Origin of the sequence: Nonlabens tegetincola (genome assembly GCF_002954355.1) — a bacterium.
GTDB classification, from domain to species: Bacteria; Bacteroidota; Bacteroidia; order Flavobacteriales; family Flavobacteriaceae; genus Nonlabens; species Nonlabens tegetincola.
Genome location: NZ_MQVV01000012.1, coordinates 403,700 through 519,042, shown reverse-complemented (window position 1 = coordinate 519,042; position 115,343 = coordinate 403,700). Strand labels below are relative to the sequence as shown.

The following is a 115,343-nucleotide window of genomic DNA, read 5'->3' as shown; positions in this document are numbered from 1 at the left end:
AGAAATCTGATCCAATCAGGAATTACAGAAAAAGAACTTAATACTAAAATTTATGATCTAGCCGAAGAAGTATTTAATATTAAAAAATACTGGCACAAAAGAATCGTAAGAGTTGGGGAAAACACCTTACATCCATACGATGAAAATCCACCTAACATTGATGTGCAAAAAGACGATATATTATTTTTAGATTTTGGACCTATCATTGAGGATTATGAAGCTGATTATGGGCGTACGTATGTACTAGGAAATGATCCCATTAAAAAGCAACTTGCTCAGGATACAGAGAAGTTGTGGCATATTGCCAATAATTTCTATAAATCAAATCTTGATATAACCGGTTCACAGTTGTACAAATACTGTGTTGACCTTGCAGAAGATTTTGGATGGCAATACGGTGGACCCATTGCCGGTCACCTTATAGGACATTTTCCTCATGAGCAATTAGACAAAGAGGACAAAACGAACTACATACATCCAGAAAATCATACACCCATGTCATCTCTTGACCGTGCTGGAAGAAAAAGGGAATGGATTATAGAAATACACTTAATAGATAAGTCAAAAAAGATCGGTGGATTCTTTGAACAACTAGCCGGATAGTAATCATAAAAAAGTCTGCCTAGTGGCAGACTTAATTATTTTATTCATTAATATGAATAAAAGGGGAAAGCAAATTCTTAGACAATCTCTGCGGTTAAGCCAGCTTCCAGCAAGGCTGAACAGCGAGGTTTTAAATCATCGTATTCTCCTGTTTTTACTGAACACTTTCCTTTATAGTGAACGATAATGGAACATTGTTCTGCTTGCACAGGAGTGTGATCACATGTTGCTACTAACATATCAATCACGTGATCAAAAGTATTGACATCGTCGTTGTAAAGTACGATTTTCTTTTCTTCCTTTTCTAGAACATCAACCTTTTGTTTAGGTTGAATTAATTCTTTAACATCCATTTTCATAACCTCTCAAATATACCTTTTTTTCTTGCGCTATTTTAATGAGTATGCAAATTTAATTATTTATTAGCTTTTAAACCTACCCAATTATCTTTCTCTATATGAGTCTCATAAGTGAGTCCAACCTTACTACAAGCCTCATTGATTAAGGGTAAGTCCTGTGTATAGAAACCACTGAAAATAATGCTTCCACCGTTTTTTAAACATTCTGCATATTTGGGGATGTCTTGCAATAGTATGTTTCTATTAATATTTGCTATTATAAAATCATATTGCTTACCTGCAAGCTGCTCTGCACCACCCAATATGACATTAACTTTATCGGCATTATTACGTTCAGTATTTTCTTGGGCATTTTCAAAACACCAGGTATCAATATCAATGGCATCTACAAGTGTTGCTCCTCTCATTTGGGCCAGTATGGCAAGAACTCCTGTCCCACTTCCCATATCTAGTACTTTTTTACCAGCTAGTTCCTCTTTTAGTAAAAATTGTATCATCATGTAAGTGGTTTGATGATGTCCTGTCCCAAAACTCATTTTAGGTTCCATTACAATTTCATACTTGACCTCTTTACTTTCGTGAAATGGCGCTCTTATTAAGCATTGGTCGTTCACGAGAATCGGCGTGAAGTTTTTTTCCCATTCGGCATTCCAATTAGTAGGTGGAATATCTGCTTTCGCGAAAGCGATATCACAATAGTCACTGTTTATAAGATCTACTGTACTCAACACATTATCACTATCTAGATCTTTAAGAATGTAAGCTTTTACTCCAGATTGAGTATCAATAAAACTTTCAAAACCTGCGTCGCCTAATTGGGCACACAAAATATCGCTCCAAGGTTCGCGAGGCGTGACTGTGAAATCGTATTCTACGTAAATTTGATTTGTAATATTATTTGCCATATTTATAATGCCCTGTTATTGTAAATTTGAATAAACAATCTTCCAAGACCTGACCTGCTCCTATGTTATGAACGACAAGTGGATTACCAGTCTTAGAATCTTTTTTTGTGGATATTATTCCAATGTGAGTCATGTTATTTGTGAGTACCCATGTTACTACATCTCCAGGCAGGTAGTTTGATTTATCTTTTGAAATGGGAAAATAGTCCCGTTTCTTTCAAAAAATTTACCCAGATTAGGCACTCTGCGATGATCAATATTGGTATCTGGTTTTTTTAATCCCCATAATTGCGGATATTCTTTGAAGTTTTCCTTCATATCTTCATGGACTAGCTGTTGTAAATCTATACCTACCTTACGATAGGCTCGTATTACTACATCGGTACAAACTCCATATTGTGCAGGGATATCTCCATTAGGATATGGGATTGAAAAATAGCTTCCATTATAAGTCACCTCATCTTTTGTAAGCTGCTCTGCTGCTACGGCCAAATCAAATGAAAAATCTAGTTGTAAGTGGCAAACAGGTAAGGCTGATAGAAAAAATAAAATAAGTTTTAATTTAAATAGCATTTGCGATGTTTAGAAAGCTTTCTGCATTTAAGGAAGCTCCACCTACAAGTCCACCATCAACATCTGGTTTAGCAAATAATTCTGCTGCGTTATTCGGTTTTACGCTACCACCGTATAAAATACTTGTATTTTGCGCAATTGAATCGTTGAATAAAGTAGACAATTCATTTCTCAAATGTGCGTGCATTTCTTGTGCTTGTTCTGGGGTTGCTGTTTCACCCGTTCCTATAGCCCAAACTGGTTCATATGCAATTACTATTTGTGACATTTGCTCTTCAGTTAAATCTTGTAGAGCTATTTTAACCTGGTTACCCACAAGGTCATAATGTTTATCTTCCTTACGTATCCCTAAATGTTCACCGCAACAAAATATCACTCTCATACCTTTATTAACACTGGCTTTAACTTTTTGAGCGATAAGCTCATTAGTTTCACCATATATATCGCGACGTTCAGAATGACCAATTATTACGGTTTTAATACCTATGCTTTGAAGCATATCTACAGAAGTTTCACCTGTAAATGCCCCTTTATCCTGCTCACTTACATTTTGAGCAATCACTTCAATATCTGAATCTAGTGTACTATTAAAAGCATTATATAAAAATGGTGTTGAAGGTGCAATCATAAGCTCACAATTGAACTCTTTTACTAGACCTGTTTTAAGATCGGTTATTAATTTTTGTGTATCTGGAAGATCACAATTCATTTTCCAGTTGCCGGCTACAATTTGCTTTCTCATAGTTAAGTTTTTATGTCAGTTGTTATTATGTGTCTAGTTTTACTCTAGGATCCAGTTTTATATAAATCACATCTACTGCAATATTAATCAATATAAACAGGCTAGCAATGACTAGAACTGCTCCTGTGATTACGGGCAGGTCTTTTGTGTTTAATGCATCTACAATTTCCTTACCTAAACCGTTCCATCCAAAAATGTATTCGACAAAAACAGCTCCTGCTAGTAAACTCGCAAACCAGCCACTTACTGCTGTAACTACTGGATTGAGCGCATTTTTGAAAGCATGACGCTTTATTACCTGAAGTGTTGTCAATCCTTTTGCATAGGCTGTTGTTATGTATTCTTGAGACAGAACTTCTAGTAAACTATTACGCATTAATTGAGTGATTACCGCAAGCGGACGTATTCCTAATACCAAAGCTGGTAGCACAAGATTGCGTATTTGTAGATGAATTCCTTCTCCATAATCATCCATCTCGTACAAACTACCACTCATAGGAAGTCCTGTATATTCATGCCACAAATACCCGAACAGGTAAGCTGCGATTATCGCACTAAAGAAACTAGGAATGCTCATACCCATGGTACTTATTACTTGAATAACCTTATCAATCCAAGAATCTCTATATAATGCAGATATTACTCCAAGGGCAAGACCCATGAATAAAGCGATTAAGATGGAAGCAATCGCAAGCACAACAGTATTAGGTAAAGTGTCACCTATCACCTCACTGACCTGTTTGCCTGTTTTTTGAAAAGATTCTCGCAAATAAGGTGTTTTTATAACTAGATGATATCCTCCTAATTTTACAATAGAAGATCCGCTGTTTCTATTGTTCCAATGAGTAAAATCATCAGCATTGTCACTATGAAAACTTACTGGGCTCAAGTCGTTTATAAAATACAAGTATTGTTTTCCTAGAGTTTGATCCAGTCCGTACTTTTTCTGTACCGCAGCTACCTGCTCCATAGTTTGATTTTCACCTAACATCATTTGCGCAGGATCACCTGGCATCAAATAAAAAAGAAAAAAAACTAGTGTCACAACTCCCCAAAGCGTAAAGAGTGCATATCCTAGTTTTTTTAAAAGGTAACTTATCATAATTCTAATGACTCTAGATCATTCCAGTGAGATTTTGCAGTTATAATACCTCTATCTACAAGAATAACACCAGGTACTGATCGTACAATGGTTTTTAAAGCAGTTTCATCGGCAGTATAAAAAGTAGTTGAAAATTCATGTTTATTCATCACAGTTTTTACATCATCCATACTAGATGCCGTAAGACCTACAACCTCATAACCAGCAGTCTCTGCCCTATCTATAAATTTATTCAATTTATTTAATCCTTCAACCTCTGCTTTGTTTAGGTTATAAGTGATGATCATAGCAACTTTAGGTTTGGTTAAAAAGTCACTAGTAAAATCTTCACCATTTTCATCCTCAATTTTAAAATCGTGAATTGGTGGTTCGTAACCTTTTTCAACCAGTTCCGTTTCATATCTAACTAATTCTCCATAGCCGCTAGGATAATCACCATTAGTAGTCACGACTTTCTCTGCACCATCGACATTAAAATACCATTTATATTCATAAACATCAGGTCTTGTAGGATCTTCCTTCATGGCTTCAACTATATTGGTACCTACTTTATAAGCTCTAAAATCTAGAACCGGCAAGTGCATTAAAACATAGTAAGCCAGGGCAAAACAACCAATAGTAGCGAGTAAAGTGATTATGCTTGATTTCGCTTTCGCGAAAGCGCTATACCAATAATCCTGTTTCATAAACAACACTATTATCATAATGAGTAAGATAACGTCCTTTGTAAATGATTCCCATGGTGTTAACGGAATAGCATCACCAAAACAACCACAATCTGTCACTTTATTGAAGTAAGCACTATAAAACGTGAGAAACGTAAAAAACACAATCATTAAAAGTAAAGACCATGCTGTAAACTTTTTTTGAAAACCTAAAAGAAGCATTACCCCAAGAACTACTTCAAAAATCACCACAAATATGGCTATAGGAAGTGCAAGTGGCTGCAAGAATTCAAGACCTAGAACCGCCGCACTGAAATATTCATCTAATTTATAACTGAACCCTAACGGATCGTTCAATTTTACAAGACCACTAAAGATGAATAATATTCCTACAAAAATTTGAAATATTCTAGCTATTATTTTCATGAAACAATGTTTGTTTCAAATATAACTAGCCTAGTTGTGGTAAAAAATATCTTGTTTAATTTTAGTATAAAATTATTGCAACTTGTGAATCTTTTTTGTCCCACGGTACATTTCATATTTAACTAATCTGGCATCTAGTTTACCATTATACAATTTGATTTTACGTGAAGGACGCAACCCAACATGTTTAATCGCCTCTAGATTTCCTGTGATGATCCAGGCTGTACTACCTTGGTAACGTTGTTTGAGCGTGTCACCTATTTGTTTATAAAACGTATCAATCTCAATACCTATACGTTCATCATAGGGTGGATTAAAAAGTAAGAAAGCTTTGGCTGTTTGATTATCTCTAAAAAAGTCTCCTTTTTCCAGTGATATGAAATCTTCAAGATTGGCGTTTTTTACATTGTCCTTAGCTTTTTGAAGGGTATAGCCATCGGCATCACGAGCTATAATTCTACCATCAAATTCACGCATTTTTTTAAGGCAGCTATCTTGGATTTTTTCAAAAAGGGCATTGTCATAATCCTTCCATTTTTCAAAACCGAATTCCATTCGATTAAGATTAGGAGCAATATTTGCAGCTATCATTGCCGCTTCTATAGCAATGGTACCACTACCACACATAGGATCAATAAAAGTGGATCGTTGATCCCAATCACTTAATAAAATAATTCCTGCTGCAAGAGCTTCATTAATAGGTGCAATATTTGTTTTATCTCGATAGCCACGTTTGTACAAGGGCTCACCACTGGAGTCAATAGAAACATCTACCCGTTGATCGTTAATGTGCACGGATACTCTTAAATCTGGATGTTTGGTATCCACGTTTGGCCTAGTACCAGTTTTCCTACGAAATTGATCAACGATTGCATCTTTTGTTTTTAAAGCTACATACTGGCTATGATTAAAATATCTGGAGGCTATTGTGCCGTGAACAGAAATACTATCATCTTCATGAATATATTGAGACCAATCATGTTGATAGATACCGTCATACAAATCAACCTCATTACGAGCTTTGAAACTGTATACAGGTTTAAGAATACGAATAGCAGTACGCAACATCATGTTTGCCTTGTACATAAACCCTAAATCACCAGAGAATTGAACCATGCGCACACCTCGTTTAATATCCATTGCACCCAGCTGGCGTAATTCTTTCTCTAGAACTTCTTCCAGTCCAAAGAGTGTTTTGGCAATCATCTTAAAATTTTGGGACATCCTTAGGTATTTTAGCCTGCAAAATTACGCTATTTTTGCCGCCTATGAGAGCACAGAAACAAGAGTGGTACGCAAGCTGGTTTAACACGCCCTATTATCACATACTTTATGGTGATCGAGATTATGAAGAAGCAGGTGCTTTTATGAATAACCTAACCACTGCTCTTTCATTACAAGCAGATAGTCACATTATGGATCTTGCCTGTGGTCGTGGTCGTCACAGTTTGTTCCTTAACAAATTAGGATTCAAAGTTACTGGAGTTGATTTAAGTGAAAACAGTATTGACTTTGCTCGCAAACAATTAGAGCAAGATGCATCAGTAGATAGTAGTCGTATAACGTTTGACGTTCACAATATGACCTTGCCCTATCATGATAAATTTGATGCGGTATTTAATTTATTTACCAGTTTTGGGTATTTTGATGAAGAACAAGATAACTTAAACACCATTAAATCCATAAAGAAAAATTTGAAAGATGGTGCCTATGCAGTCATTGACTTTATGAATGTACCTCATGTACTCAGGCATTTAATTATTTCAAATTCCAAAACCATTCAAGGTATCACCTTTAATATGAACCGACGTTTTGAAAACGGGTTTATCTATAAAGATATTGAGTTTACAGATGGTGGTAATAAGTACCATTTTACAGAAAGAGTGAGCGCTTTGATGCTATCAGATTTTCAAAAATATTTTGATCAAGCTGGTCTTGAACTAATAGACATTTATGGTGATTATCAACTCAATGAATATGATAAGTTCAACAGTTCTAGACTTATCATGATTTTGAGAAAACAATAGCTCCTATTTTCTAAACATTCTTGCTCTTTAACATCTTTACTAGAGAGAATTCCCCTTGTGTAACATAACTTTAGCAACATGAAAGTGTTACTTACAGGCGCAAACGGTTATATAGGAGTGCGTTTACTCTATGAACTTCTTAAACAGGATCACGATGTGGTTTGTGCTGTGCGTAGCGCAAATAGACTTTCAGTACCTGAAGAAATCAAGGAGCAAATACGTATTATCGAAGTAGATTTTCTCAAACCTGAGAAAAGTGATGCAATCCCAAAAGATATAGATGCAGCTTACTATCTAATTCATTCTATGACATCAAACACAGAAAATTTTGATGACCTAGAAGCTAGTAGTGCTCAAAATTTTCTCGAGGCTATTCACCCAACAAACTGTCAACAGATTATCTATTTATCAGGTATTGTTAATGAAGATAAACTGAGTAAACATCTGCTTTCGCGAAAGCGTGTAGAAGACATTCTTTACACCAGCAACATACCCGTCACTGTTTTAAGAGCTGGAATCATTGTAGGTAGTGGTAGTTCTTCTTTTGAAATCATAAGAGATCTATGTGAAAAATTACCTGTAATGATTACACCAAAATGGGTAAATACAAAAACACATCCTATTGCTATAAGAAATGTAATGAGTTATTTGACCTGTGTTTTGGGATGTGTAGAATGTTATAACAATAGTTACGATATAGGAGGAAAAGATATTCTTACCTATAAGGAAATGATGTTACAATATGCACAAAAACGCAAATTGAAAATATTCATTTTTACAGTGCCTGTGATGACACCAACTTTAAGCAGTTATTGGCTTTATTTTGTAACGAGTACCTCTTATAAACTTGCTCAAAATTTAGTCAAGAGTATGACAATTGAAGTAGTTGCAAGACCAAACAATCTAGCAGAAAAATTCAACATTCAACCATTTACTTATAAAGAAGCTCTTGACATGGCATTTGCTAAAATTGAACAAAGTCAGGTAGTTAGTAGCTGGAAAGACAGCATGGTAAGTGGAAGATTCAAAAAGAATTTAAATAAATACAAGCAAGTTCCTAAATACGGTTGTTTGAAGGATGAACAAACTCACAAAACCGATGACGCTACTAAAGCTCTTGAACGTATTTGGAGTATAGGTGGAAAAAACGGTTATTACTACGCTACTTTCTTGTGGAAAATTAGAGGACTTGTAGACAAACTTTTTGGTGGTGTAGGGTTACGTAGAGGACGTACTAATCCAGATAAGATTTATCCTGGAGATTCCTTAGACTTTTGGAGAGTTCTTGTCGCAGACAAGGATGAAAAACGTCTCCTATTATTTGCTGAAATGAAAGTTCCTGGTGAAGCCTGGTTGGAATTTGAAATTGATGAAAATAACATAGTGCATCAAACAGCTACCTTTAGACCAAAAGGTATTTGGGGTAGACTTTACTGGTACAGTATGCTACCTTTTCATTATTTCATATTTGCAGGAATGATCAAGCATATAGCGACTGGCAAATAATCACTTCAAACTAGCGAGTACTCAACAGGTAGAAAATTCCTGACTTAAAGTAATAACCAGTTTAGAATTTTTGCTAGGTGGTTATAAATATTAGACTTACAACCACCTGGAAAAATTTAATTTATTTAGGTAAGAAAACTTCGGCCATCATACAACGTACTGATCCACCACCTAAGGTTTCTATAGTTTCAATAGAAGGATGTAAAATCTCATTATACGATTGCAGTTTTGTAATTTGAGATTCAGTAAGTGATGAATAAGCTTGATCACTCATAACAAGAAACCTATCACCACTCGCATTATGAACTTGCATCATATTACCAGCAAAAGATTCTACTTGCTGCTCTGAAATGGTAATAACCTCTTTCCCATCTTCTTTGAGATGTTTAAGAACATTCTTACGTTCCTTTTTATCATCGATACAATCCAAACATATCACACAGTAATTCTCTCCTAATGCCATCATTACATTGGTATGATAAATAGGCAATCGTTTACCGTCTACACTTTGATAGGCAGTAAAAATGACAGGTGTGTATTCAAAATCCTCGCAGAATTCAATAAGCAAATTCTCATCTGCTCTAGGTGAAATACTACAGTAAGCCTTACGATTTACACGATCTAACAACAAACTACCTGTACCTTCCAAAAACAGATCTTCCTCTTCGGCAGCAGTGTAGTCAACAACGTTTTCTATTGTAAAGCCACTTTCTTCTAAACGATTAAGAACTTCTGGTCGTCGTTCTAATCGTCGATTTTCTGCAAACATAGGATACAGTGCAATATCACCATTTTCATGTGTTGATATCCAGTTATTTGGAAAAATAGAATCTGGAGTATCGTGTTTAGGATCATCACTTATTTCAATTACTGTAATACCTTTGGATCTTAACAATGCTACAAAGCCGTCAAATTCATTTTGTGCTTTCTCATTTTGGTTCTCTACTTGGACCTCATCATCTTGATAATAATTATTAACAGCGGTTTGTTCATTTAGTCTAAATTGAACAGGTCGTATCATGAAAACTGTGTCGGTAATTTGTTTCATTCTATTATTTATTGTCTCAAACTGCTGGTGTAGCAGTTTTCGCGAAAGCGAACTAATTAAAATTAATCTCTAATTAAAGGAAGTGTTGAACACCTTAACAATCCTTCTTGTTTTGCTATTTCGGCATAGGGAACCTCTTCTACAATTATACCGTGACTGCGCAACCAAGCGTTTAGTCTCGTGAAATTTCGTTCAGAAATGACTACATCAGGTGCTATTGAAAAAATATTAGAATTCATATTGTACATTTCCTCCTTGTCAATCTCAAAACAATTCTTTTTCCCAAATAAATCTATTAGGAATTGATATTCTGATTCTTCTAGAAACCCATTACGGTGAATGATGCATTTATCATCACCGACTGGCTGAAAACAACAATCTAAGTGCAATGCGTTTTCCTTAGGATCTGTATTATGTTTTCTAAGATTAAAACTCACTACTTTTTTATTAGGAAATTGCTCTTTCAACCAATTAACAGCAGCGGTATTTGTACGAGCAGTTATGTAGCTTGAATAGTCAGCTCCTCTATAAGTTCCTACGAATATATAGTCGTTATGAACCATAACATCACCACCTTCAATATGACATTCTTCTGGCGGCGTAAGTATATTTTCAGGATTGATTTTGTCTAACACATATTTAATAGCGTTGAGTTCTTGATCGCGATCAGGTAGAATGTTTGCTTTAATAAATACGTTATCAATAACAAAACCTATATCTCTAGTAAAAATCTGATTGTAATCTTCAATTACATGAGGCCTATAAACCTCAACATCATATTTATCAAAGACTTGTGCAACAGCTTCCATCTCTTTTTCCATATCCTCATTCTTTGGATATGTACCGGCGATTAGGTGCTCTCTAGACTTTGGGTCATAAGCTTCTTCTATCGTAGGAGCAGGACCGTTACTAGATGCAGATCCTAAAACTACAGCCCTTAATCTTGATGTCTCGTTTGGTATGTACAGGTTCAATTTATCCATGTGGCAAAAATAATGGTTTAAACTAGGAAATAGAGAACTAAAACTATTGAGAATTTAGATCCTTAACATCCTTTTTTACCAACTTATATGAGTGATATTTATAAACTACCTAGCTTTATACAGACATGAGTGAGTAAAAAGAAAAAACCCAGCTTAGTAAGCTGGGTTCTTTTACTTGTTATAAGATTTTTTAGCGATTAGAAATATCGACAAAATCTCTTTTTGTTTCACCTATGTAAACCTGACGTGGTCTACCGATTGGTTCTTTACGAGCTCTCATTTCTTTCCATTGTGCGATCCATCCAGGTAATCTACCTAAGGCAAACATCACTGTAAACATTTCTACAGGTATACCCATAGCACGATAAATTATTCCTGAATAAAAATCTACATTTGGATATAATTTTCTATCTACGAAATAAGGATCTTCTAGAGCCTCTTTTTCAAGACCTTTAGCTATTTCCAAAATAGGATCTTCTACTCCTAAATCACTCAACACCTCATCGGCTGCTTTTTTGATGATACGTGCACGAGGATCAAAGTTTTTATAAACTCTATGTCCGAATCCCATTAAACGGAATGGATCTTCTTTATCCTTAGCTTTGGCCATGTACTTTTTAGTATCTCCACCATCTTCTTTGATAGCTTCTAGCATTTCAAGCACTGCTTGATTTGCACCACCGTGAAGTGGTCCCCAAAGAGCACTAATACCTGCTGAGATACTTGCAAATAGACCAGCATGAGATGAACCTACAATACGAACTGTACTTGTAGAACAGTTTTGCTCATGATCTGCATGTAGGATTAATAATTTATCAAGTGCATTTACAACTGTAGGATTAAGCTCATAATCTGAACTAGCTTTTTTGAACATCATTTTAAGGATGTTTTCCACATACCCTAGGTTATCATCACCGTAATCTAATGGCTGTCCATTTTTCTTACGTAGAGCCCAAGCTACCAGTACAGGAAACTTACCTAATAACTTCACAATAGCTTTATACATATCTTCATCGCTATCTACATTTACTGAAGAAGGATTAAATGCTATTAATGCACTTGTTAATGAAGATAATACACCCATAGGATGAGCAGACTTTGGAAAACCGTCAAGGATTTTCTTTACGTCTTCATCTACATGAGACTCTGCTTTAATATCAGCATAAAACCTATCTAACTGTTCTTTAGTTGGTAACTCACCAAAAATAAGTAGATATGCAACTTCTAGGAAATCGGCCTTTTCAGCAAGATCTTCAATTGAATAACCTCTGTATCTAAGTATACCTTCTTCACCATTTAAGAAAGTAATTGCACTTTCACAGCTTCCAGTATTCTTGTAACCAGGATCGATAGTGGTAACTCCACCAGTAGCTCCTCTTAGGGCTTTAATATCAATTGCTCTCTCGTTTTCTGTACCAGTGATGATAGGAAACTCATACTTCTCACCATCAATTTCTAATATTGCTTTATCTGACATTGTTTTATTGTGATTTTATGCCTACGAAAATACGGCAGGAAACTCATATTTAATACTCAATTTTAAAGAGATTGATAGAGTTTATAAAAAATTTAAGTAAAAACATAAACGTTCTTGAAAACGATGTAGTAAAAATGAACATAAATTAAAAGAGCGGTTAATAACCGCTCTTTAATACTGTAATTTGTTAACTACTTATTCCTTCACCAACTTAGTGGCATAGGAGCCTAGTTGGGAATCGATTGTCAGGATATAGGTACCAGAAGCTAATGAGCCTAAGTTGATACTTGAAATATCCCTGCCTAAACCAGCTTTAGATAAAACAGCTTGCCCTAGCATATTAGTCACGTTTATTGATAAACTTTCTTGTTTCAGTATACTAGTTAATTCGATATTTAAAATGTCTTTAACTGGATTTGGATATAGGGATATCATTCCATCCAACGAAACATCTCCATTGCTTAAAGTTACAGTTTCAAATTCAATATTGAACCTATTAGGGTTTTGAGATTGAACATTGCTATCTATATTAACGTTAACATTATTAATTCCAGATTGCAGTGGAGTTCTTGACATTAAATAATTATCTACTAATACTGGTTGAACCTGATCTAATTGCTGAATTTCAATTGAGAAAGTATAATCAGTTCCTCTTTGATTAAGGAAAGACAATGGATATACATTTCCAATTTGGGCACTGTTGTTTTTAGCAATGGCCAATGATTGACCAGCAACTATAATTCCTAAGGTTTCATCTTGATTAGTAAACTTGATTGCATCTTCGGCTGTTACGTTGTCATCAAAACTTGAATCAAACAGCATTATAGACTCATCAAGTAATTGCTGTGTATTAGAGTTAAGTAACTCTATTCTTACAAACGAACTAGTTGAAGAAGACCTAAAAACGTTAGAAAGACCTTCATTGACTGCTTTATGAGATTCTTTAAATGCTATATTACTTGGACCAGTAGCTAGCATAAAAATAGATTGACCTGGTCTTATTTTACTAGATGCATTACTTGATGGGATCACAAAATCTGAAGGACCAGAAACATCTACAGTCGAGTATCCACCACGGGCATTTAGGTTAGTATCCCAAACATAAACGAAATTAGGATTAATACCTGTTGTTCCTGTTTCAGCTATAAGATCTCTAACATCCACGATAGCTTGATATGGATTTGCAATCATAAGAAACTCTCCATTTGAAGTAGGGAAAGCTTGATTAAAATCTCCTATTTGTAGTTGACCTTCACTTACCAAAGTCGTTATCGTTGCTGGTGATGTGTTTGAAGACAAATCTACAGAACGATCACCGCGTACTAATAAACGGAATGCCTTACCTATTTCTAACTGGTTGCTCAAGGTGTTATCTTCTGCTACCCAAGCTTGATTCGTATTATCAAAATAGAACATATTACTATTACCGGTAGATGTTGCATCCAATCCATTGGCTCCACTTGTATTACCTGTAATATGCGTACCGATATTACTTTCAGACACTCCACCATTCTGGTAATTATTGTAAATTCCATTAGAAGTATTTACAGAACTAGCCATAAACCTATATGCTCTTCTTGCAGGAAAATAATTTTCCACGGTAACATTACCTGTAAAAGTAGCTTGATTTGCATTATCCAACTGTCCTACCCTAGTCGCATCATTCTTGAAAGTAAGGTTACCATTCGTCGTAATTGAGGAATTATTCGGATTCAAAACGTTATAAATATTCACGTTTGAATTCAAAAGAACTCCTGTAGTGTTTTGTACGGTCATATCATATAAATTAACATCACCTGAGCCACTTATAGTTTGTAAATTGGAAGAAGACATTTCGAGATTTCCGTTTGTTAAACCGGTTAAATTACCGTCAATTAACACATCTCCAGAAACTAATAGGTTATCAGCTAATTCTAGAGTTCCTCCTGATTGTACTGTTAAGTCTTTAATTTGTCCTGCTGCGCTCAAAGTTGCACTTCCATCAATAACAACGGCATTTAAAGACAAGGTTTCTAAATTAGGTTGAAAAGGACTCCAAGCTCCACCAGAGTATATTAAAGTAGGTTCACTGATTTCAATATTAAATACTTTCCCTTCAAGTACGGCTTGATCTGGAGTACGAGCTATGAAACCAAAACTATCATTATAAACAAGTTCCGTTGAAGTGTGCTCATAACTTATACGATCCTGATTGATATCTGACTGGGTAAACGTATCTCCTAAATTTAAAGCAGATCCTAATCGCAATATTCTTCCATGTTCTGGAATCGAAGTTATTACATAAGTCATATTAGCATTAGTAGTACCTGATTTTTGAGTACGCAATAACGTGTTTGAAATAATCGAAGTAGCGTTATAACCTAAAGTAAGTAAGTTATTTCGATTATTATCAATATCATTTACGTACTGCAATCTTCCACAAACAGTAACAGAGAATTCATTAAAGGTACCTCCTTGACTATCTGCTTCTCGGTCTGTAGCTAGTAAAACCCATTCACCTTGAGCACTACTACCGTTAAATCTTGAAAATGCTTGACCAGGAGTACGTACTCCTGTAATAGCACCTGTATATCCTGGATTACAACCAAAAGCTTCAGTACCCGAGTCGCTTACTGTGAGGTCAAAATTTCTTCCGGCTGCACATTCTCTATTGTAAACTTCAGAGAATCTTCCTGTAGGACTACTTAACTGCATTTTTAAATCTCCCGTATCACTATGAGTAGCATTCATATAAAAAGAAACCTGAGTTATCTCAATATCATCAGTCACTTGAACTCGCGCACTCACAGCATTATTACTATTTGTATTCCAAATGTTGTCATTATTTTCATAATACTCACTACCTATTCCTCCTGTTCCTCCATAAGTATTACAAACATCTTGAGCTGTTTGAAATGCAGAAATAGAATTTGCTGTACCTGTTGTACAATCATTAGATGGTGTTATCCTCCAAAAGTAAATTTTACTACTGTCTAATAAAGTCGGTTGGTATTGAGTAACATTAAATACTGCTGCCGATTCTACCACCGTAGAAAAATCAGATTGTTCAGAAATTTCAACTAAATAACCCGATGCACTTTCTAAATCGTCCCACATCAATAAAGGATTAGCAACTTGATTACCAGCACCATTTATTGGAGAAGTTAAATTTACCTGTCCAACATTTCCATCAAAAATCTTAAGAACCATCGGTTGAACTATTGTAGCAGAAGTCGTAGTAGTAATTAGATCAAATTCATACCTTCCTGCATCTACACCAGCGGTATTAGATATTGTAGCTTGAATAGTTCCAGTTGCACTAGTTGATGCTGGAGTGAAGTTAACATTAAGATTTGCCGGCAAATTATTGGTAGAAAAAGTTGCAGTTTCACTAAATCCTGGCGCTGGAACGTAATCAAATGAAAAAACTGCATCACTTGGAGAACATGAGGAAACTGTATCATTTGCCAAGTTCAATTCAAAAGTACCTTCTTTAATTTCAAAATTCTGATTAGATATGTCAAAGAAATAATTATCAACAGCTTCTATCATGATTCGTGCCTGAGTGGTTTTAACACCAGTCGGAATGTTCACGATTTGGGAACCGTCATTATTAACATTAGAAGCTAATGTTATAGGATAGGTATAACCACCATCAGTTGATAAGAGAATATTTACTTGAGTAGCATAAGTTGTATTATTTGTACCTGCTTCATTCCATGTAATATTGACATTTTCACCTTCATACCACAATTCTGATCCCGTGTTTGGTGAAGAAACACTAAACGCTGCAGAGGCTCCAACTGTAATGGTAACACCTGCAAAATTTGATTGACCTCCATTAATGTTATTATCCCTAATCGTACAAAAGAATCTCATTTCTCGTTGTACATTTGGCAGTGTTTCCCAAGTAGGATCAATATTATTTACTAAGTCATTTAGGTTAGGAAAATATCTAGTTGGGCTTGTAGTTGGAAATAATGTTCTAAACACAGGTCCCCTATTGTTAGACGAAAGTGGTGGTTGTGTAGCTCCCGTATAACCACCTGCATTATATCCGTTATCAAGTTGTTCCCAGTTATAAGTATAAGTTTCTCCAGGATCTGGAGCTTGTGTAGAAATCCCGGTTAATTTGAAAGGAGTGTTTCTAGGTATTGTTTTGTTAGCTAAAGAAACTGAATTAGGTGCGCTAGCGTTTAATCCATTTAAATCTTGTTCCAATTCACATGTATCAGAGCCTAATTCATTATGCATTTGAAATAAACTAATCAAATGAAAATATGCATCTGAATTATCTTGTACATTAGGCGCACAAATCCCAGCATAACCCATAATAGTGGAAGCACTTCCCGTTTCAACCGGTGCAGAAGATGGACTACCACCGAAACACCCGTTATAAAATGTGTGAGAAGCACCAAATTGGTGTCCAATCTCATGGCTCACATAATCAATATCAAACGGGTCAAATTCTGGAGTAACGATACCCGTTACACCTTGGGCTTTACTTCCACTACATCTTACAGCACTTGCTATTCCACCACCACCAGTTGAAAATACATGGCCTATATCATAAGCTCCACTTCCGATTCTTGAATTAATCGCATTAGTATTTGCCCCAATCATTTGACCACCACTATAATTATCATATGGGTCAGTACCAGCATTTGTAAAAACAATTGCAGAATTATTAGCTACTAATGTAAATCTGATAGACATTTCTTGTTCAAAAACGGAGTTCACCCTTGTCAAGGTCACCGCGATACCAGCAAGAGCATCAGCAACTGCATCACCGTTCCCAGCATTACCATCATCATGGTATGCAGTATATTCACCTGTTGCAGCAATCGCAATTCTATAAGTTCTAAAAACTCTATCTCTAAAAGCTTTTGAAATGGTAGAGGATTCAAAAGCATCAATAGTTTCCTTGCTTAATGTATCTTCTACATGACAATCGAAAACTTCCTGATCAGATCTAGTTAGATTGTTACGATCGTAAATCATAACAATATTTGGAGTCGATTTAGAGTAAGGATCAATATAAGTGATTTTTTCCCCTCTTATAACACCATGAAAACCTTTAGAGGTTATAGTAAAGTATATTACATTTTTAGGGTTATCAATGCCTTTTCCAATAAATGATTGAATATTTGGATACTGGTTGGAAAATCCTTTAGATAAAGAACCTGAATTAAAAACTTCGAAACTTTCAAATTTACCTTCTGACACTGGTAAATCGACAATTATTCCATTTCTGCCATCAAATCTATCTGGAGCACCAGTTAAATATTGAGAAAGAATGGAAGCATCTACTTGAATTAAGTCAAACTTTAACGGCTTTATAGGCCTGTCTTGTTCACTTATTACGGGCAATTCACTAGTGTCAATTGATTGCCACATGGAGCTTTGAGCACTTAATGTAAATGAAATAAGTAAACATAATAGGGATAATAGTCTTTTCATTTTGATAATTTAGAATGCCGCAATAAACAATAGAAAACGTTAAAAACACGTTTTTAATCGTAAAAAATGACTTTTTGAAGTCTAAACATGTATTTCATCGATAGTGTTAAACAAAAAAACCATCCCGTGTGGGATGGTTATGATTATCTCGCTTTCGCGAAAGCGTACTAACTCAAATTAAATTTGAAAAGCTTTCTTTCCTGGGTAATAAGCATTTTCAGCTAACTCCTCTTCAATTCTTAATAACTGATTGTATTTTGCCATACGATCAGATCTCGAAGCAGAACCTGTCTTAATTTGACCAGTTGTTAAAGCAACTGCAAGATCAGCAATAGTGTTATCCTCAGTTTCTCCCGACCTGTGAGACATAACAGAAGTATAACCAGCTTTGTGAGCCATATTCACCGCAGCAATTGTCTCTGTAAGAGTACCTATTTGATTTACTTTGATTAAAATAGAATTTGCGATGTGATTCTCAATACCTCTAGAGAGTCTTTCAACGTTTGTTACAAATAAATCATCACCTACTAATTGAACTTTATCACCTGCTTTCTCGGTCAGTGATTTCCAACCATCCCAATCATTTTCATCCATACCATCTTCTATCGAGATTATAGGATACTTATTGGCAAGATCTGCGAGGTAAGAAGCCTGTTCTTCACTTGAACGTTTAACACCTTTATCACCTTCGAATTTAGTATAATCATACATTCCATCTACATAAAACTCTGCCGCTGCACAATCCAAAGCTATCATTATTTGTTCTCCAGGAGTGTAACCCGCATTTTTGATTGCAAGTAGTATAGTCTCTAGAGCATCTTCAGTACCTTCAAGAGCAGGAGCAAAACCACCTTCATCACCTACGGCTGTACTCAAATTTCTATCATGTAACACTTTTTTAAGGTGATGAAAAATCTCAGTGCCCATTTGTAGTGCGTGTGAAAAACTTTCTGCGACCACAGGCATGATCATAAATTCCTGAAAAGCAATAGGAGCATCACTATGAGAACCTCCATTTATTATATTCATCATAGGAACAGGAAGAGTTGAAGCACTCATTCCTCCAATGTACTTATATAGAGGCTGATTAAGTTCTGCTGCTGCAGCCTTGGCGCATGCTAATGAAACACCAAGAATTGCATTTGCACCTAACTTTGCTTTATTAGGAGTTCCGTCAAGATCTATCATAGCTTGATCAATAGAAGCCTGATCAAAAACAGAAGCTCCAAGCAGCTCTTCTGATATAACGGTGTTTACGTTATTAACTGCTTTTCCTACACCTTTACCCATATAAGAAGATCCTCCATCTCTAAGCTCAACAGCCTCGTGTTCACCAGTTGAAGCACCAGATGGAACTGCAGCTCTTCCTATTACTCCATTTGAAGTAATAACATCTACTTCAACTGTAGGATTACCTCTAGAATCAAAAATTTGTCTTGCGTGTATATTAATTATTGTACTCATGCTACTCTTTCTTTATTGGTTTTTATAAGGTGGATAAATTCATCAAACAAATAGGTTGCATCGTTAGGTCCTGGTCCTGCTTCTGGATGATATTGTACACTAAAGCAAGGTTTTGATTTTATTCTCATACCTGCAACTGTATCATCATTAAGATGTACGTGGGTAATTTCTATATCATCATGACGCTCTGCTTGTTCTTTATTGATTGCAAATCCGTGATTCTGAGAAGTTATTTCGCCTTTTCCAGTTAAGAGGTTCTTAATCGGATGATTTATTCCTCTATGACCATTATGCATTTTATAAGTCTCTATGTTATGCGCCAAGGCGATTATTTGATGACCTAAGCAAATACCAAATAATGGCATACTTGAGTTCAATATTTCCCTAGCTGTTGCAATTACGGTTTCAAGTGGTTCTGGGTCACCAGGTCCATTTGAAATAAAATATCCATCAGGATTAAATGCCTTTAATTCTGCAAATGGTGTATTAAATGGAAAAACTTTAATGTAAACGTCACGACTGGCAAGATTTTTAAGAATGTTAGTTTTAACTCCTAAATCTAATGCCGCTACCTTGTATTGTGCATCAGGATTGCCGTAGTAATAAGCTTCAGTTGTAGAAACTTTACTAGCAAGCTCAAGCCCTTTCATGCTTGGAACTTTGGAAAGTTGTTCCTTTAAGGCTTCTATATCATCAACAGCGGTTGAAATAATGGCATTTTGAGCACCATTATCTCTTATATGGGATACTAGTGCTCGAGTATCCACATCACACAAAATAACAAGATTTTGTTCTTGTAAATGTTTAAGTAAATCTGAAGTTGCAGCAGGACGACTGTGAATCGCAGAAAAATTTTTACAAACTAAGCCCGAAATTTTTATACTGTTTGATTCAGAATCATCATTCACAACACCATAGTTACCGATATGAGCATTAGTTGTAACCATTATCTGTCCAAAGTAGGAAGGATCTGTAAAAATCTCTTGATAACCTGTTGTACCTGTATTGAAGCAAATCTCACCAGTGGCAGTACCACCGTCACCTATTGCTTTGCCATAAAAGACAGTCCCATCTGATAGAACCACAACTGCGTCCTTTTTCTCTAAGTAAGCCATTAATTAAAAGTTTGGTAAAATTAATTATAAAAAAAGGACTGATGAAACATTCATCAGTCCTTTATTGTTATTTACATAAAAAAGAATTTATTCTTCTTCATTAGTAGTTGTTGTATCAACAGCTGCTTTACTTGAGCGACTTCTTCTACTACGTCTGGTTGTTTTCTTAGAAGCACCTGTTTGATAAACCTCGTTGAAATCAACTAACTCGATCATTGCCATATCAGCATTATCACCTAAACGATTACCAAGTTTGATAATTCTAGTGTAACCACCTGGACGATCACCCACTTTGACAGCAACTTCTCTGAAAAGTTGAGTAACTGCTTCCTTACTACGTAATTTAGAAAATGTAAGACGTCTATTATGCGTAGTGTCTTCTTTACTCTTAGTTATTATAGGCTCAACAAATTGTTTTAAAGCCTTTGCCTTAGCAAGTGTTGTATTAATACGTTTATGTTCGATCAATGAACAAGCCATATTTGAAAGCATAGCTTTTCTGTGAGCTGTCTTTCTGCTAAGATTGTTTATTTTGTTTCCGTGTCTCATTTTATTGTAATTCTATAACCAGTTACTACTAGTCACGGTCTAATTTATATTTACTTAAATCCATACCAAAGTTCAAACCTTTAGTATTAACTAACTCTTCTAATTCAGTTAAAGACTTTTTACCAAAGTTTCTAAACTTCATTAAATCGTTTTTGTTATATGAAACTAAATCACCTAAAGTTTCTACTTCTGCAGCTTTAAGACAATTTAATGCACGTACAGATAACTCCATATCAACTAGTTTAGTTTTAAGAAGTTGTCTCATGTGAAGACTTTCTTCATCATAAGTTTCTGTTTGCGCTATTTCATCTGCTTCTAGTGTAATTCTTTCATCGCTGAATAACATGAAGTGATGGATTAAAGTCTTAGCGGCCTCAGTAAGGGCTAATTTAGGATGAATACTACCATCTGTTTGAATTTCAAAAACTAATTTTTCATAATCCGTTTTTTGTTCAACACGGTAATTTTCAATACTATACTTAACGTTCTTGATAGGAGTAAATATAGAATCAATTGCGATTGTACCTATAGGTGCAGAAGGATTTTTATTCTCCTCAGCCGGAACATAACCTCTACCTTTTTCAATAGTGATTTCTAGATTTAAATTCACTGAAGGGTCTGTGTTACAAATAACCAATTCAGGATTTAAAACTTGAAAACCAGAGATGTACTTTTGCATATCACCAGCAGTAAATTGCTCCTTACCACCAAATGAAATATTTACTACCTCACTATCTACTTCGTCGATTTGTCTTCTAAAACGGGCTTGTTTGAAATTAAGCACCATTTCGGTAACATCCTCAACTACACCTTCTATAGTAGAAAATTCATGATCTACACCTTCTATGCGTATAGAAGTAATTGCGAAACCTTCTAAAGAAGACAACAAAACTCTACGCAAGGCATTACCAACAGTCAATCCATAACCTGGCTCCAACGGTCTGAACTCGAATTTACCCTCGAAATCAGTAGAGTCGATCATGATTACTTTATCAGGCTTCTGAAAATTTAAAATTGCCATAGTCGTTAGGAATTGTTGGTTATTATTTAGAGTAAAGCTCTACGATTAATTGTTCTTTTATGTTTTCCGGAATCTGGATACGCTCAGGAACCGAAACAAAAGAACCAGACATAGTTGCTTTATTGAATGTAACGAAATCATATACATGCTCATTAGAAGAAAGAGCATCATCAATAGATTGTAATGATTTAGACTTTTCACGAACAGCAACTTCGTCACCAGCTTTTAACTGATAAGATGGTATATTAACTAACTTACCGTTAACTGTAATGTGTCTATGCGAAACTAACTGACGAGCTCCTCGTCTAGATCTTGCAAGACCCATACGATAAACCACGTTATCTAAACGAGATTCACAAAGTTGAAGTAAAACTTCACCTGTAATACCAGTACTTCTTACAGCCTTTTCAAACATTAAACGGAACTGCTTTTCAAGTACCCCATAGGTGTATTTAGCTTTTTGCTTTTCCTTTAATTGAACTGCATACTCTGATTCTTTTCCACGGCGTCTATTATTACCGTGCATTCCTGGAGGATAATTTTTCTTTTCCAGGGCTTTACTAGGGCCAAAAATTGGTTCTCTAAATCTTCTAGCAATTTTTGCCTTAGGACCTCTATATCTTGCCATTTAATATAAATTTAATGTGGGATGCTATGAATTCAGGTCAATATCCTTCGATAGCGTTAATAATTCCCTTGTTATACTCTTCTACGTTTTGGTGGACGACAACCATTGTGTGGTAATGGAGTAACATCAATAATTTCAGTTACTTCAATACCGGCATTATGGATACTACGAATTGCACTTTCTCTCCCATTTCCAGGACCTTTAACATAAGCTTTTACCTTACGTAAACCAGCTTCGTGAGCAACTTTAGACGCATCCTCAGCGGCTAACTGCGCTGCATATGGAGTGTTTTTCTTTGATCCACGGAAACCCATTTTTCCAGCAGATGACCAAGAAATAACTTCACCCTTTTTATTTGTTAAAGAGATAAGAATATTATTGAAAGATGAAGAAATGTGAGCTTCTCCGTGACTATCAACAATTACCTTACGTTTCTTTGTTACAGTTTTAGACTTTGCCATTTGACTTAATTATTATTTAGTTGCTTTCTTTTTATTTGCAACGGTCTTACGCTTACCTTTACGAGTTCTCGAGTTATTCTTAGTTCTCTGACCTCTTAGTGGTAAACCACTACGATGACGAATACCGCGATAACACCCAATATCCATTAGACGCTTAATGTTAAGCTGAGTTTCGGAACGAAGTTCACCTTCTATAGTGAATTCTCCAACAGCGGCACGAATTTTACTGATTTCATCATCATTCCAATCGTTAACTTTCTTATCTAAACCAACACCTGTTGAGATAAGAATTTCTTTAGCACGACTTCTACCTACACCATATATGTAAGTTAATGCTACTTCACCACGTTTATTTTTAGGTATATCTACCCCTGCAATTCTAGCCATAGCTTAACCTTGTCTTTGTTTAAATTTTGGATTTTTTTTGTTGATGACATACAAACGACCTTTACGACGTACAATTTTGCAGTCAGCACTTCTTTTCTTAAGTGACGCTCTTACTTTCATAATTAGTATCTATAAGTGATCCTTGCTTTCGTTAAATCGTAAGGACTCATTTCAAGTTTTACTTTATCTCCAGGTAATAATTTAATATAGTGCATGCGCATTTTACCTGAAATATGCGCTGTAACAACATGACCATTTTCTAGCTCAACACGAAACATTGCATTCGATAAAGCTTCAATAATAGTACCATCTTGTTCAATTGCTGCTTGTTTAGCCATTATGCTACTGCTTTTCTATTTTTACCAGTTTTAATTAAACTATCATAATGTTTATTCAACAAATAAGCATTAATCTGCTGCATTGTATCTATAGCTACACCGACCATAATCAATAATGACGTTCCACCATAAAACAGTGCCCATGCCTGAGTAACACCAAAAAGTGAAACGATGGCAGGGAATATTGCAACAGCCGCCAAAAATACGGAACCTGGAAGAGTTATCAAAGACATTATTTCATCTAAATAATCAGCTGTTTCTGTACCAGGACGAATTCCAGGAATAAAACCATTACTTCTTTTCAAATTATCCGCCATCTCATTGGTTTTAACCGTAATTGCTGTATAGAAATAAGTGAAAATAATGATTAACAATGCAAAGACCAAATTATACCAGAAACCAAATATATCGCCAAAAGCATTACCTACTTCCTTTGCCCAACCAGCTTCAAGATTACCGATAGCTGCAGGAACAAACATAATAGCTTGAGCAAAAATAATAGGCATAACACCTGAAGCATTAAGCTTAAGCGGAATGTATTCCCTTGCACCACCAACTACCTTTTCATAACTACCAGTTGCGGATCTTCTTGCATATTGCACCGGTATTTTTCTTACTGCCATCACTAACATAATACATGCTAGAATTACCAACAACCAAATCACCACTTCAATAATAATAACAAACAATCCACCAGTACCATTATATCTTGAGGTAATTTCCTGGATAAATGCCTGTGGTAATGTAGCAATAATTCCAACCATTATAAGTAACGATATACCGTTACCTATACCTTTATCAGTTATTTTCTCACCTAACCACATAGCAAAAATACATCCAGTAACTAGGATAATTGTACTAATGGTAATGAAACCAGCACCTCTACCATCTATAAATGCATCTTGAGGAACACCCAAAGTTTCTAAGGTCAACAAGTATGTAGGAGCTTGAATTACGCAAATACCTATGGTTAACCATCGTGTTATCTGATTAATTTTTCTACGCCCAGACTCACCTTCCTTCTGTAATTTTTGAAGATACGGAATAGCTAATCCCATAAGCTGAACGACAATGCTAGCTGAGATGTACGGCATAATCCCCAAGGCAAAAACTGAGGCATTAGCAAATGCTCCTCCTGTGAAGGCATTTAAAATACCACCTATTCCAGTATCAAAATTATCAGCAAAACCACCAAGTTTCGTAGAATCAATACCTGGAAGCACTACTTGAGCTCCAAAACGATAAACAAGAAGAAGGCTTAAAGTCATAAGAATACGATCTTTAAGCTCTTCTATTTTCCAAATATTTTTAAGAGTATCTATAAACTTCATGTGGATAGATTAAATTGTTACTGCTTCACCACCAGCTTTAGTAATAGCTTCTTGAGCCGACGCAGTGAACTTATGAGCGGTAACTTTAACTTTAGCAGAAAGCTCTCCTCTACCCAATACCTTAATTAAGTCATTCTTTCCTGCTAGACCTTGGCTTACGAAATCCTCTAAAGAAATATCCGAACCAAAACGATTAGCATCAATATAATTTTGGATGGTATCAAGATTAATTCCAACATATTCCTTACGATTTATGTTAGTAAAACCAAATTTAGGAACACGGCGTTGTAAAGGCATTTGTCCTCCTTCAAAACCAATTTTCTTAGAATAACCTGAACGTGATTTAGCTCCTTTATGACCTCTAGTAGAAGTACCACCTTTACCAGTACCCTGACCACGACCTATAATTTTACCAGCCTTTTTAGCTGCACCTTCAGCAGGTTTGATATTATGTAATTTCATCCTAATTTTTTTAAATGTTCTCGACTGTAATCAAATGAGAAACAGTTCTTATCATTCCTTGGATAACCGAATTATCATCGTGTTCAACAACCTGATTCATCTTTCTTAAACCAAGTGCTTCTAAAGTCTTTTTCTGGTTCGCTGTACGATTAATCGCACTTTTTACCTTTTTAATTCTCAACTTTGCCATCACTAAATCTATTATCCGTTAAACACTTTATCTAAAGAAACTCCTCTTTGCTTAGCAATTGTTGCAGCACTTCTCAATTGAAGTAAAGCGTCAAAAGTTGCCTTTACCACATTATGTGGATTAGAAGATCCCTGATTCTTACTTAAAACATCGTGAACTCCAACTGACTCAAGGACTGCACGAATAGCTCCACCAGCAATCACCCCAGTACCAGTAGATGCAGGCATAAGTAAAACTCTCGCTCCACCAAATTTACCCTTTTGCTCATGTGGAATAGTACCATTTTGCAGAGGAATTCTTACCAAATTCTTTTTAGCATCCTCAACAGCTTTGGATATCGCTTCAGAAACCTCTTTAGACTTACCTAACCCATGACCGACTACACCATTTTCATCACCTACCACAACGATAGCAGAAAATCCAAATGCACGACCACCTTTAGTCACTTTAGTTACACGTTGAACACCTACCAAACGATCCTTTAATTCAAGTCCACCTGGTTTCACAGTTTCTACGTTTTTATATTTTTGATACATAATTTAATGTAATATGTGATTAAAATTGTAGTCCTCCTTCTCTAGCTCCTTCTGCTAATGAAAGTACTCTACCATGATATAAATAACCTCCACGATCAAAAGAAACCTTACTTACACCAGCAGCTTTTGCTTTCTCAGCAAGCTTAACACCAACTTGTTTCGCTAGGTCCATTTTTGGAGCTTTTGCATCAAGTTCTCTAGATGAAGCGGAAGCTATAGTTATACCATCTACATCATTAATAACTTGAGCATAAATTTCTTTATTACTTCTATAAACAGATAATCTAGGTCTTTCGGCAGTACCAGAAACTGTTCTTCTTATTCTCTTACGTATTTTTAATCTACGTTGTTCTTTTGAAAATGCCATTATATCTGTTTATTATGCTGATTTACCAGCTTTTCTTCTTAAAATCTCACCAACAAACTTAACACCCTTACCTTTATACGGTTCAGGCTTTCTAAATGATCGGATTTTAGCTGCTACCTGACCAACTAATTGCTTATCGTGCGAAGTAAGTTTAACTATTGGGTTTTTACCCTTTTCAGAAATTGTTTCCACTTTCACTTCCGGAGCAATGTCCAATACAATATTATGAGAAAAACCTAAAGCTAAATCTAGCTTTTGTCCCTGATTACTCGCTCTATAACCAACACCTACTAGTTCTAGCTGTTTAGTCCAACCCTCATTAACTCCTTGAACCATGTTTTGAACCAAAGCACGATATAAACCATGCTTAGCTCTGTGATCCTTTGAATCAGAAGGACGAGAAATCAAAACTTGATTTTCTTCAATTTTAACTTCAACATCTGAAAATTTTTGAGATAAAGATCCCAATTTACCTTCCACATGAATGAAGTCGTCCTCAACCCTTACGGTAACACCTGCAGGAATCGCTACAGGACTTTTTCCTATTCTTGACATATTAATATATTAATAAACGTAACAAAGCACTTCCCCACCGACATTCTCTGAACGAGCCTGCTTATCAGTCATCACACCTTTAGATGTTGAAACGATAGCCACGCCTAAACCGTTCAAAATTCTTGGCAACTCTTTTGCACCAGCATACTTACGAAGACCTGGCTTACTAAGTCTTTGTAAATCCTTTATAACTGGTTCATTAGTTGACTTGTCATATTTCAAAGCTATCTTGATCACATCCTGGGCAGGAGCCTCAATTATTTTATAACTTAAAATATAACCTTGATCGAAAAGAATTTTAGTAATTTCTTTTTTAACATTAGAAGCTGGTATTTCAACAACTCTATGGTTAGCTCTTACCGCGTTTCTAATACGTGTAAGATAATCTGCTATTGGATCTGTATTCATAACTACAAAAAATCTTTATTTTACCAACTTGCTTTTTTGACACCAGGAATCAAACCTTTGTTTGCCATTTCTCTAAAAAGGACTCTTGAAATACCAAACTGACGCATATAACCTTTTGGCCTTCCGGTTAACTTACATCTATTGTGTAACCTAACAGGTGATGCATTCTTAGGTAATTTTTGAAGAGCTTCATAATCACCAGCTTCCTTCAAAGCCTGACGCTTTTCAGCATACTTATCTACTAGAGCTTGACGCTTGCGCTCACGCGCTTTCATTGATTCTTTTGCCATCTTAATTCTTTTTGAAAGGTAAACCTAGTTCTCCTAAAAGAGACTTAGCCTCCTTATCAGTATTTGCACTGGTAACGAATGTAATATCCATACCAGAAATTTTGTTTACTTTATCGATATTTATCTCTGGGAAAATGATCTGCTCAGTGATACCCAAGTTATAATTTCCTCTACCATCAAAACCATTTGCTTTAATTCCTTGAAAATCTCTAACTCTAGGCAACGCTACAGTAATTAAACGATCAAGAAATTCATACATTCTCTCACCTCTAAGCGTAACTTTGGCACCAATAGGCATTCCTTTTCTTAACTTAAAGGAAGCAACATCCTTTTTAGATAAAGTAGCAACAGCTTTTTGACCAGTAATAGTAGTTAACTCCTCCACAGCATAATCAATAAGCTTCTTATCTGCTACCGCAGCACCTACTCCTCTACTTAAAACTATCTTTTGTAATTTAGGAATTTCCATTACATTTTTGTAACCGAATTCTTCCTGAAGAGATTTAGACACCCTTTCGTTGTATTCTTCTTTAAGTCTTGGTACGTATGACATGACTATATAGCTTGATTATTAGTTTTAGCGAAGCGAACCTTTTTACCATCTTCAGACTTGTAACCAACCTTAGTTGCTTTACCATCTGAGTCGATTAAAGACACATTAGAGATGTGAAGAGGAGCTTCCAATTCCTTTATACCACCTTGAGGATTTGTAGCGCTTGGTTTTTCATGCTTTGAAACCATGTTAACACCTTCCACAATTACGCGGTTTTTATCTTTAAGTATTTTAGTTACAACACCTTCAGAACCTTTGTGTTCACCTGTGGTAACCCTAACCTTATCTCCAGTTTTAATTTTTACCTTACTCATAATTCCTTATTATAACACCTCAGGTGCTAATGAAACAATTTTCATAAACTGCTTGTCCCTAAGCTCACGAGCAACCGGCCCAAAAACACGAGTTCCTCGCATTTCCGAATTAGGATTAAGAAGAACACAAGCGTTATCATCAAAACGAATATACGATCCGTCTGGTCTTCTAACCTCTTTCTTTGTTCTCACAACTACTGCAGTTGAAACAGCACCTTTTTTAATATTACCATTAGGTGTAGATTCTTTAACAGAAACAACAATTTTATCACCAACAGAAGCATATCTCCTTTTAGTCCCACCTAATACACGAATACAAAGAACTTCTTTAGCTCCAGTATTGTCTGCTACTTTTAATCTTGATTCTTGTTGTACCATTATTTAGCTCTTTCAATTATTTCAACTAATCTCCAGTTTTTAGATTTACTAAGAGGTCTAGTTTCCATTATACGAACTGTATCACCTTCGTTACAGTCATTCGTTTCATCGTGAGCAACATACTTTTTAGTCTTAAGTACGAACTTTCCATACATTGGATGCTTCTGACGTTTCACCTCTGAAACAACGATGCTTTTGTCCATCTTATTCGATGTAACTACACCGATACGTTCTTTTCTTAAATTTCTTGTTTCCATGTGAACTATTTGCTATTTAAAGCTGTTTTTAATCTAGCAATCGTTTTCCTAGCTTTAGTAATCTCTGAAGGATTATCTAAAGGAGACATACTATGCATTCTTCTCAACTCTGAGTAAGAAGAATTAAACTCAGCAAGTTTTGCTTGTAATTCTGTTTCTGACAGTTTTGCTATATCTGCGTTTTTCATAATATTCTATTCTTGGTAGTCTCTTGCTACGATGAATTTAGTTTTAACTGGCAATTTTTGAGCAGCTAACCTTAAAGCCTCCTGAGCAATAGCTTGAGGAACTCCTGCAACCTCAAAAAGCACACGACCTGGTTTCACAACAGCAGCCCAATATTCAACATTACCCTTTCCTTTACCCATACGAACCTCTAGAGGCTTTTTAGTGATGGGTTTATCCGGAAATATTTTAATCCAAAGAGAACCTTCTCTCTTCATATATCTAGTGGCAGCAATACGAGCCGCTTCAATCTGTCTTGAATTAATAAAATTAGAATCAAGAGATTTAATACCAAATGTACCGTAGGCTAGCTGGTTTCCTCGACCAGAGTTACCCTTCATACGGCCCTTCTGTTGCTTTCTAAATTTTGTCTTTCTAGGTTGTAACATCTCTATCTACTTTTATTTTCTACGACGACGATTTCCTCTGTTTCCAGATCCACCACCTTTACCACTCTTCTTAGATAAGCCTACCAATGGAGACAACTCACGTTTACCATAAACCTCTCCTTTCATAATCCATACCTTAATACCTAATCTTCCGTAGGTAGTATGAGCTTCAACTAATGCATAGTCGATATCTGCTCTAAAAGTGGACAAAGGAATACGCCCATCCTTGTAAGATTCTGATCGAGCCATTTCCGCTCCATTAAGTCGACCTGAAATTTGAATTTTAATTCCTTCAGCATTCATCCTCATGGCAGCAGCAATAGCCATCTTTATTGCACGTCTATACGAAATACGATTCTCAATCTGACGAGCAATACTAGCTCCAACTAAATGAGCATCTAATTCTGGTCTTTTTATTTCATGAATGTTAATTTGAACATCCTTACCAGTAATCTTCTTCAACTCTTCTTTAAGCCTATCCACCTCTTGACCACCTTTACCAATAATAATTCCAGGTCTAGCAGTAGTGATAGTTATAGTTACTAACTTAAGAGTACGTTCAATAATAACTCTAGATACACTAGCCTTTGAAAGACGAGCATGAATATACTTACGTATTTTATCATCCTCAGCTAGTTTATCACCATAATCGTTTCCACCATACCAGTTAGATTCCCAACCTCTGATGATACCTAAACGATTTCCTATTGGATTAGTTTTTTGTCCCATATCCTAAATTAGTTAACCTCTTCATTATTTTTTTGACCTAACACAACAGTTACGTGGTTCGATCTCTTTCTTATTCTATGCGCTCTACCTTGAGGTGCTGGCCTTAGTCTTTTTAACATTGTACCACCATCTACACGAATCTCCTTAATAAACAAACCTGCATCAGCAACATCAGAATCCTCATTCTTAGACTGCCAATTTGCGATAGCAGACAAGACCAACTTATCCAAACGTCGTGCAGCCTCCTTAGATGAAAACTTAAGTATATTTAACGCATCCTCCACCTTTTTACCTCTAATGATATCAGCAACTAATCTCATTTTACGAGGAGATGTAGGACAATTATTTAATTTTGCTATAGCAATCTGGCTTTTTTGCTCCTTGAGCTTAGCAGCCATTTCTCTTTTACGACTTCCCATGACCTAGATTACTTTTTTCCTTTATTTTTAGCACCAGCATGTCCACGGAATGAACGAGTTGGTGAAAATTCACCTAACTTATGCCCTACCATATTCTCTGTTACGTAAACAGGAACAAACTGACGACCATTATGAACTGCAATTGTTTGACCTACAAAGTCTGGCGTAATCATAGATGAACGCGACCAAGTCTTTACTACAGCTTTCTTACCTGACTCAATATTTTGAGCAACCTTCTTTTCTAATTTATGAAAAACGTAAGGTCCTTTTTTTAATGAACGTGCCATAACTTATTTCTTTCTGCGTTCTATTATAAATTGACTACTAGCTTTATTCTTGTCGCGAGTACGATAACCTTTTGCAGGTATACCGTTACGAGATCTAGGATGACCTCCTGAAGCACGACCTTCACCACCACCCATTGGGTGATCAACTGGATTCATGGCAACAGGACGAGTTCTTGGCCTTCTTCCTAACCAACGACTACGACCGGCCTTACCACCGACGATTAACTGATGATCACTGTTTGATACAGCACCAACAGTCGCCATACATTGCTGTAAAATCATTCTAGTCTCACCAGAAGGTAACTTCACAGTAGCATACTTACCGTCTCTCGCCATTAATTGCGCAAACGCACCTGCACTACGAGCCAAAACAGCTCCCTGACCAGGATGCAACTCAATACAACTAATAACAGTACCCAGAGGAATATTAGCTAATTTCATAGCATTACCAACCTCAGGAGCAACAGACTCACCGCTAACGATGTTTTGTCCTACCTTAAGACCATTTTGAGCAATAACATATCTTTTTTCACCATCTTGATAGCTAACAAGAGCGATAAAAGCTGATCTATTTGGATCATACTCAATAGTTGATACCGTTGCAGGTATTCCATGACGATCTCTTTTGAAATCGATTATACGGTAGCGCTTCTTATGACCGCCACCTTTATAACGCATAGTCATACGACCACTAGCGTTACGACCACCTGAACGTTTTTTCGGAGCAAGTAAACTCTTCTCCGGCTTATCAGTTGTAATAGCGTCGTAGCCATTAACAACTCTAAATCGCTGTCCAGGAGTTACAGGTTTTAATTTTCTTACTGACATCTCAGTTAATTATTATAAATTACTATAAAGGTCGATGGTATCACCATCTTTAAGTTGTACAAATGCTTTTTTAATAGCACCAGTTTTACCAACTTGAATACCTGACTTTGTATATTTCACGTTTCGCTCAATTCTAGTATTCATAGTTCTTACCTTAAGAACTGTAACACCATATTCAGCTTCCACAGCTTTTTTTATCTCAACTTTGTTTGCACTAGGAGACACTACAAAACCATAGCGATTTAACAACTCACTATCGTTAGTTGCCTTCTCTGTTATGATCGGTTTTAATAAAATACTCATAGTTACTTAGTTAAAAATTCTTCGATTTTCTCTAAAGAGCTCTCTAAAATCACTACACTATCAGCATTCATTACACTGTAAGTGTTTAATCCTGAGGTAGTTACAACGTTAGCTGCTTTCAAATTTCGCGATGACAAATATACATTATTATTTGATTCACCCAATACAAATAGAGATTTTTTATCAGAGAGACCTAAACCTTCTAAAACTTCTAAAAAATTCTTTGTTTTAGGAGCATCAAAATTGAAATCTTGAACTACATGTAAAGTACCTTCAGAAGCTTTCAAACTTAATGCACTTTTACGAGCTAATCTTTTTTGATTCTTATTCAGTTTAAAAGAATAGTCACGTGGTACAGGACCAAAAATTCTACCACCACCTCTAAAAACTGGTGACTTAATAGAACCTGCACGAGCAGTTCCTGTTCCTTTTTGCTTCTTAATCTTTCTTGTACTTCCAGCAATTTCTGCTCGTTGCTTAGCTTTATGAGTACCTTGACGTTGTGCAGCTAAATACTGCTTAACATCTAAGTATATAGCATGCTCACTAGGCTCTATTCCAAAGACATTATCAGCCAACTCAACTTGACGACCTGTGTCTTTACCCTTAATGTCTATAACTGCTACTTTCATTACTTCTCAACTATTACATAAGAGTTTTTGTGACCAGGAACACAACCTTTAACTACTAAAAGATTTTTATCTGCTACCACTTTAAGCACTCTTAAATTTTGAACTTTTACTTTTTCATTCCCCATTTGACCAGCCATACGCATACCTTTAAATACACGAGCAGGATAAGATGCTGCACCGATAGAACCAGGAGCTCTTAATCTGTTATGCTGTCCATGAGTTTGTTGTCCAACACCGCCGAAACCATGACGTTTTACAACACCTTGGAATCCTTTTCCTTTACTAGTTCCAGAAACATCAATAAAGTCACCTTCATTAAACATTTCAACAGTGATTGAATCACCTAATTTGTACTCCGCATCAAAACCTTGGAATTCAACTACTTTTCTTTTGACACCAGTACCTGCTTTTTTAAAGTGCCCGATAGCAGCTTTAGAAGCATTCTTGTCTGATTTGTCATCGAAACCTAATTGAAGGGCCTCATACCCATCTGTTTCTTCGGTTCTGACTTGGGTAACAACACAAGGACCGGCTTGTATGATCGTACAAGGGATATTTTTCCCGTTCTCATCATAAATGCTGGTCATTCCGATTTTTTTTCCTATTAACCCAGACATATTTATTTATTATAAAATGATTTTACTTATTTAAAAAAGAGTTACGCTTTCGCGAAAGCGTAACTCAAATATTTGATTATTAAATCTAATTAGACCTTAATCTCTACTTCAACACCACTAGGAAGCTCTAATTTCATTAGGGCATCAATAGTTTTAGAAGAAGAACTATAAATATCTAACAGACGCTTATAAGAGCTTAATTGAAATTGCTCACGAGACTTTTTATTAACGTGAGGAGATCTCAACACTGTGAAAATCTTCTTGTGTGTAGGAAGTGGGATTGGACCCGTTACTACAGCACCAGTACTCTTTACTGTCTTTACAATTTTTTCAGCAGATTTATCTACCAAATTGTAATCGTAAGATTTAAGCTTGATTCTGATTTTTTGACTCATCTTTTGAAAAAATTAATTATTTGAACCATTTGCTGCAGCAATCACTTCTTCACTTATATTAGAAGGAGTTTCTGCATAGTGTGAAAATTCCATTGTTGACGTAGCACGACCTGAAGACAATGTTCTCAATGAGGTAACATAACCAAACATCTCTGATAATGGAACATTAGCCTTTACCACTTTAGAACCTGAACGGTCACCCATATCATTCACCTGACCTCTACGACGGTTCAAGTCACCAACGATATCACCCATGTTTTCTTCTGGAGTAAGTACCTCTAACTTCATGATAGGCTCCATAATAACCGCCTTTGCAGCCTTGGCAGCATTTTTAAAACCAAGTTTTGCAGCAAGCTCGAATGATAACTGATCCGAGTCAACATCGTGATAAGAACCATCAGTTAAAGTAACTTTAAGACTATCAACTTCGTAACCTGCAAGAGGTCCGTTTTTCATAGCTTCTTTAAATCCTTTTTCAACAGAAGGAATAAATTCCTTTGGTACGTTACCACCCTTAATTTCAGATACAAATGTTAAACCATCTTTACCTTCTTCCGCAGGCTCCATTACAAATACGATATCAGCAAATTTACCACGACCACCAGATTGTTTCTTGTAAACTTCTCTGTGTTCAGCACGTGCTGTAACAGCTTCTTTGTACTCAACCTGTGGCTGTCCCTGATTTACTTCTACTTTAAACTCACGCTTAAGACGGTCTACAATAATATCTAAGTGAAGCTCACCCATTCCAGATATAATAGTTTGTCCTGAAGCTTCATCAGTACGAGCTGTAAAAGTTGGATCTTCTTCTGCTAATTTAGCAAGAGCCATACCTAACTTATCTACATCAGCCTTTGTTTTAGGCTCTACAGCAATACCAATTACTGGATCAGGGAATTCCATTGATTCAAGAACAATTGGGTTCTTTTCATCAGACATGGTATCACCTGTTTTAATATCTTTAAAACCAACTGCAGCTCCAATATCACCAGCCTCGATGAATTCAATAGCATTTTGTTTATTAGAATGCATTTGGTAAATACGTGAAATACGCTCTTTTTTACCAGATCTATTGTTTAAGATATACGAACCTGCATCTAAACGTCCTGAATAAGCTCTAAAGAACGCTAGACGACCTACGAAAGGATCTGTAGCAATCTTAAATGCTAATGCCGCGAAAGGCTCATCTACAGAAGGCTTACGTGTAATTTCTTCTCCTGTATCTGGATTTGTTCCTACAATCGCATCCTTATCTACCGGAGAAGGTAAATAACGACAAACAGCATCAAGTAGGAATTGAACTCCTTTATTCTTAAATGCACTACCACAAACCATTGGAATGATAGACATATCCATTACAGCTGCACGTAATGCCGCGTGAATTTCATCCTCAGTAATAGAATCCTCATCTTCCATGAATTTTTCAAGCAAGCTTTCATCATAAGCAGCAACTTCTTCTATTAAAAGTGCTCTGTATTCTCTAGCTTCTGCTTTTAATTCTTCTGGAATATCAATTACGTCAAATGTAGCTCCTTGTGTATTATCGTGCCATACAATAGCTCGGTTCTTAACAAGATCAACTATTCCTTTAAAGTCAGCTTCATCACCGATAGGTAAAACGATAGGCACCGCATTAGAACCTAACATTTCCTTAACCTGATTACAAACCGCAAGGAAATTAGAACCTTGACGGTCCATTTTATTAACAAATCCCATACGTGGGACTTTATAATTATCTGCTAATCTCCAGTTAGTTTCTGACTGAGGCTCAACACCATCAACTGCACTAAATAAGAATACCAATCCATCAAGTACACGTAAAGATCTATTTACTTCAACAGTAAAATCTACGTGACCAGGAGTATCGATAATATTAAAGTGATAATCCTTAGTTTCAGGTAATCTTTGAGCATTTTCCATAGGAAACTGCCATGTACAAGTTGTTGCAGCAGAAGTAATTGTAATACCACGCTCCTGCTCCTGCTCCATCCAGTCCATTGTTGCAGCACCATCATGCACCTCACCAATTTTATGTGAAACTCCTGTATAATAAAGTATACGCTCAGTAGTTGTTGTTTTACCAGCATCAATGTGAGCGGCAATACCAATATTTCTTGTGTATTTTAAATCTCTAGCCATGTCTTAGAATCTAAAGTGTGAGAATGCTTTATTAGCCTCTGCCATTTTGTGCGTATCCACACGTTTTTTAACAGCAGCACCTTCTTCTTTTGCAGCAGCAAGTATTTCAGCAGCTAATTTTTGAGAAAATGATTTTTCGTTACGCTTACGAGCATATCCAATTAACCATTTCATTGCTGTAGAAATTTTGCGATCTGGTCTAATCTGCATTGGGATTTGAAAAGTAGCACCACCTACACGTCTACTGCGCACCTCTACGTGAGGCATTACATTAGATAAGGCATCTTTCCAAAGCTCCAAAGCCGTTTTTTCTTCATCTTGATTTTTCTCTTCTACGATATCCATTGCATCGTAAAAAAGTTTAAATGCTATCGACTTCTTTCCATGCAACATCATCATGTTTACAAAGCGAGTCACTAGCTGGTCGTTAAAACGTGGATCCGGAAGGATAGGACGTTTTTTTGCCTGTCTTTTTCTCATTTCTGTTGTTTCAGATTGTTAATTGAATTACTTCTTAGGGCGTTTTGCACCATACTTAGATCTACGTTGCGTGCGGTCTGCAACACCTGCTGTGTCCAAAGCACCACGTACAATGTGATATCTAACTCCTGGTAAATCTTTTACCCTTCCACCTCTAACTAATACTATCGAGTGCTCTTGTAGATTGTGTCCTTCTCCTGGAATGTATGCGTTTACCTCCTTACCGTTTGTAAGTCTTACACGAGCAACTTTTCTCATTGCCGAGTTAGGCTTTTTAGGCGTAGTAGTGTAAACACGCGTACATACTCCACGACGTTGCGGACAAGAATCTAAGGCAGCCGATTTACTCTTCTTAGTTATTTTGGCTCTTCCTTTTCGTACTAATTGTGAAATTGTTGGCATATTATTTTACGCTAAATATGTTAAATCCCTATTTTTAGGGTCGGCAAAGGTATAAATATTATTTTGTTATTCAAACCTCACTTTCAAATATTTACAATAAAGTTTATTTAAAAACGTTTTTACCCTATCAAAAAAGTTAAGCACACATACAAAAACTATGTTTTATTTAATGAGAAAAATTACATACTAGGAGTACTTTTTACCCTTTTTACTTTGTCCTTATTATATAGCCAACAATTTGATATATTTAATTACATCTATTCAAATAGTCAAAAAATCACAGATACTATAGCTGTATCTAGTAGCTCATTCGAAGAGTCAAAAAGAAAATCAGACAGTATCATTAAACACTATCAAAATATTGGTTACATACGCTTACAGCACACCACAATCAACCAAAATAAAACCTATCACTATAGCCGGTCGATATTCTTGAATCAACCTATAAAGGGAATAAACGTTGGTATACCAAAAGATTATTATTCAAATTATGAGTTTTTAAAAAGTACGCTTTCGCGAAAGCGAGATATAAAAATACCTTTTAAACATAAAGACAGTTTACTAAAGCTGATCACCAACTCTTTTTCCGAACAAGGGTTCGTATTTACTGAAACCAAATTGCTCTTTTTAAAAGAAACACAGGACACACTTTTCTCCCGTCTTACATCATCTACTTCAAAAAAAAGGCGGATAGACAACATAGAAGTTAAAGGTTATAAAAAATTTCCAAAGAAAATCATCAAGTCACAAATTATTGACAAGAGCTTTACCCCTAAATTATCGACGGCAATTAGTAAAAAAATAAATAGTATCCCATTCATCGAGTCCACAAGAAATTCGGAATTGTTGTTTCAAGAAAACTCCACTACTCTCTATCTATATCTAAAAAAGAAAAACATAAACACCGCTGAAGGTTTGTTAGGTTTTAATAATAACAATGGCAAACTAGAATTAAATGGTTATCTAGATCTGTATTTAGAAAACAACTTTGACGCTGCTGAAAGATTTCAACTTACTTATCGGAATGATCAAGATGATCAAACTAGGGTACACTCAGCATTTACAATTCCATACGTAGCACAATCTAATTTTGGTTTGGGCGCATCTTTGGAGATTGTACGAAGAGATAGCACATACCAAAGAAACAACTTTGAAATAGGAACGTCTTATAAAATAGATTGGAATAATACTATCACATTAAATTACGAAAGTCAAAATACCACGGACAGCGGGATGATACTCTCCTTAAATAATCTTGAAACCGATCGTTCTGGATTGAACATTGGTTATAGATTAGAAAAATGGTCAACAGATTTATTGCACCGTCAAAATCTAATCTTCCAACTTAAGATAGGCACAGGAACAAGAGAATTACCAGAGGAAAAAGAAAATTATTTGAATATTGACGCAACCATTACAAAACTTTGGCATCTATCAAATAGAAGTAAGATTCTAAGTTCTTTGAAAAGCCAAATTTTAAAAACAGATAAAATTCAATTTAATGAGTTGTATCAATTAGGTGGGAACAACAGCATAAGAGGTTTTAATCAAAATAGCATTGATAGCTCGCAATATGCAACCCTACTTTTAGAATATAGATACAATTTATCTCCAACTTTATACATAAACAGTATTACAGATGCTGGTATTTTCCGAAGCTTTATTGACGATAAAGCAGAATATTTAACAGGATTTGGAGTAGGTGTAGGAATTTTAACAAATTCAGGAATACTAAGTTTAAATATCGCATCAGGAAATTTTGGAGACGCTAACTTTAATCTAACCAACCTTATAGGCCATATAGAGTATAAGGTTTTGTTCTAAAAAGGTTATACAAATGTTAAGCCAATATTAAATTTCCTAATAAAATAAATAGTTAAAAGTTGTTTTATTAAGTCTTTTTTTTGATTTTTACAGCTGGCTAATTCAAATAAATCTAAACATGAAAACAAAATTTAAAGGAATTTTGACGCTATTACTAGCGTTAGTTGCGCAAGTAGCTTTTGCGCAGCAGACTGTTACCGGTACGGTATCAGATGCAGATGGACCTGTTGGAGGTGCAACAGTGTCTATTAAAGGTTCGAATACCTTCGCATCAACTAATTTTGATGGTGAATATAGTATTCAAGCTAACCCTGAAGACGTGCTTGTCTTTAGTTATGTAGGATATGATGCTAAAGAAGAGACCGTTGGTAATAGAACAGTTATCGATGTAACACTTAGTTCTGCTCTTGAAGAGGTAGTAGTTCAGGCATATCGTACTTCATCTACCAAAAGGAGTAACATTGCTGCAAATGTTATTACCGCTAAACAAATCCAAGACAGACCTAACGCAAGTGCTATTCAAAGGTTACAAGGTCAGGTACCTGGACTTATTATTCAAACGGCTTCTGGTCAACCAGGCGCAAACTCTACAATTCAATTAAGAGGTGTGAGTTCTATTAATGGTAACACAGAGCCACTTATCATTATAGATGGTATTCCTGTTGATGAAGATGCCTTCAGAACAATAAATCCATTGGATATTGAAAGTCAGACTGTACTTAAAGATGCGGCAGCAACTGCAATCTATGGTAATAGAGGTGCAAATGGTGTGATTATCATCAAAACTAAAGGTGGTGCTTATAATCAAGAGCTTCAAGTTAGTTATACGGGACAGACTAGAATTACGGAATTAATAGACACAGAGTATGACCTGTTCAACTCACGTGACTACTTAAGGCTAGAAAACGAACGAGGAATCGGTCTAGGTGCAACTTTAACAGACGCTGAAATAAATGCATATGCGGTTAACACCGACTGGAGTGATACTTTCTATAGAACTGGGTTTAGTCAATTACACAATTTATCTCTAAGATCTGGTGGTAAAAACTTGAACCAATTCACATCTGTTAACTACACATACGAAGAAGGTTCTTTACAAGCATCAGACTTACAGAGATTTACGGTTAGAAACAATTTAAATGTAAAGTCAGATAATGATCGCTTTAATTTGGCAACCTCTCTTCAAGTAGGATATTCTAAAAACAATTCTCAGTCAGAGCCTGAGACAAGAAATAATGCTATTTACTTTAATTCTATCTATAATTCTAATTTTGGTTTACCTTATTTTGATCCAAACAATTATGATACAAGAATAGAGGAATGGGTTGGTAGTTTACAGGCACGTTTGTCTCCATATGTTACCTTAGACAACATTTTATTCAATGGTAATAGAGAAGATGAAATGAAAATCATTGCTGGTGCAAATTCATCTTATAAAATTAGTGATAATTGGACAGCGAGATACAACATTGGTGTGGATTATCGTCAACAAACATTTTTAAGATACGCCGATCCTAATTCTGCTCTAGCAAGAGTAAGAGCAAGTTTCATTGGACCTGGAGAAGTAGAAGGATTTCAAACTGAATCATTTTTCAATGACTTTAGATTTAATTCGACTGCAAGCATAGGTTATAAGAAAACTTTTGGTGCGAATGAAGACGGAAGTAATGGTCACACAATATTAGCAAACGGATATGTAGAATATGTAAAGGCTCACTTTAAAAGTTTCGGCTTTTCTCAGACAGGTTTAGACCCAAGAACATTTAGTCCTGGAAATGACGGTGGGGCATTCATTGGTGACAATGAAGATAATGACGAATTTGTTCCAACGGTTAACTCTGGAAAAGGTAGTACTGGTCTATTCTCATATTTTGCAGAATTTGATTATGATTATGCTGACAAATATGGTTTTGGTGCAACAATTCGTAGAGATGCTTCATCAAGATTTAGCGGAGACAACAAATGGGGTACTTTTTGGTCTGTTGCAGGTAGATGGAATATTTCGGAAGAAGCATTTATGAAAGATGTAAACTGGGTTAATTCATTAAAACTAAGAGCATCATATGGTAGCGTAGGTAATGACCGAATTGCTTCAACTTATTACGGAGCTCTTAACAATACAAGAACTTTATTTACTACAGGATTATCATATGCTGATAATCAAACCTTCGTAAGATCTCAATTAGGAAATGCAGACTTGAGATGGGAGTCGGTAAACACGGCAAACCTTGGTATTGATTATGAATTATTTAACCGAAGATTAAGAGGTACATTAGATATCTATAACAGAAAAACTACTGATTTATTTTCTCCGAGATCTGTTTCTACTTTAGTAATTGCTAGTGGTACACAGCAAGCTAACATTGGAGACTTGGTGAATCGTGGTATTGAATTAGGAGCTAGATTTGATTTAATCATTCCAAAATCAAATAAAGGATTTGATTTAGACATATTTGCTAACGTAAGTTACAATGAAAATGAGGTAACTTCAATTGATGCTCCAGATGGAATCATCGATAATGGTTCATCAGTAATCCAAGAAGGAGCTCAATTAAATGAATACTTTGTAGTGCCTTATCTAGGAGTAAATCCAGCAAACGGTAACTTGTTATTCTTAGATGCTAATGGAAATCCAACGGAAGCTCCAACACTAGATGATAGAAGATTAACTGGAACTGATACTGTGCCAGATTTCCAAGGTGGATTTGGTTTTGAAATGAACTACAACAACTTCTTTTTTGAAACTCAATTTAGTTTCATGACTGGATTACAAAGATTTGACTTTAATCAACGTGACTATTATGACATCAATAATTTAGGTCAAACTCAATTATCTAGCGACCTTACAAGATCGTGGACGCCAACAAATAGAGTTACAGATATGCCATCTTTAGCAGCTACTAATATAGCTACTGGACCATTATCAGATAGATTCTTAATAGACTCAGACTTTTTAAGAGTTCGTTTCATGCAATTGGGTTACAACTTTGATGAGACAGCATTAGATAAAATTTTCCTTGACAGTGCTAGAATATATGTAAATGCTGAAAACTTAGTTACTTGGACTAAGTGGTTAGGATCTGATCCAGAAAGTACACGTTTATCAGAATACAACAGATACCCAACACCACGTATTTTTAGTGTAGGTATTGATTTACAATTTTAATTTTAAAAGCAATGAGAAAAATATTTTTAACTTTAGGACTCGCAGCTGCCTTGTTTAGCTGTGAAGACGCAACTGAAATAATTCAGCCGAGTGAATTCGGATTTGATACTGCGTTCCAAAATGCGGACGATGTAAAAACAGCTGTTTTTGGAATCTACGGAAATGCAAATAGAACTACGGGTATCGCATTTACATCATATTTCACTGATGAATGTGGATTAGGTGAAGCTGGAAACAACGGTAACGAATCACACAGACTTCAGCTTAATGTAAACAATGCGCAAGCATCAGGTATATGGACTGGCTACAATAGTGCCATAAGAAATGCAAATATTTTCTTTGAAGGAGCAGCTCTAGTTACTCCAGCTGATGCTGCAGAACAAGCTACATATGATGAAGCTTTGGGTGAAGCACATGCTTTAAGAGCATATGCCTACTCTCAATTGCTTGCTTACTTTGCTCAAGATTTATCTGATCCTTCTAGTTTGGCTGTACCAGTATATGATTTTGTACCTGGTGTAGAAGACAGATTACCACGTAATACGGTGGCAGAAGTTGTTCAATTTATTAATGATGACTTAGATGCAGCTGATAATTTATTAACACAAGCTGGAACTGCATACACCGTAGACTTTATTTCACTTGATTTTGTAAATGCATTGAGAGCTCGTGTTGCTGCATATGTTGGTGACTACCCAAGAGCATCCAATTTTGCACAAGCAGTGTTAGGTAATTTTACTTTACCTACTACCGCTAACGCTGCTCAATTTACAGAGGTTTGGCAAGACATAAATGGTACCGCTACTTCACAAGAGGTTATTTTTAAATTTAATAATACTCTTGCTGTTGGGAGCAGTATGGGACAAATATGGAATACTAATTCAAGTGACGTAACAGGTTCACCATTATATGAGGTTGGAAGAAGACTTTTTAATGAATTAGAAAGTAATAGTTCAAATTTCGGTGATATCAGAAGACAAGTATGGGTTGATCCATCTTCATTAATTTCTCCTGATTACCCTAATGCAACAAACCCTCGAGAAGACGACATTCTGGTTGTGGATAAATATCCAGGAGACCCTTCTTTACCAGGTCTGGTTGGTGGATATACTAATGATCAGAAAGTGTTTAGAACAGCTGAAATGCATTTTATTCTTGCTGAAGCAGCTGTTGAAAATGGAGATTTACCTGGTGCTGCAGCACAATTGAAAATTGTACGTGATGCTAGATACACTAGCCCACAGGCCGCACCGACTTATTCTAGCGCTACTGAAGCATGGGCAGATATCATGGCGGAACGCTATATTGAGTTAGCTTTTGAAGGGCACCGTTACATTGATGTTAAAAGATTAGGAGCACTTGCAAACCAAGGTTATGATAGAAATGACACGGACTGTTCACTTTACCCTGCACCTGAATGTGACATAAGCTTCAATGACTTTAGAGCCAGAGCATTACCGGTTCCTGCTGTAGAAGTAAGAGGTAATCCTACAATTACTCAAAACGACGGTTATTAATAAAATAAATTTAGTAAGATGAAAAACTTAAAATATAGCTTTATAGCAATCGCGACGCTTTTTTTAATAATTGGTTGTGAATATGAGCCTAAAATATTTGATGGTAATGGAGACTTAACCTTAGTTCAGTTTTCAAGATCCACTTATAACTTAGAAATTGAAATTGATGCGACAGGAGAATTAAATATTCCTGTACAATCATCAACGTTAGCTTCAACTGATAGAACTTTTAATGTAAGTGTTGTAAATGATGGAACAACTGCAATCACTGGTAGTTATTCAGTTCCGACTTCTGTAACTATTCCTGCAAATGAATACGAGGGTATTTTAACTATTTCAGGAACTGATGTTATGGGTGTTGACACAAATGCTGAAACATTAATCATTCAATTAGAAGAAGGCGCTGATTTTGCATCCGGAGGAGATGCTATTATAAGTGTTTATCAAGTTTGTCCAATACCTTCTACCTATATGGTTGGATCGTACGAAATATCGGATTTACAACCAGTATTCAGTGGATCGAATTTTGACACAGCAGATGTTAACATTACGGTAGGATCAAGTGCAACACAACGTACTTTTAATACAACATGGTCAGGTAATAATATATCTGTAGTTCTAAACTTAGTTTGTAATGAATTAATATATGCGAGTACTAATGACACTGGATTTGTAGCTGGTACACCACAAGGTCCAATTATCATTACAACTTCAACAAGCGGAAATACATCATACGATGTAAATGATGATAGCTTATTTGTAGTTCAATACGATAATCAAGCTGGTGGATTCGGAACTTTCGGTGGATCATTTATATTGGTTAAAAACCCATAAGGATATATAACTAAACCTATAAAAATCCCGTCCTTAAGGACGGGATTTTTTTATTAGTCAAATCTTAATATTAAAACTATTTTTGCAGCATGAGTAAGACATCTTTTATATATGGTATTCGAGCTATCATTGAAGCCATTGAATCAGGAAAAGAAATTGATAAAATATACCTTTTAAAAGGTGGTGATGGCGTTCTAGCTCAACAGCTCAAAAAGGTTGCTGGGACTAAAAATATTTCAACTAGCTATGTGCCCATTGAGAAATTGGACCACCTTGCAAAAGGAAATCATCAGGGAGCAGTTGCCAGAATAGCAGCTATCTCCTATTCCAACTTAGAAGAAATATTAGAAAAAATTGACTTAGATACAAATCCAACTTTCTTGGTTTTAGATGGGATTACAGATGTACGTAACTTCGGCGCTATTGCTCGTACTGCAGAATGTACAGGGATTGCGGCTATAATTATACCTACAAAAGGTAGTGCGAGTATTAATGCCGACGCAATTAAGACAAGCGCAGGTGCCTTATTTAATATTCCTATCTGTAAAGTAAATCACGTGAAAGATGCGTTGTTTATGTTCCAATCCTACGGTATTCAACTGGCAGGAGCTACAGAAAAAGTTGATCAAGTACTCTACAATGAAAATCTCAATCTACCAATTGCGGTAGTTATGGGAAGTGAAGAGCGAGGCATACAACCATCGGTCATAAAAATGCTAGACTACAAATTAAAATTACCGATGTTAGGAGATATCGCATCCCTTAATGTATCAGTAGCTTGTGGTGCTATACTTTATGAAATAACTAGGCAAAAAATGTCGTAGTCGTCACTCCTCTTCCTCAGAAGGAATTTCAAAAAAATTACCTTCATCATCAAACTGCTGCATAAAAGGATCCTTTGAACTATCATAATTTCTAAGTTCCCATTGGAACTTTCTTTTTTCCGGCATCTTGTTTTTTGTAAACAAAGCAATGACTAGTCCGGTTATGAAACCACTAAGATGTCCTTCCCATGACATTCCTTCCTTAATAGGTAGCATATACCATATTAAACTCCCATAAAAAAAGGCAATTAAAAAACTTAAGGAAACCAATCGATAGTGTTTAACTAATAGCCCTTTAAAAAACAGAAAACTTACTAGCAGATAAATAATACCACTTGCACCAATATGATAACCATTGCTTGCAATTAACCAGGTTAATATTCCTGTACTTAACAAGCCTATAATAAAAACAAACCAAAACTGTTTCCTATAGAAATAATTGAGTAAAACAAGAAGTATGAAGGAAGGCACTGTATTACTCCACAAATGTTGTAAACTACCGTGAATGAAAGGACTTGTAAAGATCCCCTTTAAACCAGCTATACTTTTGGGATATATACCCATTTTGTTAAATCGGATATGAAAAGTTACTTCTACATAATAAACTAACCATATCAATAGAACAAAAAGTACGGCAGGAAGGAAGGTGATACCATCAAACTTAAAATACTCCTTATCTTGCATACTTACAAAATATCAATGTTTAAGCCACAAAGGGCTGTCATGTCAATATAACTTATGTCAATAAATACGCCACTAGCTGAACGCCTAAGACCGCAAAATCTGGATGATTACATAAGTCAAAATCATCTTGTAGGCGAGCATGGAAGTCTTACCCGTCATATTAAAAACGGAACAGTACCATCGTTGATTTTTTGGGGTCCACCTGGAACAGGTAAAACCACACTTGCTCAAATTATTGCTCAAGAAAGCAAGCGACCTTTTTTCACTTTAAGTGCGATAAATAGTGGTGTAAAAGATATAAGAGAAGTAATTAATAAAGCGAAAACATCAGGAGGACTGTTTACACAAAAGAATCCAATTTTGTTCATTGATGAAATTCATCGCTTCAGTAAATCACAACAAGATTCACTTCTCGGTGCAGTGGAAAAGGGATGGGTAACCCTTATAGGTGCGACGACCGAAAATCCAAGCTTTGAGGTTATACCTGCCTTGTTATCTAGATGTCAGGTTTACGTTTTGAACGCTTTCGCGAAAGCGGAATTACACCAACTACTCCATCACGCTATACAAAAAGATGATATTTTAAAAAACTTATCCATTGAATTGATAGAAAGTGACGCACTGTTGAGGATAAGCGGTGGTGATGCAAGAAAATTATTAAACACATTTGAATTAGTTGTCTTATCCCAACCCGAAGGTGTAATTAGGGTTACCAATGAAATGGTTCTTGAGCAGGTTAAGTCAAATCCGGCACGTTACGATAAAACAGGTGAGCAACATTATGATATTATAAGTGCGTTTATAAAATCGATAAGAGGATCAGATCCTAATGCAGCAGTCTACTGGCTAGCCAGAATGATAGAAGGCGGAGAAGACGTTAAGTTTATTGCTAGACGACTTATCATACTTGCTAGTGAAGATATAGGAAATGCAAATCCTACTGCCTTAATCATGGCTAATAATACTTTTCAAGCGGTAAGTACTGTAGGAATGCCAGAGTCCAGAATTATACTAAGTCAATGTGCGATCTATCTCGCCACCTCGTTAAAAAGTAATGCTAGTTACCTGGCAATAGGTAATGCACAAAAATTGGTACGAGAGACTGGTGATTTACCTGTACCCTTAGGATTACGTAACGCTCCAACAACTTTAATGAAAGATTTAGGGTATGGAGACGATTATAAGTATGCCCATGATTATCCTGGTAATTTTGCATTTTACGATTTTTTACCTAAAGAAATAAGCGCTACCAAACTTTATGAACCCGGTAACAATTCAAGAGAGCAAGCTCAGAGAGACTTTTTAAAAAGAAGATGGAAGGATCACTATCCTTATTCCGATAAATAAGTGAATATATCTAATAAACTCTCTACATAAGGTTGATCGTGCGCAGTTTGCTCATTTGTAGTTTTAAACCAAATACTATCCATCCCTATATTTTGAGCTCCTTCTATATCGGCAAGTAAGCTGTCCCCTATCATTACACTTTCTTCAACGCGAGCACCTGATTTTTGAAGAGCTATTTCAAATATTTTGGGATCAGGTTTTTTAACGCCTGCTTCATCGGCTGTTAAGATTACATCAAAGTATTTAGACAAACCTGATTTATTGATCTTATTATGCTGTACGTCAAAAAATCCATTAGTAATTAAATGTAATTTAAACTTTGGTTTCAACTGATCTAATAACTGAATACATCCAGGAAACAAATGATTGTTATTAGGTAAATAAGCGATGTACATATCAGCAAATTTGTTGATTTGTTCTGTAGTCGTCGGGTAATTACAAGCATCAAAAGCGGTTTTAAGACGTTGAAATCTGAGTTCTTCCTTAGTAATTAGGTTTTCTCTGAATTTTCGCCAAAACTCAAGATTCAACGGTTCATAAACCTTTATGAATACATCAAGATCTAATGAAATTTTCTCTTCTTGAAATATTTGTTGATAGGCTAGTTTGCTATTCAAATCAAAATCCCATAAGGTGTGATCTAAATCAAAGAAAATGTGCTTTTTACCTTTAAATACCATTGATATCTTTTAAAAATGTATAACTGTGATTGCCTAATTCTCTGTCGAAATGATCATAATTCATAACAACATTTAAGTGACCATTTACAGCTTTAATTTGATGAACTATTTGTTTGAGCGCTATTCGTTGACTAGCTAGCATTTTATCTACCAATGACGAATAATGAATAGCAACTGGATGTACAAGGACTGGTGTTTGAATTTCATAATCCAGATCATAAAAATAAAAGGGTAATGATGTACCTGCTCTAAAACCTACAACGTTTTCAAAGCACATACTATAATCATTTACCTTACCTAAGCCCGAAATATTTCTATAAAAATGAGGCACTTCCAATTTACTCTTGTTTACTCTTACGAATTTTAAGATACGATGGGTGTTTTTTTCAAACCTCGTAGCTTGTAAAATTGCCTGTTCTTCGCTTGAATTAATTCTCCCGAGAACACCTATATCAGAATAATCTGCAGCATGTTTTATCGCTATTTTATAAGTATGGTTTCTATAAGATACTCCAGGATTATCACGAGTAATATTACCTAGGTTGAATAAAAACAACGATTTACTTTCAGTTTGATTAGTCGATGTAAAAATTTTTAATAAATCATCTAGATTATCAAAGGGATCCTTTTTAAATCTAAGTAGCACTGAAAAGAACCATATGAGCTTGTAGATACTGAACTTTTTAACATATGAAATAAACATCTCCCATTTTGTAATCCAACTACGACTGCGGTATTTAAAATAAATAGGAGTATCAATTACTGTTACTTGCTTATATTCATTAGCCAAATCAATAGTAAAATCAAATTTTTCTTCGAGAACAGTTTTAAATTTAAATACCCATAATTCAATTATAGGTAGTTTTAAAAAATCGTTTTGATAAGCAACAGAGTCTTGTGCTTTAAATCTACCCAACTCATCCTTCATCTGTGGTAGATATTCTTCATAACGAGAAAGTAAATAGAATACTGCACTAAATAAATCAAAGGGTACTATCGACTCATAATCTAGCGATTGAAAAAAACTGGTAACTCATCCCAATAACTTATTTCAACCTCATGCAGATCAATACCTACTTCATCTAACAAGCCTTCGGCATAGATACTCATTTCCTGACCTATGGTCTTTTGAGTGTAGCTAAATTTAGGTCCAGAATACCCTACAAATTCATTAAGTTCTGTGGTGAATTTATATTCTACCTCTAGAATTCTTTTAAACACGTGGCGAAAAACGTATTCTTTCCTACTTGTAATATTTGAACAATAAATCAAGATCATAGAATCCCTTCATCTGCAAAGCTATAATAAGCGCTTTGAGTAATAATTAAATGATCAAAAACCTTAATATCTAAAACTTTACCAGCTTCAATAAGTTTGGTCGTTATGTTTTTGTCCTGGTGGCTAGGCTGTAGTTTACCGCTAGGGTGATTGTGCGCCAAAATCATAGCCACACAACCACTTTCTATAGCTTTTTTATAAACAATCCTAGTATCAACCATCGTCCCAGTTATACCACCTACACTTATTTGAGAAGATTCAATCACTTGATTACTATTATTAAGATACAATACCCAAAATTCTTCATGAGGCAACTCACCCAATCTAGGTTGTAAAATTTTAAAAGCATCTAGACTAGAGGTTATTTTTGGTTTAGTAACTGGCATTTCCATGGCACGACGTCTTCCTAATTCCATTGCCGCAGCAATGGTTATCGCTTTGGCTTCTCCTATACCCTTATACTTAATTAATTCTTTGATTGATTTCTTTCCTAAGGTATCTAGCGAATTACCCGAATCATTCACCATGATACGGCTTAATTCCACAGCGCTCATTTTACGAGTACCACTACCTATCAAAATGGCAATTAATTCTGCTATTGAAAGTGATGAACTGCCGCTTTTAAGAAGTTTCTCACGAGGACGATCGTCTAGTGACCAATCCTTAATTGAAAAATGCTCTTTTTCATCTTGCATGCAGCAATATAAAAATTACCTTACAAATACAGGTTCATTTTCTTTTTTTGTTTCTTCTGCCGAAAATGAATAACCATCTGTGGCAAAGGAAAGAATAGCCTCTTTGCCCCTATTTTCAGTAGTAATTAAATGTCTAGCCATAGCACCTCGAGCTTTTTTTGCAAAAAAGGAGATTACTTTAAGCTTACCATTTTTATAATCCTTGAATACAGGTGAGATCAATTTACCAGTAAGGGCTTTTTTATTAATAACCTTGAAATACTCATTACTTGCGAGGTTTACTACTAATTCATCCTCGGTCATTTCCTCATTAAGCGCTGGGGTTACAACATCTTTCCAATATTGATAAAGATTGTCGTTACCACCTATTGACCATTTGGTGCCCATTTCTAATCGATAAGGCTGCATAAGATCTAGAGGTCTTAGGTAACCATACAGTCCAGATAAAATTCTAATCGATTTTTGGGCTTTTTTTATTTGACTTTCTGATAGCGTGTAGGCATCTAGGCCGGTATAAACATCTCCATCAAAAGCATATATAGCCTGCTTTGAGTTTTCTTGATTAAAATCTATTGTAAACTCTTGATTGCGATCGTAGTTCAAATCGGCAAGTTTATCAGAAATACTCATCAACTCACTCAGCTTTTTCCTTGATAGTTTTTTTAAACCTTTATTCAATTGTACAGCCTGATCTTTAAACAAGGGTGTAGTAAACTCAGTTACAACTGGTTTTGTTTCATAATTTAGAGACTTTGCAGGAGACAATAGAATTTTCATATCAATATTTTAATGATTCAAAAATAAATATCCTTCTTCTCAATTATAGGATACCGATGCCTAAATCTATCGATGATTTAATAAGAAATTTTGATACTGAATAACCAGATAGTATTTTGTAACTACGCTTTCGCGAAAGCGAAACTTAAACCTACTAATCAATCATTACTAGCATGTGTAGCATATACTCGCCATTTTTCAATACAAGCTTGCATATCGTCTGGTACCGGACATGAAAAACTAAGCCACTGACCAGTTGTTGGGTGCTCAAATCCTAAAGTGCGCGCATGTAAGGCCTGTCTAGGCAGGACCTTAAAGCAATTATCTACAAACTGTTTGTATTTTGTAAAACTTGTACCCTTGAGTATTTTATCACCACCGTAGCGTTCATCATTGAATAAGGTGTGCCCTATATGTTTCATGTGCACGCGAATTTGATGGGTACGTCCCGTTTCTAACCGGCAACTTATAACGCTTACATATCCTAAATCCTCAATCACTTTATAATGGGTAACGGCAGGTTTACCTTTATAGGATTCTTCTCCAGACCAAACTGTATTCTGCAATCTATTCTTGGGATGTCTACCTATATTACCTTCAACTGTTCCACTTGTTTCTTCAAAACTGCCCCATGTAATTGCAATGTATTCTCGTTCACTCGTTTTATTTGCAAATTGAGCAGATAGATGTGCCATGGCATGTTCCGTTTTGGCAATTACTAGCAATCCGCTAGTATCCTTATCTATTCTATGAACCAGGCCAGGACGATCACTAGAATTGTTAGGTAAGTTTTCAAAATGATAAATCAAAGCATTTATCAAGGTACCAGAGTAATTACCATGTCCTGGATGTACAACCATTCCTGCTGGTTTATTCACCACTACGACATCATCGTCTTCATGAATTATATCGAGATCGATATCTTCAGCAACCAGTAATTGTTCATAGGTAGGATGCTGCATTAACACACGTACAGTATCACCTGATTTTACCTTATAGTTAGCTTTTACTACTTGATCATTTACAAATACGCCACCTTCTTTAATGTATTGTTGAATTTTACTACGAGTAGCGTTTTCAATACGATTAATTAAGAATTTATCTACTCGCAAGGGTTCTTGCCCTGGGCTTGCGGTAAATGAATGATGTTCATGTAGATTTTGGGAAGATTCCTGTGTCATAGTACTTATTTAGAATCTTCAGGTGTGGTGACTGGTCGTTTTCCATCAGCCAGCACTAGATCAATAACACTTGTTTTACGTAATTGTGTTCCAGATTCTAGGACCTCACCTTTATACCTCATTTCAAGCACAGTGTCCTCTGCATAGTTAGGTTTATAAGTAATTTCACCAATTTCAAATCCTAAACTTTGTAAGGTAGGTATAGCTTGTCTTTTAGTCTTGTAAATTACATTAGGAACGGTAACCATACCGTATCCACTAGGATTCACTTTGAGATAAATCTGTCTATTTTCCTTAACAAATTTTCCTGCTTTAGGATTTTGCTCAATGATTGTTCTAGGAGGAAACTCTGGATTGAAACCAGAGCTATCTATAACCTTACTTCTTAAATCCAATTCTTCTAACTCTGTATTTGCCTGACTCAAGGTTAGTTTTTCAAGGCTAGGCACCTCAATACGTTGATCATGATTTGTATACCAATCTAGCCAATATAAATATCCTAGACATAAAACAAAAACAAGAACAACTGCCAGAACAACTTGTATCCAGAAGGTTTTAGTAAACATAAACCTGAAAAAATTCATACTTGAAAAATTAAGTAGTATTATGCACCAAAGATACATAATCGATTCCCTTATTTAAACGACATCTTTTTTAACTTTGTTGTTTACGCTCAGGGCGAAAACAGAACTATGAAAAACATTGCCGTACTCATGGGTGGCTATTCCAGTGAGAAAGACATCTCGATGAAGAGTGGAAAGGTAATTTCCAAATATTTAAACAAAGATCTTTACCAGGTCTATGAAATTGTAATATCAGAACAGTCATGGAGCTACACCAGTGCAGATGGTGAGGTCCATGAGATTGATAAAAATGATTTTTCAATTACCATTAATGACAATAAAGTAATATTTGATTGTTGCTACAATACCATTCACGGTACTCCTGGTGAGAATGGACTGTTACAAGCCTACTTAGAATTAATAGGCTTGCCGCAAACCTCTTGTGACAGTTACCAAAGTGCAATTACCTTTAATAAAAGGGACTGCATTGCAGTGTTGAAACCATGGGGAATAACTACTGCACAAAGTGTTTATTTAAATCAGTCTCAAGAGGTCGATGTAAATCTAATAGTTGATCGAGTGGGATTGCCTTGTTTTGTTAAAGCAAATCGCAGTGGTAGTAGTTATGGTGTTTCAAAAGTTTATCAAATCGAACAGTTACCAGCTGCACTTGATGTAGCATTTGCGGTAGATAACGAGATTATTATTGAGTCCTTTCTAGATGGCATTGAAGTTTCTGTAGGTGTTTATAAAAAAGATGGTACTATCATCGCTTTACCACCTACTGAAATTGTAAGTGAAAATGATTTTTTTGATTATGAAGCCAAATATCAAGGAAAATCCCAAGAAATTACGCCTGCAAGAATTAGTGAACGTATGACAGTTGCTGTTCAAGAATTAAGTAAAAGAATCTATGAATTACTTAATTGTAAAGGTATAGCACGTGCCGACTTTATATTTCATCAAGGAACACCTCATTTCATTGAAATAAATACCAATCCCGGTATGAGTGAGGAAAGTATAGTTCCTAAACAAGTAGAAGCTTCTAATCAATCCTTAACTGATTTTTTAACCGATATCATTGAGGAAACCTTAAATTAGCCCTATGAGAAGAGCCGTTTTTCCGGGTAGTTTTGACCCAATAACCCTAGGACACTATGATATAATTGAAAGAGGTTTAGGCCTTTTTGATGAAATCATAATCGCAATTGGTGTTAATGCAGATAAAAAGTACATGTTCAGTTTAGAAGAACGTAAAAGGTTTATAGAGGAAGCCTTTAAGGATCAACCACAAATAAAGGTAATGACGTATTCTGGACTAACCATTGAATTTTGTAAACAACAACAAGCTCAATTCATTCTTAGAGGATTACGTAACCCAGCCGACTTTGAATTTGAAAAAGCAATTGCCCATACAAATCGCAAGCTTTCCGAAATAGAAACCGTATTCCTACTTACCTCTTCTGGTAAAAGTTATATTTCATCATCAATAGTACGCGACGTAATTCGTAATAATGGAGACTACACAGGACTAGTCCCTACAACTGTAAGAATATGAGAAACCTGTTAATCTATTTTGCTTTCATCTTTGTTGTTACATCATGTGATAATAAAAAAACCACTAACAACAATCCAATAGATTGGGAAACTCCATTTGAAAAAGGTAATGGGAATCAAACTGCTACCTATCATGAAGTTATTTCATATTACGAAAAATTAGCAAACCACTACTCCTCTATTTCTATAAAGGAATATGGTAAAACAGATAGTGGTTTACCCTTACACCTTATCTCGTTCAAGTCGAACACTCAATCCAATGAGGAACCAGTAAAAATACTAGTAAATAATGGTATTCATCCAGGTGAAAGTGATGGAATTGACGCCAGTATGATGCTATTAAGAGATCTAGCTAACGAAAAATTGTCCATTGAATACCCAATTGAACTGCATGTAATAGCAGTTTATAATGTAGGTGGTTCTTTAAATAGAAATACGAGTTCAAGAACCAATCAAAATGGGCCAGAAAGTTATGGATTTAGAGGTAATGCTCGTAATTATGATTTAAACAGAGATTTTATTAAAACCGATACAAGAAATGCAGTCACATTTCAAGAAATCTATCATACTGTAAATCCTGATTTCTTCATTGATAATCATGTGAGTAATGGTGCAGACTATCAATACGTTCTTACTCATTTGATCACACAACACAACAGATCAACCTCAAACCTTGCTAACTATATTGAAAACTCGTTTAGGCCAGAGCTTGAGCAAAAATTAAATGAAGAAAACTGGCCCATTACACCCTACGTGAGCGTTTGGGGCACTACCCCTGATAAGGGTTTTTCTCAATTCCTTGATGAACCTAGATATTCTACCGGATACACTTCATTATGGAACACGGTAGGACTTATGGTAGAAACTCACATGCTCAAACCTTATAAGGACCGAGTTGAAGGAACCAAAATACTAATGGAAAAAGTGCTAGAAATAGCACAATCAAGAGCTACTGAGGTAAAAGAATTGAGAAAAGATGCTTTTGCTACTTTAAAAACAGGAGATTCATACGCACTCACCTACAAACTAGATAGAACTAAAAATGATAGTATAGAGTTTTTAGGCTATGAAGGTGAATACATAACTAGTAAAGTCACTGGACTGGAACAACTCACCTATAACCGAAACAAACCTTTTAAAAAAATGGTTCCTTATTACAATACTTATAAAGGAACCGACAGTATCATAATCCCGTCATATTATGTAATCCCTTCGGGCTATTGGAATATCATAGAAAAATTAGATCACAACCAAATAGATTACTTTACTTTAAAAAAGGATTCAACAATTCTTGCTCAAGAATATCGAATTGAAAACTACAATACCGCGCGCAATGCCTATGAAGGACATTATCCTCATAGCAATGTATCTGTTAGTAGTAAAGAATATGAAGTACGCTTTCGCGAAAGCGATATCATCATACCTACTAATCAACCAGGAATTAAATATCTTGTTGAAACTCTAGAACCACAAGCAAGTGATAGCTTTTTTAAGTGGAATTACTTTGACACTATACTCCAACAAAAGGAAGGTTTTTCTAGCTATGTTTTTGACGCCAGCGCAGAAAAACTATTAGAACAAAATCCATATATTAGGATTGAATTTGATAGTTTAAAACAAGCCAATCCGAATTTTAAAAATAATGCAGCTGCACAACTGTCTTGGTTACATAAACGCAGTCCTAATTACGAAAAAGCTCATTTAACCTATCCAATTTACAGAATTCTATGAAAAAAATTATAGCACTAGCAACCATCAGTTTGATTGTCTTAAGTTGTAACTCCGACAAGAAAAACAATTCAGAAAATCTAGACCCAATACCTAGTGATTTTGAACGAGGTCAAGTAATTGAAAACAACACAGATGGCGTATGGAGTAATCAAGTAGATTGTGATGGAGCTGTTTATAAATTTGAAATTCCAAAATTTTCAGGAACTCAAACTAAATCATTATATCAACCTATCTCCAATTTAATTGGCAAGGATTTGAGTGCTACTACCTATCCAAAAGATGCCACAATGGAAGAGGTTTTTGACATTTTTGCCAATGAACGCAGCATGAATCTTTGTCTCAATAAAGATCGCGGTACAAGTATGATAAAGATTGATCATGTATCTGAAAATACAGATTTTATTTCTTACAGCATTGTTTATAAGAGAGAAGGAGAATTTGGAAGAATACTGCGCACTTTTTCAAAACCTAATTATAAAGAAATCAAACTAAATGATATGGTAAGCACTAAAAAGTTCCCTGATGTGCGCACTATTCTACAAGTTAATTTACAACAAGAAACAGCAAATCTCATTTTAGGATTACCAAAGGACATGCAGGCGACCTATGGAGATTATGCTAGAAATACGGCCTTTACTTTTACCGATGAAGAACTTAAAAATGCACCTGTTGCATTCAAAGTTGATCAAGATAAAAATGTTTTCTTACAAACTACTTTTAAAGTGGACTTACCAGATACTTTTAAAGAACTTAATAATCAGGTATTAATTACAATACCTGTTGATCAACTAAGCTATTACATGGATTTTGAGAAGGTAATAAAAGGTTAGTGACGCTTCGTCACTAACATGTTATCAGGAAAAAGCTCTCTTATATTAGCATAGGAATTCATAAGAGCTACTTGCGCCATTTCTTTGTCTAACCATACCGCTTTTTCTATTCCTTCCTTTTTTTGAGGCTTAAGCTTCTTGTCTGAGTCTGTTTGCATAAGGTACCAGTGAGTAAGCTTAAGCTTTATTTTTGATTTCCAAGAATAAATGTGATAAGTACGACCTAGATAATCATTGAGTTTCAAATTTTTCACTTTAGTTTCTTCTTGAACCTCTCGAATAGCACAATCTTCAATGGTTTCTCCTTTATCAATTTTACCTTTAGGAAGATCCCATTTGTCATTACGATAAATAAATAAATATTGATTAAGCGAATTGAGAACAAGTCCACCACCGGCAACTACCACAGGAAGTTTTTTATGCAGCCTTTTGAGAATTTTGTTGGGATTCTTGCTATACAACAACACTTTAGTAAGCTCACCAGCTTCAATACGCTTGATGATTTTTTTAAGATTTACAGTTCTTAATTTAAAGACTGTGTAATCTGGAAAATTGTCTTTGTTTGAAGTGACTAAAATAGGCACTTCTTTGACAAAAACTTTATACATTTGCTCCATGGTCAGAGATAAAAATGTTGCTGCAAAAACAGCAGAATTATTATTGCAAATTAAAGCAATAAAATTGCAACCACAAGAACCTTTTACATGGGCCAGTGGATGGAAATCACCTATTTATTGCGACAACCGCATAACTCTTTCATATCCAGAGGTTAGAAACTATTTAAAAGATCAATTATCAGATCTTGTTAAGAAAATGTATGGTACACCAGACGTTATCGCCGGAGTTGCTACAGGTGCCATAGGTATCGGTATGTTAGTGGCACACGCGCTAGACGTTCCTTTTATCTACGTACGACCAGAGCCTAAAAAACATGGTAGAAAAAACCAAATTGAAGGACATTTAAAGGCTGGTCAAAATGTGGTTGTAATTGAAGACCTTATAAGTACTGGTAAAAGCAGTTTAAATGCTGTAAAAGCTTTAAAAGAATCTGGGGCAAATGTCAAAGGAATGCTTGCACTTTTTTCATATGGCTTTACTTTTGCTGTAGAAAATTTCAAAGAACAGGATCTAGAACTTACCACCTTAAGTGATTATAATCATTTAATTGAAAAGGCAGTAAGTGCTGGATTGTTTAATGATGAAGAAAAAGAATTACTAAAAAGCTGGAGAGAGAACCCTAGCCAGTGGAATAATTAAGCTATGAATTTAGAAAGCCGTAAAGTAACAACTCAAAAGAATCCAGAAGAATTGTACACGTTTTTAACAAACGTTGCTAATTTCAAGGAGCTCATGCCCGATGATACAAAGTTTGAATTAAGAGGTGATGATAGTTTTCTCTTTGGACTTAAAGGAATGCCAGAAATAAAGCTTCAACTTAAAGAGCAAACCCCTTATTCTAAAGTTGTTTTAGGCTCAGCAAGTGATAAGTTTGATTTTAGTCTAATCTGTGATATTGAAGATAAAGAAGCTGGTAGTGAGGCTCAATTATTTTTTACAGGAGATTTTAATCCTATGATGGCTATGATGATTAAAGGCCCTATCAAGAAATTTTTGGAGCAACTAGCCAAAGGACTAGAACAATTCTAGCAAAACCATTTAAGTTCTTTTAAGTCTGCTGTGAGGTATTGACTATCAGTAGTCATTAACTCCAACAAACCGTTCTCAGTTACACCGATAATGGTTGCTGTAATAGGCCTATCAAGGTATTCAAAATTGAGAGTCCTACCCAGTTTATATAAGTGACTGTTGTAGTCATTTATAAACTCCTTAATTTCATAATTTGAAACATTCAAATATTGAACAAAGCTAAATAGTAACTCATCTAGGTTGAACTGTTTACCCGTTATTAATTTAAGTGAGATCGCTTTCAGGGAATCGGGAAACTCCTCCTGGTTAACATTAAGACCTATACCAACGATTGCATGGCTAAGTGAACTACCAGAATAGACGGTTTCAATGAGAATTCCTGCTAGTTTATGATTTACTGCCAGAATGTCGTTCGGCCATTTAATATCTGCCTTTATGCCAAGATGGTTTTTAAGCCACGATACTAAACTTACGGTTATCCATTTATTAATTTGAAATGGTGTAAGACGCACCTTTGAATTATCAAGTAAAAAACTGAAAGTTAGGTTTTTACCAGGCTCAGAGTGCCATTTTGCTCCATGCTGCCCTTTGCCTGCCGACTGTTTGTAAGCAACAACAGTAGTAAGGTGAGTGAGTTCGCTTTCGCGAAAGCGAGACCTCAATTCATCATTTGTAGAGGTAGTGGCATATAATTTGACAATGTTCAAATCTAGAATTTAATTGTAGTTTAATGAATAAAGTGCAATTCTAGAACAAAAAAGAAATAAATTTGTACTTAACAAAAAGTTTTTAATGACTAAAACAGCAGTACCTACAGATACATTAATAAGCCAAATAATTGCCGGAATAGAAGATGTCAAAGGAAATGACATTACTATAATGGACCTAAGGGATTTAGAAAATACCGTAACTAGTTACTTCATTATTTGCAACGGTAACTCCAATACTCAAGTTAACGCTATCGTTAACTCTATTCAGAAGAAAGTAAGTAAAGAATTGCAAGAAAAAGCCTGGCATGTAGAAGGTACAGATCAAGGTGAATGGGTACTTATTGACTATGTTGATGTAGTTGTTCACGTTTTTCAGAAACCTATTAGAGAATATTACGACCTAGAAGGATTATGGGGTGATGCAAAAATCACAGTTATTGAAAGTACTTACTAAAATTGAAGAAGAAAAACATGTCTGATAAAAAAGCACCTAATAAAGATCCACGTAAACCTTTAATGAATTCAGGTAAACCAAAATTCAGCATTTGGTGGATTATTATTCCTTTGGGATTATTATTTTTTGGATACAGTCTATTTACTGACCAATTATACTCACCAAAAGAAATATCTATACAAGACTTCTATACTTACCTAAAAGACGGTGATGTAAAAAAGGTTGTTATTGTAGGTAACAGAAGAAAAGCTAACATTTTTCTTACTGATGAAGCAAAAAAAGAAGACCAGCATAAAGATGCTAAACGAGGTAGTGAGGTAGGATCAAATATTCCTATACCACAATATGTTGCAAATTATGGTTCACAAGAAAAGTTTGAAGAAAAGTTTTCTGAGATAAAGGAACAGAATAATCTGGATACTGAATATACTTTTGATCCAGAAGAGGAAGGGTTTTTAAGTTACGTAGGCACTTTCCTACCCTTTATTATAATTCTTGCGATTTGGATTTTTATCATGCGTAGGATGAGTGCTGGAGCTGGTGGTGGCGCTGGTGGCCAAATTTTTAATATTGGTAAATCAAAAGCAAAGCTTTTTGACCAAAAAACTGATATTAAAACAACTTTTAAAGATGTTGCAGGATTAGAAGGTGCTAAAGAAGAAGTTCAAGAAATCGTAGATTTTCTTAAAAATCCAGAAAAATATACTTCCCTAGGTGGTAAAATTCCTAAAGGAGCCCTTTTGATAGGATCGCCTGGTACAGGTAAAACATTACTTGCTAAAGCGGTAGCTGGTGAAGCAAAAGTTCCTTTCTTCTCATTAAGTGGATCAGACTTTGTAGAAATGTTTGTAGGTGTAGGTGCAAGTAGAGTACGTGATCTCTTTAAACAAGCTAAAGAAAAATCACCATCTATTATTTTTATTGATGAGATTGATGCTATCGGTCGTGCAAGAGGTAAATCTAATTTTTCTGGATCAAACGACGAGCGTGAAAATACACTTAATCAATTATTGACAGAAATGGATGGTTTTGGCACCAATACAAATGTAATTGTGCTTGCTGCAACCAACCGTGGTGACATACTTGATAAAGCATTGATGAGAGCAGGTAGATTTGATCGTCAAATTTATGTAGACCTACCAGATGTAAGAGAACGTGAACAAATTTTTGAAGTTCACTTAAGACCGCTTAAGAAAGTAGATGAAGAACTAGACACTTCATTTCTTGCAAAACAAACACCTGGATTCTCTGGAGCCGATATTGCCAATGTTTGTAACGAGGCAGCACTTATCGCTGCGAGAAAAGGTAAAAAGGCAGTAACTAGACAAGACTTTTTAGATGCGGTAGACCGTATTGTAGGTGGACTTGAAAAGAAGAATAAGTTAATCACACCTAGTGAGAAAAAGACAATTGCTTATCATGAAGCTGGTCACGCAACTGTAAGCTGGATGACTGAGCATGCAGCGCCATTAGTTAAGGTTACCATTGTTCCTCGTGGACAATCTCTAGGAGCAGCATGGTATTTACCTGAAGAAAGACAAATTGTAAGACCAGAACAGATGCTTGACGAGATGTGTGCAACTATGGGTGGTCGTGCAGCAGAAAAAGTGATTTTCAATAAAATCTCAACGGGAGCTTTAAGTGATTTAGAAAAAGTCACTAAACAAGCTAAGGCTATGGTGACTATTTACGGTCTTAATGATAAAATAGGTAATATCACCTATTATGACAGCAGTGGCCAACAAGAATATTCTATGACCAAACCTTATAGTGAGGAAACAGCTGTAATTATTGATAAAGAAATATCAAAAATTATTGAGGAGCAGTATCAACGTGCTATTCAAATCTTGACAGACAATCAAGATAAATTAACTGAACTGGCAGAATTACTTTTAGAAAAAGAAGTGATTTTCAAGGATGACTTGGAACGCATATTTGGTAAAAGACCTTTTATTAAGGAAAAACCGATTGCATTAAAGTCAGCTATAAGCGGTGCTCAAACTGATGCTGCTACAAGCAAGGATGAAGAAGAATAGTTTGTATGCTTTTAGTTAAAAAAGTATATTTACATCAACCCTAAATCCTTTTGCTTATAGAATGGGCATATTCGGCAAGTTTTTTAAAAAATCAACAGAAAGCGATGAATCAAAGAGCACTGATAATGAGCGCTCTAAATACATGCCTGAAAAAAAACTGCCTTTAGACGAACAATTTTTTCATCATTTTATCCAACAAGGAGGAAGATTGCTCTACTCGGTAAGTGAAGAAGAAATTCAAGCAAACTTTGAAGATATTTTAGTTGAACATGATTTTTTTGAAAAGGATGTTTTTTGTCACGATAAGCAATTACAACAAAGATTTCCTAATTTCAACTTGAATTTTGAGGGTAGTAATCGCTCCAGTAGTTTCTTTTTGACCACTTGTGAATATCTAATAAGTGACAAAGGAGCTTTATTATTTTCTTCAAATCAAATTAAGGAATGTAAATTACCTGAATTACCTAACACCTTTGTTGTCCTAGCAAGCACAAGTCAGATCGTAGAAAATATAGGTGAAGGTTTGAGAGGCATTAAACACCGTAGTAAAACATACATCCCTACTAACATTACTACTCTTAAAAACTTTAAAGATGGCGATGGCAAAGAGAGTAAGGATATTGAAACTTATGGAGCACCTAATAAAAGACTCTATCTTTTATTATTAGAAGATTTATAATGAGAGAATTATTAGTTCGTTCTATTTCGGGAATTGTATACGTTTCCCTAGTGGTATTAAGCGCCCTATATTCACGAGATGTGTTTATAGGTTTATTTTGTTTGTTTGCCTTTTTTTGCTTGATAGAGCTTATGCCAATGATAAGGCTAAAGCAATGGTTAATATATCCCGTACTACCTGCCGCTTACCTTTTACTGGTAAGGTATAATGTGTGGCCCGATCCTTTGGACGATTATTATCTTTATGTGATATATGCATTATTAGCTGGAACACTAGCAGTAAATCTATACCTTATTAGAGACTTAATACTTACAGATCGTATTCCCCTTTTCAATTCAAAAAAACACTTTATTGCGTTATTATATTTGATTGGATCAAGTTTATTCTTAGCATTAATACCAGATGTTTTAGAAAGCTACAAACCAGAATTAATAATTGGTCTATTTACAATCATATGGTCCAATGACAGCTTTGCCTATTTATTTGGTAAAAACTTTGGTAAGCATAAATTAATGCAACGCATCTCACCTAAAAAAACCGTGGAAGGATTTGTAGGTGGGTTGGTTATGGCAATGCTTACAGGTGTTGGTCTATTCTTTTATTTACAAAATATAGGAATAACAGATTACACCATATACCATTGGATAATTATAGCTTTTGTAGTTGCGTTTTTTGGAACACTGGGTGATTTAATTCAATCTAAATTTAAAAGACAGGCACAAATAAAAGACAGTGGTAGTATCATGCCAGGTCATGGTGGTATCTTTGACCGCATGGATAGTATTATCTTTGCAGCACCATTTGCTTATCTTACATTCTTAATTATTAATTATGTTTCATAAAGAGGGATCAAAAATTATTCTGATATCTGTTTTAATAACAGGAGCCTTAAATTTAGGTGTTTCCTATTTCAATCCTCCACATTGGATTACAGTAGCTGTAGGGATATTATCGATTGTTTTTTTAATTCTAATTCTGCAATTTTTTAGAAACCCAAAGAGATCTACACCAATAAGCGAAACCAATATAATATCACCTGTTGATGGTAAAGTAGTTGTAATCGAGAAAGTACAGGAGAATGAATATTTTAAGGAAGAACGTTTAATGATAAGCGTTTTTATGTCTCCTATCAATGTTCATGTAACTCGGTATCCAATTGGAGGCTCCATTGCTTATAGCAAATACCATCCAGGAAAATACTTGGTGGCATGGCACCCAAAAGCTAGTGAGGAAAATGAACGCACAACTGTTGTTATCAATCATAAAAATAAATTGCAAGTAATGTATAGACAAATAGCAGGTGCACTTGCAAAACGCATTGTTAATTACGCCAAAGAAGGTGAACAAGCTATTCAAGGTGATGATAGCGGTTTTATTAAATTTGGCTCTAGAGTAGACGTATATCTACCCATAGACACAGAAGTTAAAGTATCACTTAATCAAAAAGTAAAAGGTGGAATTACCACATTGGCTAAATTCTCTTAAAGGTAAGGAATTGGATAAGTACTTTGAATCAGCTTTTCACAAAGCGAGTTCTGAGGAACAGTCCGAAGTTCCTCTTGCTACTCAATTACATCTTTATGCATACTACAAAAGAGCTATAGATGAGCCTTATGTAAGTAATCGATCCTTTGAATTAAATGATTTGCGACAAGGCTTCAAAATGAATGCTTTAATTCAAGTTCAAAATATATCTAAAAGCGAGGCTAAAAGAAGGTATATAAAAATCGTTGAAGATCTATACCCTAAACCTTGGTAAACACAAGTGATTCAACACCAAAGAATCACTATATAACTACTATTTTTTCTTTAGAATATATATTGCCAGCGCAGCTACACAAACTACAATGGCGATAAAAATTATAGCAATGGTAGAGATTACATTCATCGTTTCAATAATTTTTTAAGCAACCAGATAGTTAGCAGCACACATAAAGCTACCACTATCAGGCTGCCTAGTAATATTAAAAATATATTACCCGTACTCATTATTTTAGAGCTACAATACTAGCATTAATAGTATCAATTTTTGCAAGAGCATCTGCTTCTTTTTTACGTTCAAGCTCGACTACTTTTTCAGGAGCTCCGGCAATGAATCGTTCATTAGACAATTTCTTTTGAACACCTAATAAGAATCCCTGCGCACGCTTTAATTCAGCCTCTAATTTCTCTAACTCTGCAGCGGTATCAATGTTCCCTGATAAAGGTATGAAGTATTCATTTGATTTAACCCTATAACTAGCTGCTCCAGATAATTGATCAGTTACCTGCATAATTGAATCAACATTACCCATTTTCATGATGAGATCATTATAATCTGCAGATAAACCTTCATTATTTATAACACTTAAAGAGATTTCATTTTTAAATGAAATTTGCTTTTCCTTACGCACCGTTCTTATACCAGATATGATGTCTTTAACCATCTCAAAATCCACAAGTAATTTATCATCTGGTTTTACAGTGGTAGGCCATGTGTTAATACATAATGCATCTTCAACTTTGCGCTCAGTAATACTTTGCCAGATCTCCTCACTTATAAAAGGAGTAAATGGATGAATTAATCGCAAATTATTTTCAAACAACTCTATAACCTGCTTATAGGTTAAAGCGTCAATAGGTTGACCGTATTCTGGTTTAATAATTTCCAACAGCCATCCACAAAAATCATCCCAAATTAATTTGTAGGAGCTCATTAAAACATCACTAATTCTATATTTTGAATAGTGATCCTCAACCTCATCTAATACTTGCGCAAACCTAGATTGGAACCACTGGATTCCTTGTTTAGCATAAGAAGGTTGTTCTATTTTTGTATCAATTTCCCAACCTTTTATTAGTCTAAATGCATTCCACATTTTATTTACGAAACCTTTTCCTTGCTGGCATAAGCTTTCATCAAACATAAGGTCATTACCTGCAGCACTGCTTAATAAAAGTCCTACTCTTACACCATCAGCACCAAACTCTTCAATTAATTTAAGCGCATCAGGTGAATTCCCTAATGACTTAGACATTTTACGTCGTTGCTTATCCCTTACAAGTCCAGTTAAATAAACCTTATCAAACGGTTTCTCATCCTTATACTCATATCCAGCTACAATCATACGTGCCACCCAAAAGAAAAGAATATCTGGACCTGTCACAAGATCTCGCGTAGGATAATAATAGTTGATCTCTTTATTTTCAGGTTCTAGAATCCCGTTAAAAACGGATATAGGCCACAGCCAACTGGAAAACCAAGTATCAAGAACATCATTATCCTGTCTTAAATCCTGTTCTTGTAGATTGTTATTATTAGTTCGCTTTCGCGAAAGCGTAAGAGCATCCTCTATACTCTCAGCTACTACAAAATCCTCTTTTCCATCTCCATAGTAATAAGCAGGAATACGTTGTCCCCACATCAACTGACGAGATATATTCCAATCTCTAACGTTCTCCATCCAGTGGAAATACGTAGCCTTAAACTTAGCTGGTAACAATTCTACAATATCTTCTCTTACAGCCTTAATTGCAGGTTGAGCTAGTTCTTCCATTTTTAAGAACCATTGATCAGACAATCTAGGTTCTATAACTGCTTTGGTTCGTTCACTAGTACCTACCTTATGAATATGGTTTTCCTTTTTGACAAGGTAATTTTTCTCTTCTAATTCTTTTGCAATCAACTTGCGCACTTCAAATCTATCCTTACCTTGATAGTGCAAACCATAACTATTAAGGCTACCATCTTCATTGAAAATATCAATGATTTCTAGATCGTGTTTTTCCCCTAACTTATAGTCATTTTCATCGTGTGCAGGAGTTATTTTTAAACATCCTGTACCAAACTCCATATCTACATACTCATCAGCAATAATTGGTATTTCTCGATTAACAATAGGAACTATAACTGTTTTACCTATCAAATTTTGATACCTTTCATCTTCAGGATGAACACATATTGCCGTATCACCCAGGATTGTTTCGGGTCTGGTTGTTGCGATGATCACCTTATCATCACTATCCTTTAGGTTATAAGCTAGATGATAGAGATGTCCATTTCTTTCTTCATAAATAACTTCTTCATCGCTTAAGGTAGTTTTAGCTTGCGGATCCCAATTTACCATACGATATCCACGATAAATTTTACCTTTATTAAAAAGGTCCACAAATACTTTTATCACACTAGCTGACATGTCGTCATCCATGGTAAATTTTGTGCGAGACCAATCGCAACTAGCTCCTAATTTTTTAAGCTGTTCAAGGATTATCCCACCATATTCATGAGTCCAATCCCAAGCATGTTCAAGGAATTCCTCTCGTGTAAGGTCATTTTTATCAATACCTTGCTCTTTAAGCTTCTTCACCACCTTGGCCTCGGTTGCAATACTAGCATGATCAGTTCCTGGAACCCAGCAGGCATTATATCCTTTTAACCTAGCTCTTCTAATAAGAACATCCTGAATCGTATTATTAAGCATGTGCCCCATATGTAGAACTCCAGTAACATTAGGCGGCGGAATTACTATGGTATAACTTTCTCTATCATCTGGAACAGATTTGAAGAAGTCGTTTTCCATCCAGTAGTCGTACCACTTTTGCTCTGCTTTTTGAGAATCATATTTTGTTGCAAGGGACATGTTTGGCTTGATTTTTGAAATTTCTTCGACAAAAGTACTATTAACTTAAATTATATCTGGCATTAACTGCTATTTTAAATGAGTTAGTTTACCTTTAAAATCTAAAAAAGTAAATGATGAAAAATCTTATACTACTGGTAGCATTTTTAAGCTTTACCCAAATGGGTGTTGCTCAAAAACCTTCTACCCTAGACCCTATGACAACTGTGGAGTTTGAAACTACTACAATTGACTATGGTGAGATTAAAAAAGATAGTGATGGTGTGAGAACTTTTAAGTTTAAAAACACAGGCGAACATCCTCTAAAAATTTATCAAATCTATTCCTCATGTAGGTGCGATATTTTGGAACAGCCCGAAAAGCCAATTGCACCTGGAGAAACTGGTGTAATTAAAGTCAAGTATGATACCAAAAAAATTGGGCCTATCGTAAAAACGCTAACCGTAATTACTAATATAAAAGAAAAACAAGTTGCTTTGCGACTGAAGGGACGCGTGATTGAATAATTAGCTTATCAACTAATCTATTAAAGGTATAAGTTTAAACTTATACCTTTTTTGTTTGCCATTTCTTTTTATTGTAATCCTAATAGTTGAATGTGGATTAGTGTAAAAAAAGTCATTTACCTCATTCAAAGTTAAATAGGGGAAAGATCTTCCATTTATTTTGACAATTTGATCTCCTACTTGCAAGCCTGCCTTTTCTGCTTCGCTATTTACTCTGATTTGATCAATGTAAATACCTGGTATTTGAACAATGTCATATTCGGGTTTATCTAGTTGAATTAACTGCGCATCCACCTCATTACCATAACCATTTTCCGCCTTGCTTTCATAACTATAGAAAATCTCACGTTTTCCTAATTTTGCTGTAATACCTGACATATTGTAATAGAATCCGTCACGATATTTCCTAGTGTTCTGTAGGTAAATTGTATTGTTTCTGTAATCTAAAATTAAGAAAAACCTCTTAAGCACCTCTGCGCCAATACTAGACAGCAAGTTTTTAGAATTCAATAATTTTGACTCTTTAATATCTGGAAATGATGAAGTAATTCTTTGCAAATTGAAGCTCCCGAAATTTAGTTGATCTAACTTAGTCCTGTAACCACTTATTTCCCCATTAAGACCAAAACCTAAAAAGTCGTAAAAATTCTTTTCTGGAATTTTAAATTGCTGTGGTCGTTTATTAATCCATAAAGCGTCGTTACTTCCGGTATCTATTAAAACATCGGCATTATAGGAATTATCAGCTTCAACTATTTCACTCTTTATATAAGGTTTACCACTTGAGAGTTGTATGGGAATAGAATCATAACGCCTTAAACCTCTTAAATACTTTATGTCCTGAGTTAATGTTATATAGTTTTTTTCGTAATCTATTTTAACTACCGCATTTTTAAAAAAACTAGCACCTATTACCCCATTAATTTCCACTCCTATAAAATTGAAAAGGGATAATTGCTCTTCTGCTAGTATAAAAATTCTTGCTTGCTCGTTAACATAATCTCCTAATTTTAAAACATTATTATCACTTACATACGCATTCACTCCATTCCTATTTCCATAACCCTTAAGTTTAAATTGTTTTCCTTTCTTTATTTCAAGGGAATCAATACCATTAAGATTATAAATAATATTTTTGGAGGCTCCAGTATCTAACATAAAGTTGAGCTTGGTGCCATTTAATTCTATGGGAACTATGATTAATCCACCAGAATTATCAAATTCAACAAAAATTTTCTTTTGGTTGTTTTTAAAAGTAAAATAATCTTGTTGAGCAATCATCAACAAGGGTTGGATGAAAACTATAAAAAACAAAATTTTCTTAACCATATATTATAAAGATAAGCAATCGAATTGTTTTAGTACATAACAGCCGTAAACCTTACTTTTGTATCTCAAAAAAGAAAAAGATGCCACAGATTTCCCAAAAAGGTACAGCAATGCCTTCATCACCAGTGAGAAAACTGGTACCATTTGCAGAACAAGCAAAGAAAGAAGGAAAGCATATCTACCAACTTAATATAGGTCAACCAGACATTAAAACACCAGAACAAGCTATTGATGCTGTTCAAAGCGCTAATATTGAAGTACTATCTTACAGCCACAGTGCAGGTAATCAATCCTATAGAGATAAATTGATCGCCCATTATAACAAACTTGGATTTGGATTGGAAGACGATAATATTATTGTTTCTACTGGAGGAAGCGAGGCGCTATTATTCACTATGGGAAGTATTTGTGACTATGGTGACGAGGTCATTATTCCAGAACCATTTTATGCAAACTATAATGGATTTGCAACTGCTAGTGGTGTAACTGTAAAGCCTATTGAAACTAGCATAGAGAACAATTTTGCATTACCAGCCATCAGTGAATTTGAAAAGTTAATTACTGATAAAACTAAAGCTATCCTTATTTGTAATCCAGGAAACCCAACTGGTTACTTGTATACTAAAGAGGAAATGCAACAACTAGCTGATCTTGTTATAAAACACGATTTATTTCTAGTTGCCGATGAGGTGTATAGAGAATTTGCTTATGACGGTCGCGAGCATTTCTCAGTATTAAGCATGAAAGAATTAGACAATCACGCTATAATGATTGATTCCGTTTCAAAACGTTACAGTATGTGCGGTGCTCGTATAGGTTGCATGGTTTCTAAAAATAAAGAGGTAATGGCAACTGCCATGAAATTTGCACAAGCCAGATTGAGCCCACCTACATTTGCTCAAATAGCTGCCGAAGCTGCATTAGACACACCACAAACCTATTTTGATCAAGTAATAAATGAATATATAGAGCGTAGAGATATTCTAATCGCCGGACTCAAAGAAATCCCAGGAGTGACCGTAGCAAACCCTGGCGGAGCTTTCTATTGTGTAGCTCAATTACCTGTAGAAGATACCGATGTTTTTGCACAATGGATCCTAGAAAACTTTGACGTTGATGGTGAAACAATTATGGTTGCACCGGCGGCAGGCTTTTACTCAACACCAGGAATGGGTAAAAATCAAATACGAATTGCCTATGTCCTTGAAAAAGAATCGTTGAAAAAAGCAGTTAATATATTAGACCAAGCTCTTAAAGCCTACAATTCTTGATTCAAGTAAATCACAATTTTTCTCTCAAGGAGTTTAATACTTTTGGTATTTCCGCTTTCGCGAAAGCGTACTCACCTACAAACTCTATTGAACAACTTAAGGAAACTTTATCTTACTACCGTCGTGAAACTATTTTTTTACTTGGCGGCGGTAGTAATATGTTGATTACCCAGGATATTGAAACCCCTGTAATTCATGTTTTAATAAAAGGAATTAAGGAAGTCTATAGAGAAAACACTACCGTTAGACTACAAGCAATGGCTGGTGAAAACTGGCACGAGTTTGTTATGTATTGCATTTCAAAACGATATGCTGGTGTTGAAAACCTAGCTCTTATCCCAGGTAATATAGGGACCTCTCCTATTCAAAACATAGGTGCTTATGGAGTTGAATTAAAGGATGTTTTCTATTCATGTACGGTTCTGGATTTAAAGACCCAAGAGGAGAAAACATTATTCCTTGACGATTGTAAATTTGGGTACAGAGATTCCATATTTAAAAATGAAGCTAAAGGTAAGTACGTAATTACCTCTGTTACGCTAGAGCTTTCTGACTTAAACCTTACTGACAAGTATCAAGTAAAAACAAGCTATGGAGCTATCCAAGAAGAGCTTAATAAACTAAATAAGGGAGAAAGTATTGATCAAATAGCTCAGGCTGTAATCAATATTAGAAGCAGTAAATTACCCGATCCTAAACTATTAGGGAACAGTGGTAGCTTCTTTAAAAATCCAATTATTAATAAGGCTGCTTACCATAAACTACTAGAATCGAATGATGACATCCCATCATATCCAGTGAACGATGATCAGGTTAAAGTACCTGCAGGATGGCTCATTGATAAATGTGGACTTAAAGGATACAGGGATGGCGATGCGGCTGTTCATGATAAACAAGCACTAGTACTGGTTAATCATGGAAATGCTACTGGATCTGACATTATAAATTTAGCTCAATTTATACAAAACCAGGTTTATTCAAAATTTGGAATAAAAATTCATCCTGAAGTAAACTTAATTAAGCAGTAATACCATTGAAACTGTTTATCTTATCATTAAGATAAAATTAGTGCAATGTTCAATCTAAGTAGATTGTAAATTGTATTTTTGCATTATGAAATTATTTCTCATATCATTTGGTCTATTAGCTCTTGCAGTTGCTGGTATCGCAATTAAAATTTGGGGTAAAAAAGATGGTAAATTTGCAGGAACATGTGCAAGTCAAAACCCTTATCTAAACAAGGATGGAGAAGCTTGTTCACTATGTGGTAAATTACCAGAAGAGCAGGATTGTAAAAACGACACAGCACAAGCTTAAATTTTTCATTAATGAGCATTGCTGACTGGCCTTTATTTCTATTCGGCATTATTGCCTTGATAAATATCATTTACTATGTATTCTTTAGTAAATTTATTTTTCAAAAAAATAGTACACAAGCACAATCCAGCGATGATCCTGTATCCGTTATTGTATGTGCAAAAAACGCAGCACAACATCTAAAGAAGAATATTCCCTTTTTGCTAGATCAAATTCACCCGAATTACGAGATCATTATTGTAAACGATGCTTCCATAGATGACTCTCTTGATGTCATAGAGCAATTTATGGAGCAAGACGAAAAAGTTCACCTAGTTAATGTGGTCAACAATGAAAGCTTTTGGGGCAACAAGAAGTACGCGCTTACTTTGGGAATAAAAAAAGCACGACACGACAAATTATTATTTATTGATGCTGATTGTAAACCAGCGACAGAATATTGGATTACTGAAATGAGTGCTCACTACGGCATGGATAAGCAACTTGCTTTGGGTTACGGTGGTTATAGTAAGATAAAAGGTAATTTGCTCAATGCATTAGTTCGCTTTGAGACAGCTATAACCGCAATGCAGTACTTTAGTTATGCCTTATGGGGTAATCCGTATATGGGAGTAGGACGTAATTTAGGTTACACAAGTAAGCTTTTCTACGACACTAGCGGCTTTATGTCTCACATGAAGATTATGGGTGGTGATGATGACCTTTTTGTGAACGAGGCAGCAACCAAAAAAAACACCAGTGTAGTCACATCACCTAAATCATTTACAACAAGCGATTCAAAAAACAACTGGGCAGCCTGGTGGCGTCAAAAAAGAAGACATATAAACACAGCTAAATATTATAAATCAAGCCATAAGTTCTTATTAGGGCTTTTTTATCTTTCGCAGTTTGGATTCTTCATCACTATGGCATTAGCATTTTCCTTTTCGCCCTGGGAATTTGTTACCGCAATTGTTATTACTAGATACATCACCTCTTGGATAGTTGTTGGGTCTAGTTTATCTCGCTTTCGCGAAAGCGATATCATCATTATCTATCCGATTTTAGAACTACTACTTATATTTTCACAACTAGGATTATGGATGCATAACACTATCCAGAAACCGACACAGTGGAACTAAGACAGTTTTAAGGTTTATTACCGACTCATTCACTAAATTTGTAGTATGAATACAGTACAAGAATCAGTAGCACCACCAACTAAAGGTAAACCAAAATGGTTAAGGGTAAAATTACCTGTAGGTCAAAAGTATAAAGAACTGCGTGGCACTGTAGATAAGTATAAACTACATACTATTTGTACAAGTGGTAGTTGTCCAAACATGGGAGAATGCTGGACAGAAGGAACTGCTACATTCATGATTCTAGGTAATACGTGTACAAGATCTTGTGGATTTTGTGGAGTAAAAACGGGTAGACCAGATGATGTCGATTGGGCAGAACCTGAGAAAGTAGCACGTTCCATCAAGCTCATGGGAATTAAACATGCTGTAATCACGAGTGTAGACCGTGACGACCTTAAAGATATGGGATCTATCATTTGGCAAGAAACTGTAGCAGCCATTAGAAGAATGAACCCAGAAACAACTCTAGAAACTCTTATACCAGATTTTCAAGGAAATAGAAGAAACCTAGACCGTATCGTCGAGGCTAATCCCGAGGTTGTTTCACATAATATGGAAACCGTACGTCGCCTTACTCGTGAGGTAAGAATTCAAGCAAAATATGACCAAAGTTTGGGTGTTCTTAAATACTTAAAAGAGCAAGGAATTAATCGAACTAAATCTGGTATCATGCTAGGTCTAGGAGAGCAAGAAGATGAGGTAATTCAAACCATGCGTGATTTAAGAGATCACAATGTTGACGTTGTGACTATAGGTCAGTATTTACAACCTAGTAAAAAACACTTACCGGTTAAAGAATTTATAAAGCCAGAGCAATTTAAAAAATATGAGACCATTGGTCTAGAAATGGGTTTCCGTCATGTAGAAAGTGGCGCACTAGTGCGTAGCTCCTACAAGGCTCATAAACACATTTTATAATTACTATTTATGGTTAGAGTTGCTATAAACGGCTTTGGACGTATAGGTCGTACTTTTCTAAGAACCACATTGTCTCGTAACGATCTTGAAGTTGTTGCCATAAATGACATTGCCCCTATTGAGGTGATGGCTCATTTGTTTAAGTATGATAGTATTCATGGTAGAACTGATGCTGAGGTTTCTTTTGAAAATCAAGATTTAATTATTAACGGGTCAAGAATAGCTTATAGCACTCAATACAGTCTTGACGATCTCAATTGGAGAAATGTTGATATTGTAATTGAAGCAACTGGTAAATTCAAAGATAAATCTCAACTTTCTAAACATTTAGATGCAGGTGCCAGTAAAGTTATTTTAAGCGCACCGCCTATTGACGATGATATTAAGACAATTGTGCTAGGTGTTAATGAAGAAATTCTAGATACTTCGGATTTGATTGTATCCAATGCTAGTTGTACAACAAACAATGCTGCTCCCTTAATTAAAGTAGTAAAGGACTTGTGCGGGATTGAAAATGCTTACATTTCTACAGTTCACAGCTATACTAGTGACCAAAGTTTGCATGATCAACCTCACCGAGATTTACGAAGGGCAAGAGCAGCAGCGCAATCTATTATACCTACCACCACAGGTGCTGCTAAAGCATTAACCAAGGTATTTCCAGACTTGAGTAATGTTATAGGCGGTTGTGGCATAAGAGTTCCAGTTCCCAACGGCAGTTTAACAGATATGACAATTAATGTTGAAGAAGTTGTAAGTATAGAACAAGTGAATAAAGCCTTCTATGAATATGCTGCTAAAAACAATACTATCATGGAGTACACAGATCTGCCCTACGTTTCAAAGGACATCGCCGGATCTCCTTATTCGTGCGTGTTTGATTCCAGTATGACATCAGTAATAGGAAAGATGGTCAAACTAATTGGGTGGTACGATAATGAGACAGGATATTCCAATCGCCTTGCAGATTTGTCAGCAAAAATCAGTACCCTTTAAAGGGTATTTTATCGACGAACTGCATTATAAAGAGGTAATTCGTATATTATTTAATATACTCAGAAATTAGAATGATATATTTGTTAGGCTAAAAAATACAGTATTAATCTTTTACGAAACATAGCGCTACTATTCGCACAATTATGTTGCGTGTTTGCTTTTGGACAAGTTTCCAATAGTGAAACAAATCAAGGGTTGAATACTGCATCTCGAGTTCTACTAGAACGAGTAGAAGGACTTATTGACTCACGAGATTTTGATGAAGCTAAATCATTGATCATTGATTCTAGAACATTAATCAATGATGACTATGGTGATCGTTTACTCGATCTTTATTTCATAGAACTAGAGTTAGAATCCTCTTCAGGTGAAAATCCTACATCACCTTTTGTGCAATTTAAAGACGAGGAATTATCGCAAGATGCTTTCATTTATTTGGAGTATTTAAAAGGTAGAAGAGCATTCTTGAAAAAAGAATTCTCTAAAGCTGACTCCGTATTTACATCTACCTTTTCGATTACCAAAAAATTAGGTGACACTCATAGATTATTTTTGAAATCGGAATTATATACTGCTCAACTTAACTTTTTTGAAAAAAATTATACGGTTACTACTGCGGTACTTAACGATCTTATCCCTAGACTTGAAGAAAAAGGTCTGGAATATGAACAAACTCAAGCTTACCTTACTTTAGGAGAAATTGCACATTCTAAAAATAATTATGAAGAAGCGAATATTTATTATAGCCTAGCTCAAATACTTATTAAAGAAAATCAATTTCCTCTTCTCGAAATTAAGCTTTATAAGTTGTTTGCGCAGCATTACAGAGATCTACAAGATTATCAAAATAGCTTAGTATATCTAGAAAAGCATGTTCAAACTATTGAAGACAATGGATTTATTGGCGGTGAAAATGCTAAACAACTTTCTAGTTTAAATGGTGAAATTGAGTCTCTAAAAGGAATAATTGCCCAAAAGGACAAGGAATTAGAAAACAAGGAGAACTATTACATCATACTTTGTATGTTTATTACTCTTTTAACAATCACTTCATTAGCATTGTTTAGACGTAATATTCTCAAAGCAAAACGTAACAGCCGACTTGCTCATGAAAAATCGGCACTTATAAATGAGCGTAATAAAGCTCAAGATGCTGCACAAATCAAAGCAGATTTTTTATCTACCATTACGCACGAATTACGAACTCCTATGTATGCCGTTACGGGTCTTACACACCTACTTTTAAGTTCATCTCCTAGAGATGATCAACAAGAACATTTAGAAACATTAAAGTCCTCAGGTGAATATCTTTTATCTCTTATAGACAACATTCTTGACTTTAATAAATTAGAAGCCAACAAAGTAGAGTTAGAAGAAATAAAATTTGATTTAAGAAAACGAATTGCCGATATAGTTAAAACTCTAGACAAACAGGTCAAGGATAAAAACAATAAAATTGTGATTATTCATGATGAAGCTATTGCTAGTTCTTTAGTTGGAGATCCAGTAAAGATTTCTCAAATTTTAATTAATCTCTTAGGAAATAGTATCAAGTTTACAAGTAATGGTACTATAACTATAAAAACTAAACTGATTAAAAAATCTAAAGAAAAGAGTAAGATTTTATTTGAGGTTCAGGATACTGGAAAAGGGATATCCAAGGATAGACAAGAACAAATTTTCGAAAATTTCACCCAAGAAAATATAGAAACTGCACGTGAACACGGTGGTACAGGCTTAGGGCTTGCTATTGTTAAGAAGTTAGTTACACTTATGGGTAGTGAAATAAAGCTTGAAAGCGAAGTTGGTAAAGGAAGTGTTTTTTCTTTTGCAATAGATTTTAATAATCCAGATAGTAATTCTTTTGTTGATCAAATAGATAGTAATAATACTAAGGCACCAACACCTACTCCAATCGCAGTTTACGGATCTCATGATGAAGTTCCTACACCTGCCAAAACAGCTCCTATTTTAAAAACTGAAACTCCAGAATTTGAAATATTAAAAGGGAAAAAAGTTCTCATAGTTGAGGACAACAAAATCAATCAAATGATTACTAAGAAAATTCTTGAACAAAAAGAATTTATATGTGATGTAGCAAATAATGGTGAAGAAGCTGTTGCTATGGCTAGAGCAAACGAGTATGACCTTATCCTTATGGACATTCATATGCCAGTCATGGATGGAAAAAGAGCGACTGTCGAAATACGCAAATTCAACTCTAAAACTCCACTACTGGCACTTACCGCTGTAACACTAGAAAATGCTCAAGATGAATTGATAGAAATAGGTTTTGATGATATTATACCAAAACCTTTTAAAATGGATGAATTCTTTGGAAAGATTCAAAGAGCTTTCTCAAATATTCAAATCATTTAATTCAAGTTTGTTCTCTAAGAACTTATTTTTTATTGGTAAATAAAAAAGATTGAGCTGCTTAAACTTTTTAAGCTTAACATAATCCTTTTCTGTAGTGATAATAACATCTTCGCACCAATTTTGAACCGTTGAATGATTATAATCGAAATGGTCTTGATAAGTATAAGTTACTACACTATTTAGATTTTCCTCTAAATGTTTAAAAAAAAAGGCAGGTTTTGCTATTCCAGCTACTGCAGCGATCGTCTGATTGTCTAGTGATTTAAGTGGAAATAATTCTCCTTCACTAATTACATTTTGTTCATAATCAATATAGCTGAAAAATAACTTTTGCTCAGGCAGTACTCGTAGTTTCTTTTTAATTTCCAGTCTATTTTGATCGGTTAGATTAACTGGGCATTTTGTAACAACGATACAAGTAGCCCTACTAGCACCTTTGCGTGATTCTCTCAAATTACCAGCAGGTAATACAAAATCATCGCTATAAAGCTTATCATAACTAGTAAGTAAAATATAGTCACTTGCCTTTACATATCTATGTTGATAAGCGTCGTCTAGGATAATTACATCTACAGTATTTTCGGAAATTATTCTATCAATACCTTCAACTCTACTTTCACATACAGCACTTATAATAAAATTACCAAATTTCTGTTTGATTTGAGCAGGTTCATCTCCAACTTCCTTTGGAAGTGAATCGGTACCGACATATTTAAAACCTCTTGTTTTACGTCCATAACCTCTGCTCAATACTGCAACACGTTTATTCGCAAGTAAATCAATCAGATATTCCACCATGGGTGTTTTTCCCGTTCCTCCAGTACTTAAATTACCTACAGCAATAACTGGAATATCGTACGATTTGGAAACGAGTAAACCTTTATCAAATGCCCAATTACGGACTCTTGTAATACCATCGTACAAGACAGAAAATGGATATAAAATAAGCCGCCATTTTATCATAACCCAAAAGTAGACTAATTTTACATTAGATTAAATCTGGTTTATGACAGTTATTAAAGACATCACCAATTACGTAGAAAAATTAGCACCGTTACGTTATGCCGAGGACTTTGACAACGTAGGTCTTTTAGTGGGATCTTACGAAACACCAATCACTGGCGTTTTAGTAACCTTAGACTGCTTAGAGAATGTGGTAGATGAAGCAATTGACAAATCCTGTAATTTAATTGTAGCATTTCACCCTATAATCTTTAAAGGAATTAAAAATTTAAGACCAGATGATTATGTGAAACGAGTTATAATTAAAGCTATCAAAAATGACATTGCGATCTATGCGACGCACACAGCACTAGACGTTGCTCACGGTGGTGTAAGCTATAGAATGGCACAAGAACTAGGTTTACAAAATTTAAAAACCCTTGCACCTAAAAATAATCTCATTAAAAAACTTACCACCTACATACCTATTGAGCATTTCGATCAAGTACAAAATACTTTATTCCAATCCGGCGCTGGACACATAGGTAATTACAAGGAATGCGGTTTCAGTGTTGATGGTGACGGCACGTTTAAGGGTAATGAATTAAGCAATCCACAATATGGAGTGTCAGGAATTCGATCTACAGAAAAAGAAAAACAATTACATATAACCTATTTACCACATCTCGAATCAAAAATTCTCAAAACACTCAAAGAATCACATCCCTATGAGGAAGTTGCGTATGAAATAGTAACATTGGAAAATTCATACCAAAAAATTGGAATGGGTTGTGTAGGAGAATTTCCTGAAGAGTTAGAAATAGAAGATTTTATTTCAACACTTAAGTCCACTTTTAACCGTAATGCGATAAGAACTTCGCTTTCGCGAAAGCGTACTATCAAAAAAGTTGCAGTGCTAGGAGGATCTGGGGCTTTTGCTATTCAAAATGCAAAAAGCTATGGTGCAGATGCTTACGTAACGGCAGATTTAAAATACCACGATTTTTTTCAAGGTCAAGATATTCTATTGTGCGATATTGGACATTATGAGAGTGAGCAGTTTACAAAAAATCTTTTAACTGAATATCTTACTGAAAAATTTACTAATTTTGCAATTCTTTGTGCACAAGCGCAAACAAACCCAGTAAACTATTATTAGACGATGGCAAAAAAGAACGAAGCTACTGTAGAACAGAAGTTAAGAGAACTTTACAACCTACAATTAATTGATTCTAGAATAGATGAGATACGTAACGTACGAGGAGAACTACCTCTAGAGGTTCAAGATCTAGAAGATGAAGTAGCAGGTTTAAATGCACGTATAGGGAAACTAAATGTACATTTAGAAGAATTGCAAGGTAACATCAGTGATAGAAAAAACTTGATTGAAGAGGCTAAAGCCTTGATCTCGAAATACACTGAACAACAAAAAAATGTTAGAAACAATCGTGAGTTTAACTCGCTTTCTAAAGAAATAGAATTTCAAGAGCTAGAAATACAACTAGCTGAGAAGCACATTAAGGAATTTAAAGCTCAAATCGAGCAGCAAAAACAAGTGATCGACCAAAGTAAACAAAAACTATCTGATCGTGAAGAGCACTTAAAGCATAAAAAATCTGAGCTTGAAGAGATCCTTAAGGAAACTGAAAAGGAAGAAAATGCGTTGCTTAAATTATCGAACGACTACTCAACTAAAATTGAAGACCGTTTAATTAAAGCATACAAGCGTATTAGAGAAAGTGTACGTAATGGTCTAGCTGTGGTTCCTATAGAGCGTGGCGCTTCAAAAGGTTCCTTTTTTACTATTCCACCGCAAGTACAGGTGGAAATTGCTAGTCGTAAAAAAATAATTACTGACGAGCACTCTGGACGTATATTGGTAGATGCAGCCCTTGCAGAAGAACAAGCTGAAGAAATGCAAAAAACTTTTTCTAAGGTCAAATAATTATCCTTAAAAAAACTTACTTGAAAAACCTCAACTATACGTTGAGGTTTTTTTTTATTATATCCTTTTGTGATAGTTCTGTTACAGCTTTTAACGGCTCTTTAATATGGCTGGATTAACCTAATATCTAGTTTTGAAAAAAATATAATATGAAACTTTTAATGTATACACTTTTGGTTTTAATAAACACAGCATGTGGAAATGAAACCAAAGAAATCACACAGCAAGAAATCACCTATGCAACTCCAGTTGAAGTCCCAGCACAAGATGGGATGGAAAGAGCTTATTTTGCTAGTGGATGTTTTTGGTGTGTAGAAGAAATCTACGAAAACGTACAAGGTGTTAGTGAATCCATTTCTGGTTATTCTGGCGGTACCATGCAGAATCCAACCTATCGTAATCATGGCAACCATGCAGAGGCAAATGAAATCATCTATGACCCAAATAAAGTTAGTTTTAAAACGCTAGTTGACGTTTATTTTGCTTCCCAGAATATTGAGCAAGTTAACGGTCAAGGACCTGATATTGGAAAAGCATATCGTAGCATTATCTTTTATCAGAATGACGAGCAAAAACAGATTATTCAAAATAAAATTGAAGCTTTAACAAAAGAAGGTTACAAAGTTGCAGCAGAAGTAAAAGCTTTTCAAAAATTTTGGGTAGCCGAAGATTATCATCAAGATTACGCACGATTACATCCTAACAATAGTTACATACAAAACATCTCTATTCCTAGATTCAATCGTTTTGCTGCTAAGATGCCTGAGGTAATTAAAAAAAGTGGCTCACATTAATTGATTTTTAAACTCAGTTTTGATTTTAAAAATTTTATTCTATCTTTGACACATGTTAAAAAACAATAATAATATCAATTCTAATAATAATTTATTGCGAAAGCGATGAAGTAGACTTGATATTTATACATATTACAAAAGGCCTGCTTCATAGTAGGCCTTTTTTTATTGAATAAATTTAAACCAAAAAAACCAACAATTATGTGCGGAATAGTAGGAGTCTTTGAACTTAAAAAAGACAGCAAAGAACAACGTCAATCAGTATTAGAACTATCAAAAAATTAAGACATCGTGGTCCAGATTGGTCTGGAATATATTGTGGTGAAAAAGCTATACTTGCTCACGAAAGACTAACTATTGTTGATCCACAATCGGGAGGACAACCCTTGTATAGTCCAGATGGAAAAGTTGTACTTGCAGTTAACGGTGAAATATACAACCACCAAGAAATCAGAAAGCAATACCATGACTATGAGTTTCAAACAAAATCAGACTGTGAAGTTATACTAGCCTTATACCAAGAAAAAGGTGTAGACTTTTTAGATGATTTAACAGGCATGTATGGATTTGCACTATATGACAGTGAAAAAGATGTTTTTCTTTGTGCAAGAGATCATCAGGGAATAATACCCTTATATTATGGAACTGACGAACTAGGTCAATTCTATGTTGCTAGTGAATTAAAAGCCTTGGAAGGAACATGCAACGAAATTTCACCTTTCCCACCAGGACATTACTATTACAGTGAAGATAAAGATTTCACAAAATGGTATGATAGAGATTGGAAAGAATATGATGCAGTTAAATCAAATGTAAGCTCAGTTGCAGACTTACGTAAGGCCATGGAAGAATCAGTAAAACGTCATCTTATGAGTGATGTACCTTATGGTGTTTTATTATCAGGTGGTTTAGATAGCTCTCTAGTAAGTGCAGTCGCAAAGAAATTTGCATCTAGAAGAGTAGAGACGGGAGATCATGCCGATGCGTGGTGGCCTCAACTACACAGTTTTGCAATAGGACTTAAAGGTAGCCCAGATCTAGCAGCCGCACAGGTAGTAGCAGACCATATAGGAACCGTGCACCACGAGGTAAACTTCACTATTCAAGAAGGGTTAGATGCGATTAAAGACGTCATTTATTATTTAGAAACATATGATGTTACAACTGTAAGAGCATCAACACCAATGTATTTATTAGCTAGAGTGATTAAGTCTATGGGTATAAAAATGGTTTTATCAGGTGAAGGAAGTGACGAGATTTTCGGTGGTTATCTTTACTTTCATAAGGCACCAAATGCGGAAGAATTTCATAAAGAAACAGTTCGCAAACTAGACACCTTACACCTTTATGATAACTTAAGAGCAAATAAATCACTTGCAGCTTGGGGAATCGAAGGAAGAGTTCCTTTTCTAGATAAAGAATTTATGGATGTTGCAATGAGACTAAATCCAGAAGATAAGATGTGCAGTAATGGAAAAATGGAGAAGCATATTTTAAGAGAAGCCTTTGAAGACTATCTTCCTAAAAGTGTAGCATGGCGACAAAAAGAGCAATTTAGTGATGGTGTAGGCTATAGCTGGATAGATACTCTTAAAGAAATGGTTGAAAAGGAAGTTACTGATGAAATGATGGAAGCAGCTCCTTATAAATTTAAAATTAATCCACCACAAAACAAAGAAGAATACTACTACCGTAATATTTTCAGCACACATTTTCCTAGTGACGCTGCTGCCAGTTGTGTACCTAGTTTAAAGTCTGTTGCATGTTCCACACCTGTAGCTCTTGAATGGGATGAAGCATTTAAAAATATGAATGACCCTTCTGGAAGAGCAGTTAGCGGAATTCATGATGATGGATATTAAAATTTTGCTAACTCTTGTTTGTTTCAAAATGCAGTAGTAACTTTGACCACATGTTTACAAGAACTCTTCATACTTGGTGGTGGAATAATACAGCTCAATAGCCGTAAAGTCACCTGTATGTTTAAATAATTTAAATGGTCTACTTTACGGTAGACCATTTTTTTTTGATATGAAATGAATAAAATATTTAAAGCAAAAACAACACACCGGGAAATCCTAGCAGATACGCTTACACCTGTAAGTATTTATCTAAGATTAAGGGACAAGTATCCTAATAGCATCTTACTGGAGAGTAATGAATACGGACAGCGCAATAATAGCTACTCTTTCATTTGCTGCAACCCTATAGCATCATTTGAATTGACAAATGAAGAAGAAATTTCGGTTTTTCCTGATGGCAAAAAATCTGTCGTAGATCTAAAAAAGGAGTATCGCCTAACCTCTGGTCTTGAGAATTTCAAAAATCATTTTGAGCAGCAAGATCACGAATTCGCATTTCCCATTGAAGGTCTATATGGTTATTTAAGTTATGACGCCGTTCAACATTTTGAAAATATTGAATTCCGCTTTCGCGAAAGCGAAAACATACCACTCGCCTACTATCAAGTTTTTCAAAATGTAATTGTGTTTGATCATTTTCATAATCAATTATATGTATTTGATCACGTCTACGAAAATTATATAAGTAGATTAGAAGAGGTGTGTTCTATCATCTCCCATCGTGATATTGCCACTTACAATTATTATAACATAGGAGAAGAAAGCTCTGAGATGAGTGATCAATCCTTTAAAGAATTAGTAAAACAAGGAAAAGCCCATTGTAAACGTGGTGATGTTTTTCAGATCGTACTTTCTAGAAAATTCAAGCAATCCTTTAAAGGAGACGACTTTCAAGTATACCGTCAATTACGAGCTATAAATCCCAGTCCTTATTTATTTTATTTTGACTACGGTAATTTCAGAATATTTGGCTCGTCACCAGAGGCTCAATTAATCGTAAAAAACGATTATGCCAGTATTCAACCTATTGCAGGTACTTACAAAAGAACAGGCAATGACACAGCTGACTATGAAGCTGCTCAAAAGCTTAAAAACGATCCTAAGGAAACTGCGGAACATGTTATGTTAGTGGACCTAGCTCGTAATGATTTAAGCAGACATGCAAGAAATGTTCAAGTACAGGACTATCAAAGTATTCACTTTTACTCGCACGTAATTCACATGGTAAGTAAGGTAACAGGAAAAATTCTCGATGAAAAAGATCGATTAGAACTTGTGGGAGATACCTTTCCAGCTGGAACATTAAGCGGCGCTCCCAAACACAATGCCATGCAATTAATTGATAAATACGAAATAAGTAATCGTGAATTTTATGGTGGTGCGATAGGCTATTTAGGTTTTGATGGAAATTTTAATCACGCCATTATAATCCGTAGTATTTTATCAAGAAATAATCAATTGGAATTTAGAGCTGGTGCAGGCGTTGTAATTGAAAGCAACATCGAAGATGAGACACAAGAGGTTTATAACAAAACAAACGCATTAAGAAAAGCAATAAAATTAGCAAATCATGAAAAATAAGTTTTTGACATTTTTAGCATTTATAGCAATAGTGAGTTGTACGAATGGGAACAAGAAAATTTTTTATGTGGATTATTCAAAAGATCAAAATGGTCTAGCGTTACCTAATGCCGATAAATTCTATACTCCAGAAGGTGAAGAATTACGATTGCTAACGGAGGATGAAATCGCTCTAGCTTATGCTATGGATACGAAATTCAATAATATCATTTATCCTAATGAAAATTTTGATGTTTTAATCCTTAAAAAAGAATATCGAAAGGATAAAAACAATATTGTGGAAATCCATATGCGTACATTTAATGATGAAGGCTTCGTGTTAGACTCTTTTAAACTTGCTGAGTCTGGAGGAACAGAATATTGTGATGGCTTTTTGACAGAAAGTTTATCCATTGAAAGAGAATGTAATGGTTTTGTTGACAAATACTATATAGACAAGGAGTCCGGTAAATTCATCCAACAGTAACATGAAGAAAATAATTTTAATAGACAACTACGACAGCTTCACTTACAATCTAGTGCATTATCTAGAAGATCTGAATGCAGACGTAACGGTTGTGCGCAACGATGAAATTTCACCAGAGGATTGTGAAAAGTATGATGCTGTTGTACTATCACCAGGACCAGGAATTCCTAGCGAGGCTGGAAATTTATTACCAATCATTCAATATTTGAAAGACAAAAAGCCACTTTTAGGAATTTGTCTAGGACACCAAGCTATTACAGAAGTTTTTGGTGGTGAAATCATCAATCTAGAAAAGGTTTATCATGGTTTATCCACAAAAATGACTCATAAGAACGATGAATTATTTAAGGACATCCCATCTCAATTTGATGCAGGTAGGTATCACAGCTGGGTAGCAAAAAAAGAGGCTTTTCCAGATGAATTACAAATAACAGCTACAGATGAAAACGATCAAATAATGGCTCTCAGACATTCAACCTTACCAATTTATGGAGTTCAGTTTCATCCAGAAAGTATCATGACTCCACATGGAAAAAAAATGCTAGCTAACTTCCTAAATATCATTTAAATGAAAGAAGTTTTAACAGCCTTGTTTGAACATAGAACGCTTTCGCGAAAGCGAGCTCACGAAATACTTACTGCCATAACAAGTGGTGAGGTAAACGCTAGTCAAATTGCAGCCTTCCTAACGGTATATGGAATGCGCAGTATCACTGTCGAGGAACTTGCAGGATTTAGAGATGCAATGCTAGAACAGGCACTTTTAGTAGACTTACAAAAATATAACCCCATCGATCTTTGTGGTACTGGTGGTGATGGCAAGGACACTTTTAATATAAGCACTCTGGCCAGTTTTGTAACCGCAGGTGCTGGGATTCCTGTTGCAAAACATGGCAACTATGGTGTAAGTTCTGTGAGTGGATCTAGTAATGTCATGGAATATCTAGGATTTAAATTTACTAACGACCTAGATTTAATAACCAAGCAAATTGAAAAGACTAACATCACTTTTCTTCATGCGCCCTTATTTCATCCGGCTATGAAAGCAGTTGCTCCTATAAGAAAAGAGTTAGGAGTAAAAACATTCTTCAATATGCTAGGACCGTTAGTTAATCCTGCTAGACCCAGATTACAAAGCGTAGGAGTTTTTAATTTACAACTAGCTCGTAATTATGAGTACTTATTTCAAACAGAATCTGATAAGAAATATGCCATTTTACATGCGCACGATGGATACGATGAAGTAAGTCTAACTAGTAATACAAGGGTTGCAACGCATGATGGAGTTAAGGACCTATCTCCACAAGATTTTAATCTAAATCAATTAAAAGCTGATCAAATTTACGGCGGTAACACGGTAAAAGAGGCTGCAAAAATTTTTACCGATGTACTTGAAAACAAAGCAACTCCCGAACAGCAAAACGTGGTAATTGCAAATGCTGCCACAGCCATATCAATAGCAAAAAACATCTCGTTAAAACAAGCGGTAATTGTTGCTAAAGATTCATTAGAGAGTGGTAAAGCATTAAGTAGCTTCAAAAGCTTATTAAATATTCATCACGCATAAACGAATTATAATGTCGGATATTTTAGAAAAAATCACCATACAAACCACTAAGGACGTTGTTCAACGACGATCCTTGAAAAGCATACAAGATTTAAGAGAAATGCCTCTTTATTCTCGTACAACCTTGTCACTTCATGAATCCATTAAAAAAGGTAGCGGCATTATTGCAGAGCATAAACGTCAAAGCCCTAGTAAGGGCAGCTTCAATTGTCCTGCATCTCTTGAAGAGGTTGTGTTGGGTTATGAAAAGGCAGGTGCAAGCGCAATAAGCTGTTTAACTGACACTCCATTCTTTGGCGGAAGTTTACAAGATCTTGAACAAGCCAGAAAACTGATAAACATCCCTATACTAAGAAAGGATTTTATCGTGGACATGTATCAAATTCATGAAGCAAAAGCCTATGGCGCAGATGCTATCTTATTGATAGCAGCCTGTCTATCTAATGAACAACTTACTACTTTGGCTAATGAAGCACTCAATCTAGAATTAGAAATTCTATTTGAAGTTCACAACTTAACTGAGTTAGAAAATATTAAGAAAGTTACTGAAAACTTAGATCCTGAAAAATTTATAATAGGAGTTAATAACAGAGATCTTAAAAGGTTCAAAACAGACATTCAAAACAGTATTGATTTACTGCCTCATTTTCCTGAGAACGTAATTGCAATAAGTGAGAGTGGCATCTCAAATCCAGCAACTGTAAAAAAACTTCAATCTATAGGTTTTAAAGGCTTTTTAATCGGTGAAAATTTTATGAAAACCGATCAACCTGGTATAAGCTGTTCTACTTTTATTAAAGAAATCACAGTATGATTATAAAGGTTTGTGGCATGCGTGAGCCCAAAAATATAGAAGCACTCCAACAGCTTGATATCGACTTTATGGGTATAATCAAATACCCGAAAAGCAAAAGGTTTGTCGATCAAGATCAATCCCTAGCCATAGAGCAACTGACAATGAATAAAGGCACTGTTGGCGTTTATGTAAACGCCAGTATGCAAGAGATTCTTAATGACATTATTCCTTTGCAGTTAGACGTTGTTCAATTACATGGTGATGAGGATCCCGCTTTCGCGAAAGCATTGCTAGAATTAGATCTCAAAATTTTTAAAGCTTTCCAAATAAGTACCGACTATGATTTTGATAATTTACGCAATTGGGAATCCCTAGCGACAGAGTATCCGGGTAAGTTTTTTTTCCTTTTTGATACAGCAACCAAACATTATGGAGGATCCGGGAAAAAATTCAACTGGTCAATACTTGAAAACTATACAGGAAATGTGCCCTTTATACTAAGTGGTGGGATAGGTCCTAAGGATGCAACAAACCTTAAAAACCTAAACCATGAAATGTTATTAGGAGTTGATTTGAACTCTCAGTTTGAAATTAGTCCTGGTAAAAAAAATATAAAAACGATTAAGCAATTTATAAAAGAACTACGCAATGAGTAAGTACCAAGTGAATGAACAAGGCTTTTATGGAGAATTCGGTGGTGCCTTTATACCAGAGTTATTGTACCCTAATATTGAAGAATTAAAGGAAAATTATCTCGCTATTGAAAAAAGTGAAAGTTTTCAAAACGAATTCCAACAATTACTTAAGGACTACGTTGGTAGACCTACTCCTTTATTTCTAGCCCAAAGATTATCTGAGAAATATGGTGCAGAAATTTGGCTAAAACGTGAAGATTTATGTCACACTGGCGCTCACAAAGTTAATAATACGATTGGTCAGATCTTACTTGCTCAACGATTAGGTAAAAAAAGAATCATTGCAGAAACTGGTGCTGGTCAACATGGTGTAGCAACTGCTACGGTTTGCGCTCTTAAGGGTCTTGATTGTATCGTGTATATGGGCGAAAAAGACATTGAACGCCAAGCACCAAATGTAGCGCGCATGAAAATGCTAGGTGCTACTGTAAAACCTGCTACTAGCGGATCCAAAACATTAAAGGATGCTACTAATGAGGCTATGAGAGACTGGATCAATAATCCTGAAGACACTCATTATATTATAGGTTCTGTTGTAGGACCTCATCCTTATCCAGATATGGTAGCTAGGTATCAATCTGTTATTTCACAAGAAATTAAAAATCAAATGGATGGTTTGCCTGATTATGTAATTGCATGTGTAGGTGGTGGATCAAATGCTATGGGTGCATTTTACCATTTTCTTGATGATCCATCGGTAAAATTAGTTGGTGTTGAAGCCGCTGGGTTAGGAATACATACCGACAAAACAGCCGCTACATTAAACCTAGGAACTCCAGGAGTGCTCCACGCAAGTCGTAGTATAATGATGCAAGACAAGGACGGACAAGTTATAGAACCGCATAGCATAAGTGCTGGTTTAGATTATCCAGGAATTGGTCCAGCCCACGCATGGTTAAAAGTAAGTGAACGAGCACAATATATGGCTGTCACAGATGAAGATGCACTCAAGGCTGCTGTTGAATGTAGTCGATTAGAAGGTATTATTCCTGCATTGGAAACTGCTCATGCTTTTTCAGTCCTTAAAGACTTAGACCTAAAATCAACTGATAGGGTAGTCATTAATCTTTCTGGTCGTGGTGATAAAGACATGAACACTTATATGAATGAATTGAATCTCAAATAATATGATCTCAAATAAACTCACACACTTGTTCAACCGTAAGTCGACCGATTTACTCAATATATTTTTCACCGCAGGTTATCCTAAATTAGAGGATACAACGATTATCCTTAATGAATTAGAGAAATCTGGCGTAGATCTTATTGAAATTGGAATTCCATTCAGCGATCCACTAGCAGATGGCCCTACTATTCAAGAAAGTTCTAAAATAGCATTAGAAAATGGTATGAGTATCGAGGTACTGTTTAATCAATTGGAAACCTCAAAACATGATGTTCCAGTACTGCTTATGGGCTATTTTAATCCAGTAATGCAATATGGTATAGAACATTTTTGTAAAAGATGTAAGGAAGTCGGTGTGGATGGATTGATAATTCCTGATTTACCATTAGAAGTTTATGCTTCACAATACAAGCATTTGTTTGAGAAATATGATTTATGCAATGTATTTTTAGTAACGCCTCAAACCTCAACAAACCGCATAAAACAAATAGATGAATTTTCTAATGGTTTCATTTACGCAGTAAGTAGTGCTAGCACTACAGGTACCAAATCCAATTTTGATGATGCTAGTGAGTATTTGAATAAATTAAAATCACTTAATCTTAAATCACCGATTTTAACTGGATTTAATATAAAAACTAGAGAAAACTACCTAGCAGCATGCAAGCACGTGAATGGAGCAATCATAGGTAGTGAATTCATCCGTCAGATTTCAAATCCGAAATCATCTTTACAAGATACCGTTAAAGACTTTGTTTCAAGTATCAAGAATGACTAATTATTGAAGATCATAACAAATAATAAGGCCACACAATTGTGTGGCCTTATTATTTATTAAAATTCATCAATATGGATTTAAGCAACCACTAACTTGATAATAAAATAACTTAAAAATCATATTATTGCTAATTTACTATATTTATGCAAAATTAATATAGTTGTGAAAATTTGCCCTAACTGTTCCTCTCAAAACCAGATAAAAAGCGGTGTTATTAAAGGTAGACAACGTTACAAATGTAAAGATTGTAACTATAATTTTACCGTTGAAAAAATGGGTAAGAAGATTGATGATTACTACGTTAACAAAGCACTTCAATTATATCTTGAAGGACTCACATACAGAGAAATAGAGCGTATTTTAGGTATATCACATGTAAGCGTGATGAATTGGGTGAAAAAATATAAAATCAAAAGACCTTACAATAATAAATACCATCCAACTTATAAAATATTAAATCACACAGAACTAGCCAACTACTTCTCAAATATCAATGAATTAAAGGGCGCTGGTGTAGTAGTAACAGAACTTGGCGATAAATTCATGCTTATTAAATGGGAACGATTTAGAGATTAAAACCTATACTCTTACCAATTAACTATATTAAATTTTCCTTAACATAAGTTTTTATAGAGGTTAGTAGTGCGATTAATTTGATGATCGCAAAAACCAAACTCTTAATTATAAACTTATGAAAAACAAGTACATCCCTTTACTTCTATTTCTATTTACAGCTTCCTTTCTGGGCTTTAGTCAAGGCGCTACAGAATATACCGGAGGAATGAAAGTGAAATTAAATGAAGATGGTTCCAAGTATTTCAGAATTATCTCATGGGCTCAATTTTGGGCACAACACACTGATAATACAACGCTCAATTCCACAGGTAATGAAGAAGCCGATCTCAATTTTTCTATTAGACGTGCCCGCATTCTTATGTATGCACAACTAACTAAAAAATTCCTGATCCTTACTCATTTTGGTCTTAACAGTCAAAACGCCAACAACATGGGACCTGTTGGTAAAAGTGATAGCTCTCAACTTTTCTTTCATGACGTATGGGGTGAATGGCAGTTAACTACAGATCACTCAATAGGTGGTGGATTGCATTATTGGAACGGAATATCAAGAGCCAATAATCAAAGTACCTTAAACATGCTCACGTTAGACAACAATCGTCAAAGTTGGTCTACGATAGGGTTGAGTGATCAATTTGCCAGACACATGGGCGTTTACTTAAAAGGTAAATTTGGTAATTTACAATACCGAGTTTCAGTAAATGAAGCTATCACAAACAGTCTAGACATCAATGGCACGCCTACCATAAACACAGCAACGTACAATGGTCGTGCTATTTTAGGTGGTGCAGAGGCTAGTAAGAACTATGCTGGTTATTTTGATTATAACTTCCTTGATCAAGAAAGTAATTTTTTACCTTATAAAGTAGGTTCCTATTTGGGTAGCAAACGAGTATTCAATATAGGAGCTGGTTTCTTTTATCATCCTAATGGATCTACAATTCTTGATGCTCAAACTAATGATTTTATAGGTGAAGATGTTTCTATTTTCTCATTAGATGCTTTTTATGATGCACCATTAGGTGACAATGGATCTTCAATTACTGCCTATTTACAATATCAAAACAGCAACTATGGTGAAAATTTCACGTTAGGTCAAACCTATGAGACCGGTAGTATGCTTTATACGCATGTAGGGTATCTATTACCTGGAGAGACAGATCGTAAAGTAAAAATACAGCCGTATACTTCCTTTAACTACCGCAGGATAGATGCTATAAATGACAACGCCACTAGATTTGGGATCGGTGGCAATCTATATTTCACAGGCCATCATTCAAAGTTGTCCGTTGAATATTCAAATCAAAAATATGGTAATCTAGATGCAGTAGGCACTTTTACTGTTCAAGGAATGATATATCTGTAACCTAAAATCAATTAATTATGTCTGATAAAAAATCAAATGCAACAGCATATTGGAAAGAGAATATCAAATATCTTGTAGGACTCTTACTCATATGGTTTCTAGTTTCATACGGCGCCGGAATTCTTTTTAAAGATGCTCTTAATCAATTCAGGTTAGGTGGATTTAAACTTGGATTTTGGTTTGCCCAACAAGGTTCTATTTATGTTTTCGTCATACTCATTTTTGTTTATGTACGAATTATGAATAAGCTAGACAAAAAATACGGTTTTGACGAAGACTAGTATTTAAAATCATTATACAAATGGTAGTGTTTAAGTACGCTTTCGCGAAAGCGAGATTATCAAAAACCATATACACTACAATATCAAATAACGCTTAAAAAACTTTTCAATTATGGATGTTCAAATTTGGACTTATATTCTAGTAGGAGTCACCTTTGCCTTATACATAGGTATCGCTATCTGGTCACGAGCAGGTTCTACTAAAGAATTTTATGTAGCCGGTGGTGGCGTATCACCACTTGCTAATGGTATGGCTACCGCTGCAGACTGGATGAGCGCCGCGTCATTTATCTCTATGGCAGGAATTATTGCCTTTGCTGGTTATGACGGCTCGGTTTACCTCATGGGCTGGACTGGTGGATATGTACTACTAGCCTTATTACTAGCTCCTTACCTGAGAAAGTTTGGGAAATTTACAGTACCAGACTTCATAGGAGATCGTTATTATTCTAAAACCGCTCGACTGGTAGCAGTTTTTTGTGCTTTACTAGTTTCCTTTACTTATGTAGCTGGACAAATGCGAGGCGTAGGACTAGTGTTTTCACGTTTCCTAGAAGTTGAGATCAACACAGGTGTGATCATAGGTATGATAATCGTATTATTTTATGCGGTTTTAGGTGGTATGAAAGGAATAACCTATACTCAGGTAGCACAATATTGTGTTTTAATATTTGCCTTTACCGTTCCTGCAATTTTTATCTCTATCCAAATGACAGGAAACCCTGTTCCACAATTAGGAATGGGTAGTGAAATGGTAGATGGATCTGGATATTTACTGGATAAACTAGATGGATTAAGTACAGAACTAGGTTTCAATGCCTATACAGATGGTTCAAAATCTATGATTGATGTATTTGCAATTACTCTTGCTTTAATGGTAGGTACCGCAGGATTACCTCACGTGATTGTCCGTTTTTTCACGGTGAAACGTGTGAAAGATGCTCGTAAAAGTGCAGGATGGGCCTTGTTACTTATTGCAATTCTTTATACCATGGCACCTGCAGTAGCAGTATTTGCAAAAACTAATATGATTGACAGTGTAGTTGGCAAATCCTATGCCGATCAACCAGAATGGTTAAAGAACTATGAAGAAATTGGATTGATTGCATGGGCAGATAAAAATGGAGATGGGAAAATTCAATACGGGCCTGGAAATGCATTTGCAGGTAATAAAAACAAACCCATGTATGATGAAAAAAATAGAACTGCAATCGGTAATAGAATTACCACAAATGCAGATACTGCTGTAGCCAACGAACTTTATGTAGATAGGGATATTATGGTTCTTGCAAATCCTGAAATTGCAAATTTACCTGATTGGGTAATCGCTCTGGTTGCTGCCGGTGGCCTTGCTGCAGCTTTATCTACAGCAGCAGGATTATTGTTAGTTATTTCTTCATCTGTATCTCATGATTTAATCAAAAAGGTAGTAAATCCTAATATCTCAGAAAAAGGTGAGTTAATCGCTGCACGTTTAAGTGCTGTAGGTGCTGTGTGTGTAGCTGGTTATTTTGGTATCAATCCGCCAGGATTTGTGGCTGCTGTTGTAGCATTAGCCTTTGGACTAGCTGCTGCATCATTTTTCCCTGCAATAATACTGGGAATTTTCTACAAGCGTATGAATAAAGAAGGTGCTATTGCTGGTATGGTAGTAGGTATCGTTTGTATGCTACTTTACATGATAAAATATAAATTAGGATGGTTTGATGCCACCTTACCTAGTAAAGAAGAATGGTGGTTTGGTATCTCTCCAGAAGGGTTTGGTAGCATCGCTATGCTCGTAAACTTTGTGGTAAGTCTTGTGGTATGTCACCTGACTAGCGCTCCTCCAAAAGACGTTCAGGAAATTGTGGAGAACATTCGTATTCCTAGTGGTGCTGGTGAGGCTACTGGACATTAATAATTACAAACCTGGTAACATGCAAGGTTTCCCTAAACTTTGTATGTTATCTGGTTTTACTGTGTATTATCACCAATTTTTTCTGAACATAGCAAAGCTTATAATAATTTAAAAAACCGATATTTAAGGAATCAAAGATTATTTAAACTAGTATTTCAGTACTAAGCATGAAAAAAAGACACCAACAAAAATTAGTCATACTTTCAATAGCTCTAGTCATATTTTTGAACGTCCCAATCCTATGGATATTCAATTATAGTGATTCCATCCTTGGAGTGCCTATTTTATATGCCTACATATTCTTTGTGTGGTTGGTAAGTATTTTCATTACTTATTTAATTGTAAAACGCTATGCCTAATTATGCTCTTATAATAGTAATAGTGTGCTACCTGCTTCTCCTATTTGGAATGGGGATTTGGGCCGATCGTAGATCTAATTCAAAATGGGTTCACAATCCTTGGGTGTACTCACTTTCACTTGCTGTTTATTGTAGTGCTTGGACTTACTATGGTAGTGTAGGAATTGCCGCTACTGATGGTATAGGCTTTTTAACCACTTACCTAGGTCCGGTTATCGCGCTACCCTTATGGATTTTAGTAATGAAACGCATTGTTTTAGTATCAAAGCAACATCAAGTATCAAGCATCGCAGACTTTATATCGCTACGATATGGTAATAATCGATCCATTGGAGCTATAGTAACCGTTATTTGTGTTATCGCTGTTGTTCCCTATATAGCATTGCAATTAAAAGCTGTATCAGAAACATTTGATATTTTGACTACAGGTGATAAAAGCAATTCATTACTTACAGATAGTACTTTCTACATAGCGATTTTACTCGCCGTGTTTGCTGCACTTTTTGGCACACAAACTACTGATGCTTCACAACAACGCAGTGGGCTCATGTTCTCTGTTGCTATTGAAAGTGTTTTAAAACTCATTTTCTTTTTAATTATAGGGATATATGCGACGTTCTATCTATTTGATGGAACTATTGATATCTATAATCAAATAAGCGCACTGGAAGAATTTGACAAACTGGCCACCTTTGAAAATATGGAATCGAGTATCAATTGGTATTTTATGATCGCCCTTTCCTTTTTTGCCATATTTCTACTTCCTAGACAATTCCAAGCGAGCGTTGTGGAAAACACGTCTACCAACCATTTAAAAAAAGCCAGTTGGGTTTTCCCATTGTATTTATTGTTATTCAACGTATTTGTAATTTTTATTGCATGGGCAGGAAAATTAGTATTAGGCAATCAGGTTAATCCAGATTATTACACCTTGTTTTTACCCTTGCATCATGGTCACAAATTAATCGGATTAATGGTTTTTCTAGGTGGGCTTTCTTCCGTAATCTCTATGGTAGTAGTAAGCGCACTGGCATTGAGCACTATGGTAAGTAACAATTTAATTATACCCTACGGTTTTCTTAAGGTACTTAATAAAAACAATTCTGAAAGTAATTTTCAAACCATTAAAAACATTAGACGAGTTGCAATCTTCAGTTTAATAATTGGTGCTTATATTTTCTATGTCAACTTCAATATTGAGTTATCACTTTTTAGTATTGGGTTAATCGCATTTGTCATAATCGCACAACTGGCCCCAGCATTTTTCATAGGTTTATTTTGGAATAGAGGTAGTGCAACAGCTGCAAAAATGGGCATACTAGCAGGTTCAACTGTTACCTTTTATACGCTCGCACTACCTTTTATTACAGATGTTTTTGTTTCCAATAGTAAATTTACAAGTGATGGACCTTTTGGTTGGGAACTTTTAAAACCTTATGCCCTATTCGGGTTAGATTTTATGCCACCTGTACCACACGCTTTCTTTTGGTCAATGGTGATCAACCTTATGTTCTATCTCGTTTTTTCAGTTATTCGTAAAGGAAATTATCGAGAACGTAATTACGCTGAAATGGTGGTTAATGCAAGCAGTCTTAAAATGGGTGAAAATGCCTATGTATGGAAAGGCGAGGCAAATAAAACCGATATAGAGCAGGTCCTCATAAGATTTTTAGGAGCCAAAAAAACCCATCGAGCTCTTACCTTATTTTACCGTAAATACAACATAAACCCCAATGAAGAAAAGGCCGACGCAAGACTAGTCAATTTTTCTGAAAAAATACTAACGGGCTCCATAGGTGCTGCTAGTGCAAAGCTCATGATTGGTAGCGTTGTAAAAGAACAACCTGTCACTCTACCAGAAGTTCTCAAAATACTTGAAGAAAATAAAGAAACTATAAGCGCAAACAAGCAACTACAGCAACAATCTTATGACCTTCAAAGGTTAACCGACAGTTTGCAGCAGGCAAACGAAGCTTTGATTGAGAAAGACAAACAAAAAGATGAATTTCTTGACACAGTTGCTCATGAACTCAAAACACCTACAGCCTCAATAAGAGCAGCAAGTGAAATTCTGGCAGATGATGATGACATGCCAGAAGAACTCAGGCAAAAATTCCTAAATAACATCGTTGCCGATGCTGACCGTTTGAGTGTTTTAATTACCAACATTCTAGATCTAGAGAAATTATCTAGTGGTAGAGAAATCATGCATAAAAGAACCAATAACCTACAATCAACAGTTAAAAAGGCTGTCGACGGCATCTATCAATTGGCTAGTAGAAAAGGCGTTAAAATTGATGCATCGCAAGTTGAAGACGTTACGCTGGTTTACGATGAGGACCGCATCCTTCAGGTTTTTACTAATTTATTGAGTAACAGTATCAAATTTGTTCCTGAACATAACGGCCACATCAATATCAATGGTAAAGATCTAGGAAATCGCGTAAAGCTCACCTTTGAGGATAACGGTAAGGGAATTCCTCAAGAAGACATGAAATACATATTTGAAAAATTCTATCAATCAAATAATCAAAATATTAAAAAACCTTTAGGTAGTGGTATGGGATTAGCCATCAGTCGTCAAATCATTGAAAGCCATAACGGCGTTATTGAAATAGATAAAAACTATCAAAAAGGAGCTAGATTCATTATTGAATTACAAAAAGAAAATGCATGAAAAAATTACTAATAGTAGACGATGAACCTAATATAGTTATGTCTTTGGAATACGCATTTCAAAAACAAAACTACAATGTTTTTATCGCTAGGGATGGAAGCGAGGCCCTTAAAATAATGGAGCAAGAGATTCCTGATCTGGTTATCCTAGACATTATGATGCCACAAGTAGATGGGTATGAAACTATCGCTAGAATTAAAGATAATCCCGCTTTCGCGAAAGCGAAAATCATATTTCTATCTGCAAAAAATAAAGCCGCCGACATTGAAAAAGGTCTTTCCTTAGGCGCCGACCTCTACTTCACAAAACCCTTTTCAGTCAAAAAACTTATAACAGCAGTAAATGACCTCATACGCATATAATTAACCTCAAAAAAACAACTTAACATGAGTAATTACCACATAAAACACCTTGAAGAATACTGGCAAGTATACCGCAAATCAGTACGAAATCCTGAAAATTTTTGGGAAGAAATAGCAGAGGAACATTTCCTCTGGCGCAAAAAATGGGACAACGTTCTCTCTTGGGATTTTACCAAACCAGAGATAAAATGGTTTGAAGGAGCTCAACTTAATATCACAGAAAATTGTTTAGACAGACACCTGGCAACAAGGGCCGATAAAACTGCCATTTTATTTGAACCTAATGACCCTAGTGAAGAAACCCAGCACATAACCTATAAGGAATTACACAAGCGTGTTTCTACCATGGCAAATGTTCTCAAATCTCAAGGAGTAGAAAAAGGAGATCGAGTATGTATTTATCTTCCTATGATTCCGGAACTTGCCATTGCTGTGCTTGCTTGTGCTAGGATAGGAGCCATTCACTCAGTAGTTTTTGCAGGTTTCAGCGCCACGGCACTTGCAACAAGAATTAACGATTGTGACTGTAAATTAATAATATGCAGTGATGGAAGTTATAGAGGTAATAAGACCATTGATTTAAAGAAAATTGTTGACGAGGCATTAGAGGACTGTCCTGGTTTAACAACCAGCTTAGTAATAAAAAGAACAGGTGGTGAAGTTATCATGAAAGATGGTCGCGATAAATGGCTAGCACCTTTATTAGATACAGCCGATTCAGTTTGTAAAGCTACTGTAATGGATGCCGAAGATCCCTTGTTTATTCTGTATACCTCGGGTTCTACCGGGAAACCTAAAGGTATGGTACATACCACTGCTGGATACATGGTATATGCGGCCTATAGTTTTAAGAACGTATTCCAGTATAGAGAAAATGATATTTATTGGTGTACTGCAGATATAGGATGGATTACAGGGCACAGTTATATTGTATACGGGCCGTTATGCAACGGTGCTACCACGGTCATGTTTGAAGGTGTGCCTAGTTATCCAGACTTTAGTAGGTTTTGGCAGATTGTTGAAAAGCATAAAGTAACTCAATTTTATACTGCTCCTACTGCGATTCGAGCTTTGGCAAAACAGCATATCGATTTTGTAAACAAACACGATTTGAGCTCACTTAAAGTTCTAGGTACTGTAGGAGAGCCTATTAATGAAGAAGCATGGCACTGGTACAACGATAATGTAGGAAAACAAAACAGTCCGATAGTAGATACGTGGTGGCAAACAGAAACCGGTGGTATTATGATAAGCCCTATTCCCTACTCTACTCCTACAATCCCAACCTTTGCCACATTGCCGCTACCAGGAATTCAACCAGCCCTAATGGATGAAAACGCGCAGGAAATTAAAGGGAATCAAGTTGAAGGTAGATTATGTATCAAATTTCCATGGCCATCCATCGCACGTACTATATACGGTAACCACGACCGCTATCGTGATACCTATTTTAGCGCTTACAAAAACATGTATTTCACAGGCGATGGCGCACGACGAGATGCTGTAGGTTATTATCGTATTACAGGTCGTGTAGACGATGTAATAATTGTGAGCGGACATAATTTAGGTACAGCGCCAATTGAAGATGCAATAAATGAACATCCTGCAGTCGCAGAAAGTGCAATAGTAGGATTCCCTCATGATGTTAAAGGAAATGCACTTTACGGTTACATCACATTAAAGGAAACAGGTGAAGATCGCAATCAAGATAACCTGTGCAAGGAAATCAATCAGCTTATTACAGACCGTATAGGACCTATCGCAAAATTGGATAAAATTCAATTTACCAACGGTTTACCAAAAACCCGTAGTGGTAAAATCATGCGTAGAATTTTACGTAAAATAGCAAGTAACGATACGGCCAATTTAGGTGATACCAGTACACTTTTAAACCCAGAAACTGTTCAAGAAATTATGGACAATAAACTGGTATAAGTTAAAATAATCTAATTTTTTAGAATTTCGCTTTCGCGAAAGCGAATCCTATACTATGTTTGCACCGTAATGAAAAAACAAAACCTACATCATCATCATTTTATTTACTCGCAACAGGCGTGCAAATGATGTATTGATGTAAGTCAACTATAATTATTAACCCGTCTGTTTTGCAGACGGGTTTTTTGTTTTTTACAATCATAAACTCTATGCAAATCAAATAACAGATAACACAGAGTTTAAAAGAAAAATGAATACAACAGAAAACAAAACAAACGATAAAGTCTCTAATATTAGCATGAAAATAGCAGTTCAAAAATCCGGAAGATTAAGCGATAAGAGCTTACAATTATTAAAAGACTGTGGGATCAAGTTTGACAATAGCTCTCGTAAATTATCTACTAAAGCTAAGAATTTTCCACTAGAAATTTTATTTCTTAGAGATGATGATATTCCACAATATGTGGCAAATGGAGTAGCAGATTTAGGGATTCTAGGACTTAATGAAGTAGAAGAAAAAGATCAAGCGGTAGATGTAATAAAACAACTAGGATTTGCAGGATGCCGTTTAAGTCTAGCCGTTCAAAAAGATGTGGATTACACAGGACTAGACTGGTTTGAAGGTAAAAAAATAGCTAGTAGTTATACCACCATTGTCAAAAAATTCTTTGCTAGTAAAGGGATAAACGCCACAACCGAAGAAATAGGTGGTAGTGTAGAGATCGCTCCAGGTATAGGACTTGCAGATGGTATTTGCGATATAGTCTCTACAGGATCAACACTGATCATGAATGGTCTTAAAGAAGTTGAAACTATCATGTATAGTGAGGCCGTGATGATTGCAAACAAACAACTGGACGGTGAAAAGGCAGCTCTTTTAAATAAACTACTCTTTAGACTTGAAGCAGTACAAAATGCTAAAAAGAATAAATACATTCTGCTTAATGCTCCCAATGAAAAGATTGATGAAATTACACGACTTCTTCCTGGTATGAAAAGCCCTACGGTGTTACCACTTGCAGAAGAAGGATGGTCTAGTTTACACAGCGTTATCGAAGAAGAAGATTTTTGGAATGTAATAGATCAACTTAAAGAAGCTGGTGCCGAAGGAATATTGGTGAGCGATATTCAAAAACTTATTGCATAATGTTACAAATTATTCAAAGCCCTACTCGGGAACAACAAGCAGATCTTTTACAAAGACCTCAACAGCAAAAAGCAAACATAGATACTGCGGTAAAAGAAATTTTAAATCAAGTTAAACAACAAGGTGATAGTGCCTTAATAGAGTTTGCTCAACGATTTGACAATGCTAGTTTAAGCAGTTTAAAGGTAAGTAATCAAGAAGTTACTGCAGCCATAGATAAAGTAAGTAACCAATTAAAAGAGGCGATAAAAACAGCTTACCAAAATATTTATAAGTTTCACAAGGCTTGTTATACCCAGGAATATCCAGTTGTTGAAACCATGCTAGGAATCACTTGCTGGCGTAAATCACTTCCTATTGAAAAAGTAGGCTTGTACATTCCTGGTGGTAGTGCTCCTTTATTTTCTACTGTACTTATGCTAGGTGTTCCTGCTCAAATTGCAGGTAACAAACAAGTGATTCTTTGCAGCCCAACAGATAGTGATGGTGCAATAAATCCAGTAGTTTTATACACTGCACAATTATGTGGCATTACCGAAATATATAAGGCTGGCGGCGCAGGAGCAATAGCAGCTATGACTTATGGCACAACCACCATTCCTGCAGTTGATAAAATATTTGGACCTGGTAATTCATTTGTTACTAGAGCCAAAGAACTCGCTCAACAGCAAGGTGTCGCGATTGACATGCCTGCTGGACCTAGTGAAGTTCTTGTAATCGCTGACAAAACAGCTAATCCAGATTTTATTGCAGCCGATTTGCTAGCGCAAGCAGAACACGGACCTGACAGCCAAGTAATTTTACTTACTGAATCTAGTGAGCTTGCAAACCGAGTTACAGATTCAGTTCAAGAACAACTGGTAGAATTAGAAAGGAAAGACATAGCTCGCGCAGCACTTCAAAATAGTAAAATCATCGTTTTAGAATCGATTCAAGAATGTGTGAACTGGTCCGATTTCTATGCTCCAGAACACCTTATCATAAACACTGAGAACTCAGAGAATGTGTCTTCACAAATAAATATTGCCGGTTCCATTTTTATAGGTGCTTACACTTGTGAAAGTTTAGGAGATTACGCTAGTGGTACAAACCACACATTACCTACTTATGGATATGCACGTAATTATAGTGGTGTGAGTGTAGATAGCTTTGTCAATAAGGTAACATATCAAAAAGCTACCTCACAAGGAATTAAAAATTTAGGTCCAGCTGTGGAACTAATGGCGGCGGCAGAAGGATTAGGCGCTCACAAAAATGCGGTGAGCGTTAGATTGAAAAGTATAAAATCACAAGGTATCTAGTTTCATTCAACTGTAAAATAACATGACATTTAACTTAAAAGATATTGTACGTAAGAATATTTGGGACCTGAAACCTTATTCTAGTGCACGCAGTGAATTTGACCTGTACAATAGCGGTAAAAACAAATTGACCTTATTAGATGCAAATGAAAATCCGCAAGGGCAATTAAATCGTTATCCGGATCCTTTACAACTGGAATTAAAGAAAGAACTAGCTTATCAAAAGAAATTATCCATAGATCAAATATTTGTAGGAAATGGAAGTGATGAGGCTATTGACCTACTTTACCGAATATTCTGTAATCCAGGTAAGGACAAAACCTTAATCCTTCCTCCTACTTATGGTATGTATGAGGTAAGCGCTGGTATTAATGATATAGAGGTTTTAAAAGCACCACTTAATTCGGCATTTGAGATTGATTTTGATGCGGTCAACAATCAAATTACAAATAATGAAAACTTAAAAATTATTTGGATTTGCTCGCCTAATAATCCTACTGGAAATGCCATCTTAAAAGCAGATCTTAAACACGATTGGCAAGCTCAAAACTATACTAAAGGCGGTATGATGGACCTTCCCTTTAACCCAGCTTTTGAGGAAGAAATGCAAGAGAATCAAGAAAGGTTGGACAAGCTATTTAATAATTTTAAAGGGATTATTGTAGTCGATGAAGCCTATCAAGATTTTACTGAAAATATAAGTTTTATCAATAGATTACAGGATTACCCTAATCTTGTTGTCCTACAAACTATGTCAAAGGCACAAGGACTAGCTGCTGCTCGAGTAGGATTTGCTTTTGCAAGTAAAGAAATTATTGAACTTTTTAATAAGACTAAGCCACCCTACAACGTAAATGAGTTATCGCAAAAAGCAGCGTTATCAGCTATAAGAAACGTTGAACAAGCTCAAAAAAGTATTACTACGTTAAATGCGAATAGGAAATGGCTAAGTGAACAATTAGATACATTTGATTTTATAAATAAGGTGTTCCCTAGCGAAGCTAATTTTATACTTGCCAGTGTAAAAAATGCCAACCACGTATACAACTACTTGAGAGATCAAGGCATTATTATACGTAATCGTAGTAGTCAAATTGAAAACACATTACGTTTCACTGTAGGTACTATGCAAGAATGCGAGGAAATGGTACTAGCATTAAACAATTATCAAAAACAAGTCCAGTAAACTTTAAACCAATTAAGCAAACCTTTATAAGGTTATAGAATATGAAAAAAGTATTATTTATAGATCGTGACGGTACTATTGTAAAAGAACCACCTGTAGATTATCAATTAGATAGCTACGAGAAATTAGAATTTTTACCGCAAGCAATTACACAATTACACCGCATTGCACGAGAGTTAGATTATGAGCTAGTCATGGTAACCAATCAAGATGGTTTAGGAACAGATAGTTTTCCCGAAAATACTTTTTGGCCGGTACACAACCTTATGATGGACATATTGCAAGGTGAAGGAATTAACTTCAGTGAGGTAATTATAGACAAAACATTTCCAGAAGATAATGCTCCTACTAGAAAGCCTGGAACAGCACTGCTTACTCATTTTATCAAGGGTGATTATGATCTTGCAAATAGTTTTGTAATAGGTGATCGCAACAGTGATATGCAATTAGCAAAAAACCTAGGATGTAAAGGAATTCAGTTACCTTCTATCACAGATGATAGTAATTTTGAAGACCAAGATATCGTAGCCTTAAAAACAGATAGCTGGAAAGAAATTTTCCAATTCCTAAGAGGTCAACCTCGCAAAGTGAACGTAAGTAGAACTACCAAGGAAACTGACATCAATATCACTTTAAATCTTGATGGAGCTGGAAATGGAACTATCGATACCGGTTTGAAATTTTACGACCACATGCTAGAGCAATTACAACGTCACGGCTCATTGGATTTGGACATTAAAGTGAAGGGCGACCTTGAGATAGATGAACACCATACCATTGAGGATACAGCTATTGCTTTGGGTGACGCTTTCGCGAAAGCGTTATCAACTAAAAAAGGTATAAATAGATACGGCTTTTTACTACCTATGGACGATAGCCTTGCACAGGTTGCCATTGATTTTGGTGGACGACCATGGATAGTTTGGGACGCCGATTTTAAAAGAGAATATGTAGGTGATATGCCTACTGAATTATTCTTTCACTTCTTCAAAAGTTTTAGTGATGCAGCTAAATGTAACTTGAATATGAAGGTTGAAGGAGATAACGAGCACCATAAAATTGAAAGTCTGTTTAAGGCATTTGCCAAGGCTATCAAAATGGCTGTAAAACAAACTGGCGATGGTAAACTACCATCTACAAAAGGAGTATTATGATTGCTATAGTTAAATACAACGCAGGTAATATAGGTAGCGTTACCAATGCTTTAAACAGACTAGGTGTAGACAATATCGTAACTGACGATCCTAAAGAATTACAGGCTGCAGATAAGGTTATTTTTCCAGGAGTTGGAGAAGCAAGTACTGCCATGAAATACTTGAAAGAAAGAGGTCTGGATAAGGTTATTAAAGAACTTACACAGCCCGTTTTAGGTATTTGTTTGGGAATGCAGTTAATGTGTACGTATAGTGAAGAAGGTAGTACAGACTGTCTAGGGATTTTTGACACAATCGTTAAAAAATTCCCAGACAACCCAACGCTTAAAGTACCTCATATGGGATGGAACAATATCGCGAGCGAGTCATCATACGGATCTAGTTCTCCATTATTAAAGAGTATCGATTCACAGGATGATGTCTATTACGTTCACAGTTATTATGCTGTGCCCAATGAAGATTCACTTGCTGTGTGTAATTATATCAATCCATTTGCAAGCATGATGAACAAGGGTAACTTTTATGCTACCCAATTTCACCCAGAAAAAAGTGCTCAAGTAGGCGAGCAACTATTAACTAACTTTCTTAACCTCTAGAGAAAACAATCCATGTCAACAAGCAATATTGAAACACCACGCATGAGAATCATTCCGGCCATTGATATTATTGAAGGTAAGTGTGTACGATTATCACAAGGTGATTACAACAAAAAAACAATTTATAATGAAGATCCACTAGAGGTTGCCAAGGAGTTTGAGGACTTTGGTATTAAACACTTGCACCTAGTTGATCTAGATGGGGCAAAAAACAGTCATGTCGTCAATTGGAAAGTACTAGAAGATCTATGTAATAAAACAAATCTTCAGGTAGATTTTGGAGGTGGCGTAAAGACAGATGAAGATATAAAAATAGTTTTTGAAAGTGGTGCACAACAGGTTACAGGTGGTAGTATAGCCGTTAAAAATCCTGAACAGTTAGAAAAATGGATTTCCAGGTATGGTAGTGAGAAAATCATTTTGGGTGCCGATGCTAAAGAAGGTAAAATTGCCACTCATGGTTGGCTAGAAAGTAGCGAACTCGAAGTAATTGAATTTATCAAAGAATGGCGCAAAAAAAATATTGAGTATGTTATTTGTACTGATATTGCCAAGGATGGGATGCTTTCTGGACCTAGCTATGACTTGTATAAATCTATTTTGGAAATACAAGTAGATCCTTCTAACCATTCAACAACCAAACTTATTGCTAGCGGTGGTGTAACCTCGATAGATGACGTGTATAAATTAAATGAAATGGGTTGTGAAGGCGCCATAATTGGTAAAGCAATTTATGAAGGAACTATTGAGTTAAAACAGTTGAGCTCCTTTATACTTTCTAATTAAAAATCAATCAGGTTGAGATATTCAAATCTCATAATGCAAACTAATATGCTTAAAAAAAGAATTATACCTTGTTTAGACATTAAGGATGGTCGCACTGTAAAGGGAATTAACTTTGTAGGTCTGCGTGATGCTGGTGATCCCGTAGAGTTGGCTAAACAATATGCCTTGCAAGGCGCCGATGAGCTGTGTTTTCTAGACATCACAGCAACTATTGAGAAAAGAGAAACCTTGGTACCACTCGTTAAGGAAATAGCAAGCGTTCTTAATATCCCTTTTACCGTAGGAGGCGGAATTAACGATGTAAAGCTGGCTAAAGAAATCATTAAAGCAGGCGCCGATAAAATAGCCGTTAATAGTGCTGCTGTTAAACGACCTGAACTTATTAACGAACTAGCACAAGAGTTAGGTAGTCAGTGTGTTGTCGTTGCTGTGGACACTAAACTTATAGAAGTTGACAACACAGACAAATCAACAAATAAGGTTTTTATAGGTGGTGGACGATTTGAAACTGACAAGGAAACCATTACGTGGTGTAAAGAATGTGAAACTCGTGGCGCAGGTGAAATTCTACTTACTAGCATGAATCACGATGGAACAAAGAACGGATTTGCACTTGAGATTACCGATATTCTTTCACGAGAACTTAATATACCGATTATAGCATCTGGTGGTGGCGGTAACACGCAACACTTTGTTGATCTGTTTTCTAAAACCCATGCAAGTGCTGGACTTGCGGCAAGTATATTTCATTTTGGTGAATTGCCGGTTCCAGATTTAAAAAATCAACTTAATGAAGCTGGTGTAGCTGTAAGAATATAAAAAAGATACTAATGAAAACACCCAATTGGAATAAAGCTAGCGATGGACTATTACCCGTAATTGTTCAAGATGCCACTACCTCAAAAGTGTTGATGCTGGGATATATGAATGAAGAAGCTTTTACGCTTTCGCGAAAGCAGAACAGAGTAACATTCTATTCACGTAGTAAGCAGCGACTGTGGACTAAAGGAGAATCAAGCAATAACTTTCTAGATATTGAAGAAATAAGATTGGACTGCGATCAGGACGCTATTTTAATTAAAGCACACGCTCATGGACCTACTTGTCATCGAGGTGAGGTAAGTTGTTTTGATGATGACGATTCTAATTCACAAGCGTTTTCGGTTTATGATTTAGAAAAAACCATACACCAGCGCATTGATGAAAAAACAGAAGGAAGTTATACGTATTCTCTCGTTCAAAAAGGTATCAACAAAGTAGCCCAAAAGGTAGGTGAAGAGGCTGTAGAAACCGTTATAGATGCAATAAACGGTAAGGAAGAAGACTTCATTTATGAAGCTGGTGATTTAATGTATCATTACTTGGTATTGCTCAAGGCCAAAGGTTACTCTCTAAAAGACATTGAAAATGAACTAGCTAAAAGGCATAAGAAGTAATTTCTTTATTGCATTGGACTTAGAATGGCAACTGATTGTCATTCTAAGTCCATTATCAATTGCACGATAGATTAATGCAACTGTTAATTTGTAATTACTTTACGACCGTTTAGAAGTTCCTAAATAATTACCATTTTCCCAATACCCGACTTTTTGTTGACCGTTGCTGTATATAAGGATACCGAATCCGTGTTCTTTATTATTGAGCCAGTTTCCCGTATAAGAAGTTCCATTTTTCCAAAAATATTCACCAAAACCACTGCGCAATCCGTTGACGTATTTACCTACGTAGCTATCTCCATTACCAAATACTGTGAGCGAATAATTGCTTAATTTACTATTTTTCCAAAACCCAACACTTTGACCACCATTGCGGTATCTATAACCGCCGAAACCGTTACTGCAATTACCTCTACAACTACCGGATATTTTCTTGTTTACATATTGAGTTCCCAAGCTTTGGGTAAACTTATTGCTGTCTAAAATACCAGCGTTCAGAATTTTCTTTCCCTTTTTGTTGATACCGTAACCATGCTGTACATTATTCTTCCAGCTACCTATGTAGTACTGGTCTGTTTCTTTCCAATAATACGTTCCGCTACCATTTCTTTTACCATAAGCATATTCACCACGATAGTAATTTCCATTTTCTTGTGTAGCTACAATAATACCGTGTGGTTGTCCATTTTTAAATTCGCCTTCATATTCTATGGTCCCTTTGGTGGCAATTCCATATCCATCAATACAGTTTCCTTTTTTACAAATTAATGTTGTAGTTGTGGGCGCTTTTTTTTCTTGATTAGAATCATTGCTAGCAACCACAGAAGCTGATTTCAAAGGCTCACCGTTATAGGGTAAAACAGGTTTTAACTCCTTGTCTTTGGCTTTATAGTAATCCTTAAGAATATAGGTAGGTATTTTGTTTACCGTAATCACTGGATCGCCATTTTCTAGAAATTCCCATTTACCAAAATTCGAATAATCTGACATTCGTTCTCCCTCGTCAAGAACTACAAATTTATTAGTCGAAATATTGCGATAGTAGGCCATTTGAGTGTTGTAAACGGCTTTGGCTTCTGCTCGTGTTACTCTACCGTCAAGTGTAGGTAATAGATTTACATCGGGAACAACGTAGTAGTTGACTAATGGAAAATAAAACACTTCATAAGCTTTGTTTTTCTTACCTATTATAGTGCGTTGAGCTGCTCTAAAAATTTTATCGTTTAAATAAGGATAGATTAAAGAAGTGTATTCCGTTCTAGGATCTGGAGCAAAATGAAATGATGGCTTTTTAAAATCTGAATAATAAATGATAGAGCGCACCTTTTTTGAGAATCTATCCTCTTTAGGAGAAAAACGATTATAAATCCAATTGCCTTTTTCATCAAATTTATATTCGTAGGTATACTTATTTCTTTCAGAATAGGTGATTAAACCATTTTTATAATGATAGGTGTTATGGGTTATGTCACCGTTGTAGTATTTAGACTCCATGTTTACTCTGATCTCACCGTTTTCTATATCCTGGTACGTGTATTTGATATAAGTTTCTACCTCAGGTTGGTCATCTTTTGCTGGATGAATGGTGGTAGACAAAATAATTCTTCCTTTCTTATCGTACTCAAAAATACGCGTATTCCACTTGGACACCTGCTTTATAAAAAGTCCATTTTTATAAAAATACTGAGTCGCATTTAATGTTCCATCAGCATCATAGCTACCTCGCTCAATTAAACGGCCTTTTTCATCTCGCAAGCAGTAGTATTTTCTCAAAGCTTTGGCTTCTTCCTTAGAGTATTTACAAAACTCAGTTACTTTACCTGCTAGACCTGTTAATACTTGTTTTCCATTTCTATCATACAAGTACTCATCAAGTGCATAAACATCTCCTGTAACATGTTCTGCATGCAGTGTGTGAAATTCTGGAACGGGATTGCAAGGCGCTATGTCAAAGTTTGGTTCATATTGCGCATGTAACCCTAGACATTGTAAAAAAAATAGCAGGCTCAGTTGAATAGTCTTACTCATTACGTTAGTTTAATCAATCAAACTTATGGCAACCGCCTATCCAGTTCAATCAGGCAAATAGCGTATTTCTCTCAAACTAAAAAAGCCACAAGTCCCCTACAACCTGTGGCTTAAAAGATTACATAAATAATCTCCCTTTATTTCATTTTGTCCTTAAGTTCTGCGAGATGATGTTTTAAAAACTTACTCATCGCCATTTTTGCTCCCTTGATATAGGCCGCACCATCTACCGGTACTGATTGAAATTTTCTAGTCGTTTTGTCGTAGGTGTAAACAATAGGATTAAAACTAGTAGCAGTTTCTGACATCCCTTTAGATTGCACGGCTTTGATTTTTTGCTTTTCTAGCACGCCTTCTATAGGTAGTGCCTTTTTCAAAGTACCGTTGTAATTATTCCCTTTAGCATCTGTAATATGAACCATTGTTTTTACTGGAAACACATCATTTGAACCTTTGAATCTTAATCCTTTTTTCTTTTCGGCGGTGATGTTGTCACTAGACACCAGTCGTAAATCAGTTTTAAAAGTAACTTTTGCAGCTCCAGGACTCCAGCCTTCTTTTACTTCGATAAACAAAATATTCAAGTCCACCTTAGCAACTAGAACATCACCCAATTCCTTGGCTAATTTTTTGTTCTTGTTTAAATCTGTGTCCATTGAAAAAGGATTCCAACCCTTTTTTTCATTTCCTTCTTTATCTAAACCTTTAACATAGTAACTAAAATTTTCTGGAGTTACTGTAACAACGCCAGGTAGTTTAGTAGGAATTATTTCTCCGCCTTCACGTCTCGTGTAATCTTTATAGACCTCTGTTTTACCAGCTTCATCGGCTGTGATGATTTCTAATCCAGCGTCCTTTAAATCAGACACAAAGTCGTTATAAACTTCATTAGTAATTCGTTTTAATTCATTCTCGTCTAGTCCATCGAGTGCTACGGCAAGTTTAGCCGTTGCCGAATTTCTACCGCCAAATGAACTACCACTTTTATAGCTCACAGCGTCCTTAAAAACCTCAAAGTTGGTTTTAAATTGAGCGATGTAAATTCTTTTGTTTGCCTGCTTCAGTTTTTTAACTCCATATGATCCAGAAGTACTGGCTTTAAATTCTCCTAAGGATTGAGCTTGCAAAGCGGTGAAACTAAAAACACACATCAATAACAAGCATACTAAATTGTTTTTCATGGTTATATGTATTTATAGTTCAAATATGCCCTAGTAAACGTGATTGTGAAATAGGTCAATTGTCCTAAATCGCTATTTAGGAAGTAACACTGTTTGAGTTACGAGATTTAACAAAGGGATTTGATGGACCTCAACACTATCGCCACCATTGAGTTGTTGGTATACATCTACTGGGACAGTAATGCTTTTCTCGTTTATTTGTATATAATGAGTAGTACGCGATCCATTGCTACTACTGGAAAACTTATCAATAACTTGAGATCTTGTAACGGTTTTATTATTACTGGATAAAACCCTGCGATACTTGCTGTACCACTTTATTAAAGAAAACAACTGCCATCCGACAATAATGGGTAATGGAAATAAAAACAAGAGTAATCCAGATAAGCCAGAACTTATTAAACTAATAATTATGAATAAGGGTACAATTGATATAAGTACTGCTTTGCGTAATTTAGTGTACCAGGCTGTCCTTAATGCTTGTTGATCCGTAGCATTTAAAGAAACTATTTTGGGTATAAAAGCTGCCGTGTATTTAGTTGAAAATCTACTATCCTCTTCGTTAGTTTTAGTAGGTTCTATAACCGTTACATTCAAAATTACTTTACTTGTAGGTACCTGTTCTAGCTGTATAACATCACCTACCTGACCCTTTGAATATTGAGCTGCACTTACCTGGAACTCTGCATTATTTAATTTAAGATAATAAGTGATGGTTGTTTTACTACTTGATCGACCATTTCTTCCACTGCCCGATGACTGGGATCTTGTAATCGATTTACGTTTATCTTGTAAAACACCTGTATAGACGTGTTTAATACCTGCTCTAAAATCAATTACTTTTTTCCATAGCATTACGGTACAAAAGAGGATAATTATTGACATAAAGGCAATAACCATATATTCTGGCATCGCAATTTCTTGACTAAATAAAGGCTTACCCTGAACCCAGCTGAAACCAAAAAATATAAAAGTGCCAAAGAGTATAGGCACCACTACAAATCCTATGATACCAAATCTGAGCGTGCGTTTATCTTGTTGCGATAAAGGTGCTTCTTGAAATAAAACATTTGTTTCCATTGCTACATGCTGTTAGTATCGTTTTATTTTGTGTTGAAAAAGAATATCAAATTGAGTGCTACCTACGGTTGTACTATCAGGAAAGTATAATTTCCTAAACACCCATCTATCTTCAAGTTTTGAGAACATTTTGCGAGTTATGTGTCGTTTAGTCCATTCGCCGGTTGAACTTTCGGTTGATGTACTGTATTGTTCTAGCATCATTTCTTGCTGGGTGATTTCCTTTCTTTTGTTAAACAAATCGGTTCTTGAAATTGCAGCCGCCTTTTGTAATGCTTCAATGGCTTGTTCTTGAGATAACTGTGTACGTATTTTGTATACTCCTGTAAAATCGGCCACGGTGATTAATGGATCATTGGCAGTAACTCTAGCAATGGGAATACCTCTTGTATAATACACGGTAAATTCCTTGTTAAGTTCACCGTTTTCCTTGTATTCATGTTGTTTTACATAATCCAGATTTCCTTTTTTATAGTAGTAAGTTGCTGTTCTACGATTACCTCTTTTCAACTTCATTTCAATATGTTGCAGTCGATTGTTCTCATAAGTATACTGGGTAACATAATTGATGTATTTACCCGTTGCCTTTTCACTGGTAACACGACCTTGATTGTCACATTCAAAAATCATGGTAGCATCAAATCCACCGGAACTCGTTTTTTTAACGATACTATCTAATCTGGTTCCTGTGTAATAAAAACTGTCTAGGGTCTCTGACTTGTACTTACCAAAAATTTGTTGATAGTCTTGAAATTTCAATCCTTCTTCATTAAAATTTTGAACCTGTAGAACAACCGGTTCATAACCCAAACTATCGGCCTTATAAGTTGCCGTTTGTATTCTATACACTTCGTTTTTGGCCGTATTATCTGCCTGCGATATTTGAGGTAACTTTAAGTGTTCTAGACTTGAATGAACTTGTGCTGTTATCGCTTTCGCGAAAGCGAACACTAAAAACACACTTATTAAACTCTTCATATTTTATAGATTGTAACTGTGAATCAAAAAAGGTTAGTACATGCGTACTCCTCGTAAGTAAATGTGAGGCTTACCATAGTTGGAAGGAATGGTTAACAAGTTGTTACCTACAGGAAGCTCCAGAACATCGTACGTTTTACCTAGATTAGCAGCATTGATTTCGCTGGATGAAACTGGGATTTTTAAGTAACGATTACTGCTGGGATCAAAAGCATAATGCACGTTTTTACCTTTATGCGTTTGCAGTTTCATGTCATTTACAGTAACTACTAGGGATGGCGAGTAAGTTCCTTTTTGAACGATTGCTTTATAAACTCTAGGCTCCTGTAATTGATCGTGATAAAACAAGTCTCTTTTTGAATTAATGACCTGTCCTTCTTTGTATTGAGTAATCCAATTGTAATTGCTATCAAATTCATAGGTATAGGAAGTTGATCCTTGACCTACCTCTTCTCGTTGTCTGAGCAATCCATCGCGGTAGGTATAGTTGTATTCATTAACCACAACACCATCTTTATTTGTTGACACCTCATTAATCACCAATGATTTACCCTTGTTGGAATAGGTGTAAACAGAAGTATAGGTAAAGGTTGGGCTTGTAAAAACATCCTTGATAAGCCGGTTATCTGTATCATAAAAATAGGTCTTGACCTTACCATCGGTTTGATAATTGCGCTCTATAAGTAAACCTCGCTCGTTATAAGTAAAGGTGGTGCTGTTTTCTTTACCTGAATTAAACTCCTTGCTTTCAATGATTTGTCCTTTATCGTTTTTTATAAGGTAACGACCGTTGTATTTTTTTGCTATTTCTAGATTGTCCAGTACATTGGATTTTAACGAGAACCCAGACGTATCATACCAGTGATCATTTATTTTGAGAATGTTTCCTTTAATAGGACCTTGTGCAATAAAATGTAATTCTTCTAGCGGTGTGAGCGGATTTAAAGGCGCTCTATACCAATCTTTTACTATTTGATCCTGTGCTTTTAAGGTACTCGCCAGTACGATAAAAAGCGTTAATAGATAATAGGTTCTATGTTTCATTGTGTAATAATTCATTTATAAAAAGCTAGTTAGTATCCTACTCGCGGTATGATTGTACCAGTTGATTGTTTTCATATTTTCCTACTTGGTACTGGTTGCTAGTGGCGATGTAACCCATGCCATCTAGTTTACTGTCTTTGTAGTGAGCTATGACATAATAATTTTGATTAGGACCCAAGAAAAAACTTACTCCGCTTGAATCAAAAAAGGCTACTGCAATCTTGTCACGACCAAATTCTACAGCAGGTCCTATAGGTTTTCCATTCTGATAAAAGCCATAACTTTTGGTGTAATAACTGGTTGTTTTCTTTTGAACAAAGCCGTCTTCACAAACATCCTGAGAACATAATTTTGTGTCGCCATTGACTGTATTAAGGTCGTAGGAGTTTTGAATGTTACCGTTCTTGTAAATCCCTGCTTCTACGGCAATTCCATTTACTATTTTGATACCATAGCCATCTAGTCTCCCTGCTTTAAACTCTCCTATTGTATAGGTATCCTTGGTTAAAAAATCCCGTATATAGCCTGGTCCATGCAACATGTTGTTTTTAAAATTACCTTCAACTCGTTTACCATAACCTTGTACCCATCCTATTCCTTGTAATTTCCCTTTTTTATAAAGTCCTTGAGACCTTACTAAATCACCTGCTGTATAACCGTTCCAGACTAACTTCTCGCTGGGCGCAGCCCATTTTTTTTGCACCTTATCAAATGAAATAGTACTGGCAGAACCATCAGAATAATGAAAGATCTTGATAGCATTATAGTCACCCTTATTATTCAATTGAGCAATAATGTTGTTCTTGTGATCCTTAACATAGGTATAAGTAGTTGGATTTGATGGTACAGCAGTACTTTTGTGATCGTAGTAAATCAAGCGGCCGTAGTTGTCGTACTTTTTTACGGTTTGACTACCATTGCTACCATAGGTAATGGTGAGTGTATTGTTCTCTATAGAATAGTTATAGTCATAACCATTACCAGAAATCAACCTGTTGTTATTGTCATAAGTGAATTCTTTTACCTTGTCCTCTACCATTTTATAAACACCCTTGCGAAATTGCTTTCTGCGGTATGTAATGAACTTAACTAGGTTACCACGATCGTCATAAGAATAAGAGTGCAGTTTAGGATCTTCTGAATTGACTGTCCATTTTTCTTGTACAATTCGGTTTTCTTTATCCTTTATAAAGGAGTAATCGCTTATGTCAAATTTGCCTTTTTGGGGATCAAACAAACTATCAACCACACCCTTTTCATTGTAATAGAGCGTGTATTTAAGGTCACCATGCTGCCATAAATGACTTATAGCTACAATCTCACCATAGCCATTGTGAGGCAGCGGTGCAGGATCCATAAAAGGTTTAGGATTGAGAGGTGAATAAGTGGATAGATCTACTTTTTCCTGAGCATAAAGAACGCTACTCACTAACACAAGTAGCACTAAAAAGGAGCATCGCATAATTATAAATTTGATATTTTAAAATTGCGATGGGTGCGTTTTTTAAGCAATAAGGCAATTGTCCTAAATGGTGTCTTCCAGCCCTAGACTGTTCTAGTAGAAGCCTGTATGAGAGATTTTATATAATTAGGAAAGACGGATAGATCATTAACGGTGTATGCGGCAAAGACGAGGAATTATTTGCTTTTTAAACGATTTAACTATATCACAAAGGAGATGAATAACACTTCTTATGGAACATAAAATTTTGTAGGTTTTCTTAATCCTTAACTATGAGGTTTGTTAAGGTATTACATTTATCGTAATAGTGTATAAACATGCGTATCTACCATTTATACAACAATAAAGTAACAATGAGAAAAACCTATTTATATACCTGTGTTATGGGTAGTAAATGTCAATTTTTGATATATTGCTTATATAAACTAGTTGTGCATAATGTGGAAAAATGAAATGGAGTAAATTAAGGAAAGAGTTGAAAGATAGATTAGCGGATAATTTAAAAGACCGACTTGACTATCACTTGACAACTTATAAAAATTCGACAGGTTATCTAGGTAGAGCTTGGATAACTTGGAACGGAAAAGAGATTTTGAATTTCTCAAACCAAGACACTTGGAACGAATTTCAAAGCTATTCGAATGAATTAGCCGAAACTCATTACATTTCTCACGAAGGAATTAAAATGACTGACAGGACCGAAGGAAAAATTATGGAAAAAGGTGAATTTTCAAAATATGATTTTGCTGATAACGCCTTCCGATTTTTAAGTCTAAATGTTCAAGATGCTATAAAAAGTAATAATCCAATTTTAAAAGCTCTCGCAGTAGTTGATAAACGAATTGGAAAAAGAACGCTGAACGAATTGAATAAAGCGGAAAATCATCCAATGATTAAACAATTAATTGAACTACGAACTGAATAAAACACTATGCACATTACCGTGTATAGCTCATTGCGGCTGAATTCATTAATCGGAATTCATTGCAATTTACTATCTTTCGGCTACGGCGGAAAGAATCCTGCGGATTTTTCCGCAACGTATCATAGCCAAACACGTTACCACACATTTGAAAAAAACGCATTTCATATCTATAATTCTAGTTTTAAGCACATTCTTTTCGTTTGCTCAAAACAAAATCGAATTGTTTTCCAATGATTGTAGTCAAGAAAATGGTT

At 35.5% G+C, this 115,343-nt stretch carries 120 protein-coding genes and 3 pseudogenes (1 of these 123 cut by a window edge); 59 read left to right on the top strand and 64 right to left on the bottom strand.

Annotated elements, in window-relative coordinates:
- Nucleotides 1-603 carry the 3' portion of a M24 family metallopeptidase gene (locus tag BST93_RS06315; RefSeq protein ID WP_105018491.1) on the top strand. Its footprint begins 72 nt before the window's first position, so 603 of the gene's 675 nt are visible here — the last part of the coding sequence; the start codon falls outside the window, past its left edge; it ends in the stop codon at nt 601-603.
- A 77-nt stretch (nt 604-680) separates the two neighbouring features.
- Here BST93_RS06315 and BST93_RS06310 read toward each other — a convergent pair whose 3' ends face one another.
- The 7 genes and pseudogenes from BST93_RS06310 to BST93_RS06280 form a co-directional block, all read right to left on the bottom strand.
- Complete coding sequence (locus tag BST93_RS06310) at nt 681-956, bottom strand: ATP-dependent Clp protease adaptor ClpS (protein WP_060524983.1); 276 nt, start codon at nt 954-956, stop codon at nt 681-683.
- A 62-nt stretch (nt 957-1,018) separates the two neighbouring features.
- Nucleotides 1,019-1,867, bottom strand: a complete 849-nt coding sequence (prmA, locus tag BST93_RS06305; RefSeq protein ID WP_105018490.1) for a 50S ribosomal protein L11 methyltransferase — start codon at nt 1,865-1,867, stop codon at nt 1,019-1,021.
- Nucleotides 1,857-2,440, bottom strand: a pseudogene (locus BST93_RS06300) (DUF1287 domain-containing protein). The gene prmA and the pseudogene BST93_RS06300 overlap by 11 nt, the downstream one beginning before the upstream one ends.
- Nucleotides 2,430-3,182 carry a triose-phosphate isomerase gene (gene tpiA / locus BST93_RS06295; RefSeq protein ID WP_105018489.1) on the bottom strand — a complete coding sequence of 251 codons (753 nt, stop codon included), beginning with the start codon at nt 3,180-3,182 and terminating at the stop codon, nt 2,430-2,432. The pseudogene BST93_RS06300 and the gene tpiA overlap by 11 nt, the downstream one beginning before the upstream one ends.
- 25 nt (nt 3,183-3,207) lie before the next feature.
- Nucleotides 3,208-4,284 carry an ABC transporter permease gene (locus tag BST93_RS06290; RefSeq protein ID WP_105018488.1) on the bottom strand — a complete coding sequence of 359 codons (1,077 nt, stop codon included), beginning with the start codon at nt 4,282-4,284 and terminating at the stop codon, nt 3,208-3,210.
- On the bottom strand, nt 4,281-5,375 hold the full coding sequence (locus BST93_RS06285) for a BT_3928 family protein (protein ID WP_105018487.1): 1,095 nt from the start codon (nt 5,373-5,375) through the stop codon (nt 4,281-4,283). The genes BST93_RS06290 and BST93_RS06285 overlap by 4 nt, the downstream gene beginning before the upstream one ends.
- A gap of 72 nt (nt 5,376-5,447) precedes the next feature.
- On the bottom strand, nt 5,448-6,599 hold the full coding sequence (locus tag BST93_RS06280) for a THUMP domain-containing class I SAM-dependent RNA methyltransferase (protein ID WP_105018486.1): 1,152 nt from the start codon (nt 6,597-6,599) through the stop codon (nt 5,448-5,450).
- A gap of 44 nt (nt 6,600-6,643) precedes the next feature.
- Between BST93_RS06280 and BST93_RS06275 the strand changes: the two genes are divergently transcribed.
- Nucleotides 6,644-7,402 carry an SAM-dependent methyltransferase gene (locus BST93_RS06275; RefSeq protein ID WP_105018485.1) on the top strand — a complete coding sequence of 253 codons (759 nt, stop codon included), beginning with the start codon at nt 6,644-6,646 and terminating at the stop codon, nt 7,400-7,402.
- A 78-nt stretch (nt 7,403-7,480) separates the two neighbouring features.
- On the top strand, nt 7,481-8,908 hold the full coding sequence (locus tag BST93_RS06270) for an SDR family oxidoreductase (RefSeq protein WP_105018484.1): 1,428 nt from the start codon (nt 7,481-7,483) through the stop codon (nt 8,906-8,908).
- A gap of 121 nt (nt 8,909-9,029) precedes the next feature.
- Here BST93_RS06270 and ctlX read toward each other — a convergent pair whose 3' ends face one another.
- The 38 genes from ctlX to rpsL form a co-directional block, all read right to left on the bottom strand.
- Nucleotides 9,030-9,956 (bottom strand): citrulline utilization hydrolase CtlX, encoded by a 927-nt coding sequence (ctlX, locus tag BST93_RS06265; protein WP_105018483.1) that lies wholly within the window; start codon nt 9,954-9,956, stop codon nt 9,030-9,032.
- Between the two features lie 62 nt (nt 9,957-10,018).
- Nucleotides 10,019-10,939, bottom strand: a complete 921-nt coding sequence (locus tag BST93_RS06260; RefSeq protein ID WP_105018482.1) for a dimethylarginine dimethylaminohydrolase family protein — start codon at nt 10,937-10,939, stop codon at nt 10,019-10,021.
- Nucleotides 10,940-11,129: 190 nt separating this feature from the next.
- On the bottom strand, nt 11,130-12,416 hold the full coding sequence (locus tag BST93_RS06255) for a citrate synthase (protein WP_105018481.1): 1,287 nt from the start codon (nt 12,414-12,416) through the stop codon (nt 11,130-11,132).
- Nucleotides 12,417-12,611: 195 nt separating this feature from the next.
- Complete coding sequence (locus tag BST93_RS06250; protein ID WP_105018480.1) at nt 12,612-17,855, bottom strand: reprolysin-like metallopeptidase; 5,244 nt, start codon at nt 17,853-17,855, stop codon at nt 12,612-12,614.
- Nucleotides 17,856-18,032: 177 nt separating this feature from the next.
- Nucleotides 18,033-19,319, bottom strand: coding sequence for a phosphopyruvate hydratase (gene eno, locus BST93_RS06245; RefSeq protein ID WP_105018479.1), 1,287 nt, complete (start codon nt 19,317-19,319; stop codon nt 18,033-18,035).
- A complete protein-coding gene (carA, locus tag BST93_RS06240; RefSeq protein WP_105018478.1) occupies nt 19,316-20,434 on the bottom strand; it encodes a glutamine-hydrolyzing carbamoyl-phosphate synthase small subunit in 1,119 nt (372 codons plus the stop codon). The genes eno and carA overlap by 4 nt, the downstream gene beginning before the upstream one ends.
- 87 nt (nt 20,435-20,521) lie before the next feature.
- Entirely contained in the window at nt 20,522-20,983 is a 462-nt protein-coding gene (gene rplQ, locus BST93_RS06235) for a 50S ribosomal protein L17 (protein WP_105018477.1), read from the bottom strand.
- Nucleotides 20,984-21,011: 28 nt separating this feature from the next.
- A complete protein-coding gene (locus tag BST93_RS06230; protein WP_060523005.1) occupies nt 21,012-22,004 on the bottom strand; it encodes a DNA-directed RNA polymerase subunit alpha in 993 nt (330 codons plus the stop codon).
- Nucleotides 22,005-22,026: 22 nt separating this feature from the next.
- Entirely contained in the window at nt 22,027-22,632 is a 606-nt protein-coding gene (gene rpsD, locus BST93_RS06225) for a 30S ribosomal protein S4 (RefSeq protein WP_042278934.1), read from the bottom strand.
- A 71-nt stretch (nt 22,633-22,703) separates the two neighbouring features.
- The gene (gene rpsK / locus BST93_RS06220) at nt 22,704-23,093 is read right to left on the bottom strand and encodes a 30S ribosomal protein S11 (RefSeq protein WP_042278932.1); all 390 of its coding nucleotides are present in this window, start codon (nt 23,091-23,093) and stop codon (nt 22,704-22,706) included.
- Nucleotides 23,094-23,105: 12 nt separating this feature from the next.
- Nucleotides 23,106-23,480, bottom strand: coding sequence for a 30S ribosomal protein S13 (rpsM, locus tag BST93_RS06215; RefSeq protein ID WP_042278930.1), 375 nt, complete (start codon nt 23,478-23,480; stop codon nt 23,106-23,108).
- A 3-nt stretch (nt 23,481-23,483) separates the two neighbouring features.
- Nucleotides 23,484-23,600 (bottom strand): type B 50S ribosomal protein L36, encoded by a 117-nt coding sequence (ykgO, locus tag BST93_RS06210; protein ID WP_042278928.1) that lies wholly within the window; start codon nt 23,598-23,600, stop codon nt 23,484-23,486.
- Between the two features lie 2 nt (nt 23,601-23,602).
- Nucleotides 23,603-23,818, bottom strand: coding sequence for a translation initiation factor IF-1 (gene infA, locus BST93_RS06205; RefSeq protein WP_011710675.1), 216 nt, complete (start codon nt 23,816-23,818; stop codon nt 23,603-23,605).
- A complete protein-coding gene (gene secY, locus BST93_RS06200; RefSeq protein WP_060523006.1) occupies nt 23,818-25,149 on the bottom strand; it encodes a preprotein translocase subunit SecY in 1,332 nt (443 codons plus the stop codon). Before secY ends, infA begins: the two co-directional genes overlap by 1 nt.
- A gap of 9 nt (nt 25,150-25,158) precedes the next feature.
- Nucleotides 25,159-25,611 (bottom strand): 50S ribosomal protein L15, encoded by a 453-nt coding sequence (gene rplO / locus BST93_RS06195; protein ID WP_105018476.1) that lies wholly within the window; start codon nt 25,609-25,611, stop codon nt 25,159-25,161.
- Between the two features lie 10 nt (nt 25,612-25,621).
- Nucleotides 25,622-25,801 carry a 50S ribosomal protein L30 gene (gene rpmD, locus BST93_RS06190; protein ID WP_042278921.1) on the bottom strand — a complete coding sequence of 60 codons (180 nt, stop codon included), beginning with the start codon at nt 25,799-25,801 and terminating at the stop codon, nt 25,622-25,624.
- Nucleotides 25,802-25,812: 11 nt separating this feature from the next.
- Nucleotides 25,813-26,337, bottom strand: coding sequence for a 30S ribosomal protein S5 (rpsE, locus tag BST93_RS06185; protein WP_042278919.1), 525 nt, complete (start codon nt 26,335-26,337; stop codon nt 25,813-25,815).
- Between the two features lie 19 nt (nt 26,338-26,356).
- On the bottom strand, nt 26,357-26,704 hold the full coding sequence (gene rplR, locus BST93_RS06180) for a 50S ribosomal protein L18 (RefSeq protein ID WP_105018475.1): 348 nt from the start codon (nt 26,702-26,704) through the stop codon (nt 26,357-26,359).
- A 12-nt stretch (nt 26,705-26,716) separates the two neighbouring features.
- Nucleotides 26,717-27,259, bottom strand: coding sequence for a 50S ribosomal protein L6 (gene rplF / locus BST93_RS06175; protein ID WP_042278915.1), 543 nt, complete (start codon nt 27,257-27,259; stop codon nt 26,717-26,719).
- A gap of 9 nt (nt 27,260-27,268) precedes the next feature.
- On the bottom strand, nt 27,269-27,667 hold the full coding sequence (rpsH, locus tag BST93_RS06170) for a 30S ribosomal protein S8 (RefSeq protein WP_042278913.1): 399 nt from the start codon (nt 27,665-27,667) through the stop codon (nt 27,269-27,271).
- 20 nt (nt 27,668-27,687) lie between these two features.
- Entirely contained in the window at nt 27,688-27,957 is a 270-nt protein-coding gene (gene rpsN, locus BST93_RS06165; protein WP_042278911.1) for a 30S ribosomal protein S14, read from the bottom strand.
- Between the two features lies 1 nt (nt 27,958).
- On the bottom strand, nt 27,959-28,510 hold the full coding sequence (gene rplE, locus BST93_RS06160) for a 50S ribosomal protein L5 (protein WP_042278909.1): 552 nt from the start codon (nt 28,508-28,510) through the stop codon (nt 27,959-27,961).
- 2 nt (nt 28,511-28,512) lie between these two features.
- A complete protein-coding gene (rplX, locus tag BST93_RS06155; protein ID WP_105018474.1) occupies nt 28,513-28,824 on the bottom strand; it encodes a 50S ribosomal protein L24 in 312 nt (103 codons plus the stop codon).
- Between the two features lie 9 nt (nt 28,825-28,833).
- Nucleotides 28,834-29,202: a 50S ribosomal protein L14 gene (rplN, locus tag BST93_RS06150; RefSeq protein ID WP_042278906.1), complete on the bottom strand. Its 369-nt coding sequence runs from the start codon at nt 29,200-29,202 to the stop codon at nt 28,834-28,836.
- On the bottom strand, nt 29,202-29,459 hold the full coding sequence (rpsQ, locus tag BST93_RS06145) for a 30S ribosomal protein S17 (RefSeq protein ID WP_042278905.1): 258 nt from the start codon (nt 29,457-29,459) through the stop codon (nt 29,202-29,204). The genes rplN and rpsQ overlap by 1 nt, the downstream gene beginning before the upstream one ends.
- Before the next feature lie 5 nt (nt 29,460-29,464).
- Nucleotides 29,465-29,647, bottom strand: coding sequence for a 50S ribosomal protein L29 (gene rpmC / locus BST93_RS06140; protein WP_042278904.1), 183 nt, complete (start codon nt 29,645-29,647; stop codon nt 29,465-29,467).
- Nucleotides 29,648-29,653: 6 nt separating this feature from the next.
- Nucleotides 29,654-30,073, bottom strand: coding sequence for a 50S ribosomal protein L16 (gene rplP, locus BST93_RS06135; protein ID WP_042278902.1), 420 nt, complete (start codon nt 30,071-30,073; stop codon nt 29,654-29,656).
- A gap of 12 nt (nt 30,074-30,085) precedes the next feature.
- A complete protein-coding gene (gene rpsC / locus BST93_RS06130) occupies nt 30,086-30,802 on the bottom strand; it encodes a 30S ribosomal protein S3 (protein WP_042278900.1) in 717 nt (238 codons plus the stop codon).
- An 8-nt stretch (nt 30,803-30,810) separates the two neighbouring features.
- Complete coding sequence (rplV, locus tag BST93_RS06125; RefSeq protein ID WP_105018473.1) at nt 30,811-31,221, bottom strand: 50S ribosomal protein L22; 411 nt, start codon at nt 31,219-31,221, stop codon at nt 30,811-30,813.
- A gap of 8 nt (nt 31,222-31,229) precedes the next feature.
- Nucleotides 31,230-31,508, bottom strand: a complete 279-nt coding sequence (rpsS, locus tag BST93_RS06120; RefSeq protein WP_042278897.1) for a 30S ribosomal protein S19 — start codon at nt 31,506-31,508, stop codon at nt 31,230-31,232.
- A gap of 3 nt (nt 31,509-31,511) precedes the next feature.
- On the bottom strand, nt 31,512-32,336 hold the full coding sequence (gene rplB / locus BST93_RS06115) for a 50S ribosomal protein L2 (protein ID WP_042278895.1): 825 nt from the start codon (nt 32,334-32,336) through the stop codon (nt 31,512-31,514).
- Nucleotides 32,337-32,348: 12 nt separating this feature from the next.
- Nucleotides 32,349-32,639 carry a 50S ribosomal protein L23 gene (gene rplW / locus BST93_RS06110; protein ID WP_042278893.1) on the bottom strand — a complete coding sequence of 97 codons (291 nt, stop codon included), beginning with the start codon at nt 32,637-32,639 and terminating at the stop codon, nt 32,349-32,351.
- Nucleotides 32,640-32,641: 2 nt separating this feature from the next.
- Nucleotides 32,642-33,271 (bottom strand): 50S ribosomal protein L4, encoded by a 630-nt coding sequence (gene rplD / locus BST93_RS06105; protein ID WP_105018472.1) that lies wholly within the window; start codon nt 33,269-33,271, stop codon nt 32,642-32,644.
- Entirely contained in the window at nt 33,271-33,888 is a 618-nt protein-coding gene (rplC, locus tag BST93_RS06100) for a 50S ribosomal protein L3 (protein WP_060523007.1), read from the bottom strand. The genes rplD and rplC overlap by 1 nt, the downstream gene beginning before the upstream one ends.
- Nucleotides 33,889-33,977: 89 nt before the next feature.
- A complete protein-coding gene (rpsJ, locus tag BST93_RS06095; RefSeq protein ID WP_008992279.1) occupies nt 33,978-34,283 on the bottom strand; it encodes a 30S ribosomal protein S10 in 306 nt (101 codons plus the stop codon).
- A 12-nt stretch (nt 34,284-34,295) separates the two neighbouring features.
- Nucleotides 34,296-36,422 (bottom strand): elongation factor G, encoded by a 2,127-nt coding sequence (gene fusA, locus BST93_RS06090; protein ID WP_105018471.1) that lies wholly within the window; start codon nt 36,420-36,422, stop codon nt 34,296-34,298.
- Nucleotides 36,423-36,425: 3 nt separating this feature from the next.
- On the bottom strand, nt 36,426-36,902 hold the full coding sequence (rpsG, locus tag BST93_RS06085; RefSeq protein WP_042278884.1) for a 30S ribosomal protein S7: 477 nt from the start codon (nt 36,900-36,902) through the stop codon (nt 36,426-36,428).
- 27 nt (nt 36,903-36,929) lie between these two features.
- Nucleotides 36,930-37,304 carry a 30S ribosomal protein S12 gene (rpsL, locus tag BST93_RS06080; protein ID WP_015361172.1) on the bottom strand — a complete coding sequence of 125 codons (375 nt, stop codon included), beginning with the start codon at nt 37,302-37,304 and terminating at the stop codon, nt 36,930-36,932.
- A 213-nt stretch (nt 37,305-37,517) separates the two neighbouring features.
- On the opposite strand from rpsL, the gene BST93_RS06075 reads away from it, so the two are divergent.
- From BST93_RS06075 to rlmB, 5 genes are all read left to right on the top strand, one after another.
- Complete coding sequence (locus tag BST93_RS06075; RefSeq protein ID WP_181072558.1) at nt 37,518-39,128, top strand: BamA/TamA family outer membrane protein; 1,611 nt, start codon at nt 37,518-37,520, stop codon at nt 39,126-39,128.
- A 118-nt stretch (nt 39,129-39,246) separates the two neighbouring features.
- Entirely contained in the window at nt 39,247-42,294 is a 3,048-nt protein-coding gene (locus BST93_RS06070; protein ID WP_105018469.1) for a SusC/RagA family TonB-linked outer membrane protein, read from the top strand.
- 11 nt (nt 42,295-42,305) lie between these two features.
- Nucleotides 42,306-43,811: a RagB/SusD family nutrient uptake outer membrane protein gene (locus BST93_RS06065; protein ID WP_105018468.1), complete on the top strand. Its 1,506-nt coding sequence runs from the start codon at nt 42,306-42,308 to the stop codon at nt 43,809-43,811.
- 18 nt (nt 43,812-43,829) lie between these two features.
- On the top strand, nt 43,830-44,645 hold the full coding sequence (locus BST93_RS06060; RefSeq protein WP_105018467.1) for a DUF4843 domain-containing protein: 816 nt from the start codon (nt 43,830-43,832) through the stop codon (nt 44,643-44,645).
- 89 nt (nt 44,646-44,734) lie between these two features.
- On the top strand, nt 44,735-45,469 hold the full coding sequence (gene rlmB, locus BST93_RS06055; RefSeq protein WP_105018466.1) for a 23S rRNA (guanosine(2251)-2'-O)-methyltransferase RlmB: 735 nt from the start codon (nt 44,735-44,737) through the stop codon (nt 45,467-45,469).
- A 3-nt stretch (nt 45,470-45,472) separates the two neighbouring features.
- Here rlmB and BST93_RS06050 read toward each other — a convergent pair whose 3' ends face one another.
- Complete coding sequence (locus BST93_RS06050) at nt 45,473-46,153, bottom strand: rhomboid family intramembrane serine protease (protein WP_105018465.1); 681 nt, start codon at nt 46,151-46,153, stop codon at nt 45,473-45,475.
- Between the two features lie 60 nt (nt 46,154-46,213).
- On the opposite strand from BST93_RS06050, the gene BST93_RS06045 reads away from it, so the two are divergent.
- Nucleotides 46,214-47,500: a replication-associated recombination protein A gene (locus tag BST93_RS06045; protein WP_105018579.1), complete on the top strand. Its 1,287-nt coding sequence runs from the start codon at nt 46,214-46,216 to the stop codon at nt 47,498-47,500.
- On the opposite strand, the gene BST93_RS06040 is transcribed toward BST93_RS06045, so the two are convergent.
- The 7 genes from BST93_RS06040 to BST93_RS06010 form a co-directional block, all read right to left on the bottom strand.
- Complete coding sequence (locus BST93_RS06040; protein ID WP_105018464.1) at nt 47,485-48,180, bottom strand: YjjG family noncanonical pyrimidine nucleotidase; 696 nt, start codon at nt 48,178-48,180, stop codon at nt 47,485-47,487. The genes BST93_RS06045 and BST93_RS06040 overlap by 16 nt on opposite strands.
- Entirely contained in the window at nt 48,170-49,177 is a 1,008-nt protein-coding gene (locus BST93_RS06035; RefSeq protein ID WP_373420734.1) for a DUF7033 domain-containing protein, read from the bottom strand. The genes BST93_RS06040 and BST93_RS06035 overlap by 11 nt, the downstream gene beginning before the upstream one ends.
- An 11-nt stretch (nt 49,178-49,188) precedes the next feature.
- The gene (locus BST93_RS06030; RefSeq protein ID WP_105018462.1) at nt 49,189-49,458 is read right to left on the bottom strand and encodes a DUF7033 domain-containing protein; all 270 of its coding nucleotides are present in this window, start codon (nt 49,456-49,458) and stop codon (nt 49,189-49,191) included.
- Nucleotides 49,455-50,153 (bottom strand): RadC family protein, encoded by a 699-nt coding sequence (radC, locus tag BST93_RS06025; protein ID WP_105018461.1) that lies wholly within the window; start codon nt 50,151-50,153, stop codon nt 49,455-49,457. The genes BST93_RS06030 and radC overlap by 4 nt, the downstream gene beginning before the upstream one ends.
- Nucleotides 50,154-50,168: 15 nt before the next feature.
- On the bottom strand, nt 50,169-50,930 hold the full coding sequence (yaaA, locus tag BST93_RS06020; protein ID WP_105018460.1) for a peroxide stress protein YaaA: 762 nt from the start codon (nt 50,928-50,930) through the stop codon (nt 50,169-50,171).
- 158 nt (nt 50,931-51,088) lie between these two features.
- The gene (locus BST93_RS06015) at nt 51,089-52,111 is read right to left on the bottom strand and encodes an RluA family pseudouridine synthase (protein ID WP_105018459.1); all 1,023 of its coding nucleotides are present in this window, start codon (nt 52,109-52,111) and stop codon (nt 51,089-51,091) included.
- 5 nt (nt 52,112-52,116) lie between these two features.
- Nucleotides 52,117-52,695: a PASTA domain-containing protein gene (locus tag BST93_RS06010; RefSeq protein WP_060523017.1), complete on the bottom strand. Its 579-nt coding sequence runs from the start codon at nt 52,693-52,695 to the stop codon at nt 52,117-52,119.
- Between the two features lie 108 nt (nt 52,696-52,803).
- On the opposite strand from BST93_RS06010, the gene BST93_RS06005 reads away from it, so the two are divergent.
- The 4 genes from BST93_RS06005 to BST93_RS05990 are packed head-to-tail and all read left to right on the top strand — an operon-like array spanning nt 52,804 to nt 56,792.
- On the top strand, nt 52,804-53,775 hold the full coding sequence (locus tag BST93_RS06005; protein WP_105018458.1) for a D-alanine--D-alanine ligase: 972 nt from the start codon (nt 52,804-52,806) through the stop codon (nt 53,773-53,775).
- Between the two features lie 4 nt (nt 53,776-53,779).
- On the top strand, nt 53,780-54,232 hold the full coding sequence (gene coaD / locus BST93_RS06000; RefSeq protein WP_042278861.1) for a pantetheine-phosphate adenylyltransferase: 453 nt from the start codon (nt 53,780-53,782) through the stop codon (nt 54,230-54,232).
- A complete protein-coding gene (locus tag BST93_RS05995; protein ID WP_105018457.1) occupies nt 54,229-55,962 on the top strand; it encodes a M14 family metallopeptidase in 1,734 nt (577 codons plus the stop codon). The genes coaD and BST93_RS05995 overlap by 4 nt, the downstream gene beginning before the upstream one ends.
- Nucleotides 55,959-56,792 carry a hypothetical protein gene (locus tag BST93_RS05990; protein ID WP_105018456.1) on the top strand — a complete coding sequence of 278 codons (834 nt, stop codon included), beginning with the start codon at nt 55,959-55,961 and terminating at the stop codon, nt 56,790-56,792. Before BST93_RS05995 ends, BST93_RS05990 begins: the two co-directional genes overlap by 4 nt.
- Here BST93_RS05990 and BST93_RS05985 read toward each other — a convergent pair.
- On the bottom strand, nt 56,789-57,400 hold the full coding sequence (locus BST93_RS05985; RefSeq protein ID WP_181072556.1) for an NUDIX hydrolase: 612 nt from the start codon (nt 57,398-57,400) through the stop codon (nt 56,789-56,791). The two genes, BST93_RS05990 and BST93_RS05985, sit on opposite strands and share 4 nt — an antisense overlap.
- Before the next feature lie 7 nt (nt 57,401-57,407).
- Here BST93_RS05985 and pyrE point away from each other — a divergent pair, with 7 nt between their 5' ends.
- Both pyrE and BST93_RS05975 read left to right on the top strand, forming a co-directional pair.
- Nucleotides 57,408-58,049 (top strand): orotate phosphoribosyltransferase, encoded by a 642-nt coding sequence (pyrE, locus tag BST93_RS05980; RefSeq protein ID WP_105018454.1) that lies wholly within the window; start codon nt 57,408-57,410, stop codon nt 58,047-58,049.
- A 3-nt stretch (nt 58,050-58,052) separates the two neighbouring features.
- Nucleotides 58,053-58,439 (top strand): SRPBCC family protein, encoded by a 387-nt coding sequence (locus tag BST93_RS05975; RefSeq protein ID WP_060523021.1) that lies wholly within the window; start codon nt 58,053-58,055, stop codon nt 58,437-58,439.
- Here the strand turns inward: BST93_RS05975 and BST93_RS05970 are convergent.
- Nucleotides 58,436-59,146: a biotin--[acetyl-CoA-carboxylase] ligase gene (locus tag BST93_RS05970; protein ID WP_105018453.1), complete on the bottom strand. Its 711-nt coding sequence runs from the start codon at nt 59,144-59,146 to the stop codon at nt 58,436-58,438. The two genes, BST93_RS05975 and BST93_RS05970, sit on opposite strands and share 4 nt — an antisense overlap.
- 85 nt (nt 59,147-59,231) lie before the next feature.
- On the opposite strand from BST93_RS05970, the gene rsfS reads away from it, so the two are divergent.
- The 6 genes from rsfS (at nt 59,232) to BST93_RS05940 (ending at nt 64,077) form a co-directional block, all read left to right on the top strand.
- Nucleotides 59,232-59,603: a ribosome silencing factor gene (gene rsfS / locus BST93_RS05965; protein ID WP_105018452.1), complete on the top strand. Its 372-nt coding sequence runs from the start codon at nt 59,232-59,234 to the stop codon at nt 59,601-59,603.
- Nucleotides 59,604-59,620: 17 nt separating this feature from the next.
- Nucleotides 59,621-61,639: an ATP-dependent zinc metalloprotease FtsH gene (ftsH, locus tag BST93_RS05960; protein ID WP_258150487.1), complete on the top strand. Its 2,019-nt coding sequence runs from the start codon at nt 59,621-59,623 to the stop codon at nt 61,637-61,639.
- 61 nt (nt 61,640-61,700) lie between these two features.
- Nucleotides 61,701-62,318 (top strand): LUD domain-containing protein, encoded by a 618-nt coding sequence (locus tag BST93_RS05955; RefSeq protein WP_105018451.1) that lies wholly within the window; start codon nt 61,701-61,703, stop codon nt 62,316-62,318.
- Entirely contained in the window at nt 62,318-63,160 is an 843-nt protein-coding gene (locus BST93_RS05950; protein ID WP_105018450.1) for a phosphatidate cytidylyltransferase, read from the top strand. The genes BST93_RS05955 and BST93_RS05950 overlap by 1 nt, the downstream gene beginning before the upstream one ends.
- Nucleotides 63,150-63,803, top strand: coding sequence for a phosphatidylserine decarboxylase family protein (locus tag BST93_RS05945; protein ID WP_105018449.1), 654 nt, complete (start codon nt 63,150-63,152; stop codon nt 63,801-63,803). Before BST93_RS05950 ends, BST93_RS05945 begins: the two co-directional genes overlap by 11 nt.
- On the top strand, nt 63,772-64,077 hold the full coding sequence (locus BST93_RS05940) for an acyl-CoA-binding protein (RefSeq protein ID WP_105018448.1): 306 nt from the start codon (nt 63,772-63,774) through the stop codon (nt 64,075-64,077). The genes BST93_RS05945 and BST93_RS05940 overlap by 32 nt, the downstream gene beginning before the upstream one ends.
- 229 nt (nt 64,078-64,306) lie before the next feature.
- On the opposite strand, the gene BST93_RS05935 is transcribed toward BST93_RS05940, so the two are convergent.
- A complete protein-coding gene (locus BST93_RS05935) occupies nt 64,307-66,937 on the bottom strand; it encodes a valine--tRNA ligase (RefSeq protein ID WP_105018447.1) in 2,631 nt (876 codons plus the stop codon).
- 113 nt (nt 66,938-67,050) lie between these two features.
- On the opposite strand from BST93_RS05935, the gene BST93_RS05930 reads away from it, so the two are divergent.
- Nucleotides 67,051-67,443, top strand: a complete 393-nt coding sequence (locus BST93_RS05930; protein ID WP_105018446.1) for a DUF1573 domain-containing protein — start codon at nt 67,051-67,053, stop codon at nt 67,441-67,443.
- A gap of 12 nt (nt 67,444-67,455) precedes the next feature.
- Here the strand turns inward: BST93_RS05930 and BST93_RS05925 are convergent, their stop codons facing one another.
- On the bottom strand, nt 67,456-68,772 hold the full coding sequence (locus BST93_RS05925; protein ID WP_105018445.1) for an aspartyl protease family protein: 1,317 nt from the start codon (nt 68,770-68,772) through the stop codon (nt 67,456-67,458).
- Nucleotides 68,773-68,852: 80 nt separating this feature from the next.
- On the opposite strand from BST93_RS05925, the gene BST93_RS05920 reads away from it, so the two are divergent.
- The 7 genes from BST93_RS05920 (at nt 68,853) to BST93_RS05890 (ending at nt 76,777) form a co-directional block, all read left to right on the top strand.
- Complete coding sequence (locus BST93_RS05920; RefSeq protein WP_060523027.1) at nt 68,853-70,043, top strand: pyridoxal phosphate-dependent aminotransferase; 1,191 nt, start codon at nt 68,853-68,855, stop codon at nt 70,041-70,043.
- Entirely contained in the window at nt 70,040-71,071 is a 1,032-nt protein-coding gene (gene murB / locus BST93_RS05915; protein WP_105018444.1) for a UDP-N-acetylmuramate dehydrogenase, read from the top strand. The genes BST93_RS05920 and murB overlap by 4 nt, the downstream gene beginning before the upstream one ends.
- 85 nt (nt 71,072-71,156) lie before the next feature.
- A complete protein-coding gene (locus BST93_RS05910) occupies nt 71,157-71,360 on the top strand; it encodes a hypothetical protein (RefSeq protein WP_042278838.1) in 204 nt (67 codons plus the stop codon).
- An 11-nt stretch (nt 71,361-71,371) separates the two neighbouring features.
- Nucleotides 71,372-72,481: a glycosyltransferase gene (locus BST93_RS05905; RefSeq protein WP_105018443.1), complete on the top strand. Its 1,110-nt coding sequence runs from the start codon at nt 71,372-71,374 to the stop codon at nt 72,479-72,481.
- Between the two features lie 45 nt (nt 72,482-72,526).
- Nucleotides 72,527-73,402, top strand: a complete 876-nt coding sequence (gene lipA / locus BST93_RS05900) for a lipoyl synthase (protein ID WP_042278834.1) — start codon at nt 72,527-72,529, stop codon at nt 73,400-73,402.
- A 9-nt stretch (nt 73,403-73,411) separates the two neighbouring features.
- Nucleotides 73,412-74,398 (top strand): type I glyceraldehyde-3-phosphate dehydrogenase, encoded by a 987-nt coding sequence (gap, locus tag BST93_RS05895; protein WP_105018442.1) that lies wholly within the window; start codon nt 73,412-73,414, stop codon nt 74,396-74,398.
- 195 nt (nt 74,399-74,593) lie between these two features.
- Entirely contained in the window at nt 74,594-76,777 is a 2,184-nt protein-coding gene (locus BST93_RS05890) for an ATP-binding protein (protein WP_181072554.1), read from the top strand.
- Here BST93_RS05890 and lpxK read toward each other — a convergent pair.
- Complete coding sequence (gene lpxK / locus BST93_RS05885; protein ID WP_105018440.1) at nt 76,757-77,740, bottom strand: tetraacyldisaccharide 4'-kinase; 984 nt, start codon at nt 77,738-77,740, stop codon at nt 76,757-76,759. The two genes, BST93_RS05890 and lpxK, sit on opposite strands and share 21 nt — an antisense overlap.
- A gap of 43 nt (nt 77,741-77,783) precedes the next feature.
- On the opposite strand from lpxK, the gene BST93_RS05880 reads away from it, so the two are divergent.
- From BST93_RS05880 to hisIE, 29 genes and pseudogenes are all read left to right on the top strand, one after another.
- Nucleotides 77,784-78,878: a Nif3-like dinuclear metal center hexameric protein gene (locus BST93_RS05880; protein WP_105018439.1), complete on the top strand. Its 1,095-nt coding sequence runs from the start codon at nt 77,784-77,786 to the stop codon at nt 78,876-78,878.
- 3 nt (nt 78,879-78,881) lie between these two features.
- Nucleotides 78,882-79,664 carry a zinc ribbon domain-containing protein gene (locus tag BST93_RS05875; RefSeq protein ID WP_060523034.1) on the top strand — a complete coding sequence of 261 codons (783 nt, stop codon included), beginning with the start codon at nt 78,882-78,884 and terminating at the stop codon, nt 79,662-79,664.
- A 149-nt stretch (nt 79,665-79,813) separates the two neighbouring features.
- The gene (msrA, locus tag BST93_RS05870) at nt 79,814-80,458 is read left to right on the top strand and encodes a peptide-methionine (S)-S-oxide reductase MsrA (protein WP_105018438.1); all 645 of its coding nucleotides are present in this window, start codon (nt 79,814-79,816) and stop codon (nt 80,456-80,458) included.
- A 201-nt stretch (nt 80,459-80,659) separates the two neighbouring features.
- A pseudogene (gene asnB, locus BST93_RS05865) lies at nt 80,660-82,320 on the top strand (asparagine synthase B).
- Nucleotides 82,321-82,494: 174 nt separating this feature from the next.
- The gene (locus BST93_RS05860) at nt 82,495-83,901 is read left to right on the top strand and encodes an anthranilate synthase component I family protein (RefSeq protein ID WP_105018437.1); all 1,407 of its coding nucleotides are present in this window, start codon (nt 82,495-82,497) and stop codon (nt 83,899-83,901) included.
- Nucleotides 83,891-84,367, top strand: a complete 477-nt coding sequence (locus BST93_RS05855; protein ID WP_105018436.1) for a hypothetical protein — start codon at nt 83,891-83,893, stop codon at nt 84,365-84,367. Before BST93_RS05860 ends, BST93_RS05855 begins: the two co-directional genes overlap by 11 nt.
- 1 nt (nt 84,368) lies before the next feature.
- Nucleotides 84,369-84,935, top strand: coding sequence for an anthranilate synthase component II (locus tag BST93_RS05850; protein ID WP_105018435.1), 567 nt, complete (start codon nt 84,369-84,371; stop codon nt 84,933-84,935).
- On the top strand, nt 84,936-85,934 hold the full coding sequence (trpD, locus tag BST93_RS05845; protein ID WP_105018434.1) for an anthranilate phosphoribosyltransferase: 999 nt from the start codon (nt 84,936-84,938) through the stop codon (nt 85,932-85,934).
- A gap of 10 nt (nt 85,935-85,944) precedes the next feature.
- Nucleotides 85,945-86,748, top strand: coding sequence for an indole-3-glycerol phosphate synthase TrpC (gene trpC / locus BST93_RS05840; RefSeq protein ID WP_105018433.1), 804 nt, complete (start codon nt 85,945-85,947; stop codon nt 86,746-86,748).
- Nucleotides 86,745-87,386: a phosphoribosylanthranilate isomerase gene (locus tag BST93_RS05835; protein WP_105018432.1), complete on the top strand. Its 642-nt coding sequence runs from the start codon at nt 86,745-86,747 to the stop codon at nt 87,384-87,386. Before trpC ends, BST93_RS05835 begins: the two co-directional genes overlap by 4 nt.
- The gene (trpB, locus tag BST93_RS05830; protein WP_042278815.1) at nt 87,379-88,551 is read left to right on the top strand and encodes a tryptophan synthase subunit beta; all 1,173 of its coding nucleotides are present in this window, start codon (nt 87,379-87,381) and stop codon (nt 88,549-88,551) included. The genes BST93_RS05835 and trpB overlap by 8 nt, the downstream gene beginning before the upstream one ends.
- A gap of 1 nt (nt 88,552) precedes the next feature.
- Nucleotides 88,553-89,329: a tryptophan synthase subunit alpha gene (gene trpA, locus BST93_RS05825; RefSeq protein ID WP_105018431.1), complete on the top strand. Its 777-nt coding sequence runs from the start codon at nt 88,553-88,555 to the stop codon at nt 89,327-89,329.
- Nucleotides 89,330-89,491: 162 nt separating this feature from the next.
- Nucleotides 89,492-89,581 (top strand): annotated as a pseudogene (locus tag BST93_RS14900) (transposase-like zinc-binding domain-containing protein); the annotation flags it as partial.
- A 21-nt stretch (nt 89,582-89,602) separates the two neighbouring features.
- Nucleotides 89,603-89,905 carry a terminase gpP N-terminus-related DNA-binding protein gene (locus tag BST93_RS05820; protein ID WP_105018430.1) on the top strand — a complete coding sequence of 101 codons (303 nt, stop codon included), beginning with the start codon at nt 89,603-89,605 and terminating at the stop codon, nt 89,903-89,905.
- Nucleotides 89,906-90,020: 115 nt separating this feature from the next.
- On the top strand, nt 90,021-91,271 hold the full coding sequence (locus BST93_RS05815; RefSeq protein ID WP_105018429.1) for a hypothetical protein: 1,251 nt from the start codon (nt 90,021-90,023) through the stop codon (nt 91,269-91,271).
- A 17-nt stretch (nt 91,272-91,288) separates the two neighbouring features.
- Nucleotides 91,289-91,552: a DUF4212 domain-containing protein gene (locus BST93_RS05810; protein WP_085774239.1), complete on the top strand. Its 264-nt coding sequence runs from the start codon at nt 91,289-91,291 to the stop codon at nt 91,550-91,552.
- Nucleotides 91,553-91,664: 112 nt separating this feature from the next.
- Complete coding sequence (locus BST93_RS05805; protein WP_105018428.1) at nt 91,665-93,452, top strand: sodium:solute symporter family protein; 1,788 nt, start codon at nt 91,665-91,667, stop codon at nt 93,450-93,452.
- Nucleotides 93,453-93,619: 167 nt separating this feature from the next.
- Complete coding sequence (locus BST93_RS05800; protein WP_105018427.1) at nt 93,620-93,811, top strand: hypothetical protein; 192 nt, start codon at nt 93,620-93,622, stop codon at nt 93,809-93,811.
- Complete coding sequence (locus tag BST93_RS05795; RefSeq protein WP_105018426.1) at nt 93,804-96,488, top strand: sensor histidine kinase; 2,685 nt, start codon at nt 93,804-93,806, stop codon at nt 96,486-96,488. Before BST93_RS05800 ends, BST93_RS05795 begins: the two co-directional genes overlap by 8 nt.
- The gene (locus BST93_RS05790) at nt 96,485-96,850 is read left to right on the top strand and encodes a response regulator transcription factor (RefSeq protein WP_042278803.1); all 366 of its coding nucleotides are present in this window, start codon (nt 96,485-96,487) and stop codon (nt 96,848-96,850) included. The genes BST93_RS05795 and BST93_RS05790 overlap by 4 nt, the downstream gene beginning before the upstream one ends.
- Before the next feature lie 24 nt (nt 96,851-96,874).
- On the top strand, nt 96,875-98,785 hold the full coding sequence (gene acs / locus BST93_RS05785) for an acetate--CoA ligase (protein ID WP_105018425.1): 1,911 nt from the start codon (nt 96,875-96,877) through the stop codon (nt 98,783-98,785).
- Between the two features lie 250 nt (nt 98,786-99,035).
- Nucleotides 99,036-99,932, top strand: a complete 897-nt coding sequence (hisG, locus tag BST93_RS05780; RefSeq protein WP_258150485.1) for an ATP phosphoribosyltransferase — start codon at nt 99,036-99,038, stop codon at nt 99,930-99,932.
- On the top strand, nt 99,932-101,233 hold the full coding sequence (gene hisD / locus BST93_RS05775) for a histidinol dehydrogenase (protein ID WP_105018424.1): 1,302 nt from the start codon (nt 99,932-99,934) through the stop codon (nt 101,231-101,233). The genes hisG and hisD overlap by 1 nt, the downstream gene beginning before the upstream one ends.
- Before the next feature lie 22 nt (nt 101,234-101,255).
- Nucleotides 101,256-102,419 carry a pyridoxal phosphate-dependent aminotransferase gene (locus BST93_RS05770; protein WP_105018423.1) on the top strand — a complete coding sequence of 388 codons (1,164 nt, stop codon included), beginning with the start codon at nt 101,256-101,258 and terminating at the stop codon, nt 102,417-102,419.
- 41 nt (nt 102,420-102,460) lie between these two features.
- On the top strand, nt 102,461-103,573 hold the full coding sequence (hisB, locus tag BST93_RS05765; RefSeq protein ID WP_042278798.1) for a bifunctional histidinol-phosphatase/imidazoleglycerol-phosphate dehydratase HisB: 1,113 nt from the start codon (nt 102,461-102,463) through the stop codon (nt 103,571-103,573).
- Complete coding sequence (hisH, locus tag BST93_RS05760) at nt 103,570-104,169, top strand: imidazole glycerol phosphate synthase subunit HisH (RefSeq protein WP_105018422.1); 600 nt, start codon at nt 103,570-103,572, stop codon at nt 104,167-104,169. Before hisB ends, hisH begins: the two co-directional genes overlap by 4 nt.
- 42 nt (nt 104,170-104,211) lie before the next feature.
- Entirely contained in the window at nt 104,212-104,955 is a 744-nt protein-coding gene (gene hisA / locus BST93_RS05755) for a 1-(5-phosphoribosyl)-5-[(5-phosphoribosylamino)methylideneamino]imidazole-4-carboxamide isomerase (RefSeq protein ID WP_105018577.1), read from the top strand.
- A gap of 45 nt (nt 104,956-105,000) precedes the next feature.
- Nucleotides 105,001-105,774: an imidazole glycerol phosphate synthase subunit HisF gene (gene hisF, locus BST93_RS05750; RefSeq protein WP_105018576.1), complete on the top strand. Its 774-nt coding sequence runs from the start codon at nt 105,001-105,003 to the stop codon at nt 105,772-105,774.
- An 11-nt stretch (nt 105,775-105,785) separates the two neighbouring features.
- Complete coding sequence (gene hisIE, locus BST93_RS05745; RefSeq protein WP_105018421.1) at nt 105,786-106,391, top strand: bifunctional phosphoribosyl-AMP cyclohydrolase/phosphoribosyl-ATP diphosphatase HisIE; 606 nt, start codon at nt 105,786-105,788, stop codon at nt 106,389-106,391.
- A gap of 99 nt (nt 106,392-106,490) precedes the next feature.
- Here hisIE and BST93_RS05740 read toward each other — a convergent pair whose 3' ends face one another.
- From BST93_RS05740 to BST93_RS05715, 6 genes are all read right to left on the bottom strand, one after another.
- Complete coding sequence (locus BST93_RS05740) at nt 106,491-108,419, bottom strand: MORN repeat-containing protein (RefSeq protein ID WP_105018420.1); 1,929 nt, start codon at nt 108,417-108,419, stop codon at nt 106,491-106,493.
- Between the two features lie 137 nt (nt 108,420-108,556).
- Nucleotides 108,557-109,600, bottom strand: a complete 1,044-nt coding sequence (locus tag BST93_RS05735) for a hypothetical protein (protein WP_042278793.1) — start codon at nt 109,598-109,600, stop codon at nt 108,557-108,559.
- 72 nt (nt 109,601-109,672) lie between these two features.
- Complete coding sequence (locus tag BST93_RS05730; RefSeq protein WP_105018419.1) at nt 109,673-110,680, bottom strand: hypothetical protein; 1,008 nt, start codon at nt 110,678-110,680, stop codon at nt 109,673-109,675.
- A 12-nt stretch (nt 110,681-110,692) separates the two neighbouring features.
- Nucleotides 110,693-111,658, bottom strand: a complete 966-nt coding sequence (locus tag BST93_RS05725) for a hypothetical protein (protein WP_105018418.1) — start codon at nt 111,656-111,658, stop codon at nt 110,693-110,695.
- Between the two features lie 33 nt (nt 111,659-111,691).
- Nucleotides 111,692-112,702, bottom strand: coding sequence for a hypothetical protein (locus BST93_RS05720; protein ID WP_105018417.1), 1,011 nt, complete (start codon nt 112,700-112,702; stop codon nt 111,692-111,694).
- 37 nt (nt 112,703-112,739) lie between these two features.
- On the bottom strand, nt 112,740-114,164 hold the full coding sequence (locus tag BST93_RS05715; protein WP_105018416.1) for a hypothetical protein: 1,425 nt from the start codon (nt 114,162-114,164) through the stop codon (nt 112,740-112,742).
- A gap of 448 nt (nt 114,165-114,612) precedes the next feature.
- On the opposite strand from BST93_RS05715, the gene BST93_RS05710 reads away from it, so the two are divergent.
- Entirely contained in the window at nt 114,613-115,089 is a 477-nt protein-coding gene (locus BST93_RS05710) for an SF0329 family protein (protein WP_105018415.1), read from the top strand.
- The last annotated feature ends 254 nt before the right edge of the window (nt 115,090-115,343 follow it).

What these genes read in the sequence shown, in the direction of transcription:
- BST93_RS06310 (WP_060524983.1), bottom strand. Translation starts at nt 956, where the DNA reads ATGGATGTTAAAGAATTAATTCAACCTAAACAAAAGGTTGATGTTCTA.
- prmA (WP_105018490.1), bottom strand. Translation starts at nt 1,867, where the DNA reads ATGGCAAATAATATTACAAATCAAATTTACGTAGAATACGATTTCACA.
- tpiA (WP_105018489.1), bottom strand. Translation starts at nt 3,182, where the DNA reads ATGAGAAAGCAAATTGTAGCCGGCAACTGGAAAATGAATTGTGATCTT.
- BST93_RS06290 (WP_105018488.1), bottom strand. Translation starts at nt 4,284, where the DNA reads ATGATAAGTTACCTTTTAAAAAAACTAGGATATGCACTCTTTACGCTT.
- BST93_RS06285 (WP_105018487.1), bottom strand. Translation starts at nt 5,375, where the DNA reads ATGAAAATAATAGCTAGAATATTTCAAATTTTTGTAGGAATATTATTC.
- BST93_RS06280 (WP_105018486.1), bottom strand. Translation starts at nt 6,599, where the DNA reads ATGTCCCAAAATTTTAAGATGATTGCCAAAACACTCTTTGGACTGGAA.
- BST93_RS06275 (WP_105018485.1), top strand. Translation starts at nt 6,644, where the DNA reads ATGAGAGCACAGAAACAAGAGTGGTACGCAAGCTGGTTTAACACGCCC.
- BST93_RS06270 (WP_105018484.1), top strand. Translation starts at nt 7,481, where the DNA reads ATGAAAGTGTTACTTACAGGCGCAAACGGTTATATAGGAGTGCGTTTA.
- ctlX (WP_105018483.1), bottom strand. Translation starts at nt 9,956, where the DNA reads ATGAAACAAATTACCGACACAGTTTTCATGATACGACCTGTTCAATTT.
- BST93_RS06260 (WP_105018482.1), bottom strand. Translation starts at nt 10,939, where the DNA reads ATGGATAAATTGAACCTGTACATACCAAACGAGACATCAAGATTAAGG.
- BST93_RS06255 (WP_105018481.1), bottom strand. Translation starts at nt 12,416, where the DNA reads ATGTCAGATAAAGCAATATTAGAAATTGATGGTGAGAAGTATGAGTTT.
- BST93_RS06250 (WP_105018480.1), bottom strand. Translation starts at nt 17,855, where the DNA reads ATGAAAAGACTATTATCCCTATTATGTTTACTTATTTCATTTACATTA.
- eno (WP_105018479.1), bottom strand. Translation starts at nt 19,319, where the DNA reads ATGAGTACAATAATTAATATACACGCAAGACAAATTTTTGATTCTAGA.
- carA (WP_105018478.1), bottom strand. Translation starts at nt 20,434, where the DNA reads ATGGCTTACTTAGAGAAAAAGGACGCAGTTGTGGTTCTATCAGATGGG.
- rplQ (WP_105018477.1), bottom strand. Translation starts at nt 20,983, where the DNA reads ATGAGACACGGAAACAAAATAAACAATCTTAGCAGAAAGACAGCTCAC.
- BST93_RS06230 (WP_060523005.1), bottom strand. Translation starts at nt 22,004, where the DNA reads ATGGCAATTTTAAATTTTCAGAAGCCTGATAAAGTAATCATGATCGAC.
- rpsD (WP_042278934.1), bottom strand. Translation starts at nt 22,632, where the DNA reads ATGGCAAGATATAGAGGTCCTAAGGCAAAAATTGCTAGAAGATTTAGA.
- rpsK (WP_042278932.1), bottom strand. Translation starts at nt 23,093, where the DNA reads ATGGCAAAGTCTAAAACTGTAACAAAGAAACGTAAGGTAATTGTTGAT.
- rpsM (WP_042278930.1), bottom strand. Translation starts at nt 23,480, where the DNA reads ATGGCTAGAATTGCAGGGGTAGATATACCTAAAAATAAACGTGGTGAA.
- ykgO (WP_042278928.1), bottom strand. Translation starts at nt 23,600, where the DNA reads ATGAAAGTAAGAGCGTCACTTAAGAAAAGAAGTGCTGACTGCAAAATT.
- infA (WP_011710675.1), bottom strand. Translation starts at nt 23,818, where the DNA reads ATGGCTAAACAAGCAGCAATTGAACAAGATGGTACTATTATTGAAGCT.
- secY (WP_060523006.1), bottom strand. Translation starts at nt 25,149, where the DNA reads ATGAAGTTTATAGATACTCTTAAAAATATTTGGAAAATAGAAGAGCTT.
- rplO (WP_105018476.1), bottom strand. Translation starts at nt 25,611, where the DNA reads ATGAAATTACATAATATCAAACCTGCTGAAGGTGCAGCTAAAAAGGCT.
- rpmD (WP_042278921.1), bottom strand. Translation starts at nt 25,801, where the DNA reads ATGGCAAAGTTGAGAATTAAAAAGGTAAAAAGTGCGATTAATCGTACA.
- rpsE (WP_042278919.1), bottom strand. Translation starts at nt 26,337, where the DNA reads ATGTATCAAAAATATAAAAACGTAGAAACTGTGAAACCAGGTGGACTT.
- rplR (WP_105018475.1), bottom strand. Translation starts at nt 26,704, where the DNA reads ATGGCATTTTCAAAAGAACAACGTAGATTAAAAATACGTAAGAGAATA.
- rplF (WP_042278915.1), bottom strand. Translation starts at nt 27,259, where the DNA reads ATGTCAAGAATAGGAAAAAGTCCTGTAGCGATTCCTGCAGGTGTTACC.
- rpsH (WP_042278913.1), bottom strand. Translation starts at nt 27,667, where the DNA reads ATGAATACAGATCCAATAGCAGATTATCTTACACGTATTAGAAACGCG.
- rpsN (WP_042278911.1), bottom strand. Translation starts at nt 27,957, where the DNA reads ATGGCAAAAGAATCAATGAAAGCGCGTGAGCGCAAGCGTCAAGCTCTA.
- rplE (WP_042278909.1), bottom strand. Translation starts at nt 28,510, where the DNA reads ATGTCATACGTACCAAGACTTAAAGAAGAATACAACGAAAGGGTGTCT.
- rplX (WP_105018474.1), bottom strand. Translation starts at nt 28,824, where the DNA reads ATGAGTAAGGTAAAAATTAAAACTGGAGATAAGGTTAGGGTTACCACA.
- rplN (WP_042278906.1), bottom strand. Translation starts at nt 29,202, where the DNA reads ATGGTACAACAAGAATCAAGATTAAAAGTAGCAGACAATACTGGAGCT.
- rpsQ (WP_042278905.1), bottom strand. Translation starts at nt 29,459, where the DNA reads ATGGAAACAAGAAATTTAAGAAAAGAACGTATCGGTGTAGTTACATCG.
- rpmC (WP_042278904.1), bottom strand. Translation starts at nt 29,647, where the DNA reads ATGAAAAACGCAGATATAGCAAAACTGTCAGAAACAGAATTACAAGCA.
- rplP (WP_042278902.1), bottom strand. Translation starts at nt 30,073, where the DNA reads ATGTTACAACCTAGAAAGACAAAATTTAGAAAGCAACAGAAGGGCCGT.
- rpsC (WP_042278900.1), bottom strand. Translation starts at nt 30,802, where the DNA reads ATGGGACAAAAAACTAATCCAATAGGAAATCGTTTAGGTATCATCAGA.
- rplV (WP_105018473.1), bottom strand. Translation starts at nt 31,221, where the DNA reads ATGGGAAGTCGTAAAAGAGAAATGGCTGCTAAGCTCAAGGAGCAAAAA.
- rpsS (WP_042278897.1), bottom strand. Translation starts at nt 31,508, where the DNA reads ATGGCACGTTCATTAAAAAAAGGACCTTACGTTTTTCATAAATTAGAA.
- rplB (WP_042278895.1), bottom strand. Translation starts at nt 32,336, where the DNA reads ATGTCAGTAAGAAAATTAAAACCTGTAACTCCTGGACAGCGATTTAGA.
- rplW (WP_042278893.1), bottom strand. Translation starts at nt 32,639, where the DNA reads ATGAGTATTTTATTAAAACCGATCATAACAGAGAAGGCAACTAACGAT.
- rplD (WP_105018472.1), bottom strand. Translation starts at nt 33,271, where the DNA reads ATGAAAGTAGCAGTTATAGACATTAAGGGTAAAGACACAGGTCGTCAA.
- rplC (WP_060523007.1), bottom strand. Translation starts at nt 33,888, where the DNA reads ATGTCTGGGTTAATAGGAAAAAAAATCGGAATGACCAGCATTTATGAT.
- rpsJ (WP_008992279.1), bottom strand. Translation starts at nt 34,283, where the DNA reads ATGAGTCAAAAAATCAGAATCAAGCTTAAATCTTACGATTACAATTTG.
- fusA (WP_105018471.1), bottom strand. Translation starts at nt 36,422, where the DNA reads ATGGCTAGAGATTTAAAATACACAAGAAATATTGGTATTGCCGCTCAC.
- rpsG (WP_042278884.1), bottom strand. Translation starts at nt 36,902, where the DNA reads ATGAGAAAAAGACAGGCAAAAAAACGTCCTATCCTTCCGGATCCACGT.
- rpsL (WP_015361172.1), bottom strand. Translation starts at nt 37,304, where the DNA reads ATGCCAACAATTTCACAATTAGTACGAAAAGGAAGAGCCAAAATAACT.
- BST93_RS06070 (WP_105018469.1), top strand. Translation starts at nt 39,247, where the DNA reads ATGAAAACAAAATTTAAAGGAATTTTGACGCTATTACTAGCGTTAGTT.
- BST93_RS06065 (WP_105018468.1), top strand. Translation starts at nt 42,306, where the DNA reads ATGAGAAAAATATTTTTAACTTTAGGACTCGCAGCTGCCTTGTTTAGC.
- BST93_RS06060 (WP_105018467.1), top strand. Translation starts at nt 43,830, where the DNA reads ATGAAAAACTTAAAATATAGCTTTATAGCAATCGCGACGCTTTTTTTA.
- rlmB (WP_105018466.1), top strand. Translation starts at nt 44,735, where the DNA reads ATGAGTAAGACATCTTTTATATATGGTATTCGAGCTATCATTGAAGCC.
- BST93_RS06050 (WP_105018465.1), bottom strand. Translation starts at nt 46,153, where the DNA reads ATGCAAGATAAGGAGTATTTTAAGTTTGATGGTATCACCTTCCTTCCT.
- BST93_RS06040 (WP_105018464.1), bottom strand. Translation starts at nt 48,180, where the DNA reads ATGGTATTTAAAGGTAAAAAGCACATTTTCTTTGATTTAGATCACACC.
- BST93_RS06030 (WP_105018462.1), bottom strand. Translation starts at nt 49,458, where the DNA reads ATGATCTTGATTTATTGTTCAAATATTACAAGTAGGAAAGAATACGTT.
- radC (WP_105018461.1), bottom strand. Translation starts at nt 50,153, where the DNA reads ATGCAAGATGAAAAAGAGCATTTTTCAATTAAGGATTGGTCACTAGAC.
- yaaA (WP_105018460.1), bottom strand. Translation starts at nt 50,930, where the DNA reads ATGAAAATTCTATTGTCTCCTGCAAAGTCTCTAAATTATGAAACAAAA.
- BST93_RS06015 (WP_105018459.1), bottom strand. Translation starts at nt 52,111, where the DNA reads ATGACACAGGAATCTTCCCAAAATCTACATGAACATCATTCATTTACC.
- BST93_RS06010 (WP_060523017.1), bottom strand. Translation starts at nt 52,695, where the DNA reads ATGAATTTTTTCAGGTTTATGTTTACTAAAACCTTCTGGATACAAGTT.
- BST93_RS06005 (WP_105018458.1), top strand. Translation starts at nt 52,804, where the DNA reads ATGAAAAACATTGCCGTACTCATGGGTGGCTATTCCAGTGAGAAAGAC.
- coaD (WP_042278861.1), top strand. Translation starts at nt 53,780, where the DNA reads ATGAGAAGAGCCGTTTTTCCGGGTAGTTTTGACCCAATAACCCTAGGA.
- BST93_RS05995 (WP_105018457.1), top strand. Translation starts at nt 54,229, where the DNA reads ATGAGAAACCTGTTAATCTATTTTGCTTTCATCTTTGTTGTTACATCA.
- BST93_RS05990 (WP_105018456.1), top strand. Translation starts at nt 55,959, where the DNA reads ATGAAAAAAATTATAGCACTAGCAACCATCAGTTTGATTGTCTTAAGT.
- BST93_RS05985 (WP_181072556.1), bottom strand. Translation starts at nt 57,400, where the DNA reads ATGTATAAAGTTTTTGTCAAAGAAGTGCCTATTTTAGTCACTTCAAAC.
- pyrE (WP_105018454.1), top strand. Translation starts at nt 57,408, where the DNA reads ATGGTCAGAGATAAAAATGTTGCTGCAAAAACAGCAGAATTATTATTG.
- BST93_RS05975 (WP_060523021.1), top strand. Translation starts at nt 58,053, where the DNA reads ATGAATTTAGAAAGCCGTAAAGTAACAACTCAAAAGAATCCAGAAGAA.
- rsfS (WP_105018452.1), top strand. Translation starts at nt 59,232, where the DNA reads ATGACTAAAACAGCAGTACCTACAGATACATTAATAAGCCAAATAATT.
- ftsH (WP_258150487.1), top strand. Translation starts at nt 59,621, where the DNA reads ATGTCTGATAAAAAAGCACCTAATAAAGATCCACGTAAACCTTTAATG.
- BST93_RS05955 (WP_105018451.1), top strand. Translation starts at nt 61,701, where the DNA reads ATGGGCATATTCGGCAAGTTTTTTAAAAAATCAACAGAAAGCGATGAA.
- BST93_RS05950 (WP_105018450.1), top strand. Translation starts at nt 62,318, where the DNA reads ATGAGAGAATTATTAGTTCGTTCTATTTCGGGAATTGTATACGTTTCC.
- BST93_RS05945 (WP_105018449.1), top strand. Translation starts at nt 63,150, where the DNA reads ATGTTTCATAAAGAGGGATCAAAAATTATTCTGATATCTGTTTTAATA.
- BST93_RS05935 (WP_105018447.1), bottom strand. Translation starts at nt 66,937, where the DNA reads ATGTCCCTTGCAACAAAATATGATTCTCAAAAAGCAGAGCAAAAGTGG.
- BST93_RS05930 (WP_105018446.1), top strand. Translation starts at nt 67,051, where the DNA reads ATGATGAAAAATCTTATACTACTGGTAGCATTTTTAAGCTTTACCCAA.
- BST93_RS05925 (WP_105018445.1), bottom strand. Translation starts at nt 68,772, where the DNA reads ATGGTTAAGAAAATTTTGTTTTTTATAGTTTTCATCCAACCCTTGTTG.
- BST93_RS05920 (WP_060523027.1), top strand. Translation starts at nt 68,853, where the DNA reads ATGCCACAGATTTCCCAAAAAGGTACAGCAATGCCTTCATCACCAGTG.
- BST93_RS05910 (WP_042278838.1), top strand. Translation starts at nt 71,157, where the DNA reads ATGAAATTATTTCTCATATCATTTGGTCTATTAGCTCTTGCAGTTGCT.
- BST93_RS05905 (WP_105018443.1), top strand. Translation starts at nt 71,372, where the DNA reads ATGAGCATTGCTGACTGGCCTTTATTTCTATTCGGCATTATTGCCTTG.
- lipA (WP_042278834.1), top strand. Translation starts at nt 72,527, where the DNA reads ATGAATACAGTACAAGAATCAGTAGCACCACCAACTAAAGGTAAACCA.
- gap (WP_105018442.1), top strand. Translation starts at nt 73,412, where the DNA reads ATGGTTAGAGTTGCTATAAACGGCTTTGGACGTATAGGTCGTACTTTT.
- lpxK (WP_105018440.1), bottom strand. Translation starts at nt 77,740, where the DNA reads ATGATAAAATGGCGGCTTATTTTATATCCATTTTCTGTCTTGTACGAT.
- BST93_RS05880 (WP_105018439.1), top strand. Translation starts at nt 77,784, where the DNA reads ATGACAGTTATTAAAGACATCACCAATTACGTAGAAAAATTAGCACCG.
- BST93_RS05875 (WP_060523034.1), top strand. Translation starts at nt 78,882, where the DNA reads ATGGCAAAAAAGAACGAAGCTACTGTAGAACAGAAGTTAAGAGAACTT.
- msrA (WP_105018438.1), top strand. Translation starts at nt 79,814, where the DNA reads ATGAAACTTTTAATGTATACACTTTTGGTTTTAATAAACACAGCATGT.
- BST93_RS05860 (WP_105018437.1), top strand. Translation starts at nt 82,495, where the DNA reads ATGAATAAAATATTTAAAGCAAAAACAACACACCGGGAAATCCTAGCA.
- BST93_RS05855 (WP_105018436.1), top strand. Translation starts at nt 83,891, where the DNA reads ATGAAAAATAAGTTTTTGACATTTTTAGCATTTATAGCAATAGTGAGT.
- BST93_RS05850 (WP_105018435.1), top strand. Translation starts at nt 84,369, where the DNA reads ATGAAGAAAATAATTTTAATAGACAACTACGACAGCTTCACTTACAAT.
- trpD (WP_105018434.1), top strand. Translation starts at nt 84,936, where the DNA reads ATGAAAGAAGTTTTAACAGCCTTGTTTGAACATAGAACGCTTTCGCGA.
- trpC (WP_105018433.1), top strand. Translation starts at nt 85,945, where the DNA reads ATGTCGGATATTTTAGAAAAAATCACCATACAAACCACTAAGGACGTT.
- BST93_RS05835 (WP_105018432.1), top strand. Translation starts at nt 86,745, where the DNA reads ATGATTATAAAGGTTTGTGGCATGCGTGAGCCCAAAAATATAGAAGCA.
- trpB (WP_042278815.1), top strand. Translation starts at nt 87,379, where the DNA reads ATGAGTAAGTACCAAGTGAATGAACAAGGCTTTTATGGAGAATTCGGT.
- trpA (WP_105018431.1), top strand. Translation starts at nt 88,553, where the DNA reads ATGATCTCAAATAAACTCACACACTTGTTCAACCGTAAGTCGACCGAT.
- BST93_RS05820 (WP_105018430.1), top strand. Translation starts at nt 89,603, where the DNA reads ATGGGTAAGAAGATTGATGATTACTACGTTAACAAAGCACTTCAATTA.
- BST93_RS05815 (WP_105018429.1), top strand. Translation starts at nt 90,021, where the DNA reads ATGAAAAACAAGTACATCCCTTTACTTCTATTTCTATTTACAGCTTCC.
- BST93_RS05810 (WP_085774239.1), top strand. Translation starts at nt 91,289, where the DNA reads ATGTCTGATAAAAAATCAAATGCAACAGCATATTGGAAAGAGAATATC.
- BST93_RS05805 (WP_105018428.1), top strand. Translation starts at nt 91,665, where the DNA reads ATGGATGTTCAAATTTGGACTTATATTCTAGTAGGAGTCACCTTTGCC.
- BST93_RS05800 (WP_105018427.1), top strand. Translation starts at nt 93,620, where the DNA reads ATGAAAAAAAGACACCAACAAAAATTAGTCATACTTTCAATAGCTCTA.
- BST93_RS05795 (WP_105018426.1), top strand. Translation starts at nt 93,804, where the DNA reads ATGCCTAATTATGCTCTTATAATAGTAATAGTGTGCTACCTGCTTCTC.
- BST93_RS05790 (WP_042278803.1), top strand. Translation starts at nt 96,485, where the DNA reads ATGAAAAAATTACTAATAGTAGACGATGAACCTAATATAGTTATGTCT.
- acs (WP_105018425.1), top strand. Translation starts at nt 96,875, where the DNA reads ATGAGTAATTACCACATAAAACACCTTGAAGAATACTGGCAAGTATAC.
- hisG (WP_258150485.1), top strand. Translation starts at nt 99,036, where the DNA reads ATGAATACAACAGAAAACAAAACAAACGATAAAGTCTCTAATATTAGC.
- hisD (WP_105018424.1), top strand. Translation starts at nt 99,932, where the DNA reads ATGTTACAAATTATTCAAAGCCCTACTCGGGAACAACAAGCAGATCTT.
- BST93_RS05770 (WP_105018423.1), top strand. Translation starts at nt 101,256, where the DNA reads ATGACATTTAACTTAAAAGATATTGTACGTAAGAATATTTGGGACCTG.
- hisB (WP_042278798.1), top strand. Translation starts at nt 102,461, where the DNA reads ATGAAAAAAGTATTATTTATAGATCGTGACGGTACTATTGTAAAAGAA.
- hisH (WP_105018422.1), top strand. Translation starts at nt 103,570, where the DNA reads ATGATTGCTATAGTTAAATACAACGCAGGTAATATAGGTAGCGTTACC.
- hisA (WP_105018577.1), top strand. Translation starts at nt 104,212, where the DNA reads ATGAGAATCATTCCGGCCATTGATATTATTGAAGGTAAGTGTGTACGA.
- hisF (WP_105018576.1), top strand. Translation starts at nt 105,001, where the DNA reads ATGCTTAAAAAAAGAATTATACCTTGTTTAGACATTAAGGATGGTCGC.
- hisIE (WP_105018421.1), top strand. Translation starts at nt 105,786, where the DNA reads ATGAAAACACCCAATTGGAATAAAGCTAGCGATGGACTATTACCCGTA.
- BST93_RS05740 (WP_105018420.1), bottom strand. Translation starts at nt 108,419, where the DNA reads ATGAGTAAGACTATTCAACTGAGCCTGCTATTTTTTTTACAATGTCTA.
- BST93_RS05735 (WP_042278793.1), bottom strand. Translation starts at nt 109,600, where the DNA reads ATGAAAAACAATTTAGTATGCTTGTTATTGATGTGTGTTTTTAGTTTC.
- BST93_RS05730 (WP_105018419.1), bottom strand. Translation starts at nt 110,680, where the DNA reads ATGGAAACAAATGTTTTATTTCAAGAAGCACCTTTATCGCAACAAGAT.
- BST93_RS05725 (WP_105018418.1), bottom strand. Translation starts at nt 111,658, where the DNA reads ATGAAGAGTTTAATAAGTGTGTTTTTAGTGTTCGCTTTCGCGAAAGCG.
- BST93_RS05720 (WP_105018417.1), bottom strand. Translation starts at nt 112,702, where the DNA reads ATGAAACATAGAACCTATTATCTATTAACGCTTTTTATCGTACTGGCG.
- BST93_RS05715 (WP_105018416.1), bottom strand. Translation starts at nt 114,164, where the DNA reads ATGCGATGCTCCTTTTTAGTGCTACTTGTGTTAGTGAGTAGCGTTCTT.
- BST93_RS05710 (WP_105018415.1), top strand. Translation starts at nt 114,613, where the DNA reads ATGAAATGGAGTAAATTAAGGAAAGAGTTGAAAGATAGATTAGCGGAT.